The sequence below is a fragment of the Catellatospora sp. KI3 genome (genome assembly GCF_029948125.1).
GTDB lineage: Bacteria > Actinomycetota > Actinomycetes > Mycobacteriales > Micromonosporaceae > Catellatospora.
In genome coordinates, this window is the sequence record NZ_JASAMB010000009.1 from 170,366 (window position 1) to 285,708 (window position 115,343).

Annotated in this window: 96 protein-coding genes and 1 pseudogene (2 of these 97 running past the window's edge); 56 read left to right on the forward strand and 41 right to left on the reverse strand. The window is 71.8% G+C overall.

What is annotated here, in order from left to right:
* Positions 1 to 612, forward strand: the 3' portion of a protein-coding gene (locus tag QEZ54_RS16905) for a cyclase family protein (protein WP_281305572.1). The gene continues 300 nt to the left of window position 1, outside the view; the window shows 612 of its 912 coding nt (coding positions 301-912); its start codon lies off the left edge, out of view; its stop codon occupies positions 610 to 612.
* A 68-nt stretch (positions 613 to 680) separates the two neighbouring features.
* Here the strand turns inward: QEZ54_RS16905 and QEZ54_RS16910 are convergent, their stop codons facing one another.
* Positions 681 to 2,270, reverse strand: a complete 1,590-nt coding sequence (locus QEZ54_RS16910; RefSeq protein WP_281305573.1) for a family 43 glycosylhydrolase — start codon at positions 2,268 to 2,270, stop codon at positions 681 to 683.
* 447 nt (positions 2,271 to 2,717) lie between these two features.
* On the opposite strand from QEZ54_RS16910, the gene QEZ54_RS16915 reads away from it, so the two are divergent.
* From QEZ54_RS16915 to QEZ54_RS16925, 3 genes are all read left to right on the forward strand, one after another.
* Positions 2,718 to 3,557 carry a universal stress protein gene (locus QEZ54_RS16915; protein WP_281305574.1) on the forward strand — a complete coding sequence of 280 codons (840 nt, stop codon included), beginning with the start codon at positions 2,718 to 2,720 and terminating at the stop codon, positions 3,555 to 3,557.
* A 77-nt stretch (positions 3,558 to 3,634) separates the two neighbouring features.
* Positions 3,635 to 4,948 (forward strand): sensor domain-containing protein, encoded by a 1,314-nt coding sequence (locus QEZ54_RS16920; protein ID WP_281305575.1) that lies wholly within the window; start codon positions 3,635 to 3,637, stop codon positions 4,946 to 4,948.
* Positions 4,936 to 5,595 carry a response regulator transcription factor gene (locus QEZ54_RS16925; protein WP_281305576.1) on the forward strand — a complete coding sequence of 220 codons (660 nt, stop codon included), beginning with the start codon at positions 4,936 to 4,938 and terminating at the stop codon, positions 5,593 to 5,595. The genes QEZ54_RS16920 and QEZ54_RS16925 overlap by 13 nt, the downstream gene beginning before the upstream one ends.
* Here the strand turns inward: QEZ54_RS16925 and QEZ54_RS16930 are convergent.
* Both QEZ54_RS16930 and QEZ54_RS16935 read right to left on the reverse strand, forming a co-directional pair.
* Positions 5,574 to 6,491: a DUF5996 family protein gene (locus QEZ54_RS16930; RefSeq protein ID WP_281305577.1), complete on the reverse strand. Its 918-nt coding sequence runs from the start codon at positions 6,489 to 6,491 to the stop codon at positions 5,574 to 5,576. The two genes, QEZ54_RS16925 and QEZ54_RS16930, sit on opposite strands and share 22 nt — an antisense overlap.
* Positions 6,488 to 7,186: a 50S ribosomal protein L11 methyltransferase gene (locus QEZ54_RS16935; RefSeq protein WP_281305681.1), complete on the reverse strand. Its 699-nt coding sequence runs from the start codon at positions 7,184 to 7,186 to the stop codon at positions 6,488 to 6,490. The genes QEZ54_RS16930 and QEZ54_RS16935 overlap by 4 nt, the downstream gene beginning before the upstream one ends.
* Before the next feature lie 176 nt (positions 7,187 to 7,362).
* Between QEZ54_RS16935 and QEZ54_RS16940 the strand changes: the two genes are divergently transcribed.
* Both QEZ54_RS16940 and QEZ54_RS16945 read left to right on the forward strand, forming a co-directional pair.
* Positions 7,363 to 7,566 (forward strand): cold-shock protein, encoded by a 204-nt coding sequence (locus tag QEZ54_RS16940; RefSeq protein WP_281305578.1) that lies wholly within the window; start codon positions 7,363 to 7,365, stop codon positions 7,564 to 7,566.
* A gap of 153 nt (positions 7,567 to 7,719) precedes the next feature.
* Positions 7,720 to 8,112, forward strand: a complete 393-nt coding sequence (locus tag QEZ54_RS16945; protein ID WP_281305579.1) for a four-helix bundle copper-binding protein — start codon at positions 7,720 to 7,722, stop codon at positions 8,110 to 8,112.
* Positions 8,113 to 8,169: 57 nt separating this feature from the next.
* Here QEZ54_RS16945 and lon read toward each other — a convergent pair whose 3' ends face one another.
* Both lon and QEZ54_RS16955 read right to left on the reverse strand, forming a co-directional pair.
* Entirely contained in the window at positions 8,170 to 10,506 is a 2,337-nt protein-coding gene (gene lon, locus QEZ54_RS16950; protein WP_281305580.1) for an endopeptidase La, read from the reverse strand.
* A 357-nt stretch (positions 10,507 to 10,863) separates the two neighbouring features.
* On the reverse strand, positions 10,864 to 11,346 hold the full coding sequence (locus QEZ54_RS16955; protein WP_281305581.1) for a hypothetical protein: 483 nt from the start codon (positions 11,344 to 11,346) through the stop codon (positions 10,864 to 10,866).
* A 428-nt stretch (positions 11,347 to 11,774) separates the two neighbouring features.
* Here QEZ54_RS16955 and QEZ54_RS16960 point away from each other — a divergent pair, with 428 nt between their 5' ends.
* Together QEZ54_RS16960 and QEZ54_RS16965 are read left to right on the forward strand one after the other, a co-directional pair.
* Positions 11,775 to 12,509, forward strand: coding sequence for a hypothetical protein (locus QEZ54_RS16960; RefSeq protein ID WP_281305582.1), 735 nt, complete (start codon positions 11,775 to 11,777; stop codon positions 12,507 to 12,509).
* Positions 12,506 to 12,847: a transcriptional regulator gene (locus QEZ54_RS16965; protein WP_281305583.1), complete on the forward strand. Its 342-nt coding sequence runs from the start codon at positions 12,506 to 12,508 to the stop codon at positions 12,845 to 12,847. Before QEZ54_RS16960 ends, QEZ54_RS16965 begins: the two co-directional genes overlap by 4 nt.
* Positions 12,848 to 12,926: 79 nt before the next feature.
* On the opposite strand, the gene thrS is transcribed toward QEZ54_RS16965, so the two are convergent.
* Entirely contained in the window at positions 12,927 to 14,156 is a 1,230-nt protein-coding gene (gene thrS / locus QEZ54_RS16970) for a threonine--tRNA ligase (RefSeq protein WP_281305682.1), read from the reverse strand.
* A gap of 254 nt (positions 14,157 to 14,410) precedes the next feature.
* Here thrS and QEZ54_RS16975 point away from each other — a divergent pair, with 254 nt between their 5' ends.
* Entirely contained in the window at positions 14,411 to 14,800 is a 390-nt protein-coding gene (locus QEZ54_RS16975) for a DUF1992 domain-containing protein (RefSeq protein WP_281305584.1), read from the forward strand.
* On the opposite strand, the gene QEZ54_RS16980 is transcribed toward QEZ54_RS16975, so the two are convergent.
* Both QEZ54_RS16980 and QEZ54_RS16985 read right to left on the reverse strand, forming a co-directional pair.
* A complete protein-coding gene (locus QEZ54_RS16980) occupies positions 14,797 to 16,068 on the reverse strand; it encodes an arginine deiminase (protein ID WP_281305585.1) in 1,272 nt (423 codons plus the stop codon). The two genes, QEZ54_RS16975 and QEZ54_RS16980, sit on opposite strands and share 4 nt — an antisense overlap.
* A gap of 102 nt (positions 16,069 to 16,170) precedes the next feature.
* The gene (locus tag QEZ54_RS16985; RefSeq protein WP_281305586.1) at positions 16,171 to 17,955 is read right to left on the reverse strand and encodes a GH25 family lysozyme; all 1,785 of its coding nucleotides are present in this window, start codon (positions 17,953 to 17,955) and stop codon (positions 16,171 to 16,173) included.
* 166 nt (positions 17,956 to 18,121) lie between these two features.
* On the opposite strand from QEZ54_RS16985, the gene QEZ54_RS16990 reads away from it, so the two are divergent.
* The gene (locus QEZ54_RS16990; RefSeq protein ID WP_281305587.1) at positions 18,122 to 18,445 is read left to right on the forward strand and encodes a plasmid stabilization protein; all 324 of its coding nucleotides are present in this window, start codon (positions 18,122 to 18,124) and stop codon (positions 18,443 to 18,445) included.
* A gap of 66 nt (positions 18,446 to 18,511) precedes the next feature.
* Here QEZ54_RS16990 and QEZ54_RS16995 read toward each other — a convergent pair whose 3' ends face one another.
* Positions 18,512 to 18,907, reverse strand: a complete 396-nt coding sequence (locus tag QEZ54_RS16995; protein ID WP_281305588.1) for a hemerythrin domain-containing protein — start codon at positions 18,905 to 18,907, stop codon at positions 18,512 to 18,514.
* Between the two features lie 120 nt (positions 18,908 to 19,027).
* Here QEZ54_RS16995 and QEZ54_RS17000 point away from each other — a divergent pair, with 120 nt between their 5' ends.
* Together QEZ54_RS17000 and QEZ54_RS17005 are read left to right on the forward strand one after the other, a co-directional pair.
* Positions 19,028 to 19,267, forward strand: a complete 240-nt coding sequence (locus tag QEZ54_RS17000; RefSeq protein ID WP_281305589.1) for a hypothetical protein — start codon at positions 19,028 to 19,030, stop codon at positions 19,265 to 19,267.
* Between the two features lie 141 nt (positions 19,268 to 19,408).
* Positions 19,409 to 20,164, forward strand: coding sequence for an ATP-binding protein (locus QEZ54_RS17005; RefSeq protein ID WP_281305590.1), 756 nt, complete (start codon positions 19,409 to 19,411; stop codon positions 20,162 to 20,164).
* On the opposite strand, the gene QEZ54_RS17010 is transcribed toward QEZ54_RS17005, so the two are convergent.
* The gene (locus QEZ54_RS17010; RefSeq protein WP_281305591.1) at positions 20,165 to 21,760 is read right to left on the reverse strand and encodes a SpoIIE family protein phosphatase; all 1,596 of its coding nucleotides are present in this window, start codon (positions 21,758 to 21,760) and stop codon (positions 20,165 to 20,167) included. It lies immediately after the preceding gene.
* A gap of 157 nt (positions 21,761 to 21,917) precedes the next feature.
* Here QEZ54_RS17010 and QEZ54_RS17015 point away from each other — a divergent pair, with 157 nt between their 5' ends.
* Together QEZ54_RS17015 and QEZ54_RS17020 are read left to right on the forward strand one after the other, a co-directional pair.
* Positions 21,918 to 26,228 (forward strand): HAMP domain-containing protein, encoded by a 4,311-nt coding sequence (locus tag QEZ54_RS17015; RefSeq protein WP_281305683.1) that lies wholly within the window; start codon positions 21,918 to 21,920, stop codon positions 26,226 to 26,228.
* Positions 26,225 to 26,785 (forward strand): response regulator, encoded by a 561-nt coding sequence (locus tag QEZ54_RS17020; RefSeq protein WP_281305592.1) that lies wholly within the window; start codon positions 26,225 to 26,227, stop codon positions 26,783 to 26,785. Before QEZ54_RS17015 ends, QEZ54_RS17020 begins: the two co-directional genes overlap by 4 nt.
* Before the next feature lie 5 nt (positions 26,786 to 26,790).
* Here the strand turns inward: QEZ54_RS17020 and QEZ54_RS17025 are convergent, their stop codons facing one another.
* A complete protein-coding gene (locus QEZ54_RS17025) occupies positions 26,791 to 29,172 on the reverse strand; it encodes a SpoIIE family protein phosphatase (RefSeq protein WP_281305593.1) in 2,382 nt (793 codons plus the stop codon).
* A gap of 151 nt (positions 29,173 to 29,323) precedes the next feature.
* Here QEZ54_RS17025 and QEZ54_RS17030 point away from each other — a divergent pair, with 151 nt between their 5' ends.
* Positions 29,324 to 29,647, forward strand: a complete 324-nt coding sequence (locus tag QEZ54_RS17030) for an STAS domain-containing protein (protein WP_281305594.1) — start codon at positions 29,324 to 29,326, stop codon at positions 29,645 to 29,647.
* Between the two features lie 266 nt (positions 29,648 to 29,913).
* Positions 29,914 to 30,636 carry a SigB/SigF/SigG family RNA polymerase sigma factor gene (locus QEZ54_RS17035; protein ID WP_281305595.1) on the forward strand — a complete coding sequence of 241 codons (723 nt, stop codon included), beginning with the start codon at positions 29,914 to 29,916 and terminating at the stop codon, positions 30,634 to 30,636.
* A 71-nt stretch (positions 30,637 to 30,707) separates the two neighbouring features.
* On the opposite strand, the gene argS is transcribed toward QEZ54_RS17035, so the two are convergent.
* Entirely contained in the window at positions 30,708 to 32,423 is a 1,716-nt protein-coding gene (argS, locus tag QEZ54_RS17040; protein WP_281305684.1) for an arginine--tRNA ligase, read from the reverse strand.
* A gap of 269 nt (positions 32,424 to 32,692) precedes the next feature.
* Here argS and QEZ54_RS17045 point away from each other — a divergent pair, with 269 nt between their 5' ends.
* The 3 genes from QEZ54_RS17045 (at position 32,693) to QEZ54_RS17055 (ending at position 37,021) form a co-directional block, all read left to right on the forward strand.
* Positions 32,693 to 33,445, forward strand: a complete 753-nt coding sequence (locus tag QEZ54_RS17045; protein ID WP_281305596.1) for a class I SAM-dependent methyltransferase — start codon at positions 32,693 to 32,695, stop codon at positions 33,443 to 33,445.
* A gap of 52 nt (positions 33,446 to 33,497) precedes the next feature.
* On the forward strand, positions 33,498 to 34,121 hold the full coding sequence (locus QEZ54_RS17050) for a DUF305 domain-containing protein (protein ID WP_281305597.1): 624 nt from the start codon (positions 33,498 to 33,500) through the stop codon (positions 34,119 to 34,121).
* 467 nt (positions 34,122 to 34,588) lie between these two features.
* The gene (locus tag QEZ54_RS17055) at positions 34,589 to 37,021 is read left to right on the forward strand and encodes a CocE/NonD family hydrolase (protein WP_281305598.1); all 2,433 of its coding nucleotides are present in this window, start codon (positions 34,589 to 34,591) and stop codon (positions 37,019 to 37,021) included.
* A gap of 124 nt (positions 37,022 to 37,145) precedes the next feature.
* On the opposite strand, the gene QEZ54_RS17060 is transcribed toward QEZ54_RS17055, so the two are convergent.
* On the reverse strand, positions 37,146 to 37,949 hold the full coding sequence (locus tag QEZ54_RS17060; protein ID WP_281305599.1) for a methyltransferase domain-containing protein: 804 nt from the start codon (positions 37,947 to 37,949) through the stop codon (positions 37,146 to 37,148).
* A gap of 110 nt (positions 37,950 to 38,059) precedes the next feature.
* Between QEZ54_RS17060 and QEZ54_RS17065 the strand changes: the two genes are divergently transcribed.
* Positions 38,060 to 38,458, forward strand: coding sequence for a GNAT family N-acetyltransferase (locus tag QEZ54_RS17065; RefSeq protein WP_281305600.1), 399 nt, complete (start codon positions 38,060 to 38,062; stop codon positions 38,456 to 38,458).
* A gap of 159 nt (positions 38,459 to 38,617) precedes the next feature.
* On the opposite strand, the gene QEZ54_RS17070 is transcribed toward QEZ54_RS17065, so the two are convergent.
* The 7 genes from QEZ54_RS17070 to QEZ54_RS17100 all read right to left on the reverse strand — a co-directional run bounded on the left by QEZ54_RS17070 (position 38,618) and on the right by QEZ54_RS17100 (position 48,507).
* Positions 38,618 to 39,784 (reverse strand): MFS transporter, encoded by a 1,167-nt coding sequence (locus QEZ54_RS17070; protein ID WP_281305601.1) that lies wholly within the window; start codon positions 39,782 to 39,784, stop codon positions 38,618 to 38,620.
* On the reverse strand, positions 39,781 to 40,659 hold the full coding sequence (locus tag QEZ54_RS17075) for a family 3 encapsulin nanocompartment shell protein (RefSeq protein WP_281305602.1): 879 nt from the start codon (positions 40,657 to 40,659) through the stop codon (positions 39,781 to 39,783). The genes QEZ54_RS17070 and QEZ54_RS17075 overlap by 4 nt, the downstream gene beginning before the upstream one ends.
* 13 nt (positions 40,660 to 40,672) lie before the next feature.
* Positions 40,673 to 41,422: a hypothetical protein gene (locus QEZ54_RS17080; protein WP_281305603.1), complete on the reverse strand. Its 750-nt coding sequence runs from the start codon at positions 41,420 to 41,422 to the stop codon at positions 40,673 to 40,675.
* A complete protein-coding gene (locus tag QEZ54_RS17085; protein ID WP_281305604.1) occupies positions 41,389 to 42,372 on the reverse strand; it encodes an aldo/keto reductase in 984 nt (327 codons plus the stop codon). Before QEZ54_RS17085 ends, QEZ54_RS17080 begins: the two co-directional genes overlap by 34 nt.
* Positions 42,373 to 42,404: 32 nt before the next feature.
* Positions 42,405 to 45,998 carry a non-ribosomal peptide synthetase gene (locus QEZ54_RS17090; RefSeq protein ID WP_281305605.1) on the reverse strand — a complete coding sequence of 1,198 codons (3,594 nt, stop codon included), beginning with the start codon at positions 45,996 to 45,998 and terminating at the stop codon, positions 42,405 to 42,407.
* Positions 45,999 to 46,161: 163 nt separating this feature from the next.
* Positions 46,162 to 47,277 carry an FAD-binding oxidoreductase gene (locus QEZ54_RS17095; protein ID WP_281305606.1) on the reverse strand — a complete coding sequence of 372 codons (1,116 nt, stop codon included), beginning with the start codon at positions 47,275 to 47,277 and terminating at the stop codon, positions 46,162 to 46,164.
* A gap of 48 nt (positions 47,278 to 47,325) precedes the next feature.
* Complete coding sequence (locus tag QEZ54_RS17100; RefSeq protein WP_281305685.1) at positions 47,326 to 48,507, reverse strand: MFS transporter; 1,182 nt, start codon at positions 48,505 to 48,507, stop codon at positions 47,326 to 47,328.
* A gap of 163 nt (positions 48,508 to 48,670) precedes the next feature.
* Between QEZ54_RS17100 and QEZ54_RS17105 the strand changes: the two genes are divergently transcribed.
* Positions 48,671 to 49,222 carry an SRPBCC family protein gene (locus QEZ54_RS17105; RefSeq protein WP_281305607.1) on the forward strand — a complete coding sequence of 184 codons (552 nt, stop codon included), beginning with the start codon at positions 48,671 to 48,673 and terminating at the stop codon, positions 49,220 to 49,222.
* 463 nt (positions 49,223 to 49,685) lie between these two features.
* Here QEZ54_RS17105 and QEZ54_RS17110 read toward each other — a convergent pair whose 3' ends face one another.
* Positions 49,686 to 50,405 (reverse strand): hypothetical protein, encoded by a 720-nt coding sequence (locus QEZ54_RS17110; RefSeq protein WP_281305608.1) that lies wholly within the window; start codon positions 50,403 to 50,405, stop codon positions 49,686 to 49,688.
* 90 nt (positions 50,406 to 50,495) lie between these two features.
* On the opposite strand from QEZ54_RS17110, the gene QEZ54_RS17115 reads away from it, so the two are divergent.
* The 3 genes from QEZ54_RS17115 (at position 50,496) to QEZ54_RS17125 (ending at position 53,142) form a co-directional block, all read left to right on the forward strand.
* Positions 50,496 to 51,350 carry a class I SAM-dependent methyltransferase gene (locus QEZ54_RS17115; RefSeq protein WP_281305609.1) on the forward strand — a complete coding sequence of 285 codons (855 nt, stop codon included), beginning with the start codon at positions 50,496 to 50,498 and terminating at the stop codon, positions 51,348 to 51,350.
* 338 nt (positions 51,351 to 51,688) lie between these two features.
* Positions 51,689 to 52,540, forward strand: a complete 852-nt coding sequence (locus QEZ54_RS17120) for a septum formation family protein (protein ID WP_281305610.1) — start codon at positions 51,689 to 51,691, stop codon at positions 52,538 to 52,540.
* 143 nt (positions 52,541 to 52,683) lie between these two features.
* Positions 52,684 to 53,142: an SRPBCC family protein gene (locus QEZ54_RS17125; RefSeq protein WP_281305611.1), complete on the forward strand. Its 459-nt coding sequence runs from the start codon at positions 52,684 to 52,686 to the stop codon at positions 53,140 to 53,142.
* A 1-nt stretch (position 53,143) separates the two neighbouring features.
* Here the strand turns inward: QEZ54_RS17125 and QEZ54_RS17130 are convergent, their stop codons facing one another.
* The 3 genes from QEZ54_RS17130 to QEZ54_RS17140 are packed head-to-tail and all read right to left on the reverse strand — an operon-like array spanning position 53,144 to position 54,605.
* Positions 53,144 to 53,572, reverse strand: a complete 429-nt coding sequence (locus QEZ54_RS17130) for a hypothetical protein (RefSeq protein ID WP_281305612.1) — start codon at positions 53,570 to 53,572, stop codon at positions 53,144 to 53,146.
* Between the two features lie 17 nt (positions 53,573 to 53,589).
* A complete protein-coding gene (locus QEZ54_RS17135) occupies positions 53,590 to 54,228 on the reverse strand; it encodes a hypothetical protein (RefSeq protein WP_281305613.1) in 639 nt (212 codons plus the stop codon).
* A gap of 8 nt (positions 54,229 to 54,236) precedes the next feature.
* On the reverse strand, positions 54,237 to 54,605 hold the full coding sequence (locus QEZ54_RS17140; RefSeq protein ID WP_281305614.1) for a VOC family protein: 369 nt from the start codon (positions 54,603 to 54,605) through the stop codon (positions 54,237 to 54,239).
* 93 nt (positions 54,606 to 54,698) lie between these two features.
* Between QEZ54_RS17140 and QEZ54_RS17145 the strand changes: the two genes are divergently transcribed.
* Positions 54,699 to 56,231 carry an aldehyde dehydrogenase family protein gene (locus QEZ54_RS17145; RefSeq protein WP_281305615.1) on the forward strand — a complete coding sequence of 511 codons (1,533 nt, stop codon included), beginning with the start codon at positions 54,699 to 54,701 and terminating at the stop codon, positions 56,229 to 56,231.
* A gap of 94 nt (positions 56,232 to 56,325) precedes the next feature.
* Here QEZ54_RS17145 and QEZ54_RS17150 read toward each other — a convergent pair whose 3' ends face one another.
* Positions 56,326 to 57,003, reverse strand: a complete 678-nt coding sequence (locus QEZ54_RS17150; RefSeq protein ID WP_281305616.1) for an FAD-dependent oxidoreductase — start codon at positions 57,001 to 57,003, stop codon at positions 56,326 to 56,328.
* An 86-nt stretch (positions 57,004 to 57,089) separates the two neighbouring features.
* Between QEZ54_RS17150 and QEZ54_RS17155 the strand changes: the two genes are divergently transcribed.
* The 3 genes from QEZ54_RS17155 (at position 57,090) to QEZ54_RS17165 (ending at position 61,165) form a co-directional block, all read left to right on the forward strand.
* Entirely contained in the window at positions 57,090 to 57,953 is an 864-nt protein-coding gene (locus QEZ54_RS17155; RefSeq protein WP_281305617.1) for an aminoglycoside phosphotransferase family protein, read from the forward strand.
* A gap of 98 nt (positions 57,954 to 58,051) precedes the next feature.
* Positions 58,052 to 60,250 carry a SulP family inorganic anion transporter gene (locus QEZ54_RS17160; RefSeq protein WP_281305618.1) on the forward strand — a complete coding sequence of 733 codons (2,199 nt, stop codon included), beginning with the start codon at positions 58,052 to 58,054 and terminating at the stop codon, positions 60,248 to 60,250.
* 132 nt (positions 60,251 to 60,382) lie between these two features.
* On the forward strand, positions 60,383 to 61,165 hold the full coding sequence (locus QEZ54_RS17165) for a hypothetical protein (RefSeq protein ID WP_281305619.1): 783 nt from the start codon (positions 60,383 to 60,385) through the stop codon (positions 61,163 to 61,165).
* 15 nt (positions 61,166 to 61,180) lie between these two features.
* Here QEZ54_RS17165 and QEZ54_RS17170 read toward each other — a convergent pair whose 3' ends face one another.
* Entirely contained in the window at positions 61,181 to 61,912 is a 732-nt protein-coding gene (locus QEZ54_RS17170) for a methyltransferase domain-containing protein (protein ID WP_281305620.1), read from the reverse strand.
* 161 nt (positions 61,913 to 62,073) lie between these two features.
* On the opposite strand from QEZ54_RS17170, the gene QEZ54_RS17175 reads away from it, so the two are divergent.
* Positions 62,074 to 62,409 carry a hypothetical protein gene (locus QEZ54_RS17175; protein WP_281305621.1) on the forward strand — a complete coding sequence of 112 codons (336 nt, stop codon included), beginning with the start codon at positions 62,074 to 62,076 and terminating at the stop codon, positions 62,407 to 62,409.
* Positions 62,410 to 62,419: 10 nt separating this feature from the next.
* Here QEZ54_RS17175 and QEZ54_RS17180 read toward each other — a convergent pair whose 3' ends face one another.
* Positions 62,420 to 63,304 (reverse strand): LysR family transcriptional regulator, encoded by an 885-nt coding sequence (locus QEZ54_RS17180; RefSeq protein ID WP_281305622.1) that lies wholly within the window; start codon positions 63,302 to 63,304, stop codon positions 62,420 to 62,422.
* Positions 63,305 to 63,418: 114 nt separating this feature from the next.
* On the opposite strand from QEZ54_RS17180, the gene QEZ54_RS17185 reads away from it, so the two are divergent.
* From QEZ54_RS17185 to QEZ54_RS17230, 10 genes are all read left to right on the forward strand, one after another.
* Complete coding sequence (locus tag QEZ54_RS17185) at positions 63,419 to 63,823, forward strand: RidA family protein (protein WP_281305623.1); 405 nt, start codon at positions 63,419 to 63,421, stop codon at positions 63,821 to 63,823.
* Positions 63,820 to 64,674 carry an NAD(P)-binding domain-containing protein gene (locus QEZ54_RS17190; RefSeq protein ID WP_281305624.1) on the forward strand — a complete coding sequence of 285 codons (855 nt, stop codon included), beginning with the start codon at positions 63,820 to 63,822 and terminating at the stop codon, positions 64,672 to 64,674. Before QEZ54_RS17185 ends, QEZ54_RS17190 begins: the two co-directional genes overlap by 4 nt.
* Positions 64,675 to 64,725: 51 nt before the next feature.
* Positions 64,726 to 65,406, forward strand: a complete 681-nt coding sequence (locus QEZ54_RS17195) for a GNAT family N-acetyltransferase (protein WP_281305625.1) — start codon at positions 64,726 to 64,728, stop codon at positions 65,404 to 65,406.
* An 810-nt stretch (positions 65,407 to 66,216) separates the two neighbouring features.
* Entirely contained in the window at positions 66,217 to 67,494 is a 1,278-nt protein-coding gene (locus QEZ54_RS17200; protein WP_281305626.1) for a hypothetical protein, read from the forward strand.
* 535 nt (positions 67,495 to 68,029) lie between these two features.
* Entirely contained in the window at positions 68,030 to 69,181 is a 1,152-nt protein-coding gene (locus QEZ54_RS17205; protein ID WP_281305627.1) for a globin domain-containing protein, read from the forward strand.
* A 13-nt stretch (positions 69,182 to 69,194) separates the two neighbouring features.
* Positions 69,195 to 69,830, forward strand: a complete 636-nt coding sequence (locus QEZ54_RS17210; protein ID WP_281305628.1) for a hypothetical protein — start codon at positions 69,195 to 69,197, stop codon at positions 69,828 to 69,830.
* A 135-nt stretch (positions 69,831 to 69,965) separates the two neighbouring features.
* Positions 69,966 to 70,376 carry a helix-turn-helix domain-containing protein gene (locus QEZ54_RS17215; protein WP_281305629.1) on the forward strand — a complete coding sequence of 137 codons (411 nt, stop codon included), beginning with the start codon at positions 69,966 to 69,968 and terminating at the stop codon, positions 70,374 to 70,376.
* Between the two features lie 46 nt (positions 70,377 to 70,422).
* On the forward strand, positions 70,423 to 71,376 hold the full coding sequence (locus QEZ54_RS17220) for a hypothetical protein (RefSeq protein WP_281305630.1): 954 nt from the start codon (positions 70,423 to 70,425) through the stop codon (positions 71,374 to 71,376).
* 39 nt (positions 71,377 to 71,415) lie between these two features.
* Entirely contained in the window at positions 71,416 to 72,081 is a 666-nt protein-coding gene (locus tag QEZ54_RS17225) for a UdgX family uracil-DNA binding protein (protein WP_281305631.1), read from the forward strand.
* A gap of 109 nt (positions 72,082 to 72,190) precedes the next feature.
* Positions 72,191 to 72,730: a pyridoxamine 5'-phosphate oxidase family protein gene (locus QEZ54_RS17230; RefSeq protein ID WP_281305632.1), complete on the forward strand. Its 540-nt coding sequence runs from the start codon at positions 72,191 to 72,193 to the stop codon at positions 72,728 to 72,730.
* Here the strand turns inward: QEZ54_RS17230 and QEZ54_RS17235 are convergent, their stop codons facing one another.
* Entirely contained in the window at positions 72,731 to 74,275 is a 1,545-nt protein-coding gene (locus QEZ54_RS17235; RefSeq protein ID WP_281305633.1) for a hypothetical protein, read from the reverse strand.
* Positions 74,272 to 74,667 (reverse strand): RDD family protein, encoded by a 396-nt coding sequence (locus tag QEZ54_RS17240; protein ID WP_281305634.1) that lies wholly within the window; start codon positions 74,665 to 74,667, stop codon positions 74,272 to 74,274. Before QEZ54_RS17240 ends, QEZ54_RS17235 begins: the two co-directional genes overlap by 4 nt.
* 45 nt (positions 74,668 to 74,712) lie before the next feature.
* Here QEZ54_RS17240 and QEZ54_RS17245 point away from each other — a divergent pair, with 45 nt between their 5' ends.
* Positions 74,713 to 76,068, forward strand: coding sequence for a flavin monoamine oxidase family protein (locus QEZ54_RS17245; protein WP_281305635.1), 1,356 nt, complete (start codon positions 74,713 to 74,715; stop codon positions 76,066 to 76,068).
* A gap of 66 nt (positions 76,069 to 76,134) precedes the next feature.
* Here the strand turns inward: QEZ54_RS17245 and QEZ54_RS17250 are convergent, their stop codons facing one another.
* Both QEZ54_RS17250 and QEZ54_RS17255 read right to left on the reverse strand, forming a co-directional pair.
* Positions 76,135 to 77,064, reverse strand: coding sequence for a hypothetical protein (locus QEZ54_RS17250; protein WP_281305636.1), 930 nt, complete (start codon positions 77,062 to 77,064; stop codon positions 76,135 to 76,137).
* 411 nt (positions 77,065 to 77,475) lie between these two features.
* A complete protein-coding gene (locus QEZ54_RS17255; protein WP_281305637.1) occupies positions 77,476 to 78,198 on the reverse strand; it encodes an SDR family oxidoreductase in 723 nt (240 codons plus the stop codon).
* Between the two features lie 128 nt (positions 78,199 to 78,326).
* On the opposite strand from QEZ54_RS17255, the gene QEZ54_RS17260 reads away from it, so the two are divergent.
* Positions 78,327 to 79,559, forward strand: a complete 1,233-nt coding sequence (locus QEZ54_RS17260) for an MFS transporter (RefSeq protein WP_281305638.1) — start codon at positions 78,327 to 78,329, stop codon at positions 79,557 to 79,559.
* Between the two features lie 73 nt (positions 79,560 to 79,632).
* Complete coding sequence (locus tag QEZ54_RS17265; RefSeq protein WP_281305639.1) at positions 79,633 to 80,154, forward strand: flavin reductase family protein; 522 nt, start codon at positions 79,633 to 79,635, stop codon at positions 80,152 to 80,154.
* A 9-nt stretch (positions 80,155 to 80,163) separates the two neighbouring features.
* On the opposite strand, the gene QEZ54_RS17270 is transcribed toward QEZ54_RS17265, so the two are convergent.
* Positions 80,164 to 81,231 (reverse strand): LLM class flavin-dependent oxidoreductase, encoded by a 1,068-nt coding sequence (locus tag QEZ54_RS17270; protein ID WP_281305640.1) that lies wholly within the window; start codon positions 81,229 to 81,231, stop codon positions 80,164 to 80,166.
* Between the two features lie 181 nt (positions 81,232 to 81,412).
* Here QEZ54_RS17270 and QEZ54_RS17275 point away from each other — a divergent pair, with 181 nt between their 5' ends.
* Positions 81,413 to 82,666 (forward strand): hypothetical protein, encoded by a 1,254-nt coding sequence (locus QEZ54_RS17275; RefSeq protein WP_281305641.1) that lies wholly within the window; start codon positions 81,413 to 81,415, stop codon positions 82,664 to 82,666.
* Positions 82,667 to 82,731: 65 nt separating this feature from the next.
* Here the strand turns inward: QEZ54_RS17275 and QEZ54_RS17280 are convergent, their stop codons facing one another.
* Positions 82,732 to 83,406 (reverse strand): DUF2306 domain-containing protein, encoded by a 675-nt coding sequence (locus tag QEZ54_RS17280; protein ID WP_281305642.1) that lies wholly within the window; start codon positions 83,404 to 83,406, stop codon positions 82,732 to 82,734.
* A 294-nt stretch (positions 83,407 to 83,700) separates the two neighbouring features.
* Here QEZ54_RS17280 and QEZ54_RS17285 point away from each other — a divergent pair, with 294 nt between their 5' ends.
* The 4 genes from QEZ54_RS17285 (at position 83,701) to nhaA (ending at position 98,414) form a co-directional block, all read left to right on the forward strand.
* The gene (locus QEZ54_RS17285; RefSeq protein WP_281305643.1) at positions 83,701 to 84,201 is read left to right on the forward strand and encodes a hypothetical protein; all 501 of its coding nucleotides are present in this window, start codon (positions 83,701 to 83,703) and stop codon (positions 84,199 to 84,201) included.
* A 190-nt stretch (positions 84,202 to 84,391) separates the two neighbouring features.
* Positions 84,392 to 96,466 carry a LamG-like jellyroll fold domain-containing protein gene (locus QEZ54_RS17290; RefSeq protein ID WP_281305644.1) on the forward strand — a complete coding sequence of 4,025 codons (12,075 nt, stop codon included), beginning with the start codon at positions 84,392 to 84,394 and terminating at the stop codon, positions 96,464 to 96,466.
* Positions 96,427 to 96,909, forward strand: a complete 483-nt coding sequence (locus QEZ54_RS17295) for a hypothetical protein (protein ID WP_281305645.1) — start codon at positions 96,427 to 96,429, stop codon at positions 96,907 to 96,909. Before QEZ54_RS17290 ends, QEZ54_RS17295 begins: the two co-directional genes overlap by 40 nt.
* Positions 96,910 to 97,082: 173 nt before the next feature.
* Complete coding sequence (nhaA, locus tag QEZ54_RS17300) at positions 97,083 to 98,414, forward strand: Na+/H+ antiporter NhaA (protein ID WP_281305646.1); 1,332 nt, start codon at positions 97,083 to 97,085, stop codon at positions 98,412 to 98,414.
* Positions 98,415 to 98,534: 120 nt separating this feature from the next.
* Here the strand turns inward: nhaA and QEZ54_RS17305 are convergent, their stop codons facing one another.
* The 4 genes from QEZ54_RS17305 to QEZ54_RS17320 form a co-directional block, all read right to left on the reverse strand.
* On the reverse strand, positions 98,535 to 99,026 hold the full coding sequence (locus QEZ54_RS17305; protein ID WP_281305647.1) for a DsbA family protein: 492 nt from the start codon (positions 99,024 to 99,026) through the stop codon (positions 98,535 to 98,537).
* 112 nt (positions 99,027 to 99,138) lie between these two features.
* Positions 99,139 to 100,329 carry a PP2C family protein-serine/threonine phosphatase gene (locus QEZ54_RS17310; RefSeq protein ID WP_281305648.1) on the reverse strand — a complete coding sequence of 397 codons (1,191 nt, stop codon included), beginning with the start codon at positions 100,327 to 100,329 and terminating at the stop codon, positions 99,139 to 99,141.
* Between the two features lie 55 nt (positions 100,330 to 100,384).
* Positions 100,385 to 101,257 carry a DUF72 domain-containing protein gene (locus QEZ54_RS17315; protein ID WP_281305649.1) on the reverse strand — a complete coding sequence of 291 codons (873 nt, stop codon included), beginning with the start codon at positions 101,255 to 101,257 and terminating at the stop codon, positions 100,385 to 100,387.
* Between the two features lie 49 nt (positions 101,258 to 101,306).
* Positions 101,307 to 102,233 carry a PHB depolymerase family esterase gene (locus tag QEZ54_RS17320; protein WP_281305650.1) on the reverse strand — a complete coding sequence of 309 codons (927 nt, stop codon included), beginning with the start codon at positions 102,231 to 102,233 and terminating at the stop codon, positions 101,307 to 101,309.
* 357 nt (positions 102,234 to 102,590) lie between these two features.
* Here QEZ54_RS17320 and QEZ54_RS17325 point away from each other — a divergent pair, with 357 nt between their 5' ends.
* The 6 genes from QEZ54_RS17325 (at position 102,591) to QEZ54_RS17350 (ending at position 106,164) form a co-directional block, all read left to right on the forward strand.
* Complete coding sequence (locus tag QEZ54_RS17325; protein ID WP_281305651.1) at positions 102,591 to 102,905, forward strand: hypothetical protein; 315 nt, start codon at positions 102,591 to 102,593, stop codon at positions 102,903 to 102,905.
* Positions 102,899 to 103,183 (forward strand): hypothetical protein, encoded by a 285-nt coding sequence (locus QEZ54_RS17330; RefSeq protein ID WP_281305652.1) that lies wholly within the window; start codon positions 102,899 to 102,901, stop codon positions 103,181 to 103,183. Before QEZ54_RS17325 ends, QEZ54_RS17330 begins: the two co-directional genes overlap by 7 nt.
* Before the next feature lie 210 nt (positions 103,184 to 103,393).
* On the forward strand, positions 103,394 to 103,804 hold the full coding sequence (locus tag QEZ54_RS17335; RefSeq protein WP_281305653.1) for a hypothetical protein: 411 nt from the start codon (positions 103,394 to 103,396) through the stop codon (positions 103,802 to 103,804).
* 14 nt (positions 103,805 to 103,818) lie between these two features.
* On the forward strand, positions 103,819 to 104,430 hold the full coding sequence (locus QEZ54_RS17340) for a cell wall protein (RefSeq protein WP_281305654.1): 612 nt from the start codon (positions 103,819 to 103,821) through the stop codon (positions 104,428 to 104,430).
* Between the two features lie 51 nt (positions 104,431 to 104,481).
* Positions 104,482 to 105,363, forward strand: a complete 882-nt coding sequence (locus QEZ54_RS17345; RefSeq protein WP_281305655.1) for a MauE/DoxX family redox-associated membrane protein — start codon at positions 104,482 to 104,484, stop codon at positions 105,361 to 105,363.
* 117 nt (positions 105,364 to 105,480) lie between these two features.
* Entirely contained in the window at positions 105,481 to 106,164 is a 684-nt protein-coding gene (locus QEZ54_RS17350) for a hypothetical protein (protein WP_281305656.1), read from the forward strand.
* A 58-nt stretch (positions 106,165 to 106,222) separates the two neighbouring features.
* Here the strand turns inward: QEZ54_RS17350 and QEZ54_RS17355 are convergent, their stop codons facing one another.
* Positions 106,223 to 106,990, reverse strand: coding sequence for a metallophosphoesterase family protein (locus tag QEZ54_RS17355; RefSeq protein ID WP_281305657.1), 768 nt, complete (start codon positions 106,988 to 106,990; stop codon positions 106,223 to 106,225).
* Between the two features lie 506 nt (positions 106,991 to 107,496).
* On the opposite strand from QEZ54_RS17355, the gene QEZ54_RS17360 reads away from it, so the two are divergent.
* On the forward strand, positions 107,497 to 107,973 hold the full coding sequence (locus QEZ54_RS17360; protein ID WP_281305658.1) for a molybdenum cofactor biosysynthesis protein: 477 nt from the start codon (positions 107,497 to 107,499) through the stop codon (positions 107,971 to 107,973).
* An 81-nt stretch (positions 107,974 to 108,054) separates the two neighbouring features.
* On the opposite strand, the gene QEZ54_RS17365 is transcribed toward QEZ54_RS17360, so the two are convergent.
* Positions 108,055 to 108,489: a GNAT family N-acetyltransferase gene (locus tag QEZ54_RS17365; RefSeq protein WP_281305659.1), complete on the reverse strand. Its 435-nt coding sequence runs from the start codon at positions 108,487 to 108,489 to the stop codon at positions 108,055 to 108,057.
* Between the two features lie 266 nt (positions 108,490 to 108,755).
* Here QEZ54_RS17365 and QEZ54_RS17370 point away from each other — a divergent pair, with 266 nt between their 5' ends.
* Entirely contained in the window at positions 108,756 to 109,268 is a 513-nt protein-coding gene (locus QEZ54_RS17370; protein WP_281305660.1) for a GNAT family N-acetyltransferase, read from the forward strand.
* Positions 109,269 to 109,314: 46 nt separating this feature from the next.
* Here the strand turns inward: QEZ54_RS17370 and QEZ54_RS17375 are convergent.
* Positions 109,315 to 111,105, reverse strand: a pseudogene (locus tag QEZ54_RS17375) (family 43 glycosylhydrolase); the annotation flags it as partial.
* A gap of 344 nt (positions 111,106 to 111,449) precedes the next feature.
* Here QEZ54_RS17375 and QEZ54_RS17380 point away from each other — a divergent pair.
* The gene (locus QEZ54_RS17380; protein WP_281305662.1) at positions 111,450 to 114,695 is read left to right on the forward strand and encodes a GH92 family glycosyl hydrolase; all 3,246 of its coding nucleotides are present in this window, start codon (positions 111,450 to 111,452) and stop codon (positions 114,693 to 114,695) included.
* 390 nt (positions 114,696 to 115,085) lie between these two features.
* On the opposite strand, the gene QEZ54_RS17385 is transcribed toward QEZ54_RS17380, so the two are convergent.
* A protein-coding gene (locus QEZ54_RS17385) for a hypothetical protein (protein ID WP_281305663.1) crosses the window boundary here: on the reverse strand, positions 115,086 to 115,343 show its 3' portion. Its footprint extends 882 nt past the window's final position; only the last 258 of its 1,140 coding nucleotides appear in the window; its start codon lies beyond the right edge, outside the window; the stop codon is at positions 115,086 to 115,088.

Genomic DNA, 115,343 nt, shown 5'->3' on the forward strand with positions numbered 1-115,343 from the left:
TACCCGGGCCTGCCCGGTCCGCGCCTGTCCGACCACCTGAGCCGCGCCGACTCGCGCTCGCACTACGCCCCCGGCACCGAGTTCGTCATCGGCCGCGTCGACATGGTGACCAACACCGGCACCTACGTCGACAGCCCCTTCCACCGGTACGCCGACGGCCCCGACCTGGCCGACCTGCCGCTGTCCCGCTTCGCCGACCTGCCCGTCGTCGTGGCCCGGGTGACCGGGTCCGCCGAGCGCGGCATCGGCCCGCTGGCCTTCGCGCCGCTGGACGTCGCGGGCAGGGCGGTGCTCCTCCACACCGGCTGGGACCGCCACTTCGGCACCGACGCGTACGGCGTCGACGCCCCGTACCTCACCCGTGCCGCCGCCGAGCACCTGATCGCGGCCGGTGCGGCGCTGGTCGGCATCGACTCGGTCAACATCGACGAGATCGTCCCGGCGGGGGAGCGGCCCGTGCACTCGCTGCTGCTCGGAGCGGGCATCCCGATCGTGGAGCACCTGACCGGGCTGGACCGGCTCCCGGTCACCGGCGCGCGCCTGCACGCGGCCCCGCTGCGCTTCCGGGGGCTGGGCACCTTCTCCGTCCGCGCGTACGCCCTCATCCCCTGACAGACGCAAGGAAGGGCCCCTTCTCATCGCTTTCCGCAGTGGAAGGGGCCCTGCTTAACCCGCGCGGTTCACGGGTGGGTGCGGTAGGCGGCGTGGTCGAAGTCGGCGGGGTGGCCACGGCCGGTGAGGTCCCAGACCCAGAGGCCGACGAAGGCGCCGGTGAAGCCCAGCGCGCCGAGCTGGTCGCCGTCGAACTCGACGGCGTGCTCGTCGGACAGGACCGTGGCGTCCAGCGGCTCGCCGAAGGGGCGCCAGCCGTCAGGACCCCCGAAGCGGAACGACAGCTCGCCGTCGCGGATGTCCAGACCCAGGTGCACCGGCCCGGCGGCGGGCGCGGCCACCGCCGGGTGCACGGTCAGCACGCCCCGGTCCCGGGTGGCCGCGCGCAGCACCCGGGCCCCGGTGTCGTCGGCGGTGAGGTGGAGCAGGTGCCAGTTGCGGCTGTTGTAGTACGCCGTGATGCCCGCGAGGTGCTGGAAGGCGGTCGGTTCGAAGTCGGCCACGGCTTCGAAGGAGCAGCGCGGCTGGGTGACCCGGCGGGCGACCAGGCTCTGCCCGGTACGGCTCTGCGGCGAGCGGCCGCCCCGGATGCGCAGGTGCGACGGGCGGTCGGTCAGCGACAGCCAGCCCGGATCGGCGGGCCGCCGCAGCGTCGACCACTGCGGACCGAGTCCTGCCTGGTCGAACTCGTCGACCTCGGACTCGTCCGAGAGTCCTGTGTGGTCGGGCGGCAGCAGGCTGGGGGCGTGCAGTGACGGCAGGCCGTCCACGACGGTCGGCCAGCCGTCCTCGGTCCAGCTCACCGCCGTGATCGCGGTCTCGCGGCCGAGGACGCACGGGCCCTGCCGCCCCTCGGGGCGGGCCACGAGGTAGGCGAGGTACCAGTCGCCGTCACCGGCCCGTACCAGGCTGCCGTGCCCTGCTTTCTGCAGTGGCCAGTCGGGCCGGTGCCTGGCGGTCAGCAGCGGACCGCCCGGGTCGCGCTCGTAGGGGCCCGCCAGCTCGCGCGACCGGCAGACGCTCACCTGGTGGTCGTAGCCGGTGCCGCCGTCGGCGGTCAGCAGGTAGTACCAGCCGCCGTGCCGGTACAGGTTGGGGCCCTCGATCCACCCGGCACCCGGCGGCAGCTGGATGCGGACCGGCTCGCCGGTCAGGCGCCGGGTGGCCCGGTCGTAGCGGACGGCCTCCAGCCCGGCGCTGCCGCCGTACCCGGGGCGCCAGTCATGGACCAGGTTGAGCAGCCAGCTCGTGTCGCCGTCGTGGTGCAGCGAGGCGTCGAACCCCCGCGCGTGCAGCAGCACCGGATCCGACCACGGCCCCGTGATCGACGCCGCGGTGACCAGGTAGTTCGGGCAGTCCGTGAACCCGCCCGAGTACGTCGAGACGTTGCTGTAGACGAGGTGGAACAGCCCGTCGACGTGGGTGAGGTTGGGTGCCCACACGCCGCCGGAGTCCGGGCAGCCGGCCAGGTCCAGCAGCCGCGCCGTGTCCAGGACGCCGCCCAGCGGGGTCCAGTTCGCCAGGTCCCGCGAGTGGTGCACGCGTACGCCCGGATACCACTCGAAGGTCGACGTGGCCAGGTAGAAGTCGTCGCCGACGCGCACGATGGACGGGTCTGGGTGCGAGCCGGGCAGCACCGGATTGGGGATCTGCGGCACCGGATGAGACTAATGGGAGCGCTCCGACGCCGCGCGCCCGCGCCTTGACGAGGCGGCAGTCTCGGGGAAGGCGCAGGAAAGAGCGCCGAGATTCCTGCACTCTCCCCGAAACTGCACGCACACACGGGTTTAAGAGGAGGGCCGCGCGGGTATCCCGGGCGCGGCAGCCGACTTCTCCCCACGCAGCGTGGGAGCCCGCCGTTAACCGCAGTCCGAGGGGCATCCGGACGCGGTCACCCTGCGGAGTAACCGGCTGTCCGGGCTCGGTCGGTGGCGCACGGTAGCGGCCGGCGTCGAGCGCAAGCCCAGTCGCCGCGCCCCCGGCGGCTGGGCTTCGGCCGTCCCCGCAGGACGCCGACGCGCAGGTCACGCCCGGGTTAGCCTGGATACGGTGGCGGAGCAGCGCCGTCCGGCCACCTCAGGCAAGGCCGGAAGGAGGCCGCCAGCATGCAGACCCTGGAGCGCCCGATCACCGTCGGCATCGACGGGACCACGACGTCCCAGCCCGCGATCGACTGGGCGGCCGACACCGCGCTGCGGCACGACCTGCCGCTGAAGCTCGTCTACGTGATCGACTCGCCCGGTCCCCGGGTGGGCTACGACTACATCTCCCGCGAGCTCGACGAGGCCGGAGCCGACGCGGCCACCCGCGCCCGCGACGCCGCCCTGGCCGGCCACCCCGGCCTGACCGTGCAGACGGCCACGGTCAACGACGACAGCACCCACGCGCTGATCAACGAATCCGACCACGCCAGCATGATCGTGGTCGGCAGCCGGGGGCACAGCGGCTTCTACGACATGGTCATCGGCTCGACCAGCCTGCATACCGCGATGCACGCGCACTGCCCCGTCGCGGTGATCCGGCCGCGCACCGACGACCCCGCCAACCCGGCGCGCGGCCGGGTCGTGGTGGGCGTCAGCTCGTCGCCGTACGCGGTGCACGCGCTCGGCCTTGCGTTCGAGGAGGCGGCGCTGCGCGGGGTCGGGCTGACCGCCGTACACGTGCGGCCACGCCACGGCGACGCGGCCAAGGACGAGGCCGCGCTGGCCGCCATGTTCGACCCGTGGACCAAGCGCTATCCGGCCGTGGACGTGGACCGGGTCGACCTGGACGGCGACCCCGCCAAGGTGCTGACGCAGTTCTCCAACGGCGCCGAACTGCTGGTCTCCGGCTGCCGGGGGCACGGCGGCGTCGCCGGGCTGCTGCGCGGGTCGACCAGCCAGGCGATGCTGCACCACGCGGGCTGCCCGGTCCTGGTCGTACACGACCACGACCCCGTCGGCTGAGAAGGTAGGGCTGGGCATACCCCGGAACTATGCGCAGCGGGCTGGGGCCGTGCCGCCGCCGTCGATAGCGTGGTCACGTGCCTGTTGATCAATATCTGCTGCCGGCGCTGCGGCGCCGCCGCTACCTGCGCTCCGCCTGGCCCTGGCGGGCCGCGGCCTACCTCGCCACCACCGTCGCCGTCGCCGCCGTCGTGGCACCGGGCGTGCTGCTGACCGCCCTGACCTGGATCGCCACCGGCCGCCGCCTGGTCGACGGGGCGCCCCTGCGCGGCATCGACATCGCCGCGCCACTGGTCTGCACCGTCCTGGCCGTGCTGATCGCGCCGCTGCTGTCGGTCCCGCTGGCGGTCGCCGAGCGGTGGCGGCTGGGCATGGTCGACGACCGCCCGGTCGCCTCGGCGCACCGGCCCGCCGCCGACCCGCTCGCCTGGCTGCGCCTGCGCTACACCGAGGCGGCCACCTGGCGGGAGACGCTGTACGCGGTGCTGCTCGGCAGCCTCGTGCCGCTCGTCTACGGCGCGGTCGCGCTGCTGCTGCTCATCGAGGCGGCTTTCCTGACCGGCCCGTTCCTCATCCCGCAGGGCGCGGGGCCGATCGCGCTGGGCACCACCACCGTGCACACCCCGCAGCAGGCGGTGCCGTACGCGCTGCTGGCCCTGGCTTTGCTGCCGGTGGTGCCGTACCTGCTGGGCCTGCTCGCCGCCGGGCAGGCCGCGCTGGCCCGGGCGCTGCTCGGCGCCGCGCCCGGCGACGCCACCGCGCTGCGCGAGGTGGCCCGCTCCCGCGCCCGCCTGATGACCGCGTACGAGGCCGAGCGCCGCCGCATCGAACGCGACCTGCACGACGGCGTGCAGCACCGGCTCACCAGCCTCACCCTGCAGCTGTCCCTGGCCCGCCTGGACACCGCCGACGACTCGCCCGCCGCCGCGCCGCTCACCCGCGCCCACGAGCAGGCCAAGGAGCTGATGACCGTACTGCGCGACCTGATCCACGGCATCGCCCCGCAGACCCTGCGCGACCTGGGGCTGCCCGCCGCCCTGCGGGAACTGGCCGACCGCTCGCCGCTGCCGGTCGCGGTGACCGTCGCCGCCGTCGCCGCCGGCCGCCTGCCCGACCTGGTCGAGAGCACCGCCTACTTCGCCGCGTCGGAGGCGCTGGCCAACACCGCCAAGCACGCCGGGGCCACCCGGGCCGACGTGGTGGTGACCCGCACCGGCGACCTGCTGGTGCTGGAGGTGCGCGACGACGGCCGGGGCGGCGCCGACCCCGCCCGGGGCAGCGGCCTGTCCGGCCTGGCCGACCGTGTCGCCACGGTACGCGGGCGGCTGCTGCTGGCCAGCCCCGCCGGCGGACCTACCCTGGTCCGCGTGGAGCTGCCTTGCACGCCGTGACCCGGGTCGTCCTCGCCGAGGACGGGGTGCTCCTGCGCGAGGGCCTGACCGGCGTGCTGGCCCGGTTCGGGTTCGAGGTGGCGGCGGCGGTCGGGGACGCCGACAGCCTGCTGCGGGCCGTCGCCGAGCACCGGCCCGACCTGGTGGTGACCGACATCCGGATGCCGCCCGGCCAGTCCGACGAGGGGCTGCGCGCGGCGGCGGAGCTGCGGTCGCGGCAGCCCGGACTGCCCGTGGTGGTCCTCAGCCAGCACGTCCAGCCCGAGTACGCCGAAGCCCTCCTCGACAGCGGCGACGGCCGGGCCGTCGGCTACCTGCTCAAGGACCGCGTCGCCGACCTGGCCGACTTCGTCGCCGCGCTGCGCACCGTGGTCGGAGGCGGCACCGTCATCGACCCGGAGGTGGTCCGGCGGCTGATGCGCCGGCCGCGCGACCCGCTGGCCACGCTGTCGGCCCGCGAGCGCGAGGTGCTGGCGCTGGTGGCCGAGGGCAACTCGAACGCGGCCATCGCCCGGCGCCTGTTCGTGACCGAGGCGGCCGTCGGCAAGCACATCGGCAGCATCCTGGCCAAACTCGACCTGCCGCAGACCGACGACACCAACCGCCGCGTGCTGGCGGTGCTGGCCTACCTGCGCGCGGGCGGCTGAGCCCACTCCAGCTCCGCCCGGTCCCACCCGGCCAGGTCGGCGGCCGACTCGTAGGTGTGCTGGCAGAACTCCAGCAGCACCGCGTCCGGGTCGTCGGCCTGCGCCACGGCCTCGTACGGCAGCGCGAACTCGCCGAGCTGGCCGTCGTAGTGGGCACCGGGCGGGACCCGGTCGCGGAAGCCGGGCGGCTCCGGGTAGGCGTACGCGTAGAAGAGGCCCTGCCCGCCGCCGCCCGGCCAGTAGCCGCAGCTGCTCACCTCGTGGCTGTAGGCCTCGTGGCTGACCCGGTCGGGGCAGTTGGGCACCCCGCCCGGGTGCAGCGGCGCGGGCCGCCCCGAGAACCGGGTCACCGCCAGGTCGAACGCGCCCCAGAAGAAGTGCACCGGGCTGACCTTGCCGATGAAGCGGGCCCGGAACGCGGTCATCACCCGGTGCGTCTGCACCAGCGACAGCCAGAACGCGTGCGCGAACTCCGGATCGTAGGCGCAGTGCTGCCGGTCGTCGGCGAACGGCACCACCTCCGGCAGCTCCACCGGCCGTCCCATCAGGTCGACGCCGATCTCCAGCTCGGCCAGCCGGGCCAGCACGTCGGCGTAGAAGTCGGCGACCGACCGGTCGCGCAGGTCCACTTCGGCGGCGCGCCCGTCGGTGGTGCGCACGTCCAGCACGTGCCGCCGGAAGTCGAAGACCATTTCCACCCCGATGGCGCCGTACGGCATGAGCGACGTGGTCAGGCCACGGCTGTCGACGTACAGCGGCACCTGCCACCAGTGGTTGACCATCGGCTCCAGCGCCAGCCGCACCTTGCCCACGATCTGCGTCCACAGCTGCAGCGTGTCGCGGGTGTCGGCCCACCGGTCCAGCGGCAGCGCCGGCCACGCGCCGCGCGAGGTCACAGCCTGCTCCGTCCCCGCGCGCCCAGGTCGCCCTCCAGGCGGTACACGCAGATCTGCTCCAGCTCGGCGTCGACGAACGCCTGCGCGCTCGGCGCCCGGTAGCAGGCGAGCCGGGTCAGCCCCTCGGGCGGCAGGTGGCCCCGGTCCGGGTCGCCGAGCAGCACCTGCGCGCCCCCGGCCGCGGCCCGCTGCAGGAATCCGAGCATCCGCTCGGCCACCTGCGACTGGTAGAGCACGTCCCCGGCGAGCACGACGTCGGCGTCGGTGCCGCCGTCGAGCAGGTCGCCGAGCCGGCCCGTGACGGTGGCGCGGTTGGCACGGGCGTTGTGCGCGATCGCGGTGATCGCGTACGGGTCGACGTCGTTGGCCTCGACCTCAACCGCCCCGGCCAGCGCCGCCGCGATCGCGGCCAGCCCCGAACCCGACGCGAGGTCGAGCACCTTGCGCCCGGCCACCACCTCCGGCCTGTCCAGCAGGTACCGGGCCAGCGCCTGCCCGCCCGCCCACGCCGACGCCCAGTACGGCGCCGTCAGCCTGCTCCCGGCCTCGGCCTCCATCCGCGCCCACCACACGATCGAGTCGACCGCGGTGTACAGCCGTATCTCGGGCACCAGCGGCACCGAGGTCAGCTGCAGCCGATCCAGCCCTTCGGCGCTGGGAGCGCGCAGTTCCCGTTCCAGGTCGATGACTCCCATTCGGCTTCTCACGTACACAGGATGCCCCTTCCGGGCGGGAAATCACCGCAGACCACGGTTTCGGAAGCCACAAAAAGCCACGCGATCACTCCGACCGGGGTTAGGGTCAGGTGCACGTGGGGCGGGGGTCGCGCCGCGACACAGGCACACCGCCTCACCGCTGAAGGAGAAAGAGTATGCCAACGGGCACCGTGAAGTGGTTCAACGGCGAAAAGGGCTTCGGCTTCATCGAGCAGGACGGTGGCGGACCTGACGTCTTCGTGCACTACTCGGCGATCACCGGCAGCGGGTACCGCGAGCTGCAGGAGGGGCAGAAGGTGGACTTCGAGGTGACGCAGGGTCAGAAGGGACCGCAGGCGGCCAACGTACGTCCGCTCTGAAGACCGTGACGGCCGTCCACCAGACGGCCTTCCATGCTGGATCGCACAGGACGAGAACGGGTTGGACCCTCGGGTCCAGCCCGTTCTCGCTGCTCCGGTGGCGGTAGAATCGATCTTCAGGACTACGCGAGGACGGTTGGTGAGATGCAGCCGATGACGCCGATGTACCGCGACGAGCAGGATCTGAGCCACGACATGCGGACCGCGTGCGTGCACGCCTGCAACACCTGCGCCGAGGTGTGCAACGCCTGCGCCGACGCCTGCCTGGGCGAGCCCGAGGTCGCCGACCTGGTCCGCTGTATCCGGACCAACCTCGACTGCGCCGACATGTGCGCCACCGCCGCCGAGGTGCTGGACCGCTTCCGCGGCGACCACCCGGAGCTGGTCCGGGCCGTGCTGGACGCCTGCGCGATCGTGACGGCCGCCTGCGCCGACGAGTGCCGCGAGAACGCCGACCGGTACGCCCACTGCAAGGCCGCCGCCGACGCCTGCGACCAGGCCACCGCCGCCTGCACCGCCATGCTCCGCGAACCGGCCCTGCTCTGACCCGACCACGCGGAAGGGGCGCCCCAGCGTGTGGAGCGCCCCTTCCGTACCGCCCGGTCAGACCGTGGCGAGCCTCGGCTCGGCGGGCAGGTCGCCCGCGTCGTCGGCCGGGCGCAGCGCCACGGCGAGCACGTCGGCCACGTCCGCCAGCACGTGGATCGTCAGCTCCGCGCGTACGTCCTCGGGCACGTCGTCCAGGTCCGGCTCGTTGCGGGCCGGGATGACGACCTCGGTCAGGCCGGCCCGGTGCGCGGCCAGCAGCTTCTGCTTGACCCCGCCGATCGGCAGCACCCGGCCGTTGAGGGTCACCTCGCCGGTCATCGCCACCTCCGGCCGCACCGGCCGCCCCGACGCCAGCGACGCCAGCGCGGTGACCATGGTGATACCGGCGCTGGGGCCGTCCTTGGGCACCGCGCCCGCCGGGACGTGCAGGTGGATGCGGCGTCCGGCCAGCGCGTTCGGGTCCAGGCCGAACCGGCGCCCGTTGGAGCGCAGGTACGACAGCGCGATGTGCGCCGACTCCTTCATCACGTCGCCCAGCTGGCCGGTCAGGGTCAGCCCCGGCTCGCCCTCCATCGAGGTCGCCTCGATGAACAGCACGTCACCGCCGGTACCGGTGACCGCCAGCCCGGTCGCCACGCCGGGGGTCGCGGTGCGCTCGGCCGACTCGGGCGTGAACCTCGGGCGGCCCAGGTACTCCTTCAGGTCGGCCTCGGCGACGTGCACCGGGCCGTCGGTGTCGGACAGCTTCACGGCGACCTTGCGCAGGATGCGCCCGATGGACCGCTCCAGCTGCCGTACGCCCGCCTCGCGGGTGTACTCGGCCGCGACCTTGCGCAGCGCGTCCTGCGCCACGGTCGCCTCGTCGGCGGTCAGGCCCGCGCGCTCCAGCTGCCGGGGCAGCAGGTGGTCGCGGGCGATGGCGACCTTCTCCCGCTCGGTGTAGCCGTCCAGGGTGACCAGCTCCATCCGGTCCAGCAGCGGGCCGGGGACGGTCTCGACCACGTTGGCGGTGGCCAGGAACAGCACGTCGGACAGGTCGAGGTCGACCTCCAGGTAGTGGTCCCGGAAGGTGTGGTTCTGCGCCGGGTCGAGCACCTCCAGCAGGGCGGCGGCCGGGTCGCCGGAGAAGCCGACGGCCAGCTTGTCCACCTCGTCGAGCAGCACGACCGGGTTCATCGAACCGGCCTCACGCAGCGCCCGCACGATCCGCCCCGGCAGCGCGCCGACGTAGGTGCGCCGGTGGCCGCGGATCTCGGCCTCGTCGCGTACGCCGCCCAGCGACACCCGGACGAACTTGCGGCCCAGCGCCCGCGCCACCGACTCGCCCAGGCTGGTCTTGCCCACCCCGGGCGGCCCGGCCAGCGCCAGCACCGCGCCCGAGCCGCGCCCGCCGACGACCTCCAGGTGCTTGGCGGCCCGGCGGTTGCGCACGGCCAGGTACTCCAGGATCCGGTCCTTCACGTCGTCCAGCCCGGTGTGGTCGGCGTCGAGCACCGCCCGCGCCTGGGCCAGATCGGTGTTGTCCTCGGTGGTGACGCCCCACGGCATCTCCAGCACCGTGTCCAGCCAGGTGCGGATCCAGCCCGACTCCGGGGAGGCGTCGCTGGCCCGCTCCAGCTTCCCGACCTCGCGCAGGGCCGCCTCGCGTACCTTCTCGGGCAGGTCGGCGGCCTCGACCCGGGCCCGGTAGTCGCCCGCGCCCTCCGGCTCGTCCTCGCCGAGCTCCTTGCGGATCGCGGCCAGCTGCTGGCGGAGCAGGAACTCGCGCTGGGACTTCTCCAGGCCCTCGCGCACGTCGTTGCTGATCTTGTTGGCGACCTCCTGCTCGGTCAGGTGCTCCCGCGCCCAGCCGACCAGCAGCTCCAGCCGAGAGGTGACATCGGTCGAGCCGAGCAGCTCCACCTTCTGCGCCAGGGTCAGCCACGGGGCGTACCCGGCCGAGTCGGCCAGCTCCGACAGGTCGGTCATCCGCTCGACGGCGTCGACCACCTGCCAGGCGCCGCGCTCGGACAGCACCGAGGTGACCAGCGCCTTGTACTCGCGGGCCAGTTCGCGGGCCTTGCCCGCCGGTTCGGGTTCGGTGATCAGGGCGGCCTCGACCCACAGCGCCGCGCCGGGTCCCGGCACGCCGGAGCCGATCTTCGCGCGGGTCACGCCGCGGATCACCGCGACGAGTTCGCCGCCGGGCAGCCGGCCGACCTTCTCGATGATCGCGGTGACGCCGTACGAGCCGTAGTCGCCGTCGATGCGAGGCACGGCCAGCACGGTCTTGTCGCCCGCTGCCCGCGCGGCGTCGACGGCGGCCTGGACGTCGGGGTCGAGCGCGACCTGCGCGACCATCCGGGGAAGCAGCACGGCGTCGTCGAGCGGGAGGACGGGGAGTGTGGTCATTATCAGACACCTGCCATTCGCTACTTGAGTCTGCTCGGCTCAAGTCCAGCGCCCCGCCCCTTGTTCCACCCTCCCCACCCAATGTGACCCACGCCACTTCGTCGCCCGCCCCGCCCCCGGCGCCATGATCGCTGCAGTTTCGGGGAAACTGCAGGTAAGCGGGCCAGGATTCCAACACTTTCCCCAAAACTGCACCCGCTCCAACGCCCTCGGCGAGGGTTGCCCCGTCCGCACCCCTTCGCGCTGGGCACCGCGGTGGCTGCCGCAGGGTGGGCGGTGCCCGTCCTCGTCGGGATCGGATACGCCATCGCCGGTCGGTGAGGGCGGCGGGTCAGCGTCGCCGCCGTGCCTCTGCGATCAGCAGTGGCCGACCGGGATGTAGCGGTCCGGCTCGCCGGAGCCGTCCGTGCTCGTGTCGGCGGCAGGCTCCACGACGGCCGTTGCCGCCGACTGCGGGGTCGAGGGCTGCGGCGTGGGCGTGCGGTAGGCGAGCCAGTGTCCGGCCATCGCGGTGATCACGGGCATCACCAGGTACGACGACGCGACGTCGGCGAAGTAGACGTCCAGCCCGATGTTGAACGCCCCGGCGGCGTACAGCACCAGGTCCAGTGCCACGCAGACGGCCGCCCAGACGGCTCCGGCCAGCGCCGCCGTGACCGGTGTCAGCGTGGGGCGGTGGAACAGGTAGCGGATGGTGCAGCCGAGTACCGCGGCGACGAGGACGGTCAGTTTGATCGACTCGTAGAGCGCCTCGTGCTTGCCCTCGGCGGGCAGCAGGATCAGCGAGATGGCCACCAGGGCGGCCCACACCGCGCATCCGTAGACGACGACGCGCTTCATGTCTGACCCCTTTCGAGTATTACATCCGGTTCAGTCGGTACAACTGGAAATGTTCCGTGCAGGCACGGTCAGCCTGCTGACTTGCGTCCGGGCGGGGAATCGCGGAAGCGCCGGTGCGCAGTGTTCTGCGCCAAAGCCGTGATCATTGGGCGCGGCTGGCCCGGTGATCGCCACCTGCGGTCGAAATGTGGGTTCGGCCGATGAGCGGTGCAGGATTCTGCCCGCTGGTGGCGATCTTCTGGCTGGTTCCGGTCCTTGATCGCCGTCCGAGGTAACAACCTAGGCGTGTAGTCGCCGTTCCGACCACTGACGCCGATCAAGGAGGGGGGTGCAAGGGTTGTGACCGCTGGTGGCAATCTTCGTCAGCCGTCAGCTGAGCTGTCAGCGAATCTCTTGCGGAGAGAGGTCTGTAATGCAAAGCTGACTGTATGACAAACGAATCCGTCCCCCAGGCGGACTCCCCGCGCGAGCTGCTCGCGGTCGTGCGTGACCTGACCAGCCAGGTCCGGGCCGCCCAGCGGGGCACCTGGTTCCCGCTGCTGGTCCTCGCGGTGGTCACCCTCGCCGCGATCCCCGTCTACCGCTTCGCCCCCTACCTCGACCTGCTCGACCGCTGCCAGTCGCGCCCCGGCCACGTGGTCTGCCCCGGGCCGAACCCGGCCGAGCTGCTGTACTGGACCGTGGCCCTGCTGCTCGCCTACGCCCTGATCGCGGCCTTCTACGTCAGGCAGTCCCGGCGCCGCGGCGTCGGCACCACGATCCGCCCGTACGTGCTCACCGGCGTCGCCCTGGCCGTGCTGGCCACGGCCGTCTCGGTCTGGCTGACGCTCTACCCGCTGCTGCCCGTCCCCGCCGACCCCTTCGCCGCCCCGCAGGTCGAGATCGTCCACGCCGGACCCGAGGTGTGGCTGCTCAACGCGCTCGGCAGCCCCACCGCCGTCATCGGGTTGGCACTGCTGGTGCTCGCGTGGGTGGAACGGTACCGGGCGCTGCTGGCGTACAGCGTGGGTTATCTGGTGCTCGTGGTGGCCGTCGGCAGCCGGATCATCCACTCGGACTCGCGGTGGTACTTCCTACCTGACCTGCTCGTGGCGGCCCTGGTGCTGCTGCTGGGCGCGGCCGTCTTCGCGAGGTTCCGGCCGACCGCGCAGGCGGCGGCGTGACGACCGGGGGGCATCCCACCAACGGCCTGGACGACGTCGTGCACCAGCGCGTCCGCCTGGGCATCCTGGCCGTCGCCCACCAGGCCCGCCAGGTCGAGTTCGGCTTCCTGCGCGACACTCTGCAGCTCACCGCCGGCAACCTCGGCCAGCACCTGACCGTGCTGGAGAAGGCGGGCCTGATCGAGATCGAGAAGGGGTACGAGGGCAAGCGCCCCCGCACCTGGGTCACCCTCACCGCCGCCGGCCAGACCGCCCTGCGCGACGAGATCACCCACCTCAAGCAACTGATCCACCAGCTCGAACACCCCACCCCCGCCGACCTGCCCCACCCGGCCTAGCCGTGGCGGAGTTGCCGGGCGATCGGGGGTATACGGCGCCGTATACCCCCGATCGCCCGGCAACTCGGACCCCGCGTCCTCAGACGGGGAGGAGGTCGGGGGAGTGGGCGGCGACGGCGGCGCCGATCAGGTCGAGGGCTTCGGCGAGGGGGCGGGCGGGCAGTCCCCGGCCGTCGCGCAGGCGCAGCGACACCTCGCCCGACGCGGCCTCCCGCGCCCCGACCACCGCCAGGTACGGCACCTTGCGCTGCGCGCCCAGCCGGATCCGGTTGCCCAGCGACCCGTCCAGCAGCAGTTCGGCGCGCAGCCCCGCGCGCATCGCGGCGTCGCGCAGCCGCCGTGCCGCCTCGTCCTGGTCGGGCCCGATCGGCACCACGGCCAGCTGCACCGGGGCGTACCAGGCCGGGAACGCGCCCTGGTGCACCTCGATCAGGTGCGCCAGCAGCCGCTCCAGGCTGCCCACGATGCTGCGGTGCACCATCACCGGCCGGGCCCGCTCACCGTCGCGGTCGACGTAGGACAGGTCGAACCGCTCCGGCTGGGCGAAGTCGACCTGGATGGTGGACAGCGACCACTCGCGCCCGGCGATGTCCCGTACCTGGATATCGATCTTGGGTCCGTAGAACGCCGCCTCGCCCGGCACCTCCTCGAACGCGATCCCGGCCCGGACCAGCGCCTGGCGCAGCAGGTCCTCGGCCAGGTCCCAGTCGGCGGGCGCGCCGAGGTACGCGGGGCCCTGGCCGCGCAGTGACAGCCGGAACGAGTGGGCGGCGAAGCCGAGCGCCCGGTGTGCCGCCAGGATCATCGACAGGATCGCGGCGACCTCGTCGCCGACCTGGTCGAGGGCGCAGAAGACGTGCGCGTCGTTGAGCGAGATCGCCCGGACCCGGCCCAGCCCGCCGACGACGCCGGAGCGCTCGGCGCGGTACATGCCGCCGATCTCGGCCACGCGCAGCGGCAGCTCCCGGTACGACCGGCCGCGGGCGCCGAACACCATCGCGTGGTGCGGGCACAGGCTCGGCCGCAGCATCAGCTGCTCGGCCTCGGGCTGCCCGGCCTCGGCCAGGGCCGGGAACATGTCGTCGGCGAACTTGGCCAGGTGCCCCGACCTTCGGTACATCTCCCGTTTGGCCATCGGCGGGGAGTAGACGTGCTGGTATCCGGCCAGCCGCTCGACCTCGCGGATGTAGGACTCGATGGCGTGGCGGGCGGCGGCGCCGTTGGGCAGCCAGATCGGCAGCCCGGCTCCGACGAGCGGATCGGAGTGGTAGAGCTCGAGTTCGCGGCCGAGCTTGCGGTGGTCGGCCAGTGCCTGGGACATCGCGGCATCTCCTCGGGTACGTGTCGGCGGGCACACGTCCGGGGAGACACGTCGGCCCCGGGGCGGGTGCCCCGGGGCCGACGGATGACTGGTTTCAGCAGGTCAACACGCGGTCACGCCGGGGTGTCCCGGCGTCGTCGTGCTGAGCTGACTGTGCATGGGAGAAAGCATACGCAGGCCCGGACGCGGCGCAACCGCATTCGCGCGGAGTAGATTCGCGGCAGGCAGATCGGGGGTACGTCATGGGTCCTGGCTACGAGTCGGCACTCGACCGGCAGATCCGCGAAGCGCAGGAGCGCGGCGAGTTCGACGATCTGCCCGGGGCGGGCAAGCCGCTGCCCGGCGCGGGGGAGGTGCTGCCGGACGACTGGTGGCTGCGCGACCTGGCCCGCCGGGAGAACCTGGCCGGGGCGCTGCCGGCGACCCTGCTGCTGCGCCGCGACATCGAGGACCTGCCCGACAAGGTGGCGAAGAAGCTGAGCGAGTCGGCGGTCCGCGCGATGGTCGCCGAGATCAACACCCGGGTGGTCAAGGCCAACCGCGGCCTGCTGGCCGGGCCCGCGGTGACGCTGCGGCTGCTGGACGCCGACGAGGTGGTACGCGACTGGAAGGCCAGGCGCCGTACCGCCTAGGGGTCGCGCAGCAGCGGGCAGGTCATGCAGTGGCCGCCGCCGCGGCCCTTGCCGACCTCGAACCCGTCGATCTCGACGACCTCGATGCCGGCCTCACGGTACTTGCGGTTGCTGTTGATGTTCTTCGAGTACGCGATGACCACGCCCGGCGACACCGCCACCACGTTGTTGGCGCAGTCCCACTGCTCGCGCTCCTGCTGCGGCTCGTCCCCGCCGGTGGTCACCACGCGCAGGTCCCGCTCCGGCAGGCCGATCGCGTCGGCGACCGCGCCAAGGAACGTCTTCTCCGGCGTGACCTCCAGCGTGCCGGCCCGGTCGCCGGGCCGCAGGCTGTACGCGGTGGTGCTGTCGATGACCTTCGGGTAGACGGTGACGGTGTCGCGGTCCATGAACGTGAACACCACGTCCAGGTGCATGAACTGGCGCTGCCGGGCCAGCCGTACCGCGATCACCCGGTCGGCGGCCTGCTTCTCGAACAGCCGCCGGGCCAGGATCTCGGCCATCTGCGCGGTGGTGCGCTCGCTGATGCCGACCAGCACGGTCCGGTTGCCCACCGGCATCACGTCGCCGCCCTCCAGCGACGCCCGCCCGAACGACTGGATGTCGAACTGGTCGTGCTCCTCGGCGTTGGCCGCGTCCGGGTACCAGAAGGTGATCCCGGCCTGCCGGAACATCGGGTGGAACCGGTACACGGTGCCGAGGTTGACCGTCTCGGCCTGCCGCGAGGGCCAGAACATCGGGTTCAGCGACACCCCGTCGTAGATCCAGCAGGAGGTGTCGCGGGTGAACAGGTGGTTGGGCAGCGGCGGCAGGATGAACGACGAGTCGACCGTGGTCGACACGGTCAGCGACGACCCGGCCAGGTCGGTGTCGGCGAACTCGATCAACTCGGCCCGGGTCACCCCGCCGGTCAGGTGCGTGGCCAGGGTGCGGTCGTCCATGTTCGCCAGCGCGCGCTGCACCGCCTCCACCATCGACGGCCCCACCGTGTACGGGCTGACGGTGTGCTCGATGACCCACTGCCGCGCGCCCGGCTGCCCCAGCGCCTCGGTGAGCAGGTCGTGCAGCAGGAACACCTCCACGCCCCGCCCGCGCAGCTCGGCCACGAACTGGTCGTGCTCGGCCTGCGCCTGCTCGACCCACAGCACGTCGTCGAAGAGCAGCTCGCTCCGGTTGGACGGGGTGAGCCGGCGCAGCGCCAGGTCAGGGCGGTGCACCAGCACCTTCCGCAGGGTGCCGACCTCTGAGTGGACCCCGAATCCGCGCATCGTGCCTCGCTCTCGAGGGCAGGCCGGGCCCTCCTCGCCGCTGCCCCGAATGTAACGTGCGGTTACGAGCGATTTTCGCGATTTGGTACAGAATTCCGAGCCTCACACCTTGGGCACGATCGGCAGGCGGTTCAGCCCGGGCTTGGCGCTCGGCGGCGGGGACATCGGCCGCGGGCTCATCGGCACCGCCGGGTCGCCCACCGGGGCCGGGCTCGGCGAAGTGCTGGCCGACGGCGAGGGGGACGGCTGCGGGTCGGGCAGGATGCCGGTCTCGCCGTACCGGAAGGCCAGGTCGGGCAGGTCGCCGCCGACCAGGCTGTTCAGCTGCAGCCAGCGCATCGTGGTGCCGGAGGCGTCCACCACCCCCGGGGTGGACTTCCGGTCGCCGTCCCAGTCGCCGACCAGCGGCACCGTGTAGACGCCGCCGAAGCCGAGGTGGATCTCGGCGGTCGTCGCGGTCAGCGAGTTGACCAGGTAGTAGTCGTGCCGCTCGCCGTCGTTGTCGACCGTGCCCGGGGTGTACGTCCCGTTGCCGTCCCAGTCGCCCACGACCGGCGTCTTGCCCGCGTCCCCGACCGTCACCTTCACCTCGGTCTTCGGGTCGGTCAGCGAGTTGGTGAACTTCCAGTCGTGCCGCTTGCCGTCGGCGTCGGCGGTGCCGGGCGTGAACGTGCCGTTGCCGTCCCAGTCGCCGACCAGCGGCACGTCCTCGACGTCGCCGAACCCGACGTGCACGTCGGCCGGGCCGGGCCGGAACCCGTTGGCCAGGTAGTAGTCGTGCCGCTTGCCCTCGCTGTCGACCGTGCCCGGCGTCCAGGTGCGGTTGCCGTCCCAGTCGCCGACGATCGGGGCCTTCTCCACGTCGCCGTACTCGAAATCCAGGTCCGGGGTGAGCAGCGGGTCGGTGCCGCCGGTCGCGACCGGCGCGGTGCCCCGCTGGTTGGTCAGCCGCCAGCGCCAGTGCTCGCCCGCCGGGGTGACCAGGCCCGCGGTCATCGTCCCGTCGCCGTCCCAGTCGCCGACCACCAGCTTCGGCATCGGCCCGAGCGGATTGCTGGCCAGCGCCGCCAGGTCCGACAGCGAGCCGTTGAACACGTTCTGGTCGCCGGGCAGCTTGCCGTGGTTGGCGTACTGCCACAGGGTCCAGTGGTCCCAGCCCGCCGGCAGCCCCATGACCTTGTCGGTGTAGCTGGAGACGAACAGGTAGTGCCGCCCGAACGAGGTGCTCCTACCCGTGCACGGGTTCCACCAGTTCGGGTTGGTGTAGATCATCGTGGCGCTGCCGGTGCGCTCGCGTACCCGCTCGGTGAAGTCGCGGATCCACTTGACCAGCTCGCTCTTGCTCCGGCCCCAGCACGGGTGGTCGGCCACGTACTTGCCGTCCCACTTGTACGGCCACTCGATGTCCAGCATCGGCGGCAGCGTCCGCCCGTCGTTGGTGTACTGCGCCCGGTCCAGGAAGTAGTCGGCCTGGGTGCGGCCGCCGCTGCGGTCGGGCCGGGCGAAGTGGTACGCCCCGAAGTACACCCCGTTGCGCTTGGCCCCGCTCAGGTTCTTGCGGTACTGGTCGTCGACGTAGTGCGTGCCCTCGGTCACCTTCGCGTAGGCGAACTTCGCACCCTTGTCGGCGACCTTCTTCCAGTCGATGTCGGGCTGGTAGTGCGACACGTCGATGCCGGTGACCGGGTAGCCGCCCGGCGCCGCGAGCAGCATCCGCCCGGCGGGCCCCTCCGGCATGCCCGCCCCGGCCCAGCCGTCGGTCAAGCCGCCGGGGGCCGGCTCGCCCGCCGCCCGGGTGCTCAGTGTCAGCCCGAGCACGGCGGTGGCCAGCGCGGTCACGGCGGCCAGCGTCGGCGCCACGCGGTGGGTGCGGGTCTGCTGCGGCACGGCGACTCCTCGGGCAGGCGGGGGGGCGCCCGCATGATCGCCGGGCGCCTGCCCTGCTCAACGCCGCCCGCCGCGAAGCGTTGCGCCTGCTCGCGGCCGGTCCGGGTTTGATCCGGACGCGGTCCGGGCACCTGCTCAGGTGAAGGTGCGAGGAGAGGAGGCGGTCATGCCGCAGCGTGCCTGGAGCAACAAGCGGGAACGCCAGTACGAGCACATCAAGTCCAGCGCCGAGGAGCGCGGCAAGTCCGAGAAGGTGGCCAAGGAGATCGCCGCCCGGACGGTCAACAAGGAGCGGGCCCGCGCGGGCGAGGCCAAGGAGTCCAGCGCCCTGTCGCGCAACGACATCTCGTCGGGCCGCCGCGGCGGCCTGCGCTCGCACAAGGGCGAGGGCGGCCGCACCCGCGACCAGCTCTACGAGGAGGCCAAGCGCAAGAACATCAAGGGCCGCTCGACGATGACCAAAGCCCAACTCGAACGCGCCGTCGCCTGACCCGCCCGCAGAGCAAGGAAGGGCCCCTTCTTATCGCAATGCGTAGTAGAAGGGCCCCTTCTCAACTCACAGCTGCTCGGCGAGGCGGCGCAGCAGGTCGCCCGGGACGGTGCGGCGCAGCCGGGCGAACTCCTCGCGCTCCACGTACGCCGTGTGCTCGGCGAAGGTGCCGCACAGCGCCTCCAGCCGGGGCCGGAACCCCGGATCGGCCACCCCGCCCTGGGCCAGCTCGGCCAGCACCGGCCGCCAGCCCGGCACCAGCGGCACCTGACAGTCCAGGTACGGCGCCACGACCTGCCGCTCCGCCTGCTCGTGCACCGTCAGATAGCTCACCAGCTGCTCGAACAGCTCGCCCCGGGCGATGGTGGGCGCCGAGCGCAGCTGCGCCAGCACCGCACTGATCTGCTGGTGCTGGCTGCGCAGGTGGTCGACCACGTCGGGGGGCGGGTTCGGATCGGACATGGCGGAGGTCCCTTCGGTGGGCGGCTCTCCGTGCTGGATTACCCGCCTAGGCACCGTCCGACACGTGCGGTTTCATCGATCTGCACCCGGTTCGTCCGCAGTGGAGGGCACGCTGGACGGGTGGACAGGATCGCAGCGAAGTTCGTGCACGGCGCCGCCGAGGTGACCCGCGAGATCGAGGTCGAGTCGGCCGCCGACCCGCCCACCACCTTCTCCATCCTGCTCCCCAGCGGCTACGAGCCGGGCGACCCGCTCCGCGCCGAGGTCCCGTGGGAGGCCGTCTACCTGCTTGAGGCCAATCCACTGGGCGACCCGCCGTGGATCTACCGCTTCCAGTCGATCGTCGACCCGGAGGAATGATCCGCCCGGTTTACCCGCCGGTCTGTCCGGGAATCCGCAGGAGGAGAGTCCGCCGAGCACGTGCGGACAGCAGCCGTCGAATGCGGCCAGGGCAGGCCCGTGCGGGACCGCGGGTCGGGGGACGACGCGGAGCGGGTAGCCATGCGGGAGCGGACAGGCCTCGAGGAGGGCCGGCTGCGCTGCGCCCAGGAGCGCGGCGGCGGACCGGTCACCACCGCCCGGCTCGACGGGGAGTTCGAGCTGGCCGGGGCGGCGCCGATGCTCGCCTTCCTACTCACCGCGCTCAGCCGGCGACCGCAGGCGCTGCTGGTGGACCTGTCCGGGCTGGTGCTGGCCGGAGGGACCGTCTCCACCTTCCTCGACGCCGCCCGCCACGCGGCCGCCTGGCCCGGCTGCGGGCTGCTGCTGTACGGCCAGCGCGGCAGCCTGGCCGCCGCCCTGGACACCATGCCCGAGCGCGACGGCCTGACCCTGTGCGCCGACCGCGACGACGCCCTGCGGCAGGCGAACGCGCGCACGCCCGGCCGGCTGCGGGTGCTGGGCCTCAGCCCGGATCCGCAGGCCCCCGCCGAGGCCCGCGACATGCTCGCCGACGGCTGCGCGCTCTGGGACGTGCCCCACCCGGCGCACCTGGTGCTGCGTCAGATCTGCAGCGAGCTGGTCTCCAACGCGGTGCGCCACGCCCGCACCGACTTCACCCTCGAACTGCGCGACGGCCCGCAGCACGTGCACCTGGCCGTGCACGACCATGACCCGGCGCTTCCGCCGCCGCCGCTGCGGCGCTCCGCCGACAGCCGCGGGCTGCTGCTGGTGGACGTGCTGGCCTCGGGCTGGGGGATCATCCCGGTCGACGGCGGCAAGGTCGTCTGGGCGACGGTGCCGCGTACGGCCGGGTAGTCACACCGCGTCGTTGCGGATCGCCATGATCGCCATGTCGTCTCGGGCCGGTTCGCCGGAGAACTCCAGCGCCGCCGTGCGCAGCCGGGTCGCGATCACGTCCGCCGGATGCCCCGCCAGGTACGTCAGCCGCTGCGCCAGCCGCCGCGCGCCGAAGAACTCGGTGCCGCTGCGCCGCTCGGTGACCCCGTCGGTGAAGAACACCAGCGTCTCCCCGGGCCGCAGCATCAGCAGGGTGGGCTGGCAGGTCACCGGGCTGATCAGGCCCAGCGCGGTGCCCCAGTCGCCGGTCTGCTCCACCGCGCCGTCGGCGTGCAGCAGCAGCGGCCGGTCGTGCCCGGCCAGGTACAGCGTCACCGGCACCGCGCCGTCGCGGTCCGGTACGTCGAAGGCGGCCAGGGCCAGCGTGCAGTAGCGCTCGGAGCGCTCGCTCAGCGTCGTGTTCAGCGTCGCCAGCACCGACTCCAGCGGGCGCCCCTCGCGCACCAGCAGCCGCAGCACCTCGCGGACCAGCCCGGTCGCGGCCGCCGCGGGCACGCCCTTGCCGGAGACGTCGCCCATGACCACCAGCCAGCGGCCGTCGGGCATCGGCATGATGTCGTACAGGTCGCCGCCGACCTCGGCCCCGCGCCCGGCCGGCACGTACTCCGCGCCCAGGCCCAGGCCCGGGATCACCGGCAGCCGCGTCGGCAGCAGCGCCTGCTGCAGCGTATGGGCCACCGCCTGCCGCTCGGCGTGGATCGCGGCGTTGTCCAGCGCCAGCGCGCAGCGCCGGGCCAGCTCCTCGGCGATGGTGGTCTCGTCCGGGTCGCGCGTGGCATCCGGATCGCGCCCGATCCCGAGCACCCCCAGCCACTGGCCGCGCGCGAACAGCGGCACCGCCAGCCCGGCCAGCGGTGAGGGCAGCGGCACGTGCTGCCCGGCCCGTATGGTGGCGTTGACGGCCGGGGCCTGGAGCAGGTGGGTCAGCTCGGCTGCGGCCGCCTCCAGCCAGTCGCTGCGCTCCTCGTCGGCGTGCGCGGCGGCGGCCGGCTCCAGCCGCTTGCCCGACACCCGGTGCAGCGTGCACCAGGTGCCCAGGCGCGGCACCACCAGGCGCGGAATGAGCGCGAGCGTCAGCGACAGGTCCAGCGACTGGGCCAGCAGCTCGCTCGCCTCGGACAGGAACGTCAGCCAGGTCCGGTGCCGTACGTCGGTGTCGCGCAGCCGCAGGTGCTCCAGCGCCATGCCCAGCCGCTGGGCCGCCAGCAGCGCCAGGGTCCGGTTGCCGGGCTCGTCCGCTGCGCTGAGCAGCAGCTCGGCGCTCCACGGGCGGCTCACGGGCACCCGCTGGTACAGCGAGCGGGCCGACCCGGGCCGGCCGGTGGCGGCCAGCCGGTGCGCGCCGCGCCCGTCGCCCTGGTCGGCCGTGATCCGGCAGCCGTCGGCGCCGGTGAGCCGGGTCAGCGTCTCGGCGAGGCTGGTGGCGAATCCGGTGAGCCCGCCCGCCTCGTCCAGCTCGATCTGGACACGCAGCAGGGCGTCGACGGCGGAGAGGTCGGTCGATGCGGTTGGCACGTCGGGCTGTGGCGCGGCGGCCGCGCGCGGGTTCGGCACGTTAGTAGTCTCCGCCGAACGGCCCTGTCCTGCCAGCCCGCGGCTCGCGCCGCGTCGGCGGACGGACGATGATAGGGCTTGCGACACGGCGGCGGGTGCTGCCGCCGGTGACGGAGGAGGTCGGCAGGTGGCAGGAGCGACTGTGCAGCGGGAGCGGGTGGACGAGGCCCAGTGGCACGAGGTCGCCGCGGCCCTGCACGCGATGCGTACGGGCGACTTCAAGACGCGCCTGCCGCGCCGTTCCGGCGTGGTGGGTGAGGTCGCCGACGCGTTCAACGAGGTCATCGCGCTGCAGGAGCAGCGCAACCGGGAACTGATGCGCATCTCCCGGGTCGTCGGCCGGGAGGGCCGGGTCACCGAGCGCCTGGACGAGGAGGCGTACGAGGGCGCCTGGGCCGAGGGCATCAAGGCGGTCAACAACCTCATCGACGACCTGGGCCGCCCGACGGCCGAGATCGCCCGCGTGATCGTGGCGGTGGCCGAGGGCGACCTGTCGCAGCACATGCGTCTGGACATCGACGGGCGGCCGCTGCGCGGCGAGTTCCTCACCATCGGCCGCACCGTGAACCGGATGGTCGACCAGCTGTCGTCGTTCGCCGACGAGGTGACCCGCGTGGCGCGCGAGGTCGGCACCGAGGGCAAGCTCGGCGGCCAGGCCGACGTGCGCGGCGTCTCGGGCACCTGGCGCGACCTGACCGACAACGTGAACTTCATGGCGTCGAACCTGACCGCCCAGGTGCGCTCGATCTCGCAGGTGACCACCGCGATCGCGCAGGGCGACCTGTCCCAGAAGATCGCCATCTCGGCGCGCGGCGAGGTCGCCGACCTGGCCGACACCATCAACTCGCTCACCGACACGCTGCGCGTCTTCGCCGAGCAGGTGACCCGGGTGGCGCGCGAGGTCGGCACCGAGGGCAAGCTCGGCGGCCAGGCCGAGGTGCCCAACGTGGCCGGCACCTGGAAGGACCTCACCGACGCGGTCAACTACATGGCGTCCAACCTGACCGCGCAGGTCCGCAACATCTCCCAGGTCGCCACGGCGGTGGCCCGGGGCGACCTGTCGCAGAAGATCGCCGTGGCCGCGCAGGGCGAGATCCTGGAGCTCAAGGACGTCGTCAACACGATGGTGGACCAGCTGTCGTCGTTCGCCGACGAGGTGACGCGCGTGGCGCGTGAGGTCGGTTCGGAGGGCAAGCTCGGTGGTCAGGCGCAGGTGGCGGGGGTGTCCGGTACCTGGCGGGACCTGACGGAGAACGTGAACCAGCTGGCGGGCAACCTGACCGCGCAGGTCCGCAACATCGCGCAGGTGACCACGGCGGTGGCGCAGGGCGACCTGTCGCAGAAGATCACGGTCGATGCGCGGGGCGAGATCCTGGAGCTGAAGTCGACCGTCAACACGATGGTGGACCAGCTGTCGTCGTTCGCCGACGAGGTGACGCGCGTGGCGCGTGAGGTCGGTTCGGAGGGCAAGCTCGGTGGTCAGGCGCAGGTGGCGGGGGTGTCCGGTACCTGGCGCGGCCTGACGGAGAACGTGAACCAGCTGGCGGGCAACCTGACCGCGCAGGTCCGCAACATCGCGCAGGTGACCACGGCGGTGGCGCAGGGCGACCTGTCGCAGAAGATCACGGTCGATGCGCGGGGCGAGATCCTGGAGCTGAAGTCGACGGTCAACACGATGGTGGACCAGCTGTCGTCGTTCGCCGACGAGGTGACGCGGGTGGCGCGTGAGGTCGGCACCGAGGGCAAGCTCGGCGGTCAGGCCCAGGTCCGGGGTGTGGCCGGTACGTGGCGGGACCTGACCGACAACGTGAACTTCATGGCGTCGAACCTGACCGGGCAGGTCCGCAACATCGCCCAGGTCGCCACGGCGGTGGCCCGGGGCGACCTGTCCCAGAAGATCACCGTCGACGCCCAGGGCGAGATCCTGGAGCTGAAGTCGACCGTGAACACGATGGTGGACCAGCTGTCGTCGTTCGCCGACGAGGTCACCCGTGTCGCCCGCGAGGTCGGCACCGAGGGCAAGCTCGGCGGTCAGGCGCAGGTCCGGGGTGTCGCGGGTACATGGCGGGACCTGACCGACAACGTGAACTTCATGGCGTCGAACCTGACCGGCCAGGTCCGCAACATCGCCCAGGTGACCACGGCGGTGGCCCGGGGCGACCTGTCCCAGAAGATCACCGTCGACGCGCACGGCGAGATCCTGGAGCTGAAGAACACCGTCAACACGATGGTGGACCAGCTCTCCTCGTTCGCCGACGAGGTCACCCGTGTCGCCCGCGAGGTCGGCTCGGAGGGCAAGCTCGGCGGCCAGGCGCAGGTGCGCGGCGTCTCCGGCACCTGGCGCCACCTCACCGAGAACGTCAACCAGCTCGCCTCGACCCTGACCAACCAGCTGCGCGCCATCGCGACCGTGTCGACCGCGGTGACCCGGGGCGACATGACCCAGCGCATCACCGTCGAGGCGCAGGGCGAGGTCGCCGAGCTCAAGGACAACGTCAACCAGATGATCGTCGCCCTGCGCGACACCACCAAGAAGAACGCCGAGCAGGGCTGGCTGGACTCCAACCTGGCCCGCGCCGGTGAGCTGCTGCAGGGCCAGCGGGACCTGGAGCAGGTCTGCCGCATGATCATGTCCGAGGTCACGCCGCTGATCGACGCGCAGCTCGGCGCGTTCTTCCTGTCCGTACTGGACGGGGACGTGTCCCAGCTCCAGCTCGCCGCCGCGTACGGCTACTCCACCGAGGGTGCGGCCTCCGGCTACGCCCCCGGTGAGGGGCTGGTCGGGCAGGCGGCGCTGGACCGCCGGGCCATCCGCGCCGGGGCGGGCAAGACCACGCTGACGGTCAGATCCGGCATCGCCGAGACCGCCGTGGCCGACCTGATCGTGCTGCCGATCGCGTTCGAGGGCGAGTCGCTGGGCGTGATCGAGTTCGGCAGCGTCACCGCCTTCTCCGAGCTGCACCTGGACTTCCTGGAGCGGCTGGCCGGCACGCTGGGCATCGCGCTCAACACCATCCTGGCCAACCGGCGCACCGAGGAGCTGCTGGCCCAGTCGCAGCGGCTGGCCCAGGAGCTGCGCGACCGGTCGGTGGAGCTCCAGCGCACCAACAACGAGCTGGAGGAGAAGGCGGCGCAGCTGTCGGAGCAGAACCGCAACATCGAGATCAAGAACCGGGAGATCGAGCTGGCCCGGCTGGGTCTGGAGGACAAGGCCCGGCAGCTGTCGGCGGCCTCGCAGTACAAGTCGGAGTTCCTGGCGAACATGTCGCACGAGCTGCGTACGCCGCTGAACTCGCTGCTGCTGCTGTCGCGGCTGCTGGCCGACAACACCGAGAACAACCTGCACGCCAAGCAGATCGAGTTCGCCCGGACCATCCACAGTGCCGGGTCGGACCTGCTCGCCCTGATCGACGACATCCTGGACCTGTCCAAGATCGAAGCAGGCCGGATGGACGTGCAGCCCGGCGAGGTGCGCTTCCGCGAGGTCTGCGAGTACGTGGAGCAGGCGTTCCGGCCGCAGGCCGAGGACAAGGGCCTGACCCTGGAGGTGCGCCTGGCCGAGGTGCTGCCCGCCGGCATGATCACCGACGCGCAGCGGCTGCAGCAGATCCTGCGCAACCTGCTCTCCAACGCGGTCAAATTCACCGAGAGCGGCCTGGTCACCCTGGAGATCGGACCGGCACCGGCCGACCTGGTGTTCGAGGAGGCGTCGCTGCGCCAGGCGGGCGAGGTGGTGATGTTCGCCGTACGCGACACCGGCATCGGCATCTCCGCCAGCAAGCTGGCCCTGATCTTCGACGAGTTCCAGCAGGCCGACGGCACCACCAGCCGCAAGTACGGCGGCACCGGCCTGGGCCTGTCGATCAGCCGGGAGCTGTCGCGCCTGCTCGGCGGCACCATCACCGTGACGTCGGTGCCGGGGGAGGGCTCGACCTTCGCCCTGTACCTGCCGGGCATGCTCACCGGCGCCCCGGCCGTGCTCGCCCCGCCCGCGCCGATCCCGCCCGCGGCGGCGCCGGTGGGCCGCCCGATCATCGGCCGCCCCGCCAGCGAGCTGGTCGCCGACGAGGTGGCCCTGCCGCTGGGCGACGCCACCGTGCTCATCGTCGACGACGACGTGCGAAACGTGTTCGCGCTGGCCAGCGCCCTGGAGCAGCACGGCATGCGGGTGCTGTACGCCGACAACGGCAACGACGGCATCAGACTCCTGGCCGAGCATCCCGACATCGACATCGTGCTGATGGACGCGATGATGCCCGAGCAGGACGGCTACGAGACCACCCGCATCATCCGGCGCAACCCGCACCTGGCCGACCTGCCGGTGGTGTTCCTGACCGCCAAGGCGATGCCCGGCGACCGGGAGTTCGCGCTGGCCGCCGGGGCCAGCGACTACATCACCAAACCGGTCGACCTGGATGAGCTGCTGCGGCTCATGTCGGCCTGGATCACCCGTGAGGAGCAGGCATGAGCCAGCCGACCGCGACCGGCACGGCCAAGGTGCTGCTGGTCGACGACCGTGCCGACAACCTGGTGGCGCTGGAGGCGATGCTGCAGGGGCTGCCGGTGGACCCGGTCGCCGTCAGCAGCGGTGAGGCCGCGCTCAAACGGCTGCTCATCGACGACTTCGCGGTGATCCTTATGGACGCGTACATGCCCGGCATGGACGGGTTCGAGACCGCCGGGCACGTCAAGCGGCGCGAACGCACCCGGCACATCCCGATCATCTTCCTCACCGCCGCCGACGGCGACGCGCGCCTGGCGCTGCGCGGCTACGCCGCCGGGGCGGTGGACTACCTGACCAAGCCGTTCGACCCGTGGGTGCTGCGGGCGAAGGTCGCCATCTTCGCCGACCTGTGGGCCAAGAACCAGCAGCTGCGCCAGCAGGCGGCGCAGTGGAGCAGGCTGTCGGCGGCCGCGCACGAGGCGGTGCGGCTGCTGGCCGAGCCCGGCCAGTCCGAGCAGGCCCGCGCGGCGCTGCTGGCCGCGCTGCCCGCCGTGCCCCGGGAGGCGGCCTCGGCGGCCTGAGGCGGTCAGCCCTCCGCCGCGACGTCGAGGACCAGCAGGCAGGCCTCGTCGTCGCGCTCGCTCGGGGTGATCTCCCACAGGGCGGCGCTGCCGCCCTCGCGGTGCGCGGCCTCGACCCGGTCCCGGAAGTCCGACAGCGGGTCGCGCTTGCGCCGGTGCAGCACCCCGTCGGTGAACGCGACCAGGCTGTCGCCCGGGGCCAGCGTCATCGAAGCGGTGGCGAACCCCATGCCGTCCATCAGGCCCAGCATGGGCCCGGTCGGCTCGTCGACGGTGCGCGCCACCCCGTCGCGCACCAGGATCGGCTGCAGGTGCCCGGCCGAGGCCCAGGTCAGCGTACGGTCCTGCGGGCGGTACCGGGCGATCAGCAGGCTGGCCAGGGGCGCGTCCGGCGCCCGCATGATCATGTCGTTGATGCTGCGCAGGATGTCGGCGGGGGCGGCCCCGGCCATACCCAGCGCCATCACCGGGAAGCGCAGCCGCACCACGGCCGCGGCCGCGACCAGGCCGGTGCCGCAGGCGTCGCCGATGACGCACAGCATGCTGCCGTCGTCGAGCCGGTCGGCGTCGCAGAAGTCGCCCCGCAGCGGCGTACGCGGCGAGGTGGCGGCGTAGTGGCGGCCGGTGACCCGCACCCCGGACCCGGCCAGGGCCAGGTCGCGGTTGGGGTACAGCAGCCGGGTCAGGTTGCTGGTCAGCGCCTGCTCGGCGGCCAGCTGCAGCTGCCGCGCGGCCGCGGCGTTCTCGCTGCGGGTGGAGCGGTCCTGCGCCGCCCGCTTCTCCGAGACGTCCTGCAGCACCAGCCGGATCAGCCGCACCTCGCCGTCGTGCACGTCGGCCTCGCCGAACACGCGCACCGGCATGATGCCGCGGGTGGTGTTGAGCCGCAGCTCGGCCAGCTCCGGGCCGCCCTGCGCGAGGTCGGTCAGCAGCTGCTTGAGCGCGCCCCGGTCGGTGGCGGCGAAGAACCCGGCGAACTTGTCCAGCGTCGTCGGCCCGTGCTCCGGATCGCGGTCGACCAGCCCGTACAGGCCGGCCGACCAGACCGCGTCCTTGGCGCGCAGGTCCCACTCGGCCCAGCCGAACCGGCCCAGCGTCTCCAGCCGGGCCATCCGCTCGTCGTTGCTGAGCGCGTCGTCGATGCGCGACCAGCTCGCCAGCAGCGCGTCCCCGATGCGCACCGCGCGCCGGTTGAGCACCACCCGGCGGGGGCGGCCGTCGATGAGGGCGTCCTCGGTGCTGGCGTCGCGGCTGAACGGCACGTCGTCGCGCAGCAGCTTCACGTACGCGTCGAAGACCCCGTTGGCGCCCAGCTGCGGGTACGCGTCGAGCAGCCGCCGCCCCACCGTGTCGCCCTCGTCGCTGCGGGCCTGCCGGCTCACCGCCGCGACGGTGAAGTCCTCGACGGTGTCGTCGGCGCCGTACACCGGGACCAGCAGGTGCCCGGGGCCGTCCATCACCTCGAGCATCGAGGCCAGCCACAGCGGCAGCGGCGCCGGCGCGTCCTCGGCGGTCGGCCACAGCCGACGCAGTGCTCGGCCCGTTCCGGCGGCGAGCTGGTCGAGGTACGCGCGGTCGACCGCGCCGAACTCCTGCGGCTCGCCCCAGACCAGGGCCAGCACCCCCACCACCTGCTCGTCGGCGACCAGCGGGAACGCCGCGCGGGCCACCCCCGGCCCGATCAGGACGTAGCCGTGCGGGGTGGTCCCGTCCACGAGCACCGGCCGTCCGGTCCGGGCCGCCTGGCCCACCACCGTCGGCAGCGAACTGGGCGAGCGGCGCCACTCGCTGGCCACCTGGGCAGGCCAGCCGTGGCTGGCCACCAGCCGCACCGCCTCGTCCGGCTCGACGGCGAACACGGCCGCCGCGCCGCCGGGCGGGTCGCCCATCCCGATCCCGACCAGGGCCCGGGCCAGCGCCGCGAAGTCCTCGGCGGCGTCCATCGCGGCCAGGCACCGCCGCAGCTGCCGGGCGAGCGCGGTGGGCAGCGGCTGATCCGGCTCGTCGGACAGCCCCACCCGGGTGCGCGGACCGGCCACCGCCGCGGCGACCTGCGAGCCGAGCGCGGCCGGGGTGGCCACCACCGGGGCGGGCGGTGCGGTCGGGGACACCGGGTCCTGCCCGGCGGCGTTGGCCGGCACCCGGGCGCCGACGATGTCGGCGGCCAGGTCGACCACGCTGACGTTGCGCTGCTGGGACATGGCCGACAGCTGCCCGAACGCGGTCTCCGGGTCGCAGCCCGTCCGCTCGGCCAGGATGCCCTTGGCCTGCTCGATGAGCCCTCGGGTGCGCATGGCCTTGCGCAGGCCGCTCACCTCGGACTCCAGGCGCTGTACCCGTGCGACCCAGTCGTCGTCCGCGGGCTGCTGCCGTGCCGCTCGCACCATGGAAGTCCCTCTGCCCCGCTGTTCTGTCGCCCAAACCGCCGTTGTCCGCCTTCTCTCTACCAGACCGGCCCGCGGTGCGGCCAGGCGGTGCGACCGGTGTCCGGTACATCGCTGACATGCGTTAATGGGTAAGGAGGACGGGAGGAGCCCGATGGGTCGCGAGTACGGCGTAACGCACGGCACCGAGGACGGCCTGGCAGTGGTGCGGGTCCAGGGCGAGATCGACCTGATGACCGCGGACGCGCTGCGCGACGAGCTGTGCGCGGCGGTCCAGGCCGCCCCGGTGGTCATGGTCGACCTGTCCGGGGTGGGCTTCCTGGACTCGACGGGGGTGCGTTCGCTGTTCGACGCGTACAAGTGCGCCGCCGACCTCGGCCACCACCTGTACGTGCGGGACGCCCAGCAGTGGGTGGCGAAGGTCCTCGATGTGACCGGCGTGGGCAGGCTGCTCACCCCGCCCGCGCCGAAATCGTGACAGCGCGGTGCATCGCCTCGGACGGGATTCGGGGAGTAGGCTTACCCACGTCGTGAAAGCGGCAAACCGGCGCTGCCGCACCGTTGGCCGCGTCAGGTGCTCCAGCAGCAGGGCACCACCGCCTAGCTCTTCCTGTCGTCGCATCGCGCGGGGCGCGACCGCGGCAGGGGACCCAGGTTCCGGCCATGAACACCACCTTGACCGCCTCCGGCGGAACGGGCTCACTCAGCGACACCTTTGCCCAGTTCCATGATCAGTTGCTCCTCATGCACCGTCTGCCGGACTGCGACGTCGGCAAGGAACGGCTGCGCGAGGAGATCATCTGCGGCTGCGCGCCCGTGGCGCGTCGGCTCGCCCTGCGCTTCCGCAACCGCGGCGAGGAGCTCGACGACCTGACCCAGGTCGCCACCATCGGCCTGATCAAGGCGGTGGACCGCTACCAGCCCGACCGGGGCGTGCCCTTCGCCAGCTACGTGCTGCCCACCATGCTGGGCGAGATCAAGCGGTACTTCCGCGACCGCACCTGGACCCTGCACGTGCAGCGCTCGCTGCAGGAGCTGCACCTGGCCGTGTGCAAGGCGGTGCCCGAGCTGAGCCAGCAGCTGCAGCGCACGCCCACCGTCGACGACCTCGCCGAGCACCTGGGCGTCCGCGCCGAGCAGGTGCGCGCGGCGCTGGACTGCGCCGGGGCGTACACCGCGGGCTCGCTGAACGCACCCGTGGGGGAGGAGGGGGGCGAGGGGCAGCTGATGGACCTGCTGGGCGACGTGGACGGCGAGGTCGAGAGCCTGCCCGACCGCGACGCGCTGCGCCAGGCCATCGACACCCTGCCCGAGCGGGAGCGCCGCATCCTGCAGCTGCGGTTCGTGGACTGCCGGACCCAGACGGAGATCGCCGAAGAGGTCGGCGTATCCCAGATGCACGTCTCCCGCCTGCTCACCCGCGCCCTGGCCGCCCTGCGCGACCGCCTCACCGACGAGACGGACTGACCCCCACGCCGCAGTTTCGGGGAAAGTGCACGAATCCAGTTCAAGATTCTGGCACTTTCCCCGAAAGCGCGTCACATGCGCGGCGGGGCGGTGATGCCGAGGAGGTCCAGGCCCCGGGCGATGGTGCGGGCGGTCAGGTCGCACAGCGCCAGGCGGCTGGCCAGCACCTCGTCCTTCGACTTGAGCACCGGGCAGTTGTCGTAGAACGACGTGAACGCCCCGGCCAGCCCCTGCAGGTACGCCGCCAGCCGGTGGAACTGCAGCGTCTGCCCGGCCAGGGTCACCACCGCCGGGAAGTGCAGCAGCTCCATGGCCAGCGCCCGCTCCGCCGGGTGCGCCACCAGCAGCACCGCCGCCGGATCGGGCACCACCCCGCCCCTGCGGAAGATGGACTGGATCCGCGCGTACGTGTACTGCAGATACGCCCCCGTGTCCCCGCTGAACGACAGCATCCGGTCCCAGTCGAACGTGTAGTCCTTGCCCCGCTCGCTGGACAGGTCGACGTACTTGATCGCGCCGATGCCGACCGACTGCGCCACGGCCGCCTGGGTCTGCGCGTCGAGCTCCGGGTTCTTCTCCTGGACCAGTGCCAGGGCCCGGGTCACCGCCTCGTCCAGCAGGTCGGCGAGCTTCACCGTGTCGCCGGACCGGGAGGCCAGCTTGCGGCCGTCGGCGCCGAGCACCAGGCCGTACCCGACGTGCACGGCCTCGGCGGGCTCCTTGAGCCAGCCCGCCTCCCGCGCGGTCTGGTACACCATCTCCAGGTGCTGCCGCTGCTCGTTGCCGACGACGTACAGCATCCGGTCGGCGTGCAGGTCCTGGGTCCGGTACCGGATCGCGGCCAGGTCGGTGGCGCCGTAGCCGTAGCCGCCGCCGGTCTTGCGCACGATGATCGGCAGCGGCTCGCCGTCGCGCCCGGTGAACCCGGCCGGGAACGCGCACCGCGCCCCGCCGCTGTCGCGCAGCAGGCCGAGCCGTTCGAGCTCGTCGACGACCGGGTCGAGCCGGTCGTTGTAGAAGGACTCGCCGCAGAAGTCGGCGTCGGTCAGGGTGACGCCGAGTCTGGCGTACACGCTGAGGAAGTACTTCTCGCTCTCGGCGACCAGCAGCCGCCACAGCCGCAGCGTCGCCTCGTCCCCGGCCTGCAGCGCGACCACCCGCGCCCGGGCCCGGTCGGCGAAGCCGGGCTCGCCGTCGAACTTGGCCCGCGCGGCCCGGTAGAAGCCGCTCAGGTCGCCCACGGACAGCTCGTGCACGGCCTCGGCCTCGCCGATGTCGAGCAGGTGCTCGATGAGCATGCCGAACGGGGTGCCCCAGTCGCCGAGGTGGTTGGCCCGCACCACGTCGTGGCCGAGCCAGGTCAGCGCCCGGGCCGCCGCGTCGCCGATGACGGTGGAGCGCAGGTGCCCGACGTGCATCTCCTTGGCCACGTTGGGCGCCGAGTAGTCGATGATCACCGTCTGCGGCAGTTCGGCCGTCGGCACACCCAGCCGCTGGTCGCCGTACACCTGGCCGAGCAGCCGCGCCACCGCGTCGTCGTGCAGGGTCACGTTGATGAAGCCCGGCCCGGCCGGCTCGGCGTCGGCCAGGTCGGCCAGGTCGGCCGCGGCCAGGATCTCGGCGGCGACCTCCCTGGGGTTGCGGCCCAGCCTGCGGGCCAGCGCGAGCGCCCCGTCGGCCTGGAAGTCGGCGTGCTGCGAGCGGCGCAGCGCCGGGTCCGCGGGGCCGTCGGCGACCGTGGCGAAGGCCGACGCGAACCGGTCGTGCAGCAGGGATTCCAAATCGATCATGGCGGATCGTTCGCTTTCTGCGAGAAGGCAGGGCGGGGCGAAAGGCGAGAAGCCTTCAGGGGTATGGCGGCAGCGACGCTGATCCGGGCGCGGGTGCGCTCAGCGGGCTGCCGGAACGCGTCGTCGCACGACGCGGGACCCGGACGCGGGCAGGGACCGGCCGGGACGGCGGTCGCGGAGCCACTGCGGGGTCATGCGCCAGACCATACCCGATCGCACCCGAAACGGGGTCGTGTGATTCCCGCGACGCCGCCAGGATGGACTCCATGACCCAGGCGCCCGACTACCGGTTCTACGGCGACCTCGCCCCATGGTGGCCGCTGCTCTCCCCGCCCGAGGACTACGCCGAGGAGGCGTCGTTCGGCGCCGCCGTGCTGGCCGGCGCCGCCATCCCGGTACGCGAGGTGCTGGAGCTGGGCAGCGGCGGCGGCCACAACGCCGTGCACCTGCGCCGCCACTACGAACTGACGCTGGTGGACCTGTCCGAGCCGATGCTGGCCATGTCGCGGCTGCTCAACCCCGGCTGCCCGCACCACGTCGGCGACATGCGCACCGTCCGCCTCGGCCGCGCCTTCGACGCCGTCTACGTCCACGACGCCGTCGACTACATGACCACCGAGGACGACCTGCGCGCCGCCGTCGCCACCGCGTACGCCCACACCCGCCCCGGCGGAGTGGCCGTGTTCGTGCCCGACGAGACCACCGAGAGCTGGGAAGCCGGCACCGACCACGGCGGCACCGACGCCCCCGACGGCCGCGCCGCCCGCTACCTGTCCTGGTCCTGGGACCCCGACCCCACCGACACCTGGACCGCCACCGAGTACACGTTCCTGCTGCGCGAGCCCGACGGCACCGTCCGCAGCGTCCACGAGACCCACCGCACCGGCCTGTTCGGACGGGGCGTCTGGCTGCGGCTGCTCGCCGAGGCCGGGTTCGACGTGCGCGTCGTCGAGGAGCAGACGACCGAGGACCGGCCGCCCCGCGAGTTCTTCACCGGCCACCGCCCCGCGATGCACTAGCGTTGACCGGTACGCCGGACCCGCCGGTGCACCCACCGGAAGGCTCGCGTCCATGCCCGGCTCCCGCCGTCACCGTCCCGCCGCGCTGCTGCTCGCGCCGCTCGCGGCCGCCCTGCTCGGGGGCTGCGGCACCGACCACGCGGGCATGGGCCACGGGGCGGTGCCGGACGCCGCGGTCGCCGCGTCGGCGTCGGCGGCCGGTTTCAACGCCGCCGACGTGATGTTCGTGCAGATGATGATCCCGCACCACCGGCAGGCGGTGGAGCTGTCGGACCTCGCCGCGAGCCGGGCGAACGACGCCCGGGTGAAGGAGCTGGCGGCGCAGATCAAGGCGCAGCAGCAGCCGGAGATCGACACGATGCTGGACTGGCTGGACGCGTACCAGCAGCCGACGCCGGGTGCGAGCGGGATGGGCCCGGGGCACGGCGGCGACCACGGCGCGATGATGGGGATGGCCACCGACGCACAGCTCAAGGCGCTGGGTCAGGCTTCGGGTACGCCGTTCGACCGGATGTTCCTGACCCTGATGATCGCCCACCACGAGGGCGCGCTCAACATGGCCGACCAGGAGCTGGTCGACGGCGCGAACCCGCTGGTGCGGCAGCTCGCCCAGCAGGTGGTCAACAGCCAGTCGACCGAGATCGCCACCATGCGCTCCATCCTCGACCGCCTGTAACCGGCCGGGCGCCGGTCGCCTGGTCGCGCCCCCTTCTTCAATTGACGCTGGCCTATCTAGAAGACTGTTTTCGCGAACGGGTCTTCTGGATAGGCCAGCGTCAATGCTAGGTGGGGCGATGGGCCTCCCGGGTGTCGGCGTGCGGGGTGTCGGGCACTGGTTCGGGGCTGCTTGGCGCAGCAACCGACCGCAAGCGGCGATCACGGTGGATGGAACCGGCTTTGATCGCTGACCGCGGTCATTTTCTGGTGCCCGGAAGCGGCCTGTGACCTCAAGTAGCGATCTTCGCGCGCCGGACGACGGGTGGCGGGCTCGCCGCGGTGCTCGCTGCGGGCGAGGGCCGCGGTCGGGGCTGCGGTGGGTGCGCGGTCGCGGGGTTGAATCACCGGCGTCGATCTGACAACATCGACAACCATCATGCTCATCTGGCATTCGGCGACTGTCCAACACCCCTGGAAGGAAGCCACATGCGGTTCACCCACCGCGTAGCGACCGTTTTCGTCCTGCTCGCAGCCGCGCTCCCGGTCTCGACCGCCGGTGCGAACGCGGCGGCCCCGCCCCGAGCGCCGCTGCGGGCGGCGGCGCTGGCGCAGATCGAGGAGCGGGTGTACGTCGAGTCCAGCGTCGACTCCAACGGGGACGGGCGGCTCGACCGGATCGCCATCGACATCGCCCGGCCGTCGACGGGCGGGCCGTTCCCGGTCGTGTTCGAGCAGAGCCCGTACCGCAACGGGCTGGCCAACGCCGCGAACCACGGGGTGAACGTCACCGCCCTGCCGCAGGAGAGCCTGTTCGGCGTCACGCCGGGCGCCTCGGCGGCGACGGGCCCCGGCGTCAGCGTCGCCAAGCCCGTGCCGGACCTGCCCGACTGGTACGACGACTACTTCGTGCCCAAGGGGTACGCGGTGGTGCTCGGCCACAGCCTGGGCACGGGTGACTCGGACGGCTGCCCGACCAGCGGAGACATGCAGGAGACGCTGGCCACCACGGCGGTGGTCGACTGGCTCAACGGCCGGGCGCGCGGGTTCAGCGCCGCGGGTGCGCAGGTGACGGCGTCCTGGAGCACCGGCAACGTCGGCATGATCGGCATCTCGTACAACGGCACGCTGCCGAACATGGCCGCCGCCACCGGCGTCGCCGGGCTCAAGGCGATCGTGCCGATCTCGGCGATCTCCAGCTGGTACGACTACTACCGGGCCAACGGGCTCGTCGTCGCGCCGGGCGGCTACCAGGGCGAGGACGCCGACGTGCTGGCGCGGGCGGTCGTCGACCGCACCGACTGCACCAGCCGGATCAACCAGATCGAGACCGACCAGGACCGGGTCACCGGCGACTGGAAGCAGTTCTGGGCCGACCGGGACTACGTCGGCAAGGCGAACCGGGTCAGCGCGGGCGTGTTCGTCATCCACGGCCAGGCCGACTGGAACGTCAAGGGCCAGCACTACGCCCAGTGGTGGGACGCGCTGCGGGCGAACAACGTGCCGCGCAAGATCTGGCTGCACAACGGCGGCCACGGCACGACCTCCCGCGCGGACTACAAGGCGACCGTCGAGCGCTGGTTCGAGTACTTCCTCAAGGGCGTGAACAACGGCGTCCTCACCGAGCCCCGGGCCGAGGTGCAGTTCAAGGACGGCACCTGGCGCCAGTACGCGGACTGGCCCAACCCCGGCGCCACCGAGGCCGTGTTCAAGCTCGACGCGGCGTCGGCGACCGCGCCCGGCGGGCTGACCCTCGGCACGCCGAGCGGCGCCACGGCGCAGTCGTTCACCGACAACGGGCGCAGCAGCACCGCCACGACCCTGGTCGCGAACCCGGACAGCGCCAACGCCAACCGGCTGGTGTACCGGACCGGCAACCTGGCCGCCGCGGTGACGCTGACCGGCTCGCCGCGCGTCTCGCTGCGCCTGGCCGTCACCAACCGCAACGACGCCAACGTGACCGCGCTGCTGGTCGACTACGGCGGTACCGGCACCAGCACCACCCCCGTGATCGTGACCCGGGGCTGGATCGACCCGCAGAACCGCAACAGCCGGGCCACCAGCGAGAAGGTCGTGCAGGGCACGGAGTACACGCTGAACTTCGCCATGCAGCCCAAGGACTACGTTTTCGCGGCCGGGCACCGGATCGGCCTCGTGGTGATCTCCACCGACTACGACTACACGCTGCGCCCGCCGGCCGGGGCCGGGCTGCGGCTCAACCCCGTCGGCAGCACGCTGGCGATCGCGCAGACCGGCCTGGCCACCGGCAACGACTACGCGGTCTCGGTGTCGCCGACGGCGGGCGCGACCAACCCCGGCGGCTCGCTGACCGCGACTGTCGCCACGACGGTGACCAGCGGCTCCGCGCAGAGCGTGACGCTGTCGGCGGCCGGGCTGCCGGCGGGCGTGACCGCGTCCTTCAACCCGTCGACCGTGACGGCCGGCGGCAGCTCCACGCTGACGCTCAGCACCACCGCCTCGGTGGCGCCGGGGACCTACCCGATCACCGTCACCGGCACGGGCACCAGCGCCACCCGTACCGCGTCCTACGTGCTCACGGTCAACGGCCCCGGCGGTTGCCGGGCCACGAACCCGACCGATGTGGCGATCCCGGACGCGGGTGCCGCGGTGGAAAGCGTGATCACCATCAGCGGCTGCCCCGGGGCGGCGTCGGCGGCGTCCACGGCCGAGGTGCACATCGTCCACCCGTACCGTGGTGATCTGGTGGTCAGCCTGGTCGCACCGGACGGTTCGAGCTACTCGCTGAGCAACCGGTCCGGCGGCAGCGCGGACGACATCCACCAGACGTTCACGGTGAACCTCTCCGGTGAGACCGCCAACGGCTCTTGGCGGCTGCGGGTACAGGATGCCGCGTCGGCGGACGTCGGTCGGATCGATACCTGGACCCTGACCGTGGGCTGACTCATGCCACGCGTTACACCTCATACGGTGTGGCCACACCGTATGAGGTGTAACGCGCTAGGGCACCACCTCGCGCCGACCGCCATCGCGCTGCCGGCCCAGGGATGCTTTAGCGGTGCGGTGGTCAGACCCGCCCGATGATCTCTCCGTGCAGGACGGTGAACCAGCCGTCGGGGTCGGCGGCCCAGGCCGCCCACGCGGCCGAGAGCCGGCGCAGCTCGGCCTCGGTGGACAGGCCTTCGCGCAGCACCTGCTGGGCCATCGCCGACTCGACGATCCGGTCGGCCCACATCCCGCCCCACCACTGCCGGTCGCGGTCGTCGGCGAAGGTCCACAGGCTGGCGGTGGCGGTGACGTCGGTGAACCCGGCCGCCCGGGCCCACGACAGCAGCCGCCGCCCGGCGTCGGGTTCGCCCTTGTTGTTGTGGCAGGCCTGGTAGTACAGCTCCAGCCAGCGGTCCAGGTCGGGCAGCTGCGGATACCAGGTGAAGCCGCCGTAGTCGCTGTCGCGGACGGCCACGATCCCACCGGGGCGGCACACGCGGTGCATCTCGCGCAGCGCCCGGACCGGGTCGGCGACATGCTGCAGCACCTGGTGGGCATGGACGACGTCGAAGCTCGCGTCGGCGAAGTGCAGGGCGTGCACGTCCGCGACGACGAAGTCGATGTTGTCGACGCCGCGCGCTTCGGCCTCGGCGCGGGCCAGTTCCAGCGCGTCGGCGGTGATCTCCACCGCGGTGACCCGGCCCGGTGCGACGATCGCGGCCAGGTCGCACGTGATGGTGCCGGGGCCGCAGCCGATGTCGAGCACCGACATGCCCGCGGCCAGGTGGGGCAGCAGGTACGCGGCGGAGTTCTCGGCGGTACGCCAGCGGTGCGAGCGCAGCACACTCTCGTGGTGGCCATGGGTGTAGACCTGGTTCGGCATACCGTCCACGCTAAACCTCGTCCTGTGATACGAGACGATTTTCTCAAGATATGAACCAGTGTCGAGAAAAGGCATGTCGGGGGCGTGGCGGTATGCGCGATACTCGCGCGATGGATGTCGAGTACACCTGGCGCGGCGAGTTCACCAGCGACGAGGCCGACCGGCTGCACGCCGAGGGCTTCGGCTACGACCCCGTCGGCCACGATTGGCGGGCCCAGGTGGAGCGGCACAGCCTCGGCTGGGTCTGCGCCCGCGCGGGAGGTCGCCTGGTCGGCTTCGTGAACGTGATCTGGGACGGCTCCGCGCACGCGTTCCTGCTGGACACCGTCGCCGCCGCCGACCTGCGGCGCCAAGGCGTCGGCGCCCGGTTGGTCGAGGTGGCGGTCGAGCGCTCCCGCGCGGCGGGATGCGAATGGCTCCATGTGGACTTCGAGGAGCACCTGGACGGCTTCTACTTCGCCGCCTGCGGCTTCACCCCGACCCGAGCCGGCCTCATCCGCCTGGCCTAGCGCCGGCTGCGTCAGCGGGTTCGGGGAGACTGCCGGAAATGCGGCCGGATTCGTGCACTTTCCCGCAACCGCAGCCCGGCGCCGGGCTGCGAGGGGGAGGGGGAAGGGTGCCGCGCCCGGCCCGGGGGCGTCAGGGCCGGGCCGGGCGCGGCGGTGGGCTCAGGACGGGACCGGTACCCGAGCCCGGCTGGTCGCCTCCACCAGAGCCAGAGCCGCGGAGGCGACCGCGCATGCGGTCATCGTGTAATAGATGCCGGGATAGTTCCACCCCGTCGCGATGAGCCCGGCCAGCGGACCACCCGCGGCCAGGCCGATGTCCCAGAACGAGGTGAACGCGCCCAGGGCCGCGCCCTGCTGGGACTGCTCGGTGCGGTTGATGACGACCAGCGCCAGCGCCGGGAACAGCAGCGACAGCCCCGCCCCGACGATCAGGCCGCCCGCGACGGCGACGATCAGGTTCGGCGCGAGCGCGACGGTGAGCAGCCCGACGGCCTCGACCAGCGCCGACCACAGCGCGACCCGGCTGGGGCCGAGCCGGTCGGGCAGCCCGCCGAGGAACAGCCGTACGCCGACGTAGGTGAAGCCGTACGCGTTGAACGCGGCGATGCCCCCGGCGATCCCGCGCGCGTCCAGGTGCAGCACCACGAACGCGGCCAGCGCCGCGTAGCCGAACGCGGCCAGCGACAGCGCGATGCCGGGCAGCACCGCCGACGGGGCCACCAGCGGCGGCCGGGCCGTCGGGGCGGGCTGCTCGGGCTTGGGCTTGAGCACGACCAGCAGGCCGCCGACGGCCGCCGCCGCGACGCAGAACAGCCACACCGCGGTGTACCCGCCGGTGCCCTTGAGGATCAGGGTGCCGATCAGGGCGCCGAGGGTGATGCCGGTCCACATGAAGATGCCGTACAGGCCGACGACACGCCCCCGCCGCGCGGCCGGGGACAGCAGCACCAGCCACGCGGCCCCGGCCGTGTAGATCATGCCCTCGCCCGCGCCGTGCAGCACCCGCACCGCGATCAGCACGATCTCGTTCGCGGCGAGCAGGTAGGCCAGGCTCGCCACGCCGCAGGTGACGGCACCGGCGAGCATGACCTTCTTGTAGCCGTGCCGGTCGGCGTACCGGCCCGCGATCGGCCGGGTGACCACGGCCGACACCGCGATCGCGGCGATGACCACGCCGACCATCACGTCGCCGCCGTGCAGTTCGCCCTTGACGTAGAGCGGCAGCACGGCCAGCGACGCCCCGACGCTGAGCAGGCAGCAGAAGATCGCCCCGAACAGGGGCTGGAACGGCGCGTAGAAGCGCAGCGCCTCGAACCTGCCGGTCACTGCCCGCTCCGCTGCTGCGGGATCGCCGCCGGGCGTACGTGGAAGAAGTGGGTCGGCAGGTGGATCGCCACGCCCGCCCAGATCTCGGCGCAGACGGCCAGGCCGGGCTGCGCGAACGTGCCCGCCGGCGGTTCGGCGACGCGGATGCTGGACCGGCCGCCGTCGAGCAGGCGGGCGGCCATCGCGAAGTCGCCGACCAGGGCGCAGCCCGGGTCGACCATGCGGGTGCGGCTGATGACGGTGCCGTTGCGGGCCAGGTCCTCGAGCAGGGTGCCCTTGCCGACCAGGTGGTAGTAGTAGTCCACCGGATTGATGATCATCGCGTGGGCGGTGGCGCCGGTCTGCTCGATCTCGTTGCACGCCGCCATCAGCCCGGTCACGTAGTCGCCGTGGTACGGCAGCTCGGCGATGCCGGGGTGGCTCAGCAGGCCCTGCTCGCCGATGGTCAGCGCCTGGTTCTCGGCGGTGGCCAGGCGCACCAGCAGCCGGAAGTCCACGAACACGGCCAGCGCCTCAAGGTCGTCGACCAGCTCCGGCGGGATCTGCACCCAGGCCCGCACCGGGGCGACCTTCGCGCTGGACATGCCGAACTTGAACGCCGCCTCCCGGCGCAGCCCCGACTCGTGCACCGTGGCCGCCTCGTCGGCGGTCGGGCGGCTCTCGCTCCAGAACCGGGTCTCGTCCCCCTCGGCGGGCCGCTTCTTGAACAGGTTGCGGACGGTCACCCGGGGCCGGTCCTTGGTCGGCTGGAACGCGTCGGTGATGGTGAAGTCGAAGACGACCTCGGCCTTCTCCCGGTCGGCGGCGTACGCGCGCGCGAACGCCTCACCTGGGGACAGGCTCTTGTCCGCGGGCGTCACGACGGTGGTGCTCATAGCGGTGCTCCGTTCATAGGGCGTGCTCAACAAGTCGTTCGTAGAAGGGCAGGTGGTGCTCGTAGTACGAGCGGAGCAGGTCGTTGTTGGCGACCGTGGCCCCGTACTGCTTGGCGGGCGCGCCGAAGCCGCTGGAGCGGCTGGCGTCGACGTGCCACTGCCTGGTGCGCTGCCACTCGGACCGGTCCTCCGGCGCCCAGGTCAGCGCCTCGGGCCGGAACGGCAGCCCGACCGCCGCGCAGTACGCCGCGACCACCGCGGCGGGCTCGCGCAGCAGCCGGTCCGCGTCGACCACCACCGGCTCGCGGCCCAGCACCTGCCGGGCCAGCTCGAACAGGTGCCACTGGTGCTCGTAGCCGACGTCCGAACAGGACATCGCCGGCTTCATCGCGAAGTGGGAGCTGATCGCCTTGGCCGGGTCGCGCACGATGAACGTGTGCTCGATCCCGGCGATCTCGTCGGGGTGGTCGTGCAGGTACTGGTACCGGTACTCCATCGTGTCCTTGAAGAACACCGTCCGGTCCCGGCCCAGGTCGACCAGGTGCGACAGGATCTCCCCGGGTGTACGGCACACCCGGGTCCCCCCGTCGCGGTCCGGCAGCGGCGTCTCCTGCCAGTCGGTGAGCGTGACCAGCGGTTCGTGTACGACCGTGACGTCCCCGCGGGCGATCATCATGCGCAGGAACGCCGTCGAGGCGGCCCGCGGATGCGCCCACATGGCGATCACGGTCACATCGACCACCAGGTCGGCGTCCGGTCCCACCGGTGCTCGCGCAGCTCGGCCAGCAGGTCCGCGCTGAGCGGCACGCCGTCGCTGGTGGCGAGGTTGGCCCGCACGTGCGCCGACTTGCGCATGCCGGGGATGACCGTGCCGACCGCCGGGTGGTGCAGGATGAACCGCAGTGCCAGCTCCGGCAGCGTCATGCCCTCCGGCAGGATCTCCTTGAGCCGCTCGGCCCGCGCCACACTGGGCCCCAGGTTCTCCTCGCCGAAGTACGTCGCCCGCCAGTCGCCCTCCGGGAACGTCGTGTCCAGGGTGAACGTGCCGGTGAGCGCGCCCTCGTCGAACGGCACCCGGGCGATGATCGCGATGTCGTCGCGCAGCGCCCGCTCGAACAGCTCGTCCTCCGGCGCCTGGTCGAAGATGTTGTAGATGACCTGGATCGCGTCGATCAGCCCGGTGTCGAGCGCCTTCAGGCAGTTGACCGGCTCCCACCGGTTGACGCTGATCCCGATGCCGTCGACCAGCCCGTCGCGCTTGAGGTCGGCCAGCGCCTCCTGCCAGGCGCCGTCGTCGGCCCAGCGGTCCTCCCACACGTGCAGCTGCATCAGGTCGATGCGGTCCACGCCCAGGTTCTCCAGGCTGCGCTCGGTGTACTCGCGGATGTGGTCGGCCGGGAAGACGTCGTCCAGGGTGTCCTGCGGGCGCGGCGGCCACTCGCGGTTCTTCGGCGGGATCTTCGTCGCCACGTACAGGCGGCGGTCGGGGTGGCGCTTGAGCAGGGCGCCGAGCAGCTGCTCGCTGACGCCGCGGCCGTAGATCCAGGCGGTGTCGAAGAAGTTGCAGCCGAGTTCGACCGCCTCGTCGAGGGCGCCGGGGGCGGTGTCGTAGTCCCAGCCGGTGAAGCCGCCGGGCCCGCCGCCGATGCCCCACATGCCGTAGCCGATCTCGCTGACGTCCCAGCCGAGGCGGCCCATCTTGCGGTACTGCATTCGTTTCCTTCCGTAGTGGTGCACGCGGTTGTTCAATGCGCCGGCGTGAGCGCCGGCAGCTCTAAGCGGCCCAGCGGGGCCAGGTGGCGGTCCAGGTGGTCGCGGTAGGCGGCGATCGGGCCGTACAGCCACTCGTCGGACAGGCCCCAGCGCTGCTCCAGCCGGCGGCACTCGTCCTTGGCGAACAGGCGCGGGTTGTCGGTCAGCAGGCCGCCGAAGCGGCGCCCGACCGCGTGCTCGGTCGCGCCCGGCGGCACCTTCAGCAGCGTGAGCAGCGTGTTCAGCTCCGCGTCGCCGGTGTCGAGGGCGGCCTCGCGCAGCCGGGCCAGGAAGTCGAGGTTCGGGATGCGCTCGATCGGGCGGCCGACCCGCGACAGCACGTCGCCGAAGCAGACGCTCTCCGGGTGGAACACGTGCAGCGTGCGGCCCCACGCGGCCGGGTCGGTGAGCCCGGCGACGACGCGGCGGGCCACGTAGCCGACCGGGGTGTAGTCGGAGCGGCTGGCCGCGCCGGGGCACACGCCGAGCCGGTGGTAGGCCGACAGCATCAGGTGCGTCAGCGCGCGCCGGTTGGGGAAGCCGTTGTCGGCGTCGGGCATGACCTCGCCCAGCCGGTAGATCGTGACCGGCGCGCCCTGCGCGGCGGCCTGCGCGAGCAGCCGCTCGGCGACCCACTTGGACCGGCCGTAGCCGCTGTGCGGGGTGGACGCGGCGGCCACGTCGAAGCGCTCGGCCAGCGGCCGGTTGTGCCGGACCGCCTCGGTGTCGAGCACGCCGAGGGTCGACACGTGGTGCAGCTGCTTGGGCCGGTGCGCCAGGGCCAGCCGCAGCACCTCGAGGGTGCCGGTGACGTTGGCGGCCCGGTGCGCCCGGTAGTCGAACAGGAAGTTCACCAGCGCGCCGTTGTGCAGCACCGCGTCGACGGTGCGGGCCAGGTGGTCCCAGGTCGTCGGCGCGAGGCCGAGGTCGGGCCGGCCGAGATCGCCCGCGTACGCCCGCAGCCGGTCGCCGAACCGCGCCTGCCACAGCCCCTGCTCGGTCAGCGCCGCGACCACCCGGGTCAGCGCCTGCGCGTCGCCGTCGGCCCGGCACAGGCACACCACCTGCATGGTCGTGCGCGCCAGCAGCTCGTACACCAGCCTGCTGCCCACGAACCCGCTCGCCCCGGTGACCAGCACCGTGCGCGGTTCGCGCCCCCGCTGGGTCGGGATCACGGCGGGCACGGTGAGCCCGGCCGCCCCGGCCGCGTCGCGGTCCATCAGCACCGCCTCGTCGACCTCCACCTCGGCCGGGTCGGCCTGCCGGGTGGCGAGCAGCGCCGTCAGCCGCTCGGCGGTCGGGTGCCGGAACAGGTCCTGTACCCCGATCCGGATCCCGCTGTCGCGGCTGAGCACCGAGGTCAGCGTCAGCGCCTGCAGCGAGTCGCCGCCCGCGCGCACGAAGCTCTCGTCGGCGCGCAGCTCGGGCCGCCCCAGCGTGCGCCGGAACAGCGCCAGCATCCGCGCGGTGGGTTCGTCGGGCGCCGGTCCGTCGTCGGCGGCCAGCGCGGCCGCGTTGCCGTGCAGCCAAGCGTCCAGCCGCTCGTGCAGCGCGGCCCGGTCGACCTTGCCGTTGGCGTTGCGCGGCAGCTCGGGCAGCACGAAGTAGTGGCGGGGCAGGCTGTTGCGGGGCAGCGCGGTGCGCAGGTGCTCCCGCAGCGCCGCCTCGGTGACCGTGCCGTCGACGAACAGCGCCAGCGACTTGGCTCCGTCGTGCTCGGCGACCAGCACCCGCGCCTGTCGTACGCCGGGACAGCCCTCCGCCACCGTCTCGATCTCGCCCAGCTCGATCCGTACGCCGCCGATCTTCACCTGGAAGTCGCGCCGCCCGTGGAAGTGCAGCAGCCCGCGCTCGTCGTAGCGGCCCAGGTCGCCGGTGCGGTAGAGCCGCTGCCCGGGGATCTCCGGGAACGGGTTGGCCACGAACACCTGCCCGGTCCGCTCCGGGTCGCCCAGGTAGCCGCTGCCCAGGCAGGCCCCGCCGATGACGATCTCGCCGACCGCGCCGCGCGGCAGCGGCCGCAGCGCCTCGTCCACCACCACCGCGTAGCAGTTGTCGATCGGGCGGCCCAGCGGCACGGCCCCGGTCTCGTCCGGGTTCACCCGGTGGAAGACCATGCCGATGGAGGCCTCGGTCGGGCCGTACCCGTTGGTGAGGCCCACCGCGGGCAGCAGCGCCATCAGCCGGTGCGCCAGCTGCCGGTTCATCTCCTCGCCGCCGACGATCAGGCGGCGCAGCGTGCTGATGCGGGCCAGCGCCCGCTCGTCGTGGTCGACCAGCGTCACCAGCGCGTTGAAGATGCTGGGCACGAAGTCGGTCATGGTGACGCCGTGCTCGGCGATGGTGTCCACGGTGCGCCCGAGGTCGAGGAAGTCGCCCTGGGCCGGGACCACGGTGCGGCCGCCGGTGGTCAGCGGCCAGAACAGCTGCCACACCGAGGAGTCGAAGGTGTGCCTGCTGTTCTGCAGCACGACCTGCCCGCCGCCGCCGAAGTAGCGGGTCATGAACCGGAAGCGGTTGGTCAGGCCGCCGTGCAGGTTCATCGCGCACTTGGGCGTGCCGGTGGTGCCGGAGGTGAAGATGCCGTAGATGACGTCGTCGGGTCCGAGCACCACCCCGGGCCGGGGCGCGCGGGCCGGCGTCGCGCCGACCGCGACCGGCAGCACCCGCTCGCGCCAGTGCGGCGGCACGCAGCCGGCGTCGGCGCACAGCACCACGGGCGCGGCCAGCACCTCCAGCGTGGCGGTGAGCCGGTCGGCGGGCCAGGCCGGGTCCAGCGGCACGAAGGCCGCCCCGAGCTTCATCAGCGCGAGGTACGCCACCGGCAGCTCCAGGCTGTTGCCGAGCAGCACCGGCACCGCCGTGCCCCGGGTCACGCCGTGGCCGGGCAGCTTGGCGGCCAGCGCGTTGGCGTGGTCGTCGAGGTCGCGATAGGACAGTGTACGACCGCCGTAGCTCAGCGCGGGGGCGTCCGGGTGCTCGTCGACCCGGTCCTCGAACAGCTGGGGGATGGCGCGGAACGGACCGTGCTCGACCTCGCGTCCGGCCAGCCGCCCCAGCAGCAGCTGGCGGGAGGCGGCGCCGAGGCCGTCAGTGGCGGCGGGCGACAGCTGCGGCTCGGCCAGCAGCGCGCGGACGACCTCGGCGAACAGCTCGGCCACCGCGTCGGCCATGCCGGCCCACGGGTCGCCGGGCGCGATCGCCACGTCGGCGGTGAGCCGGTGCCCGGTCACCCGCAGGCTGACGCGTACGCCCAGCAGGGGGCGGCCGGTGCCCTGCCCGAGCAGCACCTCCAGCGCCGCCTCGGTGTCGGCGGAGAAGCCGCCCATCAGTTCGCGCACCTGCGCGCGGGCGGTGGGGCCGTCCTGCTCGCGCAGCGTGTCGGGCCAGGTCGGCAGGCAGTGCCAGGTGTCGGCCTCGCGCACCCGCACGGGCAGGGTGCGCGAGAGGCGGGTGGCGGTCTCCACGGCGGCCAGCGCGGCCGCGCACGCGAGCTCGCCGGGCTGCTCGCCTGCTCCGGGGTCACTCGGGTACGCGGGGATGGTGCAGGAATAGTGACCGTTTTCCGGGGCGTGACCGGAGCCCATCCGTCCTCCATCGTCGGTGGACCGCCGGGCGCGGGTAGCGCAGGCGACAGCGATCCATCCATTAGTGCACATGCCTGATGGAGGGGAAGACTAGAGCATACAGCGGGGTTTGCGAATGCCTGGAACGATCGTTTACGAGACTTTAAATAGTTGTCCGCAAGATTCACATGTGCCCGGAACAGGAGAGAAGGCGGTTCACCGCCATCATCTCATTCACGTCAGTGAGTGCCCCGGCCTCGCCGACGACAGCGGCGGCGAGCGCCCGCCCCACCGCCGGAGCGATCTGCACGCCGTACCCGCCGAGCCCGGCGAGCCAGTGGAAGCCGTCGGCGGCCGGGTCCGGGCCGACCACCGGCACGTCGTCGGCCGCGCTGGTGCGCAGTCCCGCCCAGGCGTGCCGTACCCGCCGCGCGGGCAGCGTGGTCGCCTCCCGCAGCCGCTCCAGGCCCAGTGCGACGTCCAGGTCCTCCGCCCGGGCGTCGCCGGGCACCGCCGGGGTGGCGTCGGCCGGGGACACCAGCAGCGCCCCGGACTCCGGCTTGACGTAGAAGGTCTCGGTCACGTCGCAGACCATCGGCCAGGCGCCAGCCCCCTCCGGCCCGTCCACCAGGAACGCCGTCCGCCGCCGGGGCACCAGGCCCACCGGCCGCACCCCGGCCAGCGCCGCGACCTCGTCGGCCCAGGCCCCGGCCGCGTTGACCACCGCGCCCGCGCGCACCTCGCCGGCGGTGGTCCGCGCCCGCCAGCCCGCGCCGTCGCGGACCAGCTCGTGCAGCCGCGCCTGGGTCAGCACCAGCCCGCCCGCGGCCGTGATCCCGCGCAGGAAGCCGCGGTGCAGCGCGTCCACGTCGATGTCGGCGGCGGCGGGGCGGTACAGCGCGCGGGTGAACCACTCCGGGCGCACCACCGGGCAGTGCCGGGCCACCTCGCCGGGCCCTATCTCGTACGCCGGCACCGGCGCCGCCAGCCCCCGGGCCAGCGCCCGCTCGAACAGCTCCTCGGCCCCGGCCGGGCACAGGGCCACCACGCCGCGCGGGGTCAGCAGCGGGTGCTCGGCGAACCCGTCGGGCGGCTCGGTCAGGAACGGCCTGCTCGCCTCGGTCAGCGCGCGGACGACGTCGTTGCCGTAGTACTCCGAGAACAGTGCCGCCGAGCGGCCGGTCGCGTGGTAGCCCGGCGCGGTCTCCATCTCGACCAGCGTCACCGCGCCGTGCCGGGACAGGAAGTAACCGGCCGCGGCCCCGGCGATCCCGCCGCCCACGACGAGGAAGTCCGTCATGCCTGCGAGACAGTACTGGAGTGATGCATGCATGTAAATGCCTGAGCGTCACGCCGGGGCGGGCAGCTCCACCCGGCGCAGTCGGCGGGTCGGCGCGATCACCAGCAGCAGCGCGCAGCCGGTGACACCGACCGCGCAGCCCAGCAGCAGCAGCCGGTCCGCGCCCAGCAGCCCGGCCAGCGGCGCGGCGAGCACCTGCCCCAGCGGGATCCCGAGCACCGATCCCGCGATCTCGTACGCCGAGACCCGGTTGAGCACGTCGCGCGGGACGTGGGTCTGGACGCTGGTGGCCCACATGACCGACCAGAAGGCCCAGGACAGCCCACCCACCGCGTGCCCGGCCAGCAGCACCGGCAGCGGCGCGGCCAGCGCCGTGGTCAGCGGGACCAGCACGAACCCGACCAGCACCAGCGCCCCGGCGGCCAGCGGGCGCACCGGCTTGAGGCGCATCGCCGCGAGGCCGCCGAGGATCGTCCCGGCGCCCATCGCCGACATCGCCCAGCCGTACGCCTCGTCGCCGAGCCGGTCGGTGATCAGCGCCGAGCCGATCGGGATCAGCGGTCCGAACAGGACGACGCCGTACCCGAACCAGATCAGGATCACGCTCCACATCCAGCTGCGCGACCGGAACTCCGTCCAGCCCTCACGCAGGTCCCGGCGCAGTGCGGCGACGCTCGCCGCCCCCGCGACCGGGTGCGCGGGCAGCCGCAGCGCGAGCAGGCACACGGCGCTGACGGCGAAGGTCGCCGCGTTCAACGCGTACACGGTGCCCGCGCCGGTCGCCACGACCAGCACCGCCGACAGCGCCGGGCCGAGCAGCTGCGCGCCCGCGTCGGCCACCCGCAGCGCCCCGTTGGCCCGCTGCACGTCGGCGGCCAGCAGCGGCACCATGCCCGCCAACCCCGGCTGGAACATCGCCGCCGCCGCTCCGGCCAGCGCCGACGTGCCCGCCAGCAGCCACAGCGGCGCGTGCCCGGAGAACAGCGCGACCGCGGTGACCGTCTGCGTGCCGACGCGGACCAGGTCCGCCCCGACCATCAGGCGCCGGGCCCCGACGCGGTCGGCCAGCACGCCGCCGAACAGGATCAGCGCCACGAACGGCACCATGAACGCGGCCAGCACCAGGCCCACCCCGGCGGCGCCGTGCCCCGCCTCGCGCACCGCCAGCGCCACCGCGACGGGCAGCATCCCGTCGCCGAGCAGCGCCACCGCGCGCGCCACGAAGTACAGCGTGAAGTCACGCGTCTACAGCCGGGCCATGCCGTCGCCTCCTGAAGTCGGTACCGATCATGAACCGCTGACTGTAAACACACCTTCCCATTTCGGGTGTGGTGCCCGTCACGATCGCCGACGGTGTTACATGAACTGCGACGCCGTCGTGAAGGGGCCGACCATGAACAACCAGACCGCAGCGGGCGGGGCGCTCGCCGACGTCCACTGCGAACCCAGCGGCCGACGCTGGACGCTCGTGCTCGCCCGCGACCTGCCGCACCCGCCGCGCGCCGTCTGGACCGCGCTCACCGAACCGGCGCGGCTGTCCCGCTGGGCCCCGTACGACGCCGACCGCGACCTGAGCGGCACCGGCGGCGCCGTGCTGACCATGGTCGACGGCGACGAGCGGCACGACCTCGACGCGGAAGTGCTGCGCGCCGAGCCGCCCGCGCTGCTCGTCCACACCTGGGGCGAGGACAGCCTGCGCTGGGAACTCGTCCCGTCCGCCGGGGCCGGCACCCGGCTCACCCTGCGCCACACCATGGCCGACCGCGACTGGCTGCCCAAGGTCGCCGCAGGCTGGCACCTGTGCCTCGACGTCCTCGCCCGGCTGCTCGACGGCGAGCCCGTCCAGGCGATCCGCGGCCGCGACGCCAAGGCCCACGGCTGGGCCGGACTGCACGACGCGTACGCGGTCGAGCTCGGCCTGCCGACAGGCCCCGACCGGGAGTAGCCCGCACGTGATCCGCACCGGCACGCTGCGAGATCACCTCTGGCCCGGCTGGCGGCGGCCCCGGCGGCGCCCCTCCCCGCAAGATCACTGTTTCGGGGTCTCCGGACCGGCTTTCTGCGGCAAGATCTTCGTTCTAGGTCAGTGGCTCGGCTCTGGGGCCGCATTCTGGCCGCTGACTGCGATCACTGGCCGGCGGCCGGGGCTTCGGGGCTGGTTTGTCGCGTCCGGCAGGGTTCGATGGCGGCCGACGGTGCGGATTTCGCCGAATGCGACTCGGCTGCGAGTCGATGTTCCGGCCTCGGCCAGTGATCTCTGGCTGCCATGACGTCCAAGATCGCGGTCTGTGGTCGGCGGAGCGGCTCTCGGACTACGTTCCGGCCGCAGGCGGCGATCATCGGCGGAAGGCGGCCCCGAGATCGCCACTGCTGGTCGGCAGCTCCGCTGATGCGGGGGACGGGTGGGGTCAGGTGCGGGCGACGGTGAGGGTGGAGACGCCGGCGACGGCGTCGACGTCGTACCGGTCGGTGGAGCTGTCCCAGGCGGGCGGGGCGAAGACCGAGCCGCCCGCCACACCCGAGCGGCGCTGGCCGTCGACGGTCACGTTGGCGGCGCCGCCACCGGCGCTGACGCGGACCGGGACGCCCTGCGGTGCCCGTACCAGGAAATCGCTCGCGCCGCCCGCCATCCGGACCGTCCGCGTCCCCTCCGGACGCGGCAGCACCGCCTCGATCCGGCTCGAACCGGCCGTGAAGTCGATCGCGCCGAGGCGTCCGGCGCCCATGTCGACCAGGGTCTCGGTCGCCCCGCCGGAGAAGCGGAGATCCCAGCGCACCTGCTGGTTGAGCAGCACCTCGACGACGGCGGGGCCGTGCTCGCCGGTCGCGGACAGGTGCAGCTGGTGGCGTCCGCCGGACTCGACGACCTCCGGGGAGATGCCGGAGTCCTCGGGCGTACTGATCCGGTAGAGGTCGTCGCCGAGGTCGGCGGCGCGCACGGTGAGCGTCGTGGCGCCGCTGACGACCGTCAGCGCGGCCGTGTCCCGGTCGGCCCGCGCCGCCGACACGGTGTGCGCCCGCCCGAAACCGTCGTGGCCGCGCTCGGGGTCGTCGTCTCGCCACGGTGCGCAACCGGCCGCGAGCAGCGGCGTGAGGAGCAGTCCGGTCAGGACGGTACGTCGATGCATGCGGTACGGATACCCGGCGGCGGTGCCGGTTACACCGGACGATCGCGGCAGCGGGTTGACGGGCGGTGCCGAATGTCTAGAGTCGGCGGGATGACCACCGACGCCGCAGCGGGCACCGAGCGGGTACGGCGCTACTACGACGACAACGCCGCCGCGTTCGAACGGCTCGGGCAGGGCGGCGCGTCCATCCACCGCGCGGTGTGGGGACCGGGCGCCGCCACCCGGGCCGAGGCGTTTCACCACGTCGACGAGCTTGTTCTGCGCGCGCTGCCGCCGGAGGTCGCCGTGCCGTCGGTGCTGGACCTCGGCTGCGGGGTCGGGGCCAGCCTGCTCTGGCTGGCGGGCCGGGCGGAGCTGACCGGCGAGGGCGTCACCATCAGCGGGGCGCAGGCGGCGCGGGCGGCCGAGCTGATCGAGCAGGCCGGCCTGGGCGCGCGGGTACGGTGCCGCCAGGGCGACTACCTGAACCTGCCCGACGACCTCGCCGGGTCGGCGGACCTGGCCTTCTCGATCGAGGCGTTCATCCACAGCCCGGACCCCGACGGGTACTTCCGCGAGGCGGCGCGCTGCCTGCGACCGGGCGGTCGGCTGATCGTCTGCGACGACTTCCGCACCTCGGCCGAGGTGCCGGATCCGCCGCGGGTGGCGCGCCGCCTGGCCGAGTTCCGTACGGGCTGGCACGTCGGGTCGCTGCTCACCGTCGACGAGGTGCGGAGCGCGGCGGCGCGGCACGGGTTGGAGCTGGTCCGGGACCTGGACCTGTCGGCGTATCTGGAGCTGCGGCGGCCGCGGGACCGGTTCATCAGCGTGCTGCTCGCGGTGGGGCGGGTGTTCCGGCCGTCGGGGCGGTACTGGCAGTCGCTGGTGGGCGGCGACGCGCTGCAGTGGGCGCTGCTGCGAGGGCTGCTCAGCTACCGCTTCCTGGAGTTGCGCCGCGTCGCGTGACCCGGGAGTTGGCACACTTTCGGGAGTGACTACCGAGTCGACTATGTCGTAGGCTGGCTGCGGTGCGAGCCGGGAGCGTCCTCGCCCACCCGTAGTCACGTACACGGGCGAGGACGCTTTCAACGTCAGGCGCGACGCCCCACCAGCCCTCGTCCCACCTCGGGGTCTGACGCGCTGGCCGAGAGCCGTCGCGGCGGCGGCGCCGGACCCGGCGGCAGGCGACGGTATGCGGTCGGCGGATTTCCGGACCCGGTGGGCAGCGGAGGTTGCCCGGTAGGCCGATCTCCATCGGTGATCTTCCCAGTAGGTTCTCAGAATCCGAAAACGGGGAGAGAATAGTGACGTATAGACGTCTCGCACTGTTCGCGAGCGCCGCCCTGATGTTCGCCGCCGGATGCTCGTCGACCTCGTCCGGCGACAGCCAGGCCGGGGGCAGCCCGAGTCCTTCAGGCGCCGCGGCCTACCAGCCGAAGGCGGGCGTCTGCCTGAAGGTCCTCGGCGACATCGAACGGGTCACCCAGGAACGGCACCTCGACAAGGTGGTCGACTGCACCGCGCCGCACAGCCTGCAGATCGTCGGCGGCGGCGAGCTGGGCTCCGACGGGGCCAGCACCGAAGCGATGGACAAGGCCTATGCCGAGTGCGACGGGATGGCCCGCAAGTTCCTCGGCGGTGCGGACTGGCGCGGCGGCAGGCTCGACATCAAGGTCGTGTACGCCAAGACCACGCCGCCCGGCGCCACCCGCTGGTGGGAGTGCGACCTGGTCCCGTACAACGACTACACCAGGCCGGCCTCGACGAGCCAGGACCTGTCCGGGGGCATCCCCGCGACGTTGCGGTACGGCTGCCAGACCGCGAACGAGAACGAGAACGACGAGATCGTCGACATCCAGGAGGTCGCCTGCTCCACCCCGCACCACGCCGAGTACGCGGGCGCGGTGGTCCTGCCGGCCGGTACCGAGTACCCGTCCAGCGAGGCGAGCTGGGAGCCCATCCACGACGCGTGCAACGACGTGGTCGCCAAGTTCGTCGGGCTGCCGAAGACCTCGTCCAAGCTGTCCTACTACAGCGACCTGATGCGCGGCGAGAGCGACTGGGCCAAGCGGCGTGACGTGCGCTGCTTCGTCTACTTCTGGCCCAAGAAGATGACGGGCTCGGCCAAGGGCAAGGGCAAGAACGTGCCCTGGTAGGTCGTACCGCCAGACGGCCGGGCCGCACTCGTGCGGCCCGGCCGTTCTCGTGCCACCGACCCCACCTGAGCCGGGACGGCCAGAGCTCGTCCACGTGCGGCGCCGCCCTGGTGGTACGGCCGTGCGCGGCCTACGCTGGCGTCGTGGCCAAGGCAGTGCTGGAGCATGAGTGGCGGGTCGACGCGGCGCTGGACGACGTGTTCCGGCACCTGGCCGACCCCAACAGCTACATCGGGCTGTCCCCGCTGGTGGTGACCGTCCGCGACGTGAAGATGGCCGTCGACGAACGCGACCGCCCGGTGCTGGACTACGTCGCCGTCGAGCGCTTCAAGTTCCTGAGGAAGCTGCGCTGGCACAACGCGATCAAGGTGCGCATGCGCACGCTGCCCGACCAGTCGAAGCTGGCCCAGAGCGTGAAGAGCCCCGGCGGTGTGCGGCTGGAGTCGACGGTCGAGCTGGTCGCCGACGGGGACGGCACCCGCATCCTGGAACGCATCGACCTGTCGATGCCGGCCCCGCTCAAGGGTTTCGTCACCGGCCAGGCCCGCTCGGTGCAGCTGTTCCGCGCCGCCGAACTGGCCCGCCGGATGTCCCGTTCCTGAGTCAGCGCCCGGCCGCGGCCGCGAGCAGGGCGGCCACGTGCGGGTCGGGGCTGTCCGCACCCAGGTCGTCGGCGTACACGGCGATGAGCTGGTCCTCACCGGACATGCCGGCGCGCAGCGCCCGCCAGCTCCACAGGTTGGGGTGCGGCAGGTCGGTGCAGGCCTCGGCGGGCGCCAGCTCGGCCAGCGCGGCGTCGAACTGCCCCACGGTGAGCCGGTAGGCGGCGCTGCCGGAGACGTGCCCGCAGACGCCCGCGACGATCACCGCGGGCAGCAGGCCGATGCCGACGTTGACGTACGCGAACTCGACCCGGTCGGCGACCAGCCGGCCCAGGCTGAAGGCGGCCGGCGGCTCGTACCCGGCGATGGCGTCCTCACGCTGCCTGCGGGCCGCGTTGATGTCCTCGACCGTGCGCCACTGCTCGCTCATCCGCCGATGATCGCACGCTAGGGCGCGCGCAGCGGTATCCGGTCGAGCACGGTCCAGCTGTAGTAGACCGGGTCGCCCCGGTGCTGGCGCACGTCGACCAGGTGCACCTCGCGCACGGTCATCGGCGCGTGGCTGGGCCGCACGCGGGTGCGCAGGGTCGACTGCACCTCGCCGGAGTCGCCGGCACCGGTGGCGTAGGCCAGGGTCAGGTGGCCGGGCATCGCCTCGTACGCCAGCGCGGTCGGGCCGAACAGCTCGCCGATCACCTTGCGGGTCAGCGTGTACACGGTGTGCAGGGGCTGGCCGGGCAGGTCGCCGTCGAGGTCGAGCGAGACCGTGGTGGACCCGGCCAGCGGCGATCCGGCGGTGAGGGTGAACGCGGGCACTCCGTTGAGCGCCCCGCGCAGGGCGATGGCGAACTCGGCCCGGGTGGCGGCGTCGACGGCGGCACCGGGCACGCCCATCACCGGCGCGACGGTGCAGTGCAGCCAGGGCGCCGGCACGGGCTTGACGAAGTCGTACCCGGACAGCAGCCGTCCGCAGTCGTCGACCAGCCGCGCCAGGTCCCGGTCGTGGTCGAGGTCGGGCACCAGGTAGACGTGCAGCAGGGTGAAGCCCTCGGCCCAGGTCCGCTTGCGGGTGAGGAACCGCTTCATCCTGGTGATCACTGCCCGAACGGGGGCTGCCAGAGCTCGATGCGGTTGTCCTCGGCGTCGTACGCCCAGCCGAACCGTCCGAACTCGCCGTCCTCGACCTCGTCGACCACCTTGACCCCGGCGGCCCGCAGCTGCGCCAGCATCGCGTCGAGGTCGTCGACCCGGAAGTTCAGCATGAACGGCTGCTCGGTGCTGCCGAAGTAGTCGCTGTCGGCCTCGAACACCGACCAGGCGGTGGAGCCGCCGGCCTGCCAGAAGAACCGGTGCCCGCCCCACGCCGAGACGTCGATGCCGAGGTGGTCGCGGTACCAGTCACGCAGGGCCGCGGCGTCGCGCGCCCGCATGAACACCCCGCCGATCCCCGTCACTCGCTGCATTCGGACAGTGTGCCAGAAAGCACCGGCAAAACCCGCATTATGGATCTTCCGGAGTACTCGACGCGGGGCGGTCGCGCCGCGCATGATGCTGGCATGCTTCGTTCGATCATCGGCGGTGCCCCGGCCGACGCCACCGCGCGCGCCGTGGACAGCCGCAATCCGGCGGATCTCGCCGACGTCGTCGCGCAGGTCGGGCTGGGTGAGCCCGCCGAGCTGGTCGCGGCCGCGCGGTCGGCCCACGCGGCGCAGCGCGCCTGGGCCGACGTGCCCGCGCCGGTACGCGGGCAGGTCGTCGCCAGTGTCGGCACCCTGGTCGAGGCGAATGCCGAGGCGCTGGCGCGCCTGGTCACCCGCGAGATCGGCAAGCCGCTGGCCGAAGCCCGCGGCGAGGTCCAGGAGATCGTGGACACCTGCCGCTTCTTCCTCGGCGAGGGCCGCCGCCTCTACGGCCAGACCGTGCCGTCGGAGATGCCGGACAAGCAGCTGTTCACCTTCCGGGAGCCGGTCGGCACCACGATGATCATCACGGCGGGCAACTTCCCGGTCGCCGTACCCTCCTGGTATCTGGTGCCGGCGCTGCTGTGCGGCAACACCGTGGTGTGGAAGCCCGCCACCTACGCCGCCGCCAGCGCCGACGCGCTCTACCAGCTGTTCGCCCGCGCGGGCCTGCCCGCCGGGGTGCTGAACATCGTGCACGCCGACGGTCCGGAGACGTTCGCCGGGCTGCGGACCTCGCTGGAGCAGGGCCTGGTGCAGAAGGTGGGCTTCACCGGCTCCACCGAGGTCGGCCGCGCCATCGGCGAGCTGTGCGGCCGCCACCTGCAGACGCCCTGCCTGGAACTGGGCGGCAAGAACCCGATGGTGGTCACCGAGGACGCAGACCTGGACCTCGCCGTCGAGGGCGCGCTGTTCGCCGGGTTCGGCACCGCCGGGCAGCGCTGCACCTCGCTGGGCACCGCGATCGTGCACGAGTCGGTGCACGCCGAGTTCCTGCGCCGCTTCACCGCCGCCGTCGGCGCGGCCGCGATCGGCGACCCGACCCGCGACGTGCTGTACGGGCCGCTGCTCGACGAGCGCTTCGCGGTGTCGTACGAGGGCCACCTGAAGTCGATCACCGACAGTCAGCGGGTGCTCGGCCCGACCGGGCGCATCACCGCCGCCAACCCGCGCCCCGGCTTCGTCGGCGACCCCGAGCGCGGCCTGTTCTACCACCCTGCCGTCGTCGACGGCGTACGCCCCGGCGACGCGATCTTCGACGAGGAGACGTTCGGCCCGATCGTCGGCGTGACCGGCTACCGCAGCCTCGGCGAGGCGATCGAGCTGGCCAACGCCCCCGGCTACGGCCTGTCCAGCGCCATCTACACCACCGACCCGGGCAAGGCGTTCGCGTTCCGGCGGGGCATCGGCGCGGGCATGGTCAGCGTCAACAACTCCACCTCCGGCGCCGAGGCGCACCTGCCCTTCGGCGGCAACGGCCGCTCCGGCAACGGCAGCCGCCAGTCCGGCATGTGGGTGCTGGACCAGTTCACCCGCTGGCAGTCGATGAACTGGGACTACTCCGGCCGCCTGCAGAAAGCCCAGATGGACGTGGCGGTCATCGAGCCCGACCTCGCCTTCCGCCTCTAGAGAGCAAGGAAGGGACCCTTCTTATCGTTATCCGATGTAGAAGGGCCCCTTTTTAACGCCGTCGATAGGCGGGGGGCCTGGCACGGTGGCGGGGTCAGGCGGCGCCGGAGTCCAGGTCGTGCAGGCCTTTGAAGGTGTCGGTCTGGATCGCGTCGTCGGGGACGGCGGCGATGCGCAGCTGCTCCACCGCGGCGCCGACGAAGCTGTCCGACCCGGCCACCAGGTACATGGCGGGCGGCTCGATCAGGGCGACCTCGGCCAGTCTCGCGCCCAGCTCGGCCCGGCCGACCTGGTGGTACGCGATCGGCAGCTGCGCGAACTCGGCCGCGTACAGGTGGTGCTCGCGGGCGGCGTGCACCAGCGCCACGGGGGTGCCCGGCTGGTGCGCGCGCAGATGCCGCAGGATCGACCGGAACGGCGTCACGCCGATGCCCCCGCCGATCAGCACCAGCGGCCTGGCCGGGTCGTCCGGCAGGCGCAGGTGCCCGCCGATGCCGAACACCTGCATCGGCGCACCCGGCGCCAGCGCCCGGAAGTGCTGCTGGAACGGCGAGTTCGACGAGTGGTCCAGGGTGAACCAGACCTCGTCGTCGCCGGGCGCCGAGGCGAACGAGATCTCCCGCACGGGCTTGGTGAACCGGCGCAGCAGCTGCGGGAAGAACAGGTGACCGTACTCGCCGGGGCGGAAGTCGAGCCGGCCCTCGGGGCGGAACCGGTAGGTGTGCACGTCACCGTACTCGTGGGCGCTGCCGATCAGGTGCAGCCGGGGCATGCGGACCTCATCTCTGGACGGGATGTCGGGCACATCCTCGCAGAAACCCGCTGGGCCAGCCGACCCCAGGCGGCGACGATGGGCTGGTGGAGTATCCGAGCCGTCCGGGCCATCCCGGCCCCGGCGCCCCGACCCTGGCCTGGCTGTCGCGCGTGCTGCCCGGCCCCGTGACGGCGGTGGTCGCGCTCGAGGGCGGCATCGCCAGCGGCGTCAGCGCCGTGCACACCGCCGAGGCGACGTACGTGCTGCGGCTGTGGTCGCGGCCCGGCTGGGCCGAGGATCCGCCGGTCTTCACCGCGTACGACGAGATGCGCGCACTGGCCAAGCTGGAGGGCAGCGGCCTGCCCGTGCCCCGGCTGGTGGACGCCGACCCGGGCGCCGCCGAGTGCGAGTACCCGGCACTGCTGATGACCTGGCTGCCCGGCACCATGCTGCACAGCGTCACGCACCGCGCCGCCGGGGCCGAGGACCTGACGTCGGACATGCTGCGACAGCTCGTCGAGGCGGCGGAGCGGCTGCACTCGCTCAGCGGCGACGGGCTGCCCGACTCGGAGCCGTACACGGATCCGGCCCGGGTCGGACCGCCACCGGGCACCGTGCGGCCCGGACTGTGGCGCGAGGCTGTCGCGGCGGCCGCCGGGCGCGCCCGCGGCGACGTCTTCCTGCACCGTGACTTCCACCCCGGCAACACGCTGTGGCGCGACGGCGAGCTGACCGGCATCGTCGACTGGACCAACTCCTCCTGCGGCACCGCCGGCTACGACCTCGGCTACCTGCGCGCCAACCTGCTGCTCGCGTACGGGCAACCCGCCGCCGACGCGCTGCTGCCCATGCTGGACGGCCACGACCCACACGACGACCTGCTCGCCTTCTTCGACATGTACGACGGCGACGAACCGCCCGGCCCGTTGGACCTGATCGAGCCGTACCTCGAAAGCCTGCTCTCCTAGCCGGCGCCCTCCGTCCGTTGATCTAACCATCAGCGTTTTCACAGCTTGGGGCCGTTGAGGACGGCGACAAGGTGTCGACGGAGGGAAGTGATGGGTAGATGAGCGGGTTCTGGCGGGAACGGTTGCGGGCTGATGTGCCCGCCTCCCTCGTGGTGGTCCTGGTCGCGCTGCCGCTGTCGCTGGGCATCGCGGTCGCGTCCGGAGCGCCGGTGATCGCGGGCCTGATCAGCGCGGTCGTCGGCGGCGTCGTCGCCGGGGTGCTCGGCGGCTCGGTGGTGCAGGTCAGCGGCCCGGCGGCCGGGCTGACCCTGATCGTGGCGCAGACGGTGGCGACGTTCGGCTGGCGCGGCGCGTGCGCGATCACCGTCGCGGCCGGGCTGCTGCAGCTGCTGCTCGGGGCCTCCCGGGTGGCCCGCGCGGCGCTGGCGGTGTCCCCGGCGGTGGTGCACGGCATGCTCGCCGGGGTCGGCGTCGTGATCGTCCTGTCGCAGGTGCACGTGCTGCTCGGCGACGCACCGCAGGCCTCGGCGCTGGCCAACCTGAAAGCGCTGCCGCGCGAGCTGATGCACAACCACACCACGGCGGTGCTGATCGGGGTGCTGACGCTCGCGGTGCTGGCGCTGTGGCGCTACGTCCCGGCGCTGCCGAAGGTGATCCCGGCGCCGCTGGCCGCGATCGTGGTCGGCACGGCCACGGCGGTGGTGACCGGCTGGCCGGTGCAGCGGGTGGAGATACCGGACGACATCCTGTCCTTCGAGGCCGGGCCGCAGTGGCCCGGCGGCCCGCTGCACGCCGGGCTGGCCGCGGTCGGCGCCATCGCGATGGTGGCCAGCGTCGAGTCGCTGCTGTGCGCCGTCGCGGTCGACCGGATGCACTCCGGACCGAGGGTGAACCTGGACCGCGAGCTGTGCGGGCAGGGCGCGGCGAACATGGTCGCCGGGGCGCTGGGCGGCCTGCCGGTGGCGGGGGTGATCGTGCGGTCGTCGACGAACGTGCGCGCCGGGGCCCGCTCGCGGCTGTCCACGGTCCTGCACGGCGTCTGGATCCTGGTACTGGTCCTCGCCGCGGTGCCGGTGATCGAGCTGATCCCGCTGCCCGCGCTGGCGGCGCTGCTGGTCTACACCGGCGTGCAGATGGTCAACCTGACCCACGCCCAGCAGGTGCACCAGCACCGGGAGACCCCGGTCTACCTGCTGACGCTGCTCGCGGTCGTGGTGCTGGGACTGTTCGAAGGCGTCCTGGTCGGTATGGCCTGCGCCCTGCTGCTGTCGGTGTGGCGCCTCACCCACGCCACCGTCCGCGCCCACCTGGACGGGCAGGGCTGGCATGTGGTGGTCGAGGGCTCGGTGACGTTCCTGGCGGTGCCCCGGCTGAGCCGCGAGCTGGGCCGCATCCCCGCCGCGACGGTGGTGTCGGTGGAGCTCAACGCCGACTTCATGGACCACGCGGCGGTGACCGCGCTGCACGACTGGCTGATCGGCCACGAGCGCGGCGGCGGCACCGTCGAGGTGCACGAACTGCACCACGACTGGTACGCGGGTGCGATCACAGGCCAGCGGCCCCCGGCCCGCAAGCTGCACCCGACCGCGTGGTGGCTGCCCCGCATCCACCGCCCGGCCGCCCCCGCCGAGACCGCGCCGCCCGCCGAGGGGGCACCGACCGGCGCCAAGGAGCGGCTGGTACGCGGCGCGCGCATGTTCCACCGCCACGCCGCGCGGCGCATCGCCCCGCTGCTGGCCGACCTGGCCCGCACCGGGCAGCAGCCCACGCAGCTCTTCCTCACCTGCTCGGACTCGCGAGTGGTGCCCAGCCTGATCACCGCGACCGGGCCCGGGGACCTGTTCGTGGTGCGCAACGTCGGCAACCTGGTGCCCCGGTACGACGACGCCGAGGCCGCCAGCGTCGGCGCGGCGGTCGACTTCGCGCTGAACGTGCTGCAGGTGCGGACCATCACCGTGTGCGGCCACTCCGGCTGCGGGGCGCTGGCCGCGCTGCTGCGGCCGGTGACGCACCCGGCGCCGATGCCGCACCTGGGCAGCTGGCTGCGGCACGCCCGGCCGAGCCTGGCCCGGGTCGAGTCGGCCCCGCCGTCCGACGCCGACCACCTGACCCGGCTCTGCCAGAGCAACGTGCTGCAGCAGCTGGAGCACCTGGGGACCTACCCGGCGGTGCGCGAACGGGTCGCCGACGGGCGGTTGGAGCTGGTCGGCATGTACTTCGACCTGGCCACCAGCCGGGTGCACCTGCTCGGACCCGACCACACCTTCACCCCGGTCGACACCCCGAGCCGCGTGTGAGCGCGCCGGGGCGGCCCGCACCCGGGCCGCCCCGGCCTGTCCAGATCCTGACGGCTGGCTTGGCACGGCCGCGACCCGCGTCCACCATGGGCCCACCGCGCGACGGCGCGGGCCTGTGGAGGGAGTCGGGCGATGATCCGTACGACGCGTGTTCCGGTCGGTCTGGCCGCCGTGTGGGCGCTGCTGCTGACGCCGGCCGCGCCCGCGTCGGCGGTGCCCGTGCGGGGACCGCTGCCGTGCCTGGCCCCGGCCACGGCGGACCTGCTGGACGAGGGCGCCGTGCTGAAGACGTCCCTGGCCACGTACCGCGCCACGACCGCCGGTTCGTACTGGTCGGTGGTGGCGACCCGGGGTTCGCAGGGCTACGACTCCGACATCGCGCTGCACGACCCGACAGCCTGCCTGCTGAACTCCAGCGCCCAGGGCGGATTCTCGCCCGCCGACTGGGTCGCCTTCGACAACAACTCCGGGCGGCTGCCGACGGGGATGAACCCGACCCGCGTCTACGGGCATCCCGGCAACACCAGCCCGGTCAAGTACAAGGTGCAGTTCGTCTCCGGCGATCAGACCCTGTCGACGACCGCGACCGTGTTCCAGCCCGTCGGGACCGCGTACGGCGACTGGATCGTCGACATCCGCGACGTCTACCTGACGGCGGGCACGCCCTACACCTTCACCGTCACCGGCGGCCTGTCCCACCTGTACGTCCTCGGCAGCAGCGCCGGCGCTCCGGCCACCTGGAGCAGGACCGCCGCCGGGGCCGACTTCGCGCTTCACCTGCCCGGCACCGACCTGTACACCGCCCAGGCCGGCTCGCTCGCCGTCACCCCGGCCCAGTCCGGCTGGTACGCCGCGCTGTTCGTCCGCGACGGCTGGTGGGGCGCCCCGGTCTCGGTCCGGATCACCTCGCCGTAGCCGCCGACAGGCAGGTCAGCGGAGGACCAGCAGGTCGAGGGCGTCGATCACCGGGGCTTCCGCGACCTCGACGGCGCGGTGCAGCCGCGCCAGCCCGGCGGCGTAATCGTCGTCGGTGATCAGCTGCAGCGGCGTGTGCGCCTCCCGGCGCAGGCCCGCTGCCAGCTCGCGCAGCGACGGAGAGGTGACCTGCGGCACCGGCTCGAACGAGACCGTGGCCATGCCGACCGTCGCGAAAGCCGCCTCGACGTCCGCGACGCTCGGGAAGGTGTCCAGGACGCGGACCGCCTCGGGGAAGTAGCGGAACAGCGAGATGGCCTCGTGGCGGCCCGCGAAGGCCGAGCGGATCAGCACTCTTCCGCCGGGCCGCAGCACCCGGCGCACCTCCCGCGCGGCGGCGGCCAGGTCGGGCACGTGGTGGATGACGGTCGACACCCAGACGGCGTCGACGTGGGCGTCGGCCAGCGGAATGTCGGCCGCGTCCCCTGCGAGGACGTTCGGGTGCGAGCACCGAGCACGCATCGCGGCCGAGGGGTCTACGGCGATGACCTCCATGCCCGGGTACCAGGTGGTGAAGGCGCCCGCCCACATGCCGGTGCCCGCGCCCAGGTCCAGCAGCCGGGTGCACGGACCGGGGGACAGGTGCCGGTCCACCGCCGCCCGCCAGGCGGCCAGTCCGTGGTCGGACAGGTGGCGGGAGGCCTCGAACGCCGCAGCGTCCCGGCCGTCGTAGGCGATGCGTGCCATGCCTCGACCCAACCGCTTCGACGGCGCCCGGACAAGGCCGAATGCCGAGACTCACAGTGGACGGTCACGTCAGATTAGTCACTGGCCGTAGTCGGCGCGTCGGACCGCGCCCCACAATCTCCTGACCGGAACGACGTACGCGAGTCGAGAAACGGGCGGCGATGACGGACGACCAGGGGACGGTGCTGTGGTCGGGGCGGCTCGGCGCCGCGAGCGCCGAGTTGCGCCAGATGGGCGAGCGGAGGGTGCTCAGCATCGGCGACTGGCGGACCGAGGTGCATACGGTCACCAGGGTCCGGCACCGGGGCAGACTACGCGGCCAACAGCTCATCATCGAGCAGTCTGACGGGAGTGTGTTCGTCCACCGGTACCGGCTGCCGTGGGGGCTTCAGCTCGCGCCGCTGTGGGACACCACCTACGACCGTTGGACTGCCGAGGCCGATGATCCGGGGCTGTGCCTGACGGAGCTGCTGGGCGGAGCCGACGACTGGGACTGAGCCGCGCCCCTCACGCGAACGCCGCCTCGGCGAGCGCTGCGGCGAAGCGGGCGGCCGGGCCGCTGTCGGCCTCGCGGTCGCGCAGCGCGGCGTACACGGCCCGGACCGGGGGATCGCGCAGTTCGCAGATGGTGATGTCGACCCGTACCGCCGGGACCAGCAGGCCGGGGACCAGGCACACGCCGAAACCGGCCGCGACGAAGGCGAGCTTGCCCATCCAGCCGCCGGTCTCGATCTCGACCCGGGGCGTGAACCCGGCGCGGCCGCAGGCGCTGGTGAGGATCGCCGCCGCGCCCGCGTAGTCCTCGACCCACGCCTCGTCGGCGAGCTCGGCCAGGTCGACCGGGCCGGTCCCGGCCAGCCGATGGGTGCGCGCCACGGCCAGGTGCAGGCGGTCGTCGAGCAGGTGCAGCACCCGTACGCCGTCGAGCACGGGCAGGCCGGGCGGGTAGTCGGTGACCACGACCAGGTCGAGCTTGCCGTCGCGCAGCCGGGGCAGCAGCCGCGGGGTGACCCCTTCGGCGAAGCTGACCCGGATGCCGGGGTCGGTCGCGGCGTACGCGGTCAGGGCGCGCGGCAGCAGGTGCCCGACCGCTGTGGGCACCGCCCCGACCCGCAACCGGCCGGGCTGCCGGGTACGGGCCGCCGCCACCTCCTCGGCGGCCTGCTCGACCCGGGCCAGGATCGCCGCCGCGTGGACCAGCAGCGCCTCGCCGGCCGCGGTGGGCTGCACGCCCCGCGCGTGCCGCCGCAGCAGCGGCCCGCGCAGGGCCGTCTCCAGGGTTGCGAGCTGCCGCGACACCGCGGACTGGGTGTAGCCGAGGGCCTGGGCCGCGGCGCTGATCGACCCCTGCCGGCACACCTCGTGGAACGAGCGCAGCGCGGTGAGGTCCATCCGGGCAGCGTAACGAGCCATGCCTGACACGCATGGCTGGGATGACATACCTGCGCTACTGCGACGGCCCGCGACCGGCCACAATCGTCGAGTCGATCTGGAAAGGACCACGACATGTCCCACCTCGTACGCATACCGGCCCCCGACGGCCTGGCCGGTTCCCCCAACTACAGCCATGTCGTGTACGGCACCGGCCGCCTGGTCGCCGTCGCCGGGCAGGTCGCCCTCGACGAGAACGGCAAGCTCGTAGGCGAGGGCGACCCGCTCGCGCAGACGCGCCAGATCTTCGCCAACCTCGGCACGGCACTGGCCGCCGCCGGAGCCGCCTTCGCCGACGTGGTGAAGCTCGGCTACTTCATCACCGACGCGGCCTGCCTGGCCGCCATCCGCGACGTACGCGCCGAGGTGATGGGGGAGCACCTGCCCGCCAGCACGGCGGTGCAGGTGGTGGCCCTGTTCCGGCCCGACCTGCTGCTGGAGATCGAGGCCTGGGCGATCGTGCCGCAGGACCGCGCGTGAGAGTCGCCGTCTGCGGGCTGGGCCGCATGGGTACGGCGTTCGCCGCGGTGCTCCTGGGCGCCGGGCACGAGGTGGCGGTGTGGAACCGTACCGCCGGACGCGCCGGTGACCTGGTGGCGCGCGGTGCGGCCGAGGCGCCGACGGCAGCGGCGGCCGCGACCGGAGCGGACCTGGTCGTGGTGATGGTGTTCGACGCCTCGGCGAGCGAGCGGGCACTGCTCGGCCCCGACGGCGTCACGGCCGGCGCCGCCCCGGGCACGCTGGTCGTGAACGCGAGCACCGTCGGGCCCGACGAATCGGTCGGGCTGGCCGCCCGGGTCACGGCCGCGGGCCTGCGCTACCTGGAGGCGCCGGTCCTCGGCTCGGTGGCGTCGGTGCACGCCGGATCGCTGACCGTGCTCACCGGCGGCGACGAGGCCGACGCGGCCGAGGCGGCTCCGGTCCTGGCGGCCTGGTCCCGCGCGGGCCGCCGCCACGCCGGGCCCGTCGGCGCGGCGACGGCGCTCAAGCTGGTCGCGAACCTGGCCCTGGGCGTGGTCGCGGCGGGGATGCACGACGCCGTCAGCCTCGGCGAGGACTTCGGCCTGCCCCGTGAGCTGGTGCTGGACACCCTCGCCCTGGGCGCGTTCGAGCGCGTCGCCGGACGCGGCCGCGAACGGCTCGGAGCGCAGGACTACACCGGGGCGCCGTTCACGCTGGCGGCGCTGGCCAAGGACCTGAGGTTGGCGACGTCGTACGCGCGCCGCCCGCTGCCGGTCGCCTCGGCCGCCGCGACCGTGGCGTCGGCCGGGGTCGCCGCTGGCGACGGCGACTGCGACATCGCGGTGCTGGGCCGGGGTACGCCGCGCTGAGTGGCACATCGCACCGGAGGATCGCGTACGCGCGACGTATCCTTCGATGCGATGGAGACCCGCACCGCACCCGCGCTGACCGCGTTCCTCGCCGCGTTCCTGGGGGACTGGCCCGACCACGACGAGCTGACCGTGGTCGGCACCGACCTGCGTACCAGCCCCGGCTGGGACGGCCGGGTCCATGACGTGCTCGGAGTGTCGCGTCCCGGCGGCGGGGTGCTGTCGGTGGCGCCCGAGGCCGCCGAGCAGGTGCGCGCGGCCGTACGCGACTGGGCCGACGTCCCCGCGCAGCTGCCCGCCGCGCTGGGCCGCCCCGACGCCCGCGCCTTCGCCGGAGTGTTCCGGTGGACGACGGCCCCGACCGACCTGCCCGACGTCGGGATCTGGGTGCCCGCCACGGATCCGCGCCTACCCGAATGGCTGCACCCGTTCGGCGGGGACGCCCTGGTCGCCTTCGACGAGCAGGGCCGCTACGCCGCAGGCGTCGGCGTCAAACGCCACAATCCCGCCGGTATGGAGATCTCTGTCGGCACCGACGAGGCCCACCGCGGCCAGGGTCTGGCCTCCCGCCTGACCGCCCAGGCCGCCCGCTGGATCCTGGCCCACGGCGCGGTCCCCGTCTACCTGCACGACCCGGCCAACACCGCCTCCGACCGCACCGCCCTCGCCGCCGGCTTCCCCAACCAAGGCTGGCAGATTCACGGCCTCTTCCAACCCCCACCCGCCCCCTGACCACCCACCCCCACCGCCCCACCGCTTCGTTGATCATGAACTTTATGGCCGGGTTCGACGGCGTGTCGCCACCCTGGCACCGTGATCATCAACGTTCCCGCGCCGCGGTTCCACGGCCCTCGCCCTCTCGCCCTCTCGCCGCTCGCCATTCGCCGCGCGAGAGGGCGCGATGCTGACCGCAGACGGCGATCTTCTCTGCGTGATCGCCGGTAGCGGTCGAAGTCTGCCGCTAATGCGCGCCGTTCGACCGCAAACGACGATCCCCTCGTTCGGCTGCGTGTCGCTACTTCGGACACCGTGATCACCGGTGTCCCTGCCGCACCCGGCTCCGCGCTCCGTCGTCCATCCGGCCCACAGGCCATCCCGGCCCACGGGCAGTTCGCTGTGCGGGTGGCCGCATGTTGACCGCAGGTGGTGACCTTCCGGGCGTGATCGTCGTGAGGGGTCGAAGTGTGCGGCTCGTGCGCTCCTTCTGGCCGCAAACGACGATCTCCGGGGGTGAGTGGTGGCGTTCTGACCGCAAACGACGATCTACTCGGGGTGAGCAACCAACCGACTGACCGCAGAGGGCGATTTCGTCGGGGGAGCCGTTGGCTGACTGATTGCGGAGGGCGATCTCATCCTGGGGCCGCGCCACTGGCAGGCCTGAGCATCCGTCCCGCCCCGGTGATCACCCCGGAGTGGGGGTGCAGGTTGGGGAAAGTGGTGGAATCTTGGGCGTGTTTCGTGCAGTTTCCCTGAAAGTGCACGTTCGGCTCGCCGAGGAATGCGCGGTGTGGGGGGACCGGGGCGGGGGATCATGGCGGTGTGGTGAGTGAGGTCGAACGGGTGGCCGACGCGCTCTACGCGGCGCCGCCGGAGGGTTTCGTATCGGCCCGCGATGCCGCCGTCGCCGAGGCGAGAGCCGCGGGCAGGGCGAAGGACGCGACCGCGATCGGCCGCCTGCGCAAGCCCACCGTCGGTGCCTGGCTGGTCAACCGCCTCGCTCTGACCCGCCCCGACCTGGTGGAGCAGCTGACCGACCTCGCCGACCAGTTGCGGCGGGCGCAGCGCGAACTCGCGGGCGACCGTGTACGTACCCTGTCAGCCCGGCGCAAGGATCTGCTCGCCGACCTCACCGCCCGAGCGGGCGAGCAGGCGATCGAGGTCCAGCCGGACGTCCCCGTGTCCCGCCTGCCACTTGCGGAGGCCGAAGCCTCCCTGGCTGCCGCCCTGGCCGATCCGGACATCGCCGATCGGGTCCGCACCGGACGGTTGCTGCGCGCCGAGTCGTATACCGGCTTCGGTTTCGGCATGGCCCCCACCGATGACCAGCCGACCAGCGACGCCAAGCCGACCAGCGACGCCGAGTCGGCCAGCGACGACCAGCTGATCAGCGGTGACCGGCCGACCGGCGGTGACCGGCCGACCGGCGGTGACCGGCCGACCGGCGGTGACCGGCCGACCGGCGGTGACCGGCCGACCGGCGGTGACCGGCCGACCGCCGCCGCCGCCGCCGCCGACGCGGACGCCGACGGCGATGTCGACGCCGGTGCGGAGGTGGTGGGAGGTGCTGCGGCGGAGGCGGGGGCGGCGAGGGGGAACGTCATCGACATCAACCGTCGTGGCGGGTCGGCGGGGCGACGTGGTGCTGCGGCGAAGGGGCCAGCCGCGGCGGTGGCACGAGGCTCCGAGCGGGGCGGTGCCGAGTCGCCGGAGCCGGGGCGACAGCGGCGGCGGCCTACGGCACGGCGGGAGTCTGCCGGTCACGAGGCTGACCGGGAGCTGTCGGCGGCTCGGACGGCGGCGGCACGAAAGGCGGATCGGCTGCGCGCGGAGGCGGAGAGCCGAGCGCGGGAGACGGCGCGGCGGGAGCTGGCCACGGCCCAGGCGGAGTTGGCCGAGGCGGCCGAACGGCTGGCCGCAGCCGATCGGGCGCAGCAGTCGGCCGCGGCCGAGCTGGCGGAGATCGAGGCCGCGCTGCTGACGCTGACCGGGCGGCGTGAGCAGGCCCGAGCGGAGTCGGTACGGGCCAAAGCCGAGCACAGCGCCGCCCGCCGCGCCCTGGTCGCCGCCGAACGCAACCTGACCAAAGCAGAGTCGAACTGACCGAAGCAGAGTCGGCTGACCCGGAGTATGTTTCTTACGCGATTAAGTACCAAAGTTGCAACTCAAGATGTGCTCTTGTCCTGACACCGTATACGTTTTAACCTAGTCGGCAGCACACGATCCCAGGCGGGCGTTGGCGACTCCCCGAAGTCCCGGCGCCCGCTTTGTGTTCCCCGGCCCGGCGGCCGCCCGATCGGGTGACACGTGCCCGTCCCGCAAGAGCGTTGTCGCAACGCCGTCGCAGCTCTGGCCGGTGTGGACGGCACCGGGCACACTCGATCGCAACCACGCTCAGTAGTTCCGTCATCTACTGGTTGACACCGCCAGGCCTCGTCTATATATGCTGCTCGCGCGAGGACAACCAGCAGTTTGGATGGAACGACAATTACCAACTGCTGGTTGCGCGTCGATGCGCCGCCCCACGTGAGCCACCCGACGAGCCGGAGGCGACGATGAGTCAGACCCCGACCGCCCCACCGGCCGGCCCCGGCCAGTCCGAGCCGATCCGCCCCGTGCTCGCGGCGGCCGCCTGACCATGGACGCCGCCCGGTTGCAGCGCAGCTTCGCCACGGTCCTGGCCCAGGGCGACCGCGCGGCGCAGCACTTCTACGCCTACCTGTTCGTGGCGTACCCGGAGCTGCGCGACATGTTCCCGATCTCCATGGCCGCCCAGCGCGACAAGCTGCTGCAGGCGCTGGGCCACATCGTGGCGCAGGTCGACCGGCTCGACCGGGCGGCGGCCTACCTGGAGAGTCTGGGCCGCGACCACCGCAAGTTCTCGGTGGTGGGCTCGCACTACGGGCAGATCGGCCAGGCGCTGATGGCGACCCTGGAGCACTTCCTGGGCGATGCCTGGACCCCGGAGCTGGCCCGAGACTGGGCCACCGCCTACGACCAGGTGTCGGCGACGATGATGCGGGCGGCCGAGCACGCCGCGCGCAGCCAGCCTGCCTGGTGGACCGCGGACGTGCTCGAACACGAGCTGCGCGGGCCGGACCTGGCGGTGTTCACGGTCCGGCCGACGATGCCGCTGCCGTACTGGCCGGGGCAGTCGCTGTCGCTGGAGTGCCCGCTGCGGCCCCGGGTGTGGCGCTACTTCTCACCCGCGAACACCCCGCGCGCCGACGGCACGATCGAGTTCCACGTCCGGGCGTACCGGGGCGGGCAGCTCAGCCCGGCGCTGGTGTACCAGCTGCGCGAGGGGGATCAGATCCGGCTCGGCGCGCCGGTCGGCGACCGGCTCACGCTGCTGCCGGGCGGGGGCCGCGACCTGCTGCTCATCGCGGGCGGCACCGGGCTGGCGCCGCTGCGCGCGCTGGTCGAGCAGGTCGAGGTCGAGACCGGCTCGGGGGTGCCGGTGCGGGGCGTGGAGCTGTACGTCGGCGCCCGCTCCGACACCGACCTGTACGACCTGGACACGCTGCGCGGACTGCAGGCGGCGCACCGCTGGCTGTCGGTGGTCACGGTGTCCGGCGGCCGCGACGACGTGGTGTCGGCCGCGCTGAACGCGGGAAAGCTGAACGATCTGGAGATCTACGCGTGCGGCCCCCCGGCGATGGTGGCGGCGGCGCGCGAGGACCTGGCGGCGGCGGGGGTGCCGGCCGACCGGGTGCATGTGGAGGAGTACGACGGCACGCGTTACCGACCGTCCACCGCCGGCGCGGGTTACTCCGCGGCGACCCGTTGAGGAAGCAGGCAGGGTGACCCCGATCAGCGCCGCGAGCGCCCACGAGCAGCCGGACCTGCGCAGGCGGGTGCCGCATACACCAGAGTCGATCATGCGATACCACCTGCCTGACGCGGCGGGCCGCAAGCGCGGCTACGACAAGGAGGCGGTGGACCGGCTGCGGCGCGGCCTGGCCGAGGACGTGGACGCGCTCAACGCGTACATCCTGGCGCAGCAGGCGGAGCTGGACCGGGTCAAGCGGCTGGGGGACCGGTTCCAGCCGGTTGACGCGGCGGCGCGGGCCCGGCAGGTGGCCGCCGAGGCGGTGACGCTGACGGCGCGGGCGCAGGCGCAGGCCGACACGGTGATCGCGGCGGCGCAGGAGCAGAGCCGCCTGATCGTGGAGTCGGCCGAGAAGCAGGCGGCGCACATCATCGACAACGCCCGCCGCGACGCCGACCGGGCGGCGGCCAGCTACCGCGCCACGGCCGGGGGAGCGTACAGCCCGGACCGGGAGCGGCTGGCGCGCGACGTGGCGATGCTGGCCACGTGCCTGCGGGCGCTGGAGACGGCCCGGTCCAACCTGCCCGCGATCCAGGCCCAGTTCGACGCGGTGATCATGGCGTTCGGGCACCAGCTCGACGAGCTGCAGGACTCGGCCGAGCGCTGACCGCGCCACCGGACCCATCGGGCAGGCTTGCCGAAGACATAGGGCCTGTTCGATGATCGTCCATAGTGGAGGACCCCGATGCGGCATCCCCGACCGCCCGATGAGGCGGGGCACGACCCCGGAAGGGCCGAACGCATGCCTCTTCCCAGCGCACCGCCGGCGCCCCCGCCCTTCGCCGAGCGGTACAACCACCTGCTGGAGACGATCAAGCCGGGCGGCGTACGGCAGACCGACGAGATGGTGGCCCAGGCGACCGAGGTGTCGGCGCAGTACATCGGGATGCTGCGCACCGGTAGGCGCAGCAACCCCAGCCACGAGCTGGTCGGCCGCATCGCGGCCCACTTCGGTGTCGACGTCGCCTACTTCCTCGACCCCGACCGCGCCGCCGCGGTGGACCGGGAGCTGCGTACCGTCGGCGCCCTGCGCGACTCGCGGGTACGCCGCCTGGCCCACCGCATGTCCGGGCTGTCCCCCGACAGCCTCGACCTCACCGCCGAGATCATCGAACGCCTGCGGCGCCTCGAAGGCCTGCCCGACACCGACTGACCGCGCAGACCGCGTCGAGGCGAGCGGCTTGCAGTGGGATGCTGCAATGTCCGGCATGTTGGACGACATCCAGATCCGGTTGGCGGCGGCGGCGGAAGCCGTACGCGAGCACCAGGTGACCACGCAGCGCTGCCGGGAGCTGGGCGAGCGCGTCGACGGTGCGCAGCGGCAGCTGGGGCTGGTCACCAAGGCGCACGCCGCTGAGGCGGCCGACGTCGCCAAGCTGGAGGGCATGTCGCTGACCCGTATCTGGCTGGCGCTGCGCGGAGCGCGCGACGACGCGCTGGCCCGCGAGCGGGCCGAGGAGCAGGCCGCCGCGTACCGGGTGGCCGAGGCGAAGGAGCGGCTGCGGGTGCTCGCCGACGAGCTGGCGGTCGCGCGGGCGCGGCTGGCGACGCTGCGTACCGCCGAGTTCGACTACACCGCCGTGCTGGCCGAGAAGGAGCAGCACCTGGCCGACAGCGGCGACCCGCGGGCCGGGCGCCTGCTGGAGCTGGCCGAGCGGCGCGGCAGCCTCACCGCCGAGCTCAAGGAGCTGCGCGAGGCCGCCGCGGCGGCCGCACGGGCCGCCGAGAGCCTCGACCGGGTCGCCGTGCTGCTGGGCAAGGCCGACGACTGGTCGGGCTACGACACGTGGCTGGGCGGCGGCGCGTTCAGCAGCGCGATGAAGCACGACCGGATGGACGAGGCGGCCTCCGCCGCGACCGTTGCCGACCATCACATCGCGAAGCTGCGCACCGAGCTGGCCGACGTACGCGACGTGAACCTCACCCTGCCCGAGCTGGAGCTTGAGGGCTTCACCCGGTTCGCCGACGTGTGGTTCGACAACATCTTCACCGACCTGGCCGTCCGCGACCGGATCAAGCAGGCGCTGCGCAACGTCGGGCACTCGGTCGAGCGGGTGGCGGGCCTGCGGCGCACCCTGGACCGGCACCTGGCCGACACCACCGCCGCCCTGGAGGGCGCCGAGCGGGAGCGCCGGGCCGTGCTGGCGAGCTGAGCGGGGTTGAACCCCGGCCCACCGGGGTACGACCAGCGCGTGGCCACCAGAACCGAACCGGGGGCGGAGGAGTTCGTACCCGCGCATCCGGGCTCTGTCGACGACCTGCGCGCGGCCGCGGGCGGCTGCCGAGGCTGCCACCTCTACCGCGACGCCACCCAGACGGTCTTCGGCGCCGGTCCGGGCCGGGCCGCCGTGGTCCTGGTCGGCGAGCAGCCGGGCGACGTGGAGGACCGCCGGGGCGCGCCGTTCGTCGGCCCGGCGGGCAAGGTGCTGGACCGGGCCATGGCCGAGGCGGGTCTGGCCCGGACTGATGCGTACCTGACCAATGCGGTCAAGCACTTCAAGCACCGCGACACCGGCAAGCGCCGCATCCATCAGACGCCGACGCGTACCGAGGTCGTCGCCTGCCTGCCGTGGCTGGTGGCGGAGCTGGAACTGCTGCGCCCCAGGTTCGTGGTGGCCCTGGGCGGCACGGCGGTCAAGGCGCTGCTGGGTCCGGCCGCGACGATCTCCGGCGTACGCGGGCAGCTGCTGCCGTGGCCGGACGCGGCGCACCATCCCGAGCTCTTCGCCGGTGCCCACGGCCGGTTCGCCGCGACCATCCACCCGTCGGCGGTGCTGCGTGCCGAGGACCGGGAGGCGCTGTACCAGGGCCTGGTCGCCGATCTGGCCCTGGTGGCCCACGCGCTGGGCGACGTTTAGCCCCGACCCGGACGGGGCATGGCAGCCGGGCCGGGTTCGCGTCGCCGCCCGGCTTTCGCCGTCGGCGGGCCCTGGCAGCCGCCCGTCCGACCGTTGATCGGAGGACGCGATGGGACACCTCACCCGGTCGGAGCCGACCGCCGTGCTCGACGCCCGGTTCAGCAGTCCCGGGGCCGAGCCCGTACCGTGGGCCGACGCCCGCGCGCGCCTCGTCGACGCGCCCGTGTTCTGGCTGTCCACGGTGCGCCCCGACGGCCGCCCGCACGTGACGCCGCTGCTGGCGGTGTGGTCGGAGGAGGCGCTGTACTTCTGCACCGGCCCGACCGAGCGCAAGGCCCGCAACCTGGCCGAGAACCCGCACTGCGTGCTCACCACCGGCACCAACGCCCTCGACGAGGGCCTGGACCTGGTCGTCGAGGGCGACGCGGTCCGGGTGCGCCAGACGCCGGAGCTGTCCCGGGTGGCGCTGGTGTACGAGTTCAAGTACGGCCCCGACTGGCGCTACGAGGTCGCCGACGAGGCCTTCCATCACGTCGGCGGCTGCGCCCTGGTCTACCGGGTGGACCCGGTGCGTGCCCTCGGCTTCGGCAAGGGCACCCGGTTCAGCCAGACCGCCTGGAACTTCGAGCCGGCCGGGGACGCGACCTGATCAGCGCACCAGGTCGGCGTAGAGCACCGACTCGACGTACCCGTCCTCCTGCGGGGTGCCCGACCCGGCGGCCAGCCGCCCGGCCGCCGCGGCCAGCGCGTCCCGGGTCCCGTCCGGCGCCGACCAGGGCGACAGGGCCAGGAACTCCGGCTTGTCCCCGGCGTACACCTGGTATTCGGCCGGGTCGGTGGCGGTGCGCTCGCCGGTGCCGACATAGCGCCGGCCGGGCCCGGTCGCGCCCCGGCCGGTGATCGCGCTCTGGCCGTCGAACACGAGGTCGAACAGGTTGCCGGTCATCATCGGGGTCACGTTGTAGCGGAACCTGACGGTCGGGTCGGCCACGGCGCGCCAGGTCGAACCCATCCACTCAAGGGGCTGCCAGCCGCCGCTCTGCGCCGCGGTGGCCCAGCGGCCCGGGTTGGCGTCGGCCTGGACCATCACGTCGACGCCCTGCGCGTCGAGGCAGGCCGCGTACGACACGCGCAGGTCGGCGCACGGGTCGAACCCGGCCGGACGCTGCCCGAACGGGTACCCGTAGCCGAAGGCGGGCAGCGAGGTGGCGAACCCGACCCGGAATCCGGCCACGTCCACGCCGCTGGCGTTGGCCCGCCCCGCCGCCCCGCTCGACGGCCCCTCGTCCAGGCCCAGCAGGTCCAGCTCCAGCGCGGTCAGCGGCACCTTCTCGTTGCGGAACAGCAGGTTGCGCTCGAAGTCGGGGGCGTCGGCGCGCACCTCGTCCGGCCCCCACAGGAACGTCACGTTGGCCACCCGCGACTCGGTGGCCACGTACGCCGTGCCGGTCGACCGGTACGCCGGGTCGGCGAACAGGGCGACCTCGGCCGGATCACGGCTGACCCGGTAGCGGGCCTGGTTGTTGCCGGCCACCACGTACACGCCGTAGTCGCGGGCGATCTCGGAGAAGGTGCGGCTGAACGCGCGTACGAACGTGTCCGTCGCGCCGAGCAGCACCTGCTTGCGCGGATCCACCCCGCCGAAGCGCACCTGGTACGCCGCGATCTGCGGCGCGTACGCCACGTTGAGCTGCGCCAGCGCCCCGGCCATGCCCAGCGGCACCGCCTCGGTGGCGGCCCGCGCCGCGCCGCGCGCCTGCGCCCGCACCCCGGCGCCGCGCGCGCCGATCCCGACCGTGGGCAGCCCGACGTCCTCGGGGAAGACGATCAGCGTCGGCACCCCCGGCTTGCGGTGCGGCAGCACCGTCTCCTCCACCAGGCAGCGCATCGCCGTGCGCCACGTCTCGTAGCTCTCCGCGTGCCCGAGGTCCAGGTGGTAGCCGATCGCGAACACCCGCAGCCGCGCGTCCGGCTCGTCGTGGCCGCTGACCGGCACCCGGTCAGGGGAGCGGTAGCGGGCGCAGGCCGCCGCGTCCGGATGGTCGGGACCGTCGCCGCCGCCCGTGACCGCCGACAGCGCGCCCGGCACCTGGCTGCTCAGCGCGACCAGGGTCCACGGGACGACCACCAGCAGCGCGAGCAGCCGCGCCAGCCGGGCACCCCGGCCCAGCGGCGCGCTCAGCCGGGCGGTCACCGCGACCGGACCACGGCGGTGAAGGCGAGCCGGTCCCACATCGCCTGCCGCGTCGGCGAGAGCACGAACAGCGCCGCGACGACCCAGCCCAGACCCAGCGTGGCCGCGCCGAACAGGCCGACCACGCCGAGCGCGTACGCGCCCTGGCGCAGGGCCATCGTGCGCAGCCCGGCGGGCTCGGCCGACACCGCGTCGACGACGCGCAGGCCGAGCAGCCGCTTGGCGGGGGTGCGGCCGTGGCGCCACTCGTACACCGACCAGGCCAGCCAGCCGACTACCAGGGTCGCCGCGCACAGCAGCAGCTCCAGCGCGAACCCGGCCAGTCGGCGCCCGAGCCCGGCGAGCTGCGGTCGGGCTTCAGGCTCAGCCGGGTGGCTCGCGGTCTCGATCATGCGGGGGACCCTATAGCGAGAATCGCTCGCATACCATCCCCCACCATGGACGCAGATGTCATCGTGGTCGGGGCCGGGGTCGCCGGACTGGTGACCGCCGACCGGCTGGTCGCGCGGGGCCGCAGCGTGCTGGTGCTGGAGGCGCGCGAGCGCGTCGGCGGCCGCACCCTCACCGCCGACGTGCCGGGCTTCCCGCCGTACGTGGTGGACCAGGGCGGGCAGTGGGTCGGGCCCGGCCAGGAGCTGCTGTACACCGAGCTGGCCCGGTTCGGGCTGGCCACCCAGCCGCAGTCGACCGGCGGCAGCGCCCTGGTCGTGTTCCGGGGCAAGGCCCGCCGCTACACCGGCCGCATCCCCAAGCTCGACCCGCTCACGCTGCTCGACGTCGGCCAGACCCAGTTCCGCTTCGACCGCCTGGCCCGGACCGTCGACCTGGCGCGGCCGTGGCGCACCCCGCGCGCCACCGACCTGGACAGCCAGACCTTCGAGACGTGGCTGCGCCGCACCTGCTTCACCGAGCGCGGCCGCGACTTCTTCCGCACCGCCTGCGAGGCCGTCTTCGCCACCGTCCCGGCCAACCTCTCCCTCCTGCACGCGCTGTTCTACTGCGCCAGCGGCACCAGCCTGGAGACCCTGATCAGCACCGTCGGCGGCGCGCAGCAGGACCGCGTCGTCGAGGGCCTGGGCACCCTCGCCGTCCGGCTGGCCGCGCACCTGGGCGGCCGGGTCCGGCTGGACACGCCGGTGCGGGCGATCACCCAGGACGAGACGGGGGTACGGGTGCAGACGCCGACCGGCGAACTGCGCGCCCGGCGGGTCGTGGTGGCGGTGCCGCCGACCCTGGCGGGGCGCATCGCGTACACCCCGGCCCTGCCCGCCCGCCGCGACCAGCTCACCCAGCGCACCCCGCACGGCGGCATCATCAAGTGCCACGCCGTCTACGACACGCCGTTCTGGCGGGCCGACGGGCTGTCCGCCGAGGCCGCCAGCGACCAGGGCCCGGTCAAGGTGGCGTTCGACGCCAGCCCCGCCGGGGGCGGCGGGCCGGGCATCCTGCTGGCGTTCCTGGACGGGCCGGAGTCGCTGCGGCTGGGCGAGGTGAGCGCCGAGCAGCGGCGGGCGGAGGTGCTCCGGTCGCTGAGCCGCTTCGTGGGGCCGCGGGCGCTGGAGCCGGTGGCGTTCCTCGAGCGGGACTGGAATGCCGAGGAGTGGACGCGGGGGTGCTACGGGGCGCATCTGCCGCCGGGGGCGTGGACGCAGGTGGGGGCGGCGCTGCGGGAGCCGGTGGGGCGGATCCACTGGGCGGGGACCGAGACGGCGGAGCGGTGGTGCGGCTACGTCGACGGCGCGATCGCCTCCGGCGAGCGCGCCGCCGCCGAAGCCCACACCGCCCTCAGCTGAAAACGAAAGGAAGGGGCCCCTCTTATCGGAATCCGATGTAGAAGGGCCCCTTCCTAACCTGGTGCTTTATGCGTCGGCGGAGGCGGTGGCCGTCTCGGGGGCGGCTGTTTCGGCGGCGGGGGCGTCGGCCTGGGCCGGGGCGGGGTTCACGGGGCTGCGGCGCGAGCGGCTCGGCTTCTTGGCCGGCTCCTCGGCGGCGGCGTCCGCGACGACGATGCCCTCGGGGGCCGTCAGCTCCTCGATCTCGGCGGCGATCTCCTCCTCGGAGCGGCCCGCCATCCGGCGCTGCGAGGCGCGGTCGCGCAGGAACGCCGCGTACAGCTCCTTGTCCTGGGCGTCCTGCTCGTCGACGAAGATGGCCTCCTGGCCGTCGCGCTTGGCGCGGATCTTCTCGGCCATGTCGGTCAGGCCGAGGCGGCCCGCCAGCGACGACACGAAGCTGGAACCGCGGGTGATGCCGGTGGCGATGAGGAACGCGCGGCGCTTGAGCCACACGCCCAGCAGCTTCGCGAGCTCGACCAGAATCTCGATGACGGCCGCGAGCAGCGCGAGCACGCCGAGGTAGACCAGCGTGTAGACGACGGCGACGATGACCGAGCCGGTCCAGCCCCAGTGGAACGTCGACACCAGCACGCCGCCGACGAGCGCGGCGAGCACCGTGCTGGAGAAGAACGTGGCGATCGGGTCCTGCAGGCGCTCCAGCCGGCGGCCGGCGGCGACACGCTGCAGCACCACCAGGTGGGTCAGCAGGACCGCGCCGATGATGAACGCGGGCGCGACCGACGAGTCGAAGGCCGGGTCGGCGTTGTCGAAGTTGTCCAGCCACTGGACGGCCTTGCGCATCGGCAGCTCGCCCCAGGGCCAGCGGTCGGCGAAGTAGATCAGGTACAGCGGGATGGACAGGATCGAGAGCGCGAACGCGAACTTCTGCGGGCGCTTGTCGAAGAAGACGGCCTTGACGAAGAACGCCACGGCCGCGAGCAGCACTACGGCCACTGTCCAGACGAGAATGTCGCCTATTGACACGATGATCCTTTGGATTGGTGGGCCACTGGTTCATTGACCTATGGCAGTCGCCCACCGACCGTCAGCCCGGCAGTGCCGTGTTGAAGTCGCCCCGTCGGGACGTCCGACCATTCAACAGGCCCGTGCCCGAGCCGTATGGCCCGACCGTGGCCGATGTCGGTGTCACCCAACCACCGCCGTCAGCAGCACACAATCAGATGATCAGCCGGAGGGGGATCGGTCGTCCATACCGGTCGGAACGGTGAGGACAATGATGCGCCCGGCAGATCCGGAAAGCCGCTTTTGGACGGCGTCCAATTAGGCGCCGCCGTGACCCGGCAGTAATGGATCCGACACCTTGTGCCGCGCGTTGTTGGCGGTCATTCGCCTGGCATTGTCCGGTTACCAGGGCAGCGGGCGGCCGTGCCGGAAGAATCCACCGGTCGGTCCGCGGTCGGGCAGATCCACCGCCCACAGCACACTCGCCGCGCCCTCGGCCACGGGCGCGCCGCCGGGGCCGCCCATGTCGGTGGCGATCCAGCCCGGACACACCGCGTTGACCAGGATGCCGCTGCCCGCCAGGTCGTCGGCCAGCTTGCGGGTTAGCGCGTTGAGCGCGGCCTTCGACACGCCGTACGCCGGAGTCTCGCCGCCCATCCCGGTCAGCGACCCGGCCTCGCTGGACACGTTGACCACGCGCGGATGCCGGCCGGAGCGCAGCAGCGGCAGCAGCGCCTGGGTGGTCTGCCACGCGCCGAGCACGTTCGTCTCCAGCGCCTGGCGCACCGTGTCCAGGTCCGCGTGCTCGGTGCGCTGCCAGGTGTCGTACAGGATGGCGGCGTTGTTGATCAGCACGTCCAGCCGCCCGAACCGCTCGCCCACGGCGGCGGCGACCGCGCGCAGGTTCACCGGGTCGGTGACGTCCAGGCCCAGCGCGACGATCTGCCCGCCGCCGGTCAGCGCCGCGCGCAGCTCCTCGGCCGCCTGCTCGCCCCGGGCCCGGTCCCGCGCGCCCAGCACCACGCTCGCCCCGCCCTGCGCGAGCTGCCGCACCACCTCGCGCCCGATGCCCCGGTTGGCGCCGGTGACGATCGCGACCCGCCCGGCGAACCGTTCTTCTTCCACCGTGCCATTGTCACCGCTGCGAGCAGCGGGTACGGGCGCAACGCGCGCACCGGTATGAATGAAAGATCGTCGATTTCCATGGAAAGGGATATCCTGTCGACCCGCCTCGTGCATGTGAGGAGACGCGGATGCGCCAGGTGCTGCGTCGTGCCGATTTCCGGCTGCTGTTCTGCGGCCTGATCGCCAGTATGGCCGCCGAGTCGATACTCGTCCTGGCGCTGGCGATCTGGGTCAAGGACATCACCGGCTCCAGCGGCCAAGCCGGAATGATCATCTTCGCGGTGGTGGCGCCGATGCTGCTCGCGCCCCTGGTCGGCTGGTTCGTCGACCGGTTCCGGCGGCGGCCGTTCCTGGTCGGCGCCAACCTCGCCGTGGCCGCCGCGCTCATCCCGCTGTTCGCCGTACGCGAGCGCGCCGACGCGTGGATCATCTACGTCGTCGCCGTCCTCTACGGCCTGTCCTACCTCGCCGTCAGCGCCGCACTCGCCGGTCTCGTCAAGGTCGTCGTCCCCGACGAGCTGCTCGCCGAGGCCAACGGCGCCCTGCAGACCGTACGGCAGGGGCTGCGCCTGGGCGGCCCCATCGCCGGCGCGGCCCTCTACACCGCCGTCGGCGGCTGGACCGTCGCCGCCGTCACCATCGCCGGCTTCGTGCTGTCCGCCCTGGCCATCGCCGTCATCCGGGTACGCGAGGACGCCCCGGAGCCGTCCGCGCCGCACTGGCTGCGCGAAGCCGGTGCCGGGCTGCGCCACGTCGCCGCCCACCCCGTGCTGCGCCGCGTCACCACCGGCATGGTGGTCAGCATCTTCATGCTCGGCTTCAACGAGACCCTCGTCTTCGCCTACGTCGACCAGGGCCTGCACCGGCAGCCCGGCTTCGTCGGCGTGCTCTCGGCGGTGCAGGGGGTCGGCGGCCTGCTCGGCGGCGCCCTGGCCGCCCCGCTCATCCGCCGGCTCGGCGAGGTGCGCGCCGTGGCACTGGGCATGCTCGCGCTCACCCCGGCGTCGCTGTCGTTCGTGGTGCCGCACCTGTGGCTGTCCGTACCCGGGATGGTCTTCTTCGGATGCGGACTGTCGGTCACCGTGGTCAGCTTCCACACGCTGCTGCAGCGCGCGACCCCCGCGGCGATGATGGGCCGCGTCGCGGCCGGGGTCGACGCGCTGATCAGCGGACCCTCGGCGGTGGCGATCGCGGCCGGGGCCGGGCTCGTCTCCGTGCTGGACTACCGGGTGCTGTTCGTCGGCACGGGCGCGGCCCTGCTCGCCTCCGGCTGGTCGGTATGGCGCTCGCGCCTGCCCGGACCCGTGCACCGGGAGGTCACCGGCGACGGCCAACCCGCGGTGGCGGCCCCGCATTCCTGACTGTGTCACATTGCGCACCCATGGAGATCCCCCGGCGAGCTACCGTTAGCACACCCTCACCGAGAGGCACCCCATGACCATCGCCGTACCCTCGGAGCAGTCCACCGCCGTCGCAGGCATCGAGGTGAGCAGATACCTCGGGCTGCTGCGCCAGCACGCCACGACCGTCACCGTGGTCACCACGTCCGGGCACGGCGACATCGGACCGGCCGGGTTCACCGCCACCTCGTTCACCTCGGTGTCGCTGCGTCCCCAGCTCGTGTCGTTCTGCCTCGACCGCGACTCCACCAGCTGGCCCGCCGTCGCCGGCGCCCGGCACGTGGCCATCCACCTGCTCGCGGCGGGGCAGCAGGAGCTCGCCCGCAACTTCGCCACCCGCGGCATCGACCGGTTCGCCGACACCAGCCTGTGGGCGCCCGGCCCGTACGGCGTGCCGGTGCTCGGCGGGGTGCTGGCCACGCTGGTGTGCGAGGTGGTCGAACGGATACCGGCCGGTGACCACGCGATCGTGCTGGGGCGTCCCGTCGACGCCCACCAGCGCGACGGCGAGCCCCTGCTCTACCACATGGGCGGCTACTCGCAGCTGGCCCGCTGACCCCGCGCCTCAGGCGGTGACCAGCGGCAGGACGTGGGTGCCGATGCGGGTGGCCTCCTCGCGGTGCGGCCAGGCGGACAGGATGAACTCGTCCAGCCCGAGTGCGGCGTACTCGCTGATCCGCGCCGCCACCTCGGCGTAGCTGCCGACCAGCGCGGTGCCCGCGCCCTCGCGCACCAGGCCGACCCCGGCCCACAGGTTCGGCGCCACCAGCAGGCTCTCCGCGCTGCCGCCGTGCAGGGCCGCCATCCGCGCCTGCCCGACCGACTCCATCCGGGCGAACCGCTGCTGCGCCGCGGCGATGCGCTCGGGCGCCATACCCGCCAGGAGGCGGTCGGCCTCGTCCCAAGCCTGCTCGGCGGTCGGCCGGGCGATCACGTGCAGGCGGATGCCCAGCCGCAGCGTGCGGCCCTGCTCGGCGGCCAGCTTCCGCATCCGCGCCACCCGCTCGGCGATCGCCGCCGGGGGCTCGCCCCACATCAGGTACACGTCGGCGTGCTGCGCCGCCACCTGCTCGGCGGCCGCCGAGGCGCCGCCGAAGTACAGCGGCGGCGCCGGGTCCAGCGGCTGCCGCAGGCCTCCGCGCTCCACCTGGTAGTGGCGTCCCTGGTAGTCGAACGGCTGCCCGGCCCAGGCGCGCCGCAGCACGTCCAGGCACTCGCCGGTACGTTCGTAGCGCTCGGCGTGCTCCAGGAAGTCGCCGTACGCCCGCTGCTCGGACCGGTCGCCGCCGGTGACCGCGTTGAGGGCCAGCCGCCCGCCGGTCATCGCCTGGAACGCCTCGGCCTGCTGCGCCAGCAGCGTGGGCAGTGCGAACCCGGTGCGGAACGCGACCAGCAGCTTGAGCCGCTCGGTGTGCTGGGCCACGGCCGTGCAGACGATCCACGGATCGGGGCAGCCCGCGCCGACGGGCGTCAGCGCGGCGGTGAATCCGGCCCGCTCGGCGGCCTGGGCGACCTCGGTGAGGTAGCCGATGCTCGCGGCGCGCGTGTGATCGGCCGCCCCGGCGGCGACGGTGGCCGAGCCGATCTGGTGCCCGTCGCCGGAGGTGGGCAGGAACCAGTGGAACGCGGGCATGGGTGGTCCTCCTCGGCACGGCGGCTGCACGTCAGGACGATAGCCTACTGATCCGGTAGGAAAAATGGGATACGGAGAAGTGCGTGACCTGCGGCTCTTCATCGAGGCATTGACGTAGTTCGTGACGCGTGGTCTGATCCCCGAACATATCTCACGTTCCTATCAGGAGAAAGGGGCGAAAGTGACCAGACTCCGTCGCGTCACGCTCCTGGCGGCGGTCGTCACGGCCCTCGGCTCTGGTGCCGTCGCTGTCGCCACCCCCGCCACCGCAGCCCTGCCCACGGCGGCGGTGGCCATCGGCGACAGTTTCATCAGCGGCGAGGGCGCGGGCGCCTACCAGGCCGTCGTCGACGTCAACGGCGTCAGCCAGCCCTTCCCCGGCTGGTCGGCGGCCAACAACAACGCCTACTTCTGCCACCGCTCGGCCAACGCCTCGCTGCAGCAGGCCAACCTGCCCGGCATCGCGGCCCGGTTCAACCTCGCCTGCTCCGGCGGGCAGCCCAAGGACATCGCCAGCGCGTCCAACACCCGCACCAACGGCCGCCTGGTCGCCGCCCAGCTCGACCAGCTGCGCGCGGTCGCCCAGACCAACGACATCGACCTGGTCCTGGTCGGTCTCGGCTCCAACAACAGCTCGTTCACGTTCGGCGACGTGGCGTCGCTGTGCGCGAACCGGTTCATCGCCGACGCGTGGACCGGCTGGTGGGAGTTCTGGGCCTACCTCAACGGCCCGGTCCCGCAGGAGCCCTGCACCGACGCCGACCTGGCCACCGCCGCCGAGGTCGCCGCCGCCACGGCCGAGACCACCAACGCGCTGCGCCAGCTGCTGACCACCCTCGACCAGATCGACGCCGACGGCCAGCACCGCATCGTGCTGCAGGACTACACCAACCCGCTGCCGCCGGAGCTGTACTCCTCCTTCTGGGAGCAGGACGGCCGCGACGACACCCGGGACAAGTTCCGCGACCTCGGTGCCGAGCGGTACGCCGCCGGCTGCCCGATCCACCGGGCCAGCCTCGCCCCCGGCCAGCGGTTCTCCGCCGCGCTGGGCACCATCGTCAGCAACTCGCGGACCACCCTGGCCGCCGAGTTCCCCAACGCCGACCTGGTTTACCTGAACGTGCAGCGGGCCTTCGACGGCGCCCGCCTGTGCGAGAACGCCAACAGCCCCACCGGCACGCTGGCCACCCCGGTCCGCATCCAGGACGGCCCGACCGGCAACCCCATCACCAGCCTGTCCGGGTACGACAAGATCGCGATCCAGCGGTTCGCGAACGCCTGCGTCACGTACTTCCAGACGTGCCAGGAGTCGTGGCACCCCAACGCGTCCGGCCACGCCGTCCTCGGCCAGTGCCTCGCGGCCGCCGCCACCACCGCCAACCGCACCCTCGCCTGCGTCCGCAACCCCGCCACCGGCACCCTCACCTTCCAGTGAGTTAAGGAAGGGCCCCTTCTTATCGGAATCCGATGTAGAAGGGGCCCTTCTTGACTCTTCAGCCCTCAGCCGCGTGCGCGGCGCAGCCACCACTCGGCGACGATGAGGTTGGGCACCCAGGCCAGGAACGGCACCACCAGGTATGCCCGGTCGAACGCCACCTGCCCGTCGACCCCGGTCAGCGCGATCTGCGCCACGATCAGCACCGGCAGCCACAGCCGCAGCATCACCGCCGCGTACGTCACCGCGAACGTGCGCACCATCCACCGCCGGTGCGCCGCGACGTCCCCGCGCCGGATCGCCCGCAGCGCCGTCACGGCGTACCACAGCCAGACCACCGCCAGCCCGCCGAAGCCGAACAGGCCCACCAGCCCGGCACCGTTGAACGGCGCCAGGACCAGCCCGGACACCCCACCGAGCATGATCGAGCCGAAGACGATCCGGCCGGTCACCCGGTGCAGGCGCGGAGCGCGGGCACGCAGCCGGGCCGCGAACTGCAGCGGCGACAGCAGCAGCGCCAGCGCCGCGCCGACGATATGGGCGTACAGCGCGAACTGGACGATCGCCGGGCGGGCCGCGTAGTCGGCGGCGAGCCCGTTGTCGCCCTCGGCCAGGCTCGGCAGTGAGCTGGTCAGGTAGGGCAGCGCCGCGAAGACGGCGATGCCGACCGCGCTGAGCGTGAACCACCAGAACGCGGCGGTACGCCTGCGGTGGCGTACCGGTGCCGCAATGGCCGTCATGTAGTCCCCTCCACCCCGGTCCCCGCGACTGTCGCGACGACCCTGCGCCATCATCGATGGCCCGGCAGCCCGCCGGGAGGGTGATCACCCCGAGTCCGCGGGCGTGGTTCACCCTGATTCGGACCTCGGCGACCGCTGGTGCGTTCGGGCTGATCAGAGTGGTGTGGTCAGGTTGTTCGCCTGCTCGCGGTCGGATCCGGGAAGCGTCAGGGTCGTGAATCGGTGCCCCTGGAGGGTGGACCGCCACAGCCGGCGCGTGCGAGGCTGTCCGCCGAATCGGGGACGGGAGCAGCGGTGCGCAAGGTGCTGGACAAGTGGTGGCTGAGCTGGGCCGTGGCGGTCGGCCTCGTGGTCGGGGCCTATGGCTGGCTGTGGTGGGAGTCGAGCCGGCCTGAGCCGCCGCTGTCGCGGCCGTACCGGACCCAGGCCGTCTGCCTGCTCACCGGTGCCGAGGGCGTGGCGGGGGAGCAGAACCGGCCGGTGTGGACGGCGATGCAGCGGGCGTCGGTCGAGACGCTGGTGCGGGCCCAGTTCCTGGAGATCACGGGAGCGCAGACGGTCGAGAACGGGCGCTCGTACCTGCCCACCCTGAGCCAGGGCAACTGCGGGCTGGTGGTGGCGGCCGACGAGATCGCCATCGCGACGGTGCTCGACGGTGCCCATTCGTTTCCCGCTCAGGGTTTTCTCATCGCGGGCACAGGCGCGTCACAGCCCAATGTGATCGTTGTCACGTCGGCTACGGTGAGTGATCGGATCGCGACCGAGTTCGTCCGATTGGTTCCGCAGGAGGGCTGAGGCGGGCGTACGTTGCGTCAGCGTATCGACGGGTGTCCGTTTCGGGGTCTTGTCGGTGGTGGACGGCGGGCGCAGACTCCCTAAGCCGCGTCGGCGGCGCTCATGGGGGGATCGCGGTATGCGCGGGTTGGATGCTGTCCTGGTTCGGTCGTCGTCGCGGGGCAAGCGGGTCGTTTGGCGTCGTCGGCTGGTGGCGGGGTTGGCGGTGCTGCTGGTCGCGAACCTGGGGCTGCCCGCGGAGCTGATGCCCTCGACCGGTGAGTTCCCGTTGGCGTCGGTGTGGAGCTGGCTGGTGCAGCATCCGGCGTGGGCGGGCGGCGATTTCGTGGGCGTGCCGGTGCAGGGTCGGGGGAAGGCGCGCGAGGGTCAGCACTATGTGCCGGCGTCGGCGACCGATGTCAACGGCGTCTCGCGCGGCCCGGTCGGGGAGAAGAAGCCCAAGCGTCCGTTCGAGACGCCGCGTAAGGAGGGCAGGTTCGATCCGGCGACGAGCAAGCGGGTCGCTGATCAGTCGACGGAGACGTCGGACCTGTTCCGCAACGAGGACGGGACGTATTCGCGCAAGGTCTTCTCGGATCCGATCAACTTCCGTGACGGCAAGGGTGTGTGGCGCAGCATCGACCGTGGTCTGGCCAGGTCGGGTAACCGGTTCGGGCAGAAGGCGGCGCCGACGGACCTGTCGCTGGCGGTGAGCGGCGCTGATGGCAGGCTCGTGACGATGGGCCTGGGCCGGGGGCGGTCGGTCTCGTACGGGCTGGCCGGTGCGGCCGACGTCGCCGGTGTGGCTGAGGCGAACGCGGTCGTGTACCCGTCGATCCAGCCGGGTGTCGATCTGAAGGTCGAGGTGCTGGCTGACGGCTATAAGGACACGCTTGTCCTGGAGTCGGCGCAGTCGCCGTCGGAGTTCGTGTTCCCGCTGGAGTTGAAGGGTCTGACGGCGTCGCTGGCGGGTGACGGTTCGGTGGTGTTCACCGACGGGGCCGGTGCGGTGCAGGCGTCGATCCCGGCCGGGTACATGTTCGATTCGCAGGTCGATCAGGCCTCCGGTGACTTCGTGACGTCGTACGGGGTCTCCTATGAGCTGATCGCGGTGGACGGCGGTCCGGCGTTGAAGGTGACCGCGGACCGGGCGTGGCTGGAGGACCCGGCTCGGGTGTATCCGGTGAGCATCGACCCGTCGTCGTTCAAGACGAACTCCGACACGTACGTGTACAAGACCGACACGGTCAACCACTCGACCGCGAACAACCTGGCGGTGGGCACCTACGACGGCGGTACGCACGTGGCGAAGTCGCTGATGTCGTTCTCCGGCTTCTCGACCACCTACAACGGCGCGACCCTGCAGGCGGTATCGCTGGCGGCGTACCTGACCTGGACCTGGAACTGCACCGCCAGCCAGGTGTGGGTGAAGAAGATCACGTCGTCGTGGTCGGCGAGCGCGAAGTGGCCGGGTCCGAACCTGGACCCGACCGTGATCGGCTGGGACACGCCGGCGCCGGGTAAGGCGTGCACTAACACTGCGGCGAACCGGTCGGTGGGTCGGTGGACGCAGATCGCCCTCAACGTGCCGGCGATCCAGTCGTGGCTGACCGGCGGCGCCAACTACGGCCTGGCCCTGGTGGCCCCGAACGAGACCACCAGCAACTACTTCAAGCGGTACACCTCGCGCGACTACAACAACTACGCCTACGCGCCGTACCTGCTGCTCACCTACAGCGGCCCGAACACCCCGCAGATCGACGCCACCTACCCGCCCAGCGGCTACAACTCGGCGTCGCTGCGCCCGGTGCTGGTCGCCGACGCGCACGACCCGGACAAGAGCGGCACCCTGACCTACGACTTCGCCGTCTACGACGATGACAACAACAAGATCGACGACTCGGGTTGGAAGCCGTCCTCGACCTACCAGGTATCCGCCAACAAGCTGGTTCGCGGTAAGACCTACCAGTGGACTGTGGCGGTCACCGATGGCGGATCCATCAGCGCGCTGCGGTGGTCGACCCTGACGACACTGCCGCCGCAACCACTGGTCACCTCGACGCTGTCCCGCAACAGCGGTCGCGGGTTCGAACCCAGCATCGGCAACTACACCACCGCCGCCACCGACGCCGTGGTGACCACGGTCGGCCCGCCGCTGACGATCGAACGCAGCTACAACAGCCAGGACCCCCGGACCGCCATGGCGCTGGGCGCGGGCTGGTCGAGCATGCTCGACATGCAGGCCAGCCACGTGTACGACACGGCCGGCGCGATCCAGGGCGTGACCATCCGATACGCCTCCGGCCAGGAGACCGCGTTCGGCATCAGCCCCGACGGGACGTTCGCCGCCCCCGGCGGCCGCGGTGGCACGCTCACCTGCGTGGACGGCAGCGGCCAGACGGTCACGTGCTCGGCCACCGTCCCCCCGGCCGGCGGGTATGACCTGCTGGAGAAGGACGGCACGCGCTACTCCTTCCGCCGCAAGCCGGTGACGGTGGAGTTCCCGCAGCCGCTCGGCGGGCCCTACCCGATCAAGTCCATCACCGATCTCGCGGGCCGCAAGCTGACCTTCACCATTCAGAACAACCGGATCAGCCAGATCACGTCCGCTTCCGGCCGCTCGCTGTACCTGGATTGGACGACCACCACCCCGGTCCACGTCGACAAGATCCGGACCGACGAGCTGATCGCCGGAAACCCGTCCAGCGCCTCGGTCTGGGACTACGACTACAGCGGCGACCTGCTGGCCCAGGTGTGCCCGCCGACCTCGGCGACCATGTGCACCACCTACCAGTACGCGACCGGAACCACCCCGGGCTCGCTCTACCCGTCTGTCGTGCGCAACCTCGGCGCAACCTCCAACTGGCGCCTGGCCGAGGCGAGTGGAACCACGGTCGCGGCCAGCTCGGTCACCACGACCGCCGGTGCCGACAACGGCACCTACCGCGGCGGGGTCACCCTCGGCCAGCCTGGGCCGATCACCGGTCTGACCAGCACCGCCGCCTCCTTCAACGGCACCGACGCGACCGTGGCCCTGCCGCAGGACATCAGCACCGAGTCCGGTTACCGGTCGGCGAGCCTGTGGTTCAAGACCACCACCCCCGGCAAGGTGCTGCTCAGCCAGTCGGTCGACGATCCTGGTACGCAGTCGACGACGAAGTGGGGTTACAACCCGACGTTGTACGTCGATTCCAACGGCAAGCTGGCGGGCCAGTTCCCGACCTTGCCCGGTGCGGGCTACCTGGGGGCGTTGACGGGTGGGGGTTCGGGTTACTGCGTCGACGTGCACGGCTCGCAGACCACCGATGGTGCGGCGGTGGCGCTGTGGACCTGCCTTGAGCAGAGCAATCAGAGGTGGACGCTGAGCGGGTCCACGTTGCGGGTGACGATGAACGGGATCACCCGGTGCCTGGACGGTAACGACGGCTCGCAGAACAAGGCCGTGGTGAGCTGGACGTGCAACGGCAGCGCCGCGCAGAACTGGCGCCTGGACAGCAACGGCAACATCGTGTTCACCGCGACCAACCGCTGCCTGTCGGTGTCGGGTGCGAGCACCGCCCAGGGCGCCAACCTGGTCCTGTGGACGTGCAAGACGCCGCTGGAGGGCGACCAGATCTGGTCGCCGACCGCGCACGCGCCGATCTCCGACCCGACTAGTGCCACCGTGACCGACGGTGCCTGGCACCATGCGGTGCTCAGCGCGGCCGGTGACACCCAGACGCTCTACCTCGACGGGCAGCCGATCGGCACCAAGTCCGGGCTGGTGATCGGGGGACGTCAGCGGCGCCAGTTCATCGGCTCCGGGTATCTCGGCGGCGGCTGGCCCAACCAGCCCTATCCGTCGACCCTGCACAACATCGGCACCGCCAGCTTCTTCAACGGCACCGTCGGCGAGGTCGCGTTCTTCGACAAACCGCTCACCAGCGCCGACGTCACAGCCCTGAACAGCGCGCGCGGCACGCTCGCCCGCCCGCTGACGAAGATCCTCAGGCCGTCGGGCAAGGTCGGCGCCGACGTGACCTACAACTCCGGAACCGGTGAGTTCAGCCAGCTCATCGATGAGAACGGTGGCACGTGGTCGGTCAACGCGCCGGCCTACGAGGGCTCTCACCTGGCGTACTCGACGACCGTGCTCGGCGCGTCCCCGAGCGAGTACTGGCGCCTGGCCGAGACCGAGGGCAGCGACGCGGTCAGCGAGGTCGGCGGCTCGCTGGCGCAGTACACCAACGGGGTCGTGCTCGGTGCCACGGACGGCCCGTTCGGTGACACCGACTCGCCCGCGACCTTCAACGGGACCGGTTCCTACGTCAGCCTGCCCGCCTCCGTCATCCCGGTCGGCGGCGAGAAGTGGTCGATGTCGCTGTGGTTCCGGGTGCCCGACGGCAGCACCACCGGTGGCGTCATCTTCTCGTACCAGGACGGGGTGCTCGGCACCAACGCGCTCCTGAACAACCCCGCACTCTACGTCGGCACGGACGGCCGCCTGCGCGGCAAGGTGTGGCAGGGCAGCGGCCCGGCGATCTCCTCGGCGACGCAGGTCAACGACGGGCAGTGGCACCACGCCGCCATCTCGACGGCCGCCGCCACCCAGACCCTTTACCTCGACGGCACGGCGGTGGGCAGCCTCTCCGGCACCATCGTGCCCAATGGCCAGCCCTACGCCTACCTCGGCGCGGGCGAGGCCTCCACCAGCACGAACTGGCCCTACATGCAGGGCAATCTCACCGGCTATTTCAACGGTGACCTGGCGGAGGTGGCCTTCTACAAGGGTACCCAGCTCAACGCCGCCCAGGTGCAGGCGCAGTTCTCAGTGCGGAACAAGGCGACGGGCACGTCGCTGGTGAAGAAGTACACGATCACCGATCCGACCGGCGGCTCGCTGCTGAGCCAGTCCTACGCGCTGCCCTCGGGGCGCAAGGTCGCCACGACCGACGGCGTGGGCAACCAGACGTTGTACGGCTTCGACGCCATCGGCCAGCTGCAGACGGTCGTCGACGCCAACGGCAACTTCAGCGAGAGCGAGCACGATGCGCGGGGCAACACCGTCTCGCAGACGAGCTGCCTGGATCGGAAGACCGATGACTGCGGAACCACGTACTACACGTACACGCTGAACATCTCGAACCTGCAGGATCCGTGCAATGACAAGATGGCGACTTCGCGTGACGGGCGTTCGGCATCCGAGACCGACGACACCTATCTGACGACCTTCACCTATGACGCCAAGTGCAATCTGGTGATGGTCACAGACGCGCTCGGCCGCAGGACGGTGACCGTGTACAGCGGTGACCAGGATACGGCCGCGGCCGACACCGGGTATGTTCCGGCCGGTCTGCCCACGAAGATCACTTCACCGGCGGGAACGGTGCAGTCCGTCTCCTATTACCAGTCCGGTGACGTCGCCACCGTCACCGATCCGGCCGGCATGACGACGACCTACCAGTACGACCGTATGGGTCGGGTGATCTCCAAGACCGACAAGACCAGCAGCTATCCGGCCGGTCTGACGATGACGATCAGCTACGACAAGCAGTCGCGGGTCGCCTACCAGGTCCAGCCGCAGGTCACCGACCGGATCACCGGTGCCGTGCACCGTGCGCAGACCTGGATCGACTACGACGACGACGGCAATGTCAGGTACCAGGAGGTCTCGGACCTGGACCTGGTCGACGCCAAGCGCGGTACGTGGACCTATTACAACCAGTACAACCAGGTCTCCTCCGTCAAGGACGAGCTCGACCACGTCACCTCCTTCGGCTACGACCCGATGGGCAACCAGAAGACCGTCACCCGGCCCGACGGCACGATCCTCGAGACGGTCTACGACCCGGCGGGCCAGGTGACCACCACGAAGGTGCTCAACTGGAAGGGCGACCCGAACAACCCGATCGCGCCGACCGTGCTCGTCACGAGCCAGCGGGCGTACGACCCTGCCGGCCGCCTGGCGACCGTGACCGACGCCATGGGTTGGCAGACGAAGTACGAGTACTACGACAACGGCCAGGTCGCCAAGGTCATCCGTACTGACGGCGCCGCCACCGACCCCAAGGTGTACGTGGTCGAGCAGAACACCTACGACCAGGTCGGCAACCTGGTGAAGAAGGTCTCGGAGAACGGTGCCACCACCGAGACCTACCACGTGGACGCGGCTTCGCGGACCGACTCCACGACGATCGACCCCTCCGTTCTCAAGCGCACCACCTCGATCACCCTCGACGATGACGACCGTGCGGTGGCGAGCACGTCGACCGACGGCGTGACCGGCAACACCCTGGCCTTCGCCCGCTCTGCGTACGACCCGAAGAACGGCATCCTGTCGCAGACCGTCTACGGCGGCCCGGCGGGAACCAACCCCGCGAACGTGCCAGTCGGTCGCTGGCAGCTCGACGCCACTACTGGCACAGTCGCGGCCGACGCGGTCGGCAACAACCCCGGGACAGCCACGGGCGGTGTCACCTGGAGCACCGATCACGCCATCACGGCGACCACCGGCAGTGCCGTCTTCGACGGCACGGGCTCGATCACCGGCACCACTGGCAGCGCGGACACGGCCAACAGCTTCACCGTCGCCGCCTGGGTCAAACTCGATGCGGCAGCGGCCGCGCCAGTCGTCATCGCGAGCCAGGACGGCAAGAACGTCAGCGGGTTCACGCTGTACTTCAACAAGGCCAACGGCCGGTGGACGTTCGCGATGCCGCAGGCAGACGCCAACGGCGCCGCTTCCGACGTGGTCATCTCGTCGTCGGCCGCCGCCACCGGGGTGTGGACGCACGTGGCAGGCGTCTTCAACGCCAACGACACCAACAACACCGACACGGTCAAGATCTATGTGAACGGCACGCTCGCCGGGACGACGACCCGTTTGACCAAGCCGTGGTCGGCTGCCGGTGCGACGGTCATCGGCGGGGGCAAGGCCGGCGGTGATCTGAACGCCCGGCCGGATCTGGTGACGCGCACCACCGGGGGCAACCTGGTGCTGTATCCGAACAACGGTGCCGCGTCGGGCAGCTCGCTGGGCGCTGCCACTACGGTCGCGACCGGGGTCGGCGGCCTGACCTACCTGAACCTGGCCGACCTCAACGGTGACGGCCGAGCGGACATGATCGGCCGGGACGCCTCCGGTGCGCTGCTGTTCTACCCGAACACCGGCGCGTACGGTTCGGCGTCGTTCGGCTCGCCGGTCACGCTGTCAGCGACCGCGTTCAGCGCCTCGACCTGGATCGTCACCGGTGACTTCAACGGTGACGGGCGTGTCGATGTCATGTCGCGTGACGGTTCGGGCAACATGCTGCTGTTCCGCAACGCGGGCAACCGCGGGGGCAGCCCGGTGCTGGCGGCGAACTCGGAACTGGTCCGTACGGGTTTCAACGTGCTTCCGTGGATCGGCGCCGCAGACACCAACCGTGACGGTTATACCGACCTACTGGGCCTCTCCACCAGCAACATCGCTTACCAGTACCTCAACAGTGCCTCGACCACGATCAGCTTCAGCGCCGCCGTGCAGGCCAGCGCGTCGGCCGTCGCCGGAACCGGGATGAGCACCGGCGATTACAACGCCGACGGCCGCGCCGACCTTGTCGGCCGCGACGCCGGCGGCGCCGTGTGGCTTTACCCGGGCACGGGCGGGGCCACCCCCAACATCTTCGGCACCGGTACCCAGATCGGTTCGGTTGCCCTGACCGGCATCAACCTGCACACGACCGCGAACCTCGACGGCGACGCCGCCGCCAGGTGGCGTGGCTCTATCGACGATGTGCAGATCTATCAGCGCGCCCTGTCGGATGCCGAGATCACCACACTCAAGAACGCCAACGGCGCCATCCCGGCGGCGAACGCGACGGTGACCCGCACCTCCAGCGTGCTGGACACCGCAGGGTTGCCGACGGCGTCGGTCGATCCCCTGGGCAACCTCACCGAGTACATTTATGACGAGGCAGCGCGGCTGGCTGTGACCAAGAGCCCGTCGGTGACGACCGAGACGTTCGGTTCGCAGGGCACGGGTCGGGCCATCAGCTACCTGGGTTACGACGCCTTCGGTGCCGTCGTGCGGTCTCAGGATGCGCTGGGCCAGCTCACGACCATCAAGTACGACAAGCTTGGCCAGGTCGTGGAGACGACTCTGCCCGCGTACACCCCGCCGGGGTCGTCGACGCCGTTGACGCCGGTGGCCAAGAAGGAATACGACGAGCTGGGCCAGGTCGCCACCGTCACCGACCCGCTGAACAATTCGACGCACTATGTGTACGACCAGCTCGGCCAGGCGGCGAAGGTGACCGGTGCCGACGGCGGGTACACCACCTACACCTATGACGCGATCGGTGATCCGCTGTCGGTCACCAGCCCGACCGGTGCGGTGTCGCAGGCGACGTACGACTTCCTGGGCCGTAAGTGCACCAGCACGCAGCTGGTGCGTCAGCCCTCGGCACAGACGCTGACGACGACCTACAGCTACGGGTCCCTGAACGGGGGTCCGAAGCTGTGCACCCAGGCGGTTGAGGCCAACGACGCCGGGCGTCTGACGAAGGTCGACTCGCCGGGGCACCTCATCACGCTCAGCGCCTACAACGAGGTCGGCGAGGTGTCCGGCACGACCGACCCGGCCGGCAAGCTGACCTCCTACCGCTATGACGCGCTCGGTCGCCGGACCCGCACCACACTGCCGGACAGCACCTACAGCGAAGCGACGTTCGACTTCGCCGGTCTGACGGTCGCCGCAGAGCAGCGGGACCACCTGGGCGCTCTGCTGGCCCGTACCACCACGGCTTACGACCGGGCCGGCCGCCCGGTGTCGGTGACCGACCCGAAATCCAAGACCAGCACCTTCACCTACGACGCGACCGGCATGCTGGTGTCGCAGAGCCAGCCGGTGTCCTCGACTGCCGGCAACATCGTCACGACCTTCGGCTACGACCTGGCCGGTCACGCGACCCGCTTCACCGACGGGCGCGGTAACGCCTTCTGGACGACCTACAACGTCTGGGGTCTGCCGGAGTCGCAGATCGAACCCGCGACCACCGCCCACCCGAACCTGGCCGACCGTACCTACACCACCGCGTACGACAAGGCCGGCAACGCGGTCACCAGGACCTCGCCGGGCGGTGTGACCGTCGTCAACACCTACGACGAGGTGGGTAACCTCGTCCGGCAGTCCGGCTCCGGCGCCGAGGCGGCGACCACCGACCGGGTCTTCGACTACGACCTGGCCGGACGGCCGACCTCGATCTCCCGGCCGGGCGGGGACATCACCCTCGCCTACGACGACGCCGACCGCATGCTCAGCGTCACCGGCGGCAGCCTCGGCGACACCGCATACCAGTGGAGCCCCGACGGCCTACTCACCAGTAGGACCGACGCCGCCGGGCAGACCACCTTCGGCTACAACGCAGGCCGCCTGGCAAGCGTCACCAACGGCACCACGCAGATCCAGTACTCGAACTACAACGACCTGGGCATGCCGCGGACCATCAGCTACGGCGGCACCACCGGTGTCACCACCCGGACCCTGGGGTACGACGACGCGCATCGTCTCCGCGCCGACGAGGTGAAGTCCTCGACCAACGCCCAGCTCGGGAAGATCAGCTACGAGTACGACGCCAACGGCAACGAGATTCAGAAGACGGTCATCAAGGGCGGCGTCACCACCGTCAACGACTACACCTACGACGACGCCAACAGGCTCATGACCTGGACCGCCAACGGCGCGCTGACCGAGTACGACTACGACCGGTCGGGCAACCGGGTCAAGGCCGGGTCGAACACCTTCACCTACGACCAGCGCAACCGGCTGCTGACCTCCGGCTCCACCACATACGGGTACACCGCTCGCGGCACCCTGCAGACGACCACTCAGGGCACCGTCCCGGCCGGTACGACCGCCGACGCCTTCGACCAGGTAGCCTCGCAGACCAGCACCGCCGGAGTCACCCAGAACTACACCTACGACGGACTCGGCCGGGCTGTCCAGGCGGGTCACAAGTACTCCGGGATCAGCAACACCATCGCCGCCGACGACCCCACTCCAGGCAGCCCTACCAGCGGCGACGAGGGGATCTACCTTCGAGGGCCCGGCGGCTCGGCGCTGAGCACGACCGTCGGCGCCGCGCAGCGGTACCTGTGGACCGACCTGCACACCGACGTCGTCGGCCAGTTCACCGCCACCGGCGCCTCGCTGGCCGGGTCGGCGACCTATGACCCGTTCGGCAAACCGATCGGCACGCCGACGCTGATCGGGCGGCTGGGCTACCAGTCAGAGTGGACCGACACGTCCACGGGTCGGATCAACATGGCCGCGCGCTGGTACAACCCGGACACCGGTCAGTTCGATTCACGTGACACGGCATCCAACAGCCCGATCGGCTCGTCGGGGGCCGCGAACCGCTACGCCTACGCCAACGCCAACCCGCTCACTCTCACCGACCCGAGTGGGCATTGGCCGACCTACTCGTCCGAGGGCGACTGGTCCCAGGACCAGGACGCGCGCAGAACCTACAACCAGCAGAAGAAACATGTTCCGGGCAACGACGGGAACAAGGGCGGCGGCGGTCTACGCAAGGTTCCGTGTGCTCAAACGGACAAGCCATACCACAGCCAGGACAAGGCTATGCGCGGCTGCGGTCACGAGAGCAAGCCGGTGTGTCCGCACACGCCCAGCGGCGTCAGCATCTTCATGAACTGCACCGAGCTCAGCATCACCAACGACAGCTGCTACATCAACGGAATCCGTCTCAAGCGGGCGGATCTCGGAGATATGGACTGCGTCGAGCTCGCGCAGAAGGTCGACAGCATGGCCGGCATCTACGAGGGCTACGACAACGACGCCTACCGCCAAGCCATCACCGCGCAGATCCTCGAAGACGCCCTCAACGTCACCGCAAAGGAAGGCGCAGTACGCGCGAAAAAGGAAGCAGAAGCCAAGTGCAAGGCTAGCTTCACGTGCCGAAATGCCGGCCTGCTGGGGGCAGTCGTCGGCGTCGTCGCCGGCGTCGGCTGCGGCCTGCTACTTGGATGGACAGGCGTCGGAGGCGTTGCCTGCGGCTTCGTCGGCGGCTTCGTCGGAGCCCTCGCCACCGGGCTGTTCGAGGGCAGGTCCCTCGACGACCCCGGCCTGTGGATCTCCGCAGCGATCGGCGGTGGCATCGGCGCGCTGACGGCAGGCCTTCTCAGCGGGCTCGGCGCGGGTGTTGCCGCAGGGGCTCGCGGCCTTTTCGCCGGTGTCGGAGGGCGCGCGGCCGGAGGCGCCGCGTGGAACGCTCTTACCGGTGAGCTCCGCGGCATCGTTACCGGCCGGTTTTCCGGCGGTCTGGTCAGCAGGATGATGGCGAACCGGGCAGGCGGTGGAGCTGCGGGCCGAGCAGCCTGTGCCGGTGGGTCACTCCTGAAGCAAGGTGCCGTGGCCCTGGCGGCGGGGCTCGGGGTAACGGCTCTGTTCCACAGTTTTGAGGGACAGACGCCAGTCCTCATGGCAGACGGCAGCTCTAAGCCGCTTGCCGACGTCCGCCTAGGCGACGAGGTCAAGGCGACGGACCCGCTGACTGGGGTGACCGAGGCCAAGCGTGTGATTCAGCTGCACCGCAACCAGGACGTGGACCTGGCCGACGTCGCTATCGAGGACACCGGTTCGGGAGCGACCAGTGTGCTACACACCACCTGGCACCATCCGTTCTGGAACGTCGGCGCGAAGCGTTGGGACGAGGCCGCAGACCTGAAGCCAGGCACTGTGCTCCGCGACGACGAGGGGAAAGAGACGCAGCGAGTCGTCTCGGTGAAGACCTGGACCGGTCTTCAGGAAATGCTCGACCTGACGGTTGAGGACGTTCACACTTACTATGTCCTTGCTGGCGGGGTACCGGTACTCGTGCACAACTGCGGCGAAGGCCCGGTTGACCACGTCGCGCTCGGTCGGAACGTCGAGGGCACCTTCATTACGCTTGAGAACTTCGCAGACGAGATCGGGGCCCGCCATCTAATGGGCATGGGTGATGAGTGGCGTGCCGGGGTTGAGAAGGCCATTGCTCGCCTTGGCCGAGGAGAGGGACGGATTTCCTTCATGATTGACCATCTGAAGGGTTCGTGGAGGGGCGTCGACAGTGCCATCAAAGCGGCGGAGGCCCGAGCCGAGGAAGGTCTCGCGAAGGGTATGACTCTCTGGGAGATCGCCGACGATCCGACCATCCGGTTCTCTCAGACGCAGGCAGAGCTACTTACGATCAAGCAAGCCGGGTTGTTGGACAGAGTTGACTTCTTCTGGTGGAACGACAGCAAGGTGCGTTGGACGGGTGCAAGTTGACCCGCCGGGTCCGAGGTGATCTGCCACTCCGGGATCATCGCAGATTCAGCCTTCTGTTCTATGCGTACGGACATACGCAGGTTCTTGTTCGGGGCTATCCGTCGAATGGTGGCGACGGAGACGGCCCGGAACTCGAGCCTGCGCTGGACCTGCTCTTCAGCAATGTTTGGCGTGTTTCCTGCTGGAAGGAGTGGACCTCCCTGGCACTGCGGACCGCCACCGCAGAGGAGCGTGCCGCACTGGAGCGACGTATCGGCGAGATCCGCTCAACGCGAAAGGTCTTCCTGCTCTCCGAGGACTCGATCGAGAATTACATCATCGCGGGAAGTGTGGCTTGGGCCGAGCATTATCTGACGGAATACCATGCCGGCCCGCTCTGGAACCGCGTGCCCGGACCCGCGAGAGAGGTAGCGATCGTCGGCGACGTGATATATCGGGACTGAAAGCTCCGTCCCTGGAACTAATTCCGGTCATTCGCTGGCGTATGACACCGGGACCGTGTCAAGCCCTCACTCTGCGGCACCAGGTCGAGGATCATCGGCATATGCCGACACGCACCGCAGCACTGCCGCCGCGCCCCGGTCCTGCCCCCCGAGTGGCGATTCCAATACCACACGTGTCGTACCCGCTGCAGCGGTTCCTGGCCACCGAGGCTGGCAGTGGTCTGATCTTGCTGGTGGCGACCGTGGCAGCGCTGATCTGGGCGAATCTCCCAGAGAGCGGATACGAGTCGTTCTGGCACACCGAGGCATCGGTGCGTATCGGCGACGCCGGGATCACCCTGGACCTACGGCACTGGGTCAATGACCTGGCGATGGCCTTGTTCTTCCTCACCGTCGGCCTGGAGATCAGCCGCGAGACCACCGTGGGGGAGTTGCGCCGTCCTAGGGCTGTCCTGGTCCCGGTACTCGGCGCGATCGGCGGGCTGATCCTACCGGCGCTGATCTATCTTGCATTCAACCCGGCTGGTGAGGCGGCCCGAGGCTGGGGCATCCCCGTCTCGACTGACACCGCCTTTCTGGTCGGCATCCTCGCCTTATTCGGCCCTCGCTGCCCGGACCAGCTGCGCCTGTTCTTGCTCACCCTCGCGATAGCCGACGACATCGGTGCCATCACCGTCATGGCGGTCTTCTACACCGCCCACGTCTCGATCGCTGCGCTGCTGGCAGCAATCGTCCCAGTGCTGATGCTCGCCGGGCTACGCTGGGCGCGGGTCTGGCAGCTCCAGCCGTACGTCCTGGTCGGCCTCCTGCTGTGGGCTGCCGTGTACGCCTCCGGCGTGCACCCGACCCTCGCCGGCGTCCTCGTCGGCCTACTCGTGCCCGCGACCCCCGTCGAGGCCGAGCAGGCCGATCGCCTGCGCTTCTACGGCCGGGCCGTGCTGGAGCGAGCCGACGCCGCACGGGCGCGGTTGGCCGTATCGGCGGCACGGGCCACGGTGCCGCCCAACGACCGGCTGCAGAACGCGCTGCACCCCGTCAGCGCGTACCTGGTGATCCCGGTGTTCGGCCTTGCCAACGCTGGGGTTCGCTTGGACGTCGAAACCCTGCGCCGGGCGGTCACCTCGCCGGTCACCATCGGAATCGTGGCGGCGCTGCTCGTCGGCAAGACCGTCGGCATCAGCGCCGGTGGGGCACTAGCGCTGCGTACTGGCCTTGGCGAGCTGCCCGGCCGGGTGCGCTACGGACACCTGATCGGCGGGGCGGTGCTGGCCGGCATCGGCTTCACCATCGCGCTGTTCATCACCGACCTCGCCTTCGATGACCCGGAGCTGCGCGAACAGGCGAAGATCGGCGTTCTGGCCGGTTCGCTGCTGGCCGCGGTCCTGGGTTCGCTGGCGCTGCGCTGCCTGGGCGAGCGCCTGCCCCTGTGCACCGCCGACGAATCCGGCGACATGCCCGCTCTCCCGTCCGGCCCTTGGCGCGACCCCACCCTGCCCGTCCCGTGACGTCGGTCCGCCCACCGCGCCCAGAGGTGCGGGGTGCAGTTTCGGGGAAACTGCACGAATGCCGGACATGGTTCCTGCACTTTCCCCGAAACTGCACCCCGCGACCCCGGGGTGCGGGCGTCAGGAGATGCCGAGGGCGCTGCGGAGGGCGTTGAGGTCGACTTTGCCCTGGTACAAGCGGCCGTCGGCGAACAGCGTCGGCGTGCCCCGTACCCCCGCCTCGACCCCGCTGGCGTAATCCGCCTCGACGCCGGGCCGGTGCTCCTGCGCCGCCGCCCCGGTCACGGGCCCCGCCCCGATCAGGTGTGCGTACTCGTCGAGGTCGGCGTCGGTGAGGCGGTTCTGGTGAGCGAACAGCAGGTCGTGCATCTGCCAGAACCGGTCCCCGGCCGCCTCGGCCGCCAGCGCCGCCGTAAGCGCGAACGGATGCGAGTCGAACAGCGGAAAGTGCCGGTACACCAGCCGCACCATGCCACCGGACGTGTCGACCAGCCGCCGCAGCACCGGCGCCGCCGCCCCGCAGTACGGGCACTCGAAGTCCCCGTACTCCACCAGCGTGATCGGGGCGTCGACCGCCCCGTACCAGTGCCGGTCGAGATCGATCTCGGCCACCACTCCACTCTAGGCGCGCCGCCCGCCCAAGGCTGGTTGATCAGGAAGCCGTGCCCGCGACACGCCGTCGAGCCGTGCCATAGGTTCATGATCAACCCGAAGGTGGGTGGGGTCAGGGGAGGGGGCGGGTGGTGGGGGTGGGGAGCCAGTCGACGAGGAGGAGGGTGGCGTCGTCGCGGGCGGGGCCGTGCTGGAAGTCGAGGACGCGGCGGGACAGGATGCGCAGGGTTTCGGGGGCGGGGAGCTGGGCCTGGGCGGCCTGCTCGGCGTGGTCGGTGAGGCGTTCGACGCCGAACAGGTCGCCGTCGGGGTCGCGGGCCTCGATCACGCCGTCGGTGTACAGCAGCAGGCGGTCGCCGGGTTCGAGCTGCTCGGAGCCCAGGTGCGGGATGTCGCTGTCGATGCCGAGCGGGAGGCGGCGGCCGGCGTCGAGTTCGCGTACCGCGTGCTGGCCGCGCAGCAGCAGCGGCGGTGGGTGGCCGGCGTTGAGGTAGTGCAGGCGGCCGGTGTCGAGGTCGAGTTCGGCCAGCACGGCGGTGGCGAAGCCGGACTGGCCGAACTGCTCGCGCAGTGCCTCGTCGGCGGCGCGGGCCATGGTGTGCAGCCCGTGCCCGTCCCGGCGGGCCGACCGGATGGCGGCCAGCGCGGTCACGGCCATCACGGCGGCCTTGAGGCCCCGGCCCATCGCGTCGAGCACGTGGAAGCGGGCGGTCGGCCCGTCCAGCGCGTAGTCGAAGCCGTCGCCGCCGACGTCGTAGCTGGGCTGCAGCAGGCTGCTGACGACCAGCCGGTCGCAGGTGAACGTCCGGGGCGGCAGCATGCCCAGCAGCAGCTCCGCGGCGACGGTCATGGGGCGGGTGCGCCGGGTCTGGTGCAGCGTGTCGCCGTACGGCAGCTTCACCGCGATCAGGTGGCCGGTCAGGTTCACGAACTCCTGCGCCCAGTCGGGCAGGGTGGCCGGGTCGGCCGCGTGCGAGCCCCAGCCGAACTCGACCACGCCGAGCCGCTCGGTGCCGTCGACCAGCGGCAGCCACAGCCGGGTGCCGTCGCCCGGCTGCGCCCGTACCAGCGTGAAAGCTCGTCCGGCGACGGTGCCGTCCACGGCGAGCGGCCCGGTGGCGGGCAGGCTGCCGCCCGGCAGCGGGTGCAGGTGCTGCTGCTCCTCGTCCACGAGGTAGCAGGTGGCGGCCGCGTCGAGCGGGGCGAGCGCCTCGCTGACGCACCCGGCCACGTCGTCACCCCGGGCCAGGTGGGTCAGCTCCAGCAGCCGCAGCAGGGCGCGGTGGCGCGGGTCGTACTCCACCTGCTCTGTCTACCGCCGCGACCGCCCCGCCGTGTCCCGAATCGGCAGCTCGGCGTCAGTCCAAGCCGAGCAGCTGCCGCAGCTGCGCGGCGTTGCGCTGGGCGTAGTCGGAGTAGCAGTTGTTCATGAGGATGTGCGTCTGCCCGGCCTCGCCGGCCAGCCCGCGCAGCTTGGGAGCCCAGTCGCGCAGCTCCCGCTCGGAGTACAGGTAGCCGAACTTCTCGTGGATGTCCTTGCTGGTCCACTTGTCGCTGTGCCCGTGGAAGCGGATCGCGGCGACGTCGGCGGTCGCGGCGACCACCGGCGGCACCGAGGAGCTGTGCCCCTGCGGCATGTCCACGCACACGTAGGGCAGCTCGTGCCTGCGCAGGAACTCCAGCGTCTCGGCGGTGTTGTCGCCGTCGAACCAGGTGTGGTTGCGCAGCTCGACCGCGACTCGCAGCGGCGCGCAGCGGCGGGCGACCTCGGTCAGGTACTGCTTGTTGTCGCGCCGGATGGTGAACCAGGGCGGGAACTGGAACAGGATCAGGCCGAGCTTGCCGGCGGCGTGCAGCGGTTCGAGCGCGGCCAGGAACCGCGACCAGACGTCCTCGTACGCCTGCGGGTCCAGCGCGTCCGGGTAGATGTTCTTCTTGTCGGTATCGGGCCGCAGCTCCTTCGGCAGCGCCGACACCTTGGTCGGGTGGCCGGTGAGCAGGCTGAACGCCTTGATGTTGAAGGTGAACCCGGCCGGGGTGCGCTCGGCCCACGATTTCGCCGTCGCCTCGGCGGGCGGGGCGTAGTAGGTGGCGTCGACCTCGACCAGGTCGAACTTCGTCGCGTAGTAGCGCAGCCGGGTTTCGGGCGTGTTCGCGGTCTGCGGGTACCAGTCGGAGGCGAGCAGCGTCGGGTCGGTCCACGACGCGGTGCCGATCCGGAGTTCGCCCATACCCCCAGTTCAGCGCGGGCGAGCGCCGAACCGGGGGCGAACGGCGGAATCAGCCGTCGAGGCGGCGCACCATGTTCATGATCGTTTCGAGCTGCGGGCCGCCGTGGATGGGGTAGCTGGTGTAGCCGAGGTAGCCCCACCAGTCCCAGCAGCCGTACGGGTTCACGCCGGAGGCGGTGGCCTGCGGGTAGAGCACGACGAGGCGGTTGGTGTCGGCGTACTGGTTCAGGTTGGCGCGGTCGACGAAGGCGGTGCCGACCTTGTCGTACCCCTGGCTGCACCCGTGCAGGGCGACCAGCAGCCTGCACGCCTGCCCGGCCGCGCACGCGCTCGGCACGTACGCGAACCCGTTCGTGCCCATGCTCAGGCCGGGCGCCCAGCCGTTGGTGGCGAAGGCGCTCTGGTCGAACCGGATCAGGCTGCCGCCCAGCGGGCCGGTGTTGCGGGCGCTGACCGAGCCGAGCAGCTTGCCCAGCAGTGCCTGCTGCGGGTCGATGCCGCAGTCGTTCAGGAACGGGCCGGCGGTGACCGAGCACCCGCCGGTGCCGTACGGCGTGACCCAGGCGTGCCCGGCCGAGGTGCCCGAGTCGTACTGCACGCTGGCGCCGAAGTGCTGGTAGAACTTGACCAGGTCGTCGTTGACCGACTTCTTGACGGTCGTGTCGCTGCTGCCGTGGAACACGTAGACCGGGTCGCCGGACAGGTTGCCGATCGGGTCGACCCAGCCGTAGCCCGACCACAGCGACGCGTCGGCCTCCAGGGTGGGCAGCTGATCGGACCAGATGTCGTCGCCGCAGGCGTAGAGCGCCTGGTTGGCGTTGTTATGGGCGCAGTAGTAGGGCCCGGCGGCGAAGATCGCGGCGCCCTTGATCCGGCCCGAGTACGCCACGTGCAGCTGGGTGGCCATGTAGCCGCCGGAGGAGACCCCGGCGACGTAGACGGCGGAGATGTTGTACGGCTTCAGCACCCCGCTCACCGGCGCCACCGTGTACGGCGTCGCCGCGCTTGCAGGCGCCTGCAGTCCGAAAACGACGGAAAGCGCCGTGATGAGGCAGATCGTGATCCGGGCACGTCGAAACATGACCGACTCCTTTCCGTGATGGGTGCGGTCACCGTACGCGTCCCTCCATCCACGGCACAGCCAGCTGCGACACACCGTGGGCGGACCGGAGATGGGGCGCGCCACCATGGCATTTCATCGACATGTGCGAAACAACTGTTGAAAGAAACCAACCAGTGGTGGTGAAATAACGGCAAGAATTTTCACCTGCCCCCCACCGCGGCGGCCCGGCCACCTCCCCGTCGGGCCGCCGCTCCCCCCGAAAGGCAACCGATGCGCAGACTGCTCAAGGCCGGGGCGGCATGCCTGCTCGCGGCCGGGCTGGTCACCGCCTCCAGCGCCGCCGCACAGGCGGTCGTGGTGCCCACCCACGCGATCAACATCTGCCAGAGCGCCAGCTTCTACGACAACTACGACTCCGCCCGCGGCCCGTACGGCCTCAAGCGGGTCCTCGGCTACGGCGACAAGATCGGGCACACGCCCGGCGCCCACCCCGTCTACAACGGCTGGGCCGCCACGTTCGACTTCGGCCCCAACGACTGGGGCTACATGCGGATCGAGTGCATCGGAGGGTACAACTCATGGTGACCCTGCGTCGCGTGGCGCTGGCCGCCGCGCTCGCCGCGGCCGTGGCGACCGCCGTGCCCGCCCCGGCGCTGGCCGCCAACGGCCGGATCGGGGTGCGCGAGACCGTCTGCGCCCAGTCGCTGTTCGTGCGCACCGAACCCCTCGGCGCCTGGATGGGCACCCTCTACCAGGGTGAGACGTTCACGGTGAAGGGTCCGCGCAGCGGCGGCTACATCTACGGCTTCGCCTACGGCCACGTCAACCGGAACGGGTGGGTGCAGGACGGCTGGTTCTGCTGACCCGTGGTCAGCTCACCCGGCGCCGGTGCGGCGGCGCCGGGTGCTCCACCCTGCCCGAAGACAAACATGCAGGCAGTGCCCGATATTTCATCGAAAAATTCCAGTGTATGTATTGACGCATGTGTCCTTTTGCTCGCAGGATGTCAGCCATCGTCGATGGGCCCATCGCCGACCCGAAGAGGTAACCCACACCTTGAAGGAGGCGTTCACATGGCAGCTTTGACCGGGGAAATGTCCTGGTTCTGCTGTGGCAGTTCATGGGGACCGTGCGCCACAGTCGGACACGGCGCCTGCGGCACCTGCAACTCCGGCAACCGCCAGCACGCCTGGCCGAACACCTCGGACGCGTGCTTCTCCATCACCCGCCCCGACCGCTGCGGCATCAGCGGCATGTCCCGGCGCGGCTGCGGCTTCCAGCACACCACCACCAACCGGTGCAACGGCAAGTCCGTCACCACCTCGATCGCCGACTGCGGCCCGCAGACCGACCTCTTCTGCGGCGAGCGCGCCTGCTGCGGCGGCGTCTGCGGCACCAACCGGGTCATCGACCTGACCCCCGCCGCGTACAGCCTCATCGCGAGCCTGTCCTCCGGCCTGCAGCCCTGCACGATCACGGCCTGACGGGAGGCATCGACATGACCGACAACACCCTGGACCGCCGCCGCCTGCTCACCTCCGCCGTCGTCGGCGGGGCCGGCCTCGTCGCCGCGAGCGCACTCGGCTCGCTCGCCCCCGAGGCCGCGTTCGCCGCCCCGCAGACCATCGACGCCGGCGCCCCCGACCCCAACTTCGCCGAGGGCCGCATCACCGGCATCGCCGCCGGGATGCTGTACGTCACCGGCTCCGACACCGCCCTGCACCGCATCCGCATCACCAACGCCACCAGCGTCTGGAAGCTGATCCCGACCGGCATCGACGCCGCCGCCGTCGGCGACGGCCTCTACGCCCGCGGGCTGCGCATGGACGACGGCACCCTGGCCGCCGACGCGGTCTGGATCAACATCGTCAACCTGCAGGCCCACATCGTCGCCATCGGCAAGAACCAGCTCCACCTCGACCACAAGGGCAAGCGCATCGTCGGCCACGTCGTGCCCGGCCGCTCGGCCGTCAGCTACAACAACACCCCGGCCGTGACCGACATGTCGATGCTCAAGGTCGGCCGGCACGTCCAGGTCATCGGCGCCTGGGTGCCCGACACCAACGAGGTCCAGATCGCCACCGTGTACGCCGGAACGCACAGCCACTGAGCACCGGGGCGGGCGTCGTACGGCGCCCGCCCCCACCCCCGAGGAGGAGTCATGCACCCGTGGATCCCCGCGCTGCAGCCGCTGCTGCTCGCGGCCGTGCTGCTGTGGTCGGCCCGGCTCAAACTGGCCCACCCGCTGGCCGAGGCCGCCGCCCGGCGCTCGGCCCTGGCCCAGCTGGTCGGCGAGGCCCGGGCGCTGCCCGCGTACCGGGCGGTCGGCGCGGTCGAGGCCGCCGTCGCGGTCGCGCTGCTGGTCCCGGCGGCCCGCCCGCTGTCCGGCTACGCGTCAGCGGCGCTGACCACCGGTTTCGTCGCCTACCTGGGGTACGCGCGGATCGCCGCGCCCGAGTCGTCGTGCGGGTGCATGTCGGCCGCCCGTACCCCCGTCAGATGGCGGGCCTTCGCCCGCGCGGCCCTGCTCGTCGCCGCGAGCGTGCTCGCCGCGACCGCCGCCACCGGCTGGCCCGCCGCGCTGGCCGACCACCCCGTCCCGGCCGCAGCCCTGCTGCTCGCCGAGGCGGCCGCGGTGCTCGCGCTGTCGGCCGAACTGGACCGGCACTGGCTCGACCAGCTGCGCCAGCTCCGGGTACGCCTCACCAGCCCGCTGCCCGCGGGCGGCTTCGACATCCCGCTCGCCTCCACCGTCGAGCAGCTGCACCGCAGCCCCGTCTGGCACGACACCGCCGGGCTGCTCACCTCCGACCTGCGCGAACACTGGGACGAGGAGGAGTGGCGGCTGCTGCTGTTCACCGCCCGCCACGGCGAGCACACCGTCTCGGCCGTCTACGCCGTACCCCGGCTGCGCTACGAACCCGCCTCGGTGCGCCTGGCCCTGGTCGACGAGCAGACCGGCCAGACCGTCGCCACCCACACCGCGACCCCGGACACCCCACTGCCCGCCTGGGTGAACGACCGCCAACCAGTCGCCGCCTGAACTCCTGCGGCCGACGCCTGCCCAGTACGACAGGACTTCAGCAGGCCGAACCTGCGGCAGACGTACGGTCGAAGTCCTGCGCTGGGTCGAGGATCCGTCGCCGCATACCATTCTCGGATGCGGCGATGGATGCTCGGCGTTCCCGGTGTGCTGGCGCTCGGTTCAGGGGTATGGAAAGCCGTCACGAGCGAGAGCGGAACGGCAGGCAGCGTCCTGGTCCTCGCCGGGATGCTGCTGATCATCGCCCCCTTCGTGATCGATCGGCTTGAGCGCGTGTCCGTCAGCGGCTCAGGCTTCGAATTCGGCCTGTCCCGTGATGTGGCCCAGCAGGGAGCGCCGAAGATGGCGGCGATCATCGACCGTAGCGAACTCGCACGACTCGCGGAGGCGTACGGGGTGCTGCGGGAGGCGCTACCGGATCCCACGTACACCAACGCCCGCACCTACGTGCAGGACGTGCTGCTCCGCCGCGCGGCCACGATCTCGGAGCGCGAGAAGTTCGACGCAGGGGAGATCCGTGCGCTGTTCGCCAATGGGACACCGGTCATGCGGGTCATGGTGCTCGGGCTGATGGCCGGCGACCCGTCCCTGGCAGATGCGGCTTCATTGGCTGAGGGGATAGCCAGGTCCGCCACCCGCACCGAGCAGTACGAGGCGCTGCGCCTGGCCCATCGTTTCTGGGATCGATTCACCAGGCCCGAGCAGGCGATGCTCAGATCTGCGGCCCAGGGAACGCCGATGTCGAAGGACAGCCGCCGACACGAGATGGCGGCGAAGATCTTGGCGTTCCCCGTCCCTTGACCGACGTGTGCGACCAGCCTGAGCATCGTGACCGTCTCCGCTGCTGCGCAGGGTGCGGTCAGTCGGCGAACACCCTAGTCTCGGCGTCGGCGATGATCTCGTCCGGAGTCGGGGGGTTGAGTAGCAGACCGACGATCGCGTCGCCGCTGGGGTCGCCGGTCATCCGGCACCGGTCCACGGCCTCCTGCACGTCGTAGCGAGTCTCCCGCAGCCGCACGTCCGGCCCGAGCAGTGCCCAGTACGCCGTGCCGGGCATGCCGAGGTGGTAGGGCAGGCCGACGCTGCCGGGGTTGACGCTGCGCCGCCCGGCGATCAGCCGATCGAACTGCAGGTGGGTGTGGCCCGTGACGATCACCTGCTCGTCGACGCCCTCCGACAGCTCGGCGAACCGCTCCGTGCTGGTCTGCGGGGTCACACACTCCGTGTCGTCGCGCGGCGAGCCGTGGCAGAAGCGCACCGCGCCCAGCCCCTCAATGTCGATGACCACGTTCAGCGGTAGCGCGGCGAGGAACTCCACCGCCTCCGGCGTGTGCTGGGCGGGCATCCACGGGTCGCGGGGCCTGGTGTGCTCCCGCTCGCCGCGGGCCAGCTCCACCACCGCGCGGTCGGCGTTGCCGCGCACGCACACCGCCTTCGACCCGAGTTCCAGGATCAGATCGAGCGTGGTCTGCGGCTCGGGGCCCCAGGTGAGATCGCCCGGAAAGACGATCAGGTCGGCGCCGGCGGCGTGCACGTCGTCGAGCACCGCCAGTAGCGCGGGAACGTTTCCGTGTACGTCAGCCAGCACGGCGACGCGGCGGACCGGACCGAGGCGCGGTGTCGTCACGCGCTCGATGCTCTCACACCCGCCGACCACCCGGGCCGACTGCCGCGAACCCGACGCAGCGGTCACCAGGCGACCCTGCGCCGCCGAGATCACCGTTAGCGGTCGTAAAGCGCGGCCAGAGTACGTCTCCTGACCACAGACGGCGATCTCGTTCGGTGATCTCCGTCTGTGGTCACGATCCGGTTCCCTCGGCCGGGCCGATCGCAGGAGAACGACCGCTAGTGGCGATCATGGCCGGAGGCGGCATGACTGTGGCTGTAGGAAACGACCGCTGGCGGCGATCATCGCCGTAAGCGCGGAGCACCGATCGCAGCGATGCAGGGAAAGTGACCGGAGAGAGCGATCATGGCCGCTTCGGCCGGGGACTTGTGTGCAGTTTCGGGGAAAGTGCACGAATAAGGGCAAAGATTCGTGCACTTTCCCCGAAACTGCACTCACGCACCGGTGCGCGGCCGGGCGGGGCGAGTACGAGCTGGGGGAGCGTGGCGCGATCGTAAGATCGGGGGGTGGCGGAGATCGTCGAGCTGCTGGCTTCGCCGCTGCGGCGGTATCAGGGGCGCCCCGGTGACGGCCCGGCACCTGCCCCGCCGGGCGAACTGGTCGGGTCGGTGCGGATCCGGGAGGGGCTGGGGATCGTCGGGGACCGGTACTTCGGCGGGAAGGCGCACCTCGACGCGAGCGTGACCGTGATCGCGCGGGAGTCGCTGCCGCCCGGGGCGGGGCTGGCGCAGGTACGCCGGAACATCCTGCTCGCGGGCGTCGAGGTGGACGGCCTGGTCGGGTCGGTGCTGTCGCTGGACTCGGGCGACGGTCCGGTGCGGCTGCGGGTGAACCGGGCCGCCAATCCGTGCGCGTGGATGGATGCCGTGATCGGTCCCGGTGCCTGGCGGGCGCTGCGCGGGCGGGGCGGCGTGCGGTGCACCCCGCTGGACGACGGGGTGCTGCGAGTCGGCCCGGTACGCGTCGTGGTCACCGACTCTTGAGCGGGTCGCTGCCGACCCGTCGGTAGACGGCCAGTCCGCGGACCGGACGGTAGGGCCGGTTGCCGACCTGTCGGTGGACGGTCAGTCGGCGGCCAGCCGGTAGACGTTGGTTTCGCGAAGTTGGAAGCCCATGCGCATGTACAGGCGGTTGGCCGCCTCGCGCGACGGCCTCGATGTCAGGTCCACGGTCCCGGCCCCGGCGGCCCGCGCCAGCCGGATCGCTTCGCGGGTGAGGGCCGCGCCGACGCCCGCGCCGCGGGCGGCCTCGTCGACGACCACGTCCTCGATCCAGGCCCGCACCCCGGTCGGGATCGGGAACATGACGAGGGTGAGCGCCCCGACGATCCGGCCGTCGACCCGGGCGATCAGCAGGCGGTTGCCCTGCCACGCCACCAGCGTCGCCAGCGCGGCGAGGTCGAGCGGCCGGGCCGAGCGAGAAAGCTGCGGCAGCAGCCGTTCGAAGGCCTCGACGGCTTCGTCGTCGGCATCCTGCAAGACCTCGACGTCCACACTCATGGCAGCGAGCCTAGCGTTTCACCTGCGGTTTCGGAGGCCGCCGGAGAATGTGGCGCAGGTCACTGCGATGCTCTTGGCGGCGAGCGGTGCGGCGCGTCGGAATGACCGCGCCGGGGCTTGCGATGCGGTTGTGGGCGGGTGCTTCAGCCGGGCTCGTACCCCCGTGAATGGATTTGGTTTCTAGGGGTTCAGTCGCTTTCTGGGGGCGAATCGGGGCGGCGGTGCGGGGGTCGCGCCGGGGTGGGGGCGTCGCTAGCTTGGCCCGCATGGCTGAACTGATCGCGCCGACGACCCGGCTGCACGCCGCGTTCCTGGAGTGCCGGGACGAGTGGGGGCCTGGGCCGCATGAGGACGGCTTCGGCCTGGGGCCGCAGGACGATGTGGACTCGGCGGAGGGCTTCGCGAGGTGGGTGGGGGAGCGGAACCGGCTGGACCACGCGCCGGGTGAACCGTGCCCGCCGGAGCGGCATGCCTCGGCGCGGTGGATCGTCGAGGACGGCCGGGTGCTCGGCGGGATCGCGCTGCGGCACCGGTTCGACCCGCTGCGCGGCTGGATCGGGTACGGGATCCGCCCGTCGGCGCGGCGGCGCGGGCTGGCGTCGTGGGCGCTGGGCGAGATGCTCACGCGGGCCAGGGCGCTCGGCGTCGAGCGGGCGCTGCTGGTGTGCGCGGTGGACAACGCCGCCTCGGCCCGGACCATCGAGCGCAACGGGGGCGTCTTCGGTGATGTCTGGGACGGCGGTCTCGGTCCGATCCGCCGGTACTGGGTGGACCTGTGACGGCGGGACCGGCGCGGTGGCGGCCGCGCCGGTCCCGCGTCGCGCGTCAGCCGAAGACGCGCAGCTCGTAGATGCGCGCGGCGACCTCGGCACCCTGGGTGCCGGCGCCGATGCTGAGGCGGACGTACCGGCCGGAGACCGCGACCGGGTGGACCGAGGTCGCGGCGGTGTTGGCGGTGACGTTGACGGCCTGGGTCCAGGTGGTGCCGTCGTTGGAGACCGAGATGGTGAACGCCTTGGTGTTCAGCGCCGCCGACTCGCCCCCGGCCTGCGCGTGCGCGACCTCGAACCGGGTGACGGCCCGGGTGCTGCCCAGGTCGACGCGCAGCCAGGCCCCGGACACCGAGGAGCAGAACTTGTCGGAGTTGCCGCCGTTCACGGTGCCGTTGACGGCCTTCTCCGGGCCCTCCGACGCGGCGCAGGCCGCGGTTCCGGTGGCCGGGCGGTTGAGGGCCAGGTTGGTGCCCGCGCCGGTGGCCGGGCCGACGGAGACGTTGTCGAAGGCGGCGGCGGCGTTGAAGACGCGTACGCCGTCACCGCCGGAGGCGAAGGTCGCGTCGGTGGCGCTGATCTTCGGGGTGGCCAGGTCGTCGACGTACACCTTGATGGACGTGCCCACGGCCGTGACCCGCAGGTGGTATGTCGTGCCGACGGTGACCGTCAGGGCGGTGGCGGCGAGCTGGGTCCAGTTGTTGGCGGCCCGCCCGAGCACGACCCGGCCCGCCGGGCTGATGCCGGCGTAGTAGCCGTTGTAGCTGTCGGTGCCGACGGCGGGTGAGCTGGTCCGGAACAGCAGGCCCGCGTCGCCGCCGCCGGAGGTGACGGTGACGTCGGCGTCGTAGGTGAAGTCGCCGAAGTTGGTGTCCAGCAGCGCCTTGCCGCCCAGCGAGCTGCCCGCGAGGTAGCGGCCGCCGCTGACCGACCACGAGCCGCCGTAGGTCTTCCAGCCCAGCGCGTTGCCGTCGGCGAAGTTGTCCTTCACGCCCATCCGGATGCGCGGGATGGTGCCGTCGGCGTTGAAGTACATGCGGTCGTAGGCGAGCTGGCGGTGGTTGCCGTCGGACTCGGCCAGCGGCCTGCGGTGGTAGAAGATGTACCAGATGTCGGTGCCGGGCACGTTGACCACCGAGTTGTGCCCGGAGCCCTTGGCCACGGCCGCGTCCTGCGCCAGCACCTTGTCCAGTTTGGTGAACGGGCCGGTCGGCGAGTTCGACATGGCGTACGACACGGAGTAGTCCGGGCCGGTCCAGCCGCCCTCGGACCACATCAGGTAGTACCTGCCGTTGCGCTTGAACATCTGCGAGCCCTCGACGTACCCCGACGGGGTGATCTCCTTGAACGTGGAGCCGTCGCTGAACGTGCCGAGGCTGGTCATGTCGGCGTTGAGCTTGGCCACGTTGGCGTGGCCCCAGCCGCCGTAGTAGATGTACGCCTGGCCGTCGTCGTCGATGAACACGTCCTGGTCGATGGGCTGGGCGCCGTTGTAGAACTGGCCGATCAGGGGCCGCCCGAGCGCGTCGCTGTACGGGCCCTGCGGCTGGTTGGCCACGGCCACGCCGATGCCGCCGAGGGCGGAGTTGTTCTGGATGTCGTTGGCGGCGAAGTACAGGTAGTACCTGCCGTTGCGGGCGATCGGCGCGGGCGCCCACATCGCGTACGACGCCCAGGAGACGTTGGCCTTGGTCAGCACGTTGGGGTACTTCGTCCAGTTGACCAGGTCGGTGGAGGCGAACGCGTCGAGGTAGGTCTGCTCGGGGTAGCTCTTCGACGTGGTCGGGAAGACCCAGTAGGTGTTGTTGTAGACGGCGATGTCGGGGTCGGCGTACCAGCCGTCGGCGAACGGGTTGCCCGCCTCGTTGGTCGGGAAGTCCGGGGCGGCCTGGGCCGCGGTCGCGGGGATCAGGGCGGTGGCGAGCAGGCAGGCGGCCAGGGCGGCGACGGCTCTGGCGGCGAGCGCTCTCGGGCGGGCGGTCATCTGGGCTCCGGTTTCGGGGGACGGGCACGTAACACGCTGGTCATCGGCCCGTCATCCGACCCGATCCGCATCGGAGCGAACGTCGGTCCGTTTTGGAGTTATTTCAGATGTTGACATCGATGTCAATAACGTTCAATCTCGATGCAGCATACGCGCGTGCAAGATCACTCGCGTTCACGGACTTCTCATGATCGGGCAGGTGAACCATGTCCGGACTCCGGCGTAGACAGGTATGGCTCGGGATCGTCGCGTTGGCGGTGGGGTACGCGGTCGGCGTCCCCACCGCGGCCTCGGCGGCCGCCACCGGCTTCAGCTCCGGCTTCGAGGCCGGTGACACCCAGCCGACCTGGACGAACACCAGCGAGACCAGCGCGAACATCGGCGGCTACTGCTGCGCGCTGACCGCGATGGAGAGCGGCACCCGCACCGAGCGGGGGCACACGGGCACGGCGTCGCTGATGTACTCGGGCAACGACCTGAGCACCACGTCGTCGTACTCGTACCAGCGGATCTTCGACGTCGACGTGTCGGTGTCGCCGACCACGACCCTGTCCTACTGGGTGTTCCCGCAGTCCGGCGGGCACCTGGACGTCGCGGTGGACCTGCTGTTCACCGACGGGACGCACCTGCGCGACTCCGGCGCCGTCGACCAGCACGGCGTGCGGGTGCACCCGACGTTCCAGGGCGGCGGCTCGGTGCTGAGCTTCGACACCTGGAACTTCGTCACCAGCAACATCGGCGCCAACGTCGCGGGCAAGACGATCGACCAGATCCTGATCGGCTACGACCAACCGCTCAACACCGGCACCTTCCGCGGCTACTTCGACGACATCCAGCTCGCCGCCAACGCGGGCGGCCGCCTGTCGGACTACGTCGAAACCCGGCGCGGCACCAACAACCAGGGCGCCTCCTACTCTCGCGGCAACACCTTCCCCGGCGCGACCGTGCCGCACGGGTTCAACTTCTGGACCCCGTTCACCAAGGGCAACAGCGACAACTGGCTGTACGAGTGGGCCGACACCACCGTGCAGGGCTTCGGCGTCAGCCACGAGCCCAGCCCGTGGATCGGCGACTACGCGCAGCTGCAGGTCATGCCGATGACCGGCGCGGTCAAGTCGACGCCGGACGCGCGCAAGTCGACCTACAGCCACGCCAACGAGGTCGCGCGGGCGCACTACTACAAGACGCAGCTGGACACGTACGGCATCACGGTCGAGATGGCGCCGACCGACCACGCCGCCGCGCTGCGCTTCACCTTCCCGTCCGCGGCCGAGTCGGTGATCCTGTTCGACACCATCGACAGCGGCACCGGCACCCTCAACGTCGACACCGCCAACCGGGTGATCTCCGGTGACATCACCCACCGCGGCCAGAAGATGTACGTCTACGCCACCGTCGACAAGGCCATCGCCACCACGGGCACCGTCACCGGCCAGGGCGTGACCAGGTGGATCCGGTTCGCCACCAGCGCCGGTGAGAAGGTCACGCTGCGCATGGCGACCTCGTTCATGAGCGTCGCGCAGGCGCAGAGCAACCTGTCGCAGGAGATCGGGGCCAAGAGCTTCGACACGGTACGCGACGAGGCCGCCGCGCTGTGGGACAGCACGCTCGGCTCGGTGGCCCTCGAAGGCGCCACCAACGACCAGCTGATCACGTTCTACTCGAACCTGTACCGGGCGTACATGTACCCGAACAACCGCTCGGAGCTGGTCGGCGGGGTGCGGCGCCACCACAGCCCGTACGACAACGTGATCCACGACGGGCAGATGTACGTCAACAACGGCTTCTGGGACACCTCCCGCGCCGCGTGGCCGCTGTACACGCTGCTCACCCCGACCAGGTCGGGGGAGATGCTGGACGGGTTCGTCAACGCTTACAAGCAGAGCGGCTGGACGCCGCGCTGGTCCGGGCCGTGGAACGTCGGCGCGATGGTCGGCAGCAACCAGGACCTGGCCTTCGCCGACGCGTACATCAAGGGCGTCCGCAACTTCGACTACGACGCCGCCTACGCCTCGGCGGTGAAGAACGCGACCGTCTACACCAGCGCCAACGCCAACGGCCGCAACGGCATCGAGGTCAGCACCTTCAAGGGGTACGTCCCGACCGACCTGCGCGGTGAGGCGGCCTCGTGGACGCTGGAGGACGCGGTCAACGACTTCGGCATCGCGCAGCTGGGCCAGGCCCTGGGCAAGACCGAGGACGCGGCCTACTTCCGCAACCGGGCCCTGGACTACGCCAACCTGTGGTCGCCGTCGGTCGGCTTCTTCCGCGGCAAGCAGACCAGCGGCGCCTGGCGCACCACCGACGCCAACTTCAAGCCCAACGAGTGGGGCTGCGACTTCACCGAGGGCGCACCCTGGCACTACGCCACCCCGGCCCCGCAGGACCCGCAGGGCATGGCCAACCTGTACGGCGGCCGCGCCCAGCTCTCCGCCAAGATCGACGCGGTGTTCGCGGCGCCGCGCGACTACCTGGTCGGCTGCTACGGCGGCGTCATCCACGAGATGCGCGAGGCCTACGACGCCAACCTCGGCCAGTACGCCCACGCCAACGAGCCCATCCACCACATGATCTACATGTACAACTACGCCGGCACCCCGGCCAAGACGCAGAACCGGGTGCGCCAGGTGCTCACCCAGCTCTACGGCCCCGGCACCGCCACCGGCAACGGCTACCTCGGCGACGAGGACAACGGCCAGATGTCAGCCTGGTACGTCTTCAGCGCCCTGGGCTTCTACCCGGCCCGCATGGCCAGCACCGACTACACGATCGGCGCGCCGCTGCACCCCAAGGCCACCATCACGCTGGAGAACGGCCGGACGTTCACCGTCAACGCCCCCGGGGTCAGCGACACCAACCGCTACATCCAGAGCGCCACGCTCAACGGCGCCGCGTACACGAAGAACTTCATCACCCACGCCGACCTGCTCGCGGGCGGCACGCTGTCCTTCGTGATGGGCCCCAACCCGTCCAGCTGGGGCACCGGGGCGGGCGACATCCCGGCCTCCATCACCACCGGGGCCAGCGCGCCGGTGCGGATGCCCGACCGGGCCACCGGCGGCACCATCACCGTCAGCGCCGAGAACGGCACCGGCGAGGGCCGCAACCAGCTCGTCGACGACACGTCGCTGACGAAGTGGCTGGCCTTCGCCAACACCGCGACGCTGACGTACCAGTTCTCCGGCTCGGCGGTGGCGGTCAAGCAGTACACCCTGACCTCCGCCAACGACATCCCCGGCCGGGATCCGAAGAACTGGACCCTGCAGGGCTCCAACGACGGAGTCACCTGGACCACCGTGGACACCCGCACGAACGTCGACTTCGCGGACCGGCGCCAGACCCGGGCCTTCGTCGTCGGTAGCCCCACGGCGTACCAGCGCTACCGCCTCCAGATCACCGCCAACCACGGTGCCGCGGAGACCCAGCTCGCCGAATGGGAACTCATCGGCTGACCCAGCCGGGCCGGTGGGAGTACGCCGAACTCCCACCGGCCCCCCAACCCCCATGATCGCGCAGAGTTGCCGGGCAATCGGGCGTATGAACACCCGTCGGGTGCCCGACTGCCCGGCAACTCGATCGATCTTCGACAGTCATGACGAGCAGCCGCCCATACGGCGGCGGTGAGAACTTCGGGGCCGAGTGCCGTCGCTGCGGCAGGACGACGCCCGCGCGGTGTCCTGGCTAGTCCGCGGATCATGGCTTTGCGGCCAGACGAGTTCTTCGCGCGCATGCTCGCCGACGCGGACGGTGGGCGACGGCTCCCCGCTGGCCCGGATGACCGCGGTGGTGACCGGCTCGCCGACGACGAGCCGGTCACCACCATTGCGGAGTCCGTCGCCGGGTCACTCCTTCTCGGCGTCTTCGGCGTCCACCCAGTCGCCCTGGATGTTCCCCAGTTCGATCGGGGCGCTGATCCGGATGGAGAGTGTGCCCTCCCGCTCGGCGGTGTGCTTCGTGGTGACCATCGGCTGCTTGGCGAAGCCCAGGTGCTTGCCGAGCAGGTCGTCGCGGGCGACGTCGAACAGGTACGAGTACGCCCGCACGGCCGCGTCGCCGAGCCCGGCGAGCTGGGCCACCTCGTAGAACTGCTGGAACTTCGG

Bases quoted from the DNA above. Each gene is read 5' to 3' on its own strand.
- QEZ54_RS16915 (WP_281305574.1), top strand. From the start codon at position 2,718: ATGCAGACCCTGGAGCGCCCGATCACCGTCGGCATCGACGGGACCACG.
- QEZ54_RS16935 (WP_281305681.1), bottom strand. From the start codon at position 7,186: ATGGGAGTCATCGACCTGGAACGGGAACTGCGCGCTCCCAGCGCCGAA.
- QEZ54_RS16940 (WP_281305578.1), top strand. From the start codon at position 7,363: ATGCCAACGGGCACCGTGAAGTGGTTCAACGGCGAAAAGGGCTTCGGC.
- QEZ54_RS16945 (WP_281305579.1), top strand. From the start codon at position 7,720: ATGACGCCGATGTACCGCGACGAGCAGGATCTGAGCCACGACATGCGG.
- lon (WP_281305580.1), bottom strand. From the start codon at position 10,506: ATGACCACACTCCCCGTCCTCCCGCTCGACGACGCCGTGCTGCTTCCC.
- QEZ54_RS16955 (WP_281305581.1), bottom strand. From the start codon at position 11,346: ATGAAGCGCGTCGTCGTCTACGGATGCGCGGTGTGGGCCGCCCTGGTG.
- QEZ54_RS16960 (WP_281305582.1), top strand. From the start codon at position 11,775: ATGACAAACGAATCCGTCCCCCAGGCGGACTCCCCGCGCGAGCTGCTC.
- QEZ54_RS16975 (WP_281305584.1), top strand. From the start codon at position 14,411: ATGGGTCCTGGCTACGAGTCGGCACTCGACCGGCAGATCCGCGAAGCG.
- QEZ54_RS16980 (WP_281305585.1), bottom strand. From the start codon at position 16,068: ATGCGCGGATTCGGGGTCCACTCAGAGGTCGGCACCCTGCGGAAGGTG.
- QEZ54_RS16990 (WP_281305587.1), top strand. From the start codon at position 18,122: ATGCCGCAGCGTGCCTGGAGCAACAAGCGGGAACGCCAGTACGAGCAC.
- QEZ54_RS16995 (WP_281305588.1), bottom strand. From the start codon at position 18,907: ATGTCCGATCCGAACCCGCCCCCCGACGTGGTCGACCACCTGCGCAGC.
- QEZ54_RS17005 (WP_281305590.1), top strand. From the start codon at position 19,409: ATGCGGGAGCGGACAGGCCTCGAGGAGGGCCGGCTGCGCTGCGCCCAG.
- QEZ54_RS17020 (WP_281305592.1), top strand. From the start codon at position 26,225: ATGAGCCAGCCGACCGCGACCGGCACGGCCAAGGTGCTGCTGGTCGAC.
- QEZ54_RS17025 (WP_281305593.1), bottom strand. From the start codon at position 29,172: ATGGTGCGAGCGGCACGGCAGCAGCCCGCGGACGACGACTGGGTCGCA.
- QEZ54_RS17030 (WP_281305594.1), top strand. From the start codon at position 29,324: ATGGGTCGCGAGTACGGCGTAACGCACGGCACCGAGGACGGCCTGGCA.
- QEZ54_RS17035 (WP_281305595.1), top strand. From the start codon at position 29,914: ATGCACCGTCTGCCGGACTGCGACGTCGGCAAGGAACGGCTGCGCGAG.
- QEZ54_RS17045 (WP_281305596.1), top strand. From the start codon at position 32,693: ATGACCCAGGCGCCCGACTACCGGTTCTACGGCGACCTCGCCCCATGG.
- QEZ54_RS17050 (WP_281305597.1), top strand. From the start codon at position 33,498: ATGCCCGGCTCCCGCCGTCACCGTCCCGCCGCGCTGCTGCTCGCGCCG.
- QEZ54_RS17055 (WP_281305598.1), top strand. From the start codon at position 34,589: ATGCGGTTCACCCACCGCGTAGCGACCGTTTTCGTCCTGCTCGCAGCC.
- QEZ54_RS17060 (WP_281305599.1), bottom strand. From the start codon at position 37,949: ATGCCGAACCAGGTCTACACCCATGGCCACCACGAGAGTGTGCTGCGC.
- QEZ54_RS17065 (WP_281305600.1), top strand. From the start codon at position 38,060: ATGGATGTCGAGTACACCTGGCGCGGCGAGTTCACCAGCGACGAGGCC.
- QEZ54_RS17075 (WP_281305602.1), bottom strand. From the start codon at position 40,659: ATGAGCACCACCGTCGTGACGCCCGCGGACAAGAGCCTGTCCCCAGGT.
- QEZ54_RS17085 (WP_281305604.1), bottom strand. From the start codon at position 42,372: ATGCAGTACCGCAAGATGGGCCGCCTCGGCTGGGACGTCAGCGAGATC.
- QEZ54_RS17090 (WP_281305605.1), bottom strand. From the start codon at position 45,998: ATGGGCTCCGGTCACGCCCCGGAAAACGGTCACTATTCCTGCACCATC.
- QEZ54_RS17095 (WP_281305606.1), bottom strand. From the start codon at position 47,277: ATGACGGACTTCCTCGTCGTGGGCGGCGGGATCGCCGGGGCCGCGGCC.
- QEZ54_RS17105 (WP_281305607.1), top strand. From the start codon at position 48,671: ATGAACAACCAGACCGCAGCGGGCGGGGCGCTCGCCGACGTCCACTGC.
- QEZ54_RS17110 (WP_281305608.1), bottom strand. From the start codon at position 50,405: ATGCATCGACGTACCGTCCTGACCGGACTGCTCCTCACGCCGCTGCTC.
- QEZ54_RS17115 (WP_281305609.1), top strand. From the start codon at position 50,496: ATGACCACCGACGCCGCAGCGGGCACCGAGCGGGTACGGCGCTACTAC.
- QEZ54_RS17130 (WP_281305612.1), bottom strand. From the start codon at position 53,572: ATGAGCGAGCAGTGGCGCACGGTCGAGGACATCAACGCGGCCCGCAGG.
- QEZ54_RS17135 (WP_281305613.1), bottom strand. From the start codon at position 54,228: ATGAAGCGGTTCCTCACCCGCAAGCGGACCTGGGCCGAGGGCTTCACC.
- QEZ54_RS17140 (WP_281305614.1), bottom strand. From the start codon at position 54,605: ATGCAGCGAGTGACGGGGATCGGCGGGGTGTTCATGCGGGCGCGCGAC.
- QEZ54_RS17145 (WP_281305615.1), top strand. From the start codon at position 54,699: ATGCTTCGTTCGATCATCGGCGGTGCCCCGGCCGACGCCACCGCGCGC.
- QEZ54_RS17150 (WP_281305616.1), bottom strand. From the start codon at position 57,003: ATGCCCCGGCTGCACCTGATCGGCAGCGCCCACGAGTACGGTGACGTG.
- QEZ54_RS17160 (WP_281305618.1), top strand. From the start codon at position 58,052: ATGAGCGGGTTCTGGCGGGAACGGTTGCGGGCTGATGTGCCCGCCTCC.
- QEZ54_RS17165 (WP_281305619.1), top strand. From the start codon at position 60,383: ATGATCCGTACGACGCGTGTTCCGGTCGGTCTGGCCGCCGTGTGGGCG.
- QEZ54_RS17170 (WP_281305620.1), bottom strand. From the start codon at position 61,912: ATGGCACGCATCGCCTACGACGGCCGGGACGCTGCGGCGTTCGAGGCC.
- QEZ54_RS17175 (WP_281305621.1), top strand. From the start codon at position 62,074: ATGACGGACGACCAGGGGACGGTGCTGTGGTCGGGGCGGCTCGGCGCC.
- QEZ54_RS17180 (WP_281305622.1), bottom strand. From the start codon at position 63,304: ATGGACCTCACCGCGCTGCGCTCGTTCCACGAGGTGTGCCGGCAGGGG.
- QEZ54_RS17185 (WP_281305623.1), top strand. From the start codon at position 63,419: ATGTCCCACCTCGTACGCATACCGGCCCCCGACGGCCTGGCCGGTTCC.
- QEZ54_RS17195 (WP_281305625.1), top strand. From the start codon at position 64,726: ATGGAGACCCGCACCGCACCCGCGCTGACCGCGTTCCTCGCCGCGTTC.
- QEZ54_RS17205 (WP_281305627.1), top strand. From the start codon at position 68,030: ATGGACGCCGCCCGGTTGCAGCGCAGCTTCGCCACGGTCCTGGCCCAG.
- QEZ54_RS17215 (WP_281305629.1), top strand. From the start codon at position 69,966: ATGCCTCTTCCCAGCGCACCGCCGGCGCCCCCGCCCTTCGCCGAGCGG.
- QEZ54_RS17220 (WP_281305630.1), top strand. From the start codon at position 70,423: ATGTCCGGCATGTTGGACGACATCCAGATCCGGTTGGCGGCGGCGGCG.
- QEZ54_RS17230 (WP_281305632.1), top strand. From the start codon at position 72,191: ATGGGACACCTCACCCGGTCGGAGCCGACCGCCGTGCTCGACGCCCGG.
- QEZ54_RS17240 (WP_281305634.1), bottom strand. From the start codon at position 74,667: ATGATCGAGACCGCGAGCCACCCGGCTGAGCCTGAAGCCCGACCGCAG.
- QEZ54_RS17245 (WP_281305635.1), top strand. From the start codon at position 74,713: ATGGACGCAGATGTCATCGTGGTCGGGGCCGGGGTCGCCGGACTGGTG.
- QEZ54_RS17260 (WP_281305638.1), top strand. From the start codon at position 78,327: ATGCGCCAGGTGCTGCGTCGTGCCGATTTCCGGCTGCTGTTCTGCGGC.
- QEZ54_RS17265 (WP_281305639.1), top strand. From the start codon at position 79,633: ATGACCATCGCCGTACCCTCGGAGCAGTCCACCGCCGTCGCAGGCATC.
- QEZ54_RS17270 (WP_281305640.1), bottom strand. From the start codon at position 81,231: ATGCCCGCGTTCCACTGGTTCCTGCCCACCTCCGGCGACGGGCACCAG.
- QEZ54_RS17280 (WP_281305642.1), bottom strand. From the start codon at position 83,406: ATGACGGCCATTGCGGCACCGGTACGCCACCGCAGGCGTACCGCCGCG.
- QEZ54_RS17315 (WP_281305649.1), bottom strand. From the start codon at position 101,257: ATGGGCGAACTCCGGATCGGCACCGCGTCGTGGACCGACCCGACGCTG.
- QEZ54_RS17325 (WP_281305651.1), top strand. From the start codon at position 102,591: ATGCGCAGACTGCTCAAGGCCGGGGCGGCATGCCTGCTCGCGGCCGGG.
- QEZ54_RS17330 (WP_281305652.1), top strand. From the start codon at position 102,899: ATGGTGACCCTGCGTCGCGTGGCGCTGGCCGCCGCGCTCGCCGCGGCC.
- QEZ54_RS17335 (WP_281305653.1), top strand. From the start codon at position 103,394: ATGGCAGCTTTGACCGGGGAAATGTCCTGGTTCTGCTGTGGCAGTTCA.
- QEZ54_RS17340 (WP_281305654.1), top strand. From the start codon at position 103,819: ATGACCGACAACACCCTGGACCGCCGCCGCCTGCTCACCTCCGCCGTC.
- QEZ54_RS17345 (WP_281305655.1), top strand. From the start codon at position 104,482: ATGCACCCGTGGATCCCCGCGCTGCAGCCGCTGCTGCTCGCGGCCGTG.
- QEZ54_RS17350 (WP_281305656.1), top strand. From the start codon at position 105,481: ATGCGGCGATGGATGCTCGGCGTTCCCGGTGTGCTGGCGCTCGGTTCA.
- QEZ54_RS17365 (WP_281305659.1), bottom strand. From the start codon at position 108,489: ATGAGTGTGGACGTCGAGGTCTTGCAGGATGCCGACGACGAAGCCGTC.
- QEZ54_RS17370 (WP_281305660.1), top strand. From the start codon at position 108,756: ATGGCTGAACTGATCGCGCCGACGACCCGGCTGCACGCCGCGTTCCTG.
- QEZ54_RS17380 (WP_281305662.1), top strand. From the start codon at position 111,450: ATGTCCGGACTCCGGCGTAGACAGGTATGGCTCGGGATCGTCGCGTTG.